Origin of the sequence: Acidisoma cellulosilyticum (assembly GCF_020621385.1) — a bacterium.
Taxonomy (GTDB): Bacteria; Pseudomonadota; Alphaproteobacteria; order Acetobacterales; family Acetobacteraceae; genus Acidisoma; species Acidisoma cellulosilyticum.
This window is the reverse complement of the sequence record NZ_JAESVA010000002.1, coordinates 335,189-449,045: the sequence shown is the minus strand read 5'-3', so window position 1 is coordinate 449,045 and position 113,857 is coordinate 335,189. Positions and strand designations below refer to the sequence as shown.

Below are 113,857 nucleotides of genomic sequence, written 5' to 3'. Positions count from 1 at the left end.
TATGGCAATATAGACCGCATGATCGCGCCTTCGTTAGCGCTCAATCAGTAAAACGGTTGTGAATATGGAACGTACTGAGATATTACACAAAAATCGGTCGCTCGAAGTTCACTTTCGGCGCGGCAACTCTCCATTTTGTCTCATCACGTTCAATCCGCTTGAGACGAGGTCGAATGGACGGTTCTATTGGGGCCGCGCTATTGCAGAAAAATGGGATTATACTTGCCTTGGGTTTGTGACCCATGGCAACAACTGGTTTCCCGAACTCGATATGGAGGAGGCGGTGCAGGCCGTAGGGCCCTATCTGAGTGGCGAGAACATCCTTTACGGATGCAGCATGGGCGGGTACGCAGCCGTGCGATATAGCAAGCTTCTCAATGCCAAGATGGTTATTGCATTTTCGCCTCTCTTGTCGATTGACCCTCAAGATGTTCCCGACGACAGGCGCTGGCATAGGCTCCATCGTCCTCAATTGCATCCCAACATGCGTGTGCGCGAGAGGCATGTGCAAGGCGATCTATTGGTTTTCTATGATCCCTTTCACCACTACGATGCTCCACATGGTAACGAAATTTCGCGCTACGCAAAGGGGGTTGCGTTGCCACTGCCATTTACAGGTCATGAAACGCTCGTGGTGGCGGCGCAGTTCCCGGGATTTTCGGGTATCATCGAGCGCTGCGTTCACAACCGAGAGTCCCTTCCAGGCTACATGAAAGAGGGAAGACTTCGTTCCCCAATGTTCTATTTTCTTGCTGCAGCCAGGATGGCTGACCGCGGAAAATATAGATGGGCCAGAAGGCTGCTCGACAAGGCCGATGAATTGAAGGGAATCAATTGGCCTGCACATGATGCTTTGCGTCTAAAGATTTATGCCTTGTGCGGCTTGAGCAAAGAGGCATCGGTGTTTTTGCCGATGATATCCTTTCCTGAAACGAAAGATGATGTTGCCTGGAATGTTTGGGCAGATGCCGCCGATATTTTTAGCAAAAATGGATTTATTGAAATCTCCGACAAACTATACGAAAGACTTCTGGAGGTCTCGTCGCTGCTGCTTTATGAAAGGTATATTGCCTGCCTTGCTCTTCGTAAGGATTACTGTCGCATCGCTTCGGCTACCGCTGCGGCGACGGCTGCCTTTCCCGAGGATGTTCGCATGCCGATTAAGGCGGGCAATGCCTTCCTAGAATCAAATCAGGACGCATGTGCTATTCTTATGTATGAAATGGCGATTGCGCGTCAGCCGTCTCTCACTTGGCCTCATCATGCACTCGTTCGTATATACAAAGCTAGAAATGACCTTGGTATGATCCGTCAAGTATTGAGGCGCACGCTCGATTTGGAAATCAGCGACGAAACTACGATTAGCTATCGCGATCGTTTCGGTGTCGCATAAACGCTAAATTGACGCGCAGGCTCGGGATTTTGTCTGGGGCTGGTTCGGGCCCCTTGGCAGGAAACCGGGCGGGACAGGACGAGGGCTCGGCCAGATCAAGTATAAATTGAACCAAAGGTCGAGGATGTCGACGAGGTGAAGCGAGGTCAGCCTTGGCTTAATAAATACCGACCATGGTAGGCGGCCAAGGACCAATACCCCAAGCGAGTATACGAGGGTAAGAGCAAAAATTATGGCGAAGGATAGGAATTTTGTCTGCGCGCCATTCAATAAACTGGCCGAATACGGGACATATTGTCCCTGCTAGGCGCCAAGGGTAAGACCCCAGTATGAAGGGAATGGCTCATCGCCAACGCTTCGGTGTCGGCCGAATTTCGGCGGGAGCGAGATTTAAATTCCACCCGGCCACCACAGCCCGGCGGGGAGCTTAAGCTAGCCTGCGAAAATTTCTTCCCTAAACCTTTCTAATGATGGGATAAAAAGGCGGCTTGATGGAGCAGGTTCGCGGTGCGCTTCGCATATAGTGACGTATTGAGGAGCTAGACAGCGGCACAACCTCAATGCTTTATTCTATCGATGAAATCTGCTTTGATCACGATTTGTTCGCTCGCTGTCACAACCGCTTGGCTCTTTTCGCCTGCATTGGCTCAAAGTGTCGCTAGCGGGAGCTGCGACCCTTATGCCACACAGGTGACGACAACCCCAATTCCGGAGCAGTCGTCGGGGCCGCTTTTTTATGCCGAAAAGATAATTCCAAAGAGAATGCCGGCGCAGGTCGATCTCATCATTCTGGGGGATTCTCAAGCGGCCAACTGGCCGGAAGACCTTGCTAAATCGCTAGACCCTGCAGGCAATGTTTTTAATCTTGGGGTCGCGGGTGATCGCACACAGAATGTGCTATGGCGCCTCCGCGAACCGGCCTTGAAGCGGCTAGATCCGTCAAATGTGATTTTGTTCATCGGCCGCAATAACATCAATGCAAACGACAAGCCTTGTGCCGTCGCAATCGGGACGATGGCCATTGTGAAGATGACGCATCTGGTTTGGCCGAAAACGCATATTGTAGTCGTGGGTGTGACACCGCTTCGAATCATGACTCCACAACGGACGTCTGACCTTCTTGATCTGAAGTTGGCCACGGTCTCTCTTCTCGGCCAGACAAAATTAGCAAACTACGTTGATGTTTCATCTGCGGTAGCCTGTGCCGGTCCCAGCTGTGAAGCCTTAAGACCGGACGGAATGCATTATACCCAGGTTGGTTACGAAGGTATCGGACACCTGGTTGCGCCGCTGCTCCTGTCCCATCACTGACCTGGTCACAGAGATGGAACAGTCTAAGATAATCTATACGAATCGGTCGTTCGAAGTTCATTTTCGTCCCGGCAAATCGGCGTTTTGTCTCATTACCTTCAATCCACTTGAAACGAGATCGAACGGTCGGTTCTATTGGGGCCGGCCCCTCGCAGAAAAATGGGACTATACTTGTCTGGGCTTCGTCACGCACGGCAATGACTGGTTTCCCGAATCTGATATGCTTGAAGCGGCCGAGGTTTTAAAACCCTATCTGAACGGCCGGAACGTCCTTTATGGATTTAGCATGGGTGCCTATGCGGCCGTGCGATACAGCAAGCTTCTTAACGCTGAACTGGTTCTTGCATTTTCTCCCCTGCTATCGATCGATCCCCAAGACGTGCCGCATGATAGCCGTTGGCATAAACTTCATCGCCCCGAACTCCACAGCAATATGCGCGTCCGCGAGGAGCATGTGCAGGGCGATTTGCTGGTTTTCTATGACCCACTTCTTCCGTCCGATGCTTGGCATGGCCAGGAAATTTCCGGCTACCCACAGGGGGTCGCCTTGCCTCTGCCATTCACCGGCCATGAGACGCTGGCGGTTGCGATGCAATTTCCGGGATTTTCGGGTATCATCAACCGATGCGTTTATGATCGGGATTCCCTGGCAGACTATATGAAGGCGGGACGGCGGCGCTCCTCGATGTTCCATTTTCTGGCCGCGGCGAAAATGGCGGAACGTGGCAAATACAGGTGGAGCATTGCGCTCCTCGACAAGGCCGACGAACTCGGGGGGGCAGAGGCGTCAGATCACGATGCGCTACGCCTGAAGATCTATGCTTTGTCTAAACAGGACGAAGATGCCGAAGTATTGCTGTCGACGATGGCGCGCCCGGGTGACATGGAGACCCGTGCATGGAGGACCTGGGCAGACGCTGCCGATATTTTTGGGGAGCGCTCGCTGTTTGCGCTTTGCGACAGGTTGTACGAAGCAATATTGAAAACTCCATCGCTTCTCTTTTACGAACGTTATATTACATGCCTGCAAAATCGTGGCGACTATTGTCGCATCGCTATGCTTGTCGCTGCCGCCATAGCCGCCTTTCCTGAAGACGTTCGCATTCCGATTAAAGCGGGGGATGCCTTCCTGCAGGGAAGTCAGGAGGTCTGCGCCATTTTGATGTATGAAATCGTGATTACACGTCAACCTTCTTTGACTTGGCCGCATCACGCACTTTTTCGTATATACAATTCTCGGAATGACCTTGTGATGATCAATCGTATATTGAGGCGCACGCTCGATTTTCAGATAAATGATGATGCCACGAAGGGCTATCGCAAACGCTTCGGTGTGGAATAGGAGAAATCCTATTACGAAAAATTGAGGTCAGGAAGGCCGGTATGGTGACTTTGTTTAAGTCAGATTTCTATCAAGTTGATCTTTTTCAATCTGGCAACCGTAATTTGGCAGTGACATTTACGGAGGCAGGAAACAGAACCCTGGAAGGAAACGGTTTTGGTGGATCGTTTCTTTCAAAGTATAATTTTGATGTCCTGGCTATAAAGTCGAACAGAGATAACTGGTATAGTGACCTTCCGTTAGAAATACTTGCCGGCATTGACGATATTATAGCAAAAACAAACGATCAATATGATCATCGAGTCGGATATGGTAGCAGCATGGGCGCTTACGCCGCGATGCTATTTTCCCGGCGCCTGAATTTAAATGTTGTTCTGGCAATTTCACCTCAATACGATATTGCTCAAAACTGGGATCAGCGATGGAAGCACAGGCTCGGCGAGGTTGGCCGGATTTCGGCGATGTCATCGGAGCACGTGTCATCGTCGTGCAAATACTTTGTAGTTTATGATCCCTACGACCTTGATGCCTTGCATAGAAAGTATTTTGAGGAGGTCATAGCAGACGGGAATTTCTTTGCTATCAAAGTGCCGTTCGCTGGGCATCCGGCTGGCTATCTTCTTCGCGACCTTAAAGCCCTGGAGGTTCTGGCTAGTTCCATCCTGGTAAAATCGGAGCCCGATAAAAATTGGAGCTTGAATATACGTCAGAAAAGAGGCCAGTCGACTCTCTATCTGATGAATTTTGCTCGTCATCTTTTTCAAAAGAAAAAATACCGTTGGGCGGAGCGTATCGCAGATAGAGTGCTTCAGGAAAAACCAAGAGACGCCGAGGTCTATATATTCAAGTCGCTATTAGCCGAGAAGCTTTGTTTTTTTGATAAAGCAATGAATTATGCCGCCATTGCCATTGCGATTAATCCACAGCATCCCAGCATGCACATTCAGTTGGCGCGAATGTTGTCAGCTATAAGCTTGCACTCATCTGCAAGGGTTTATATCGACCGCGCCGTCGAACTCGGTTCCGGAAACCAAAATATCGTTAATATGCGCAATCAGATCATAGCGGCTGCGGAAAAGGGATAGAGGAACGTTCGGCCGAGGTAACCGTCTTTGTCATAACGCGCGGTGAGTGAAATGAGAGTTTTCTTTGCTGGCCTTTGGCTGAGCGCACTATCGCTGTCACTAGTTCATCCTGCCTCGGCTCAGTCGCGAGACTCCGACTTTTGTGCGCCTGCGATATCAGCCGTGCCGCGCATTTATCCAGCGGAAGCTTTATCTGCTCTGCATGAGGATGGAACGGGGTTGATTGTTGGTGATTCGATCGCGGCCTATTGGCAAGTGGGGCTTGAGCCTATCCTCGGGTCCAATGTCGTGAATCTTGGTTTTCCCCAGGATCAGCCTGGGAATGTGTTATGGCGCCTGGATAAAATTGAAGGTCGGAGGCATTGGATTCGCGCCCTTATTATTGCGGGGGTCAATAGCTCGTGGAAGTCAAAGAGATGCGACGTAGCTTCGGGTATCGAATCCATTGTTGCCAAAGTTAGAAGTTTGTCCCCACAAGCGCAAATTCTGGTCATGGCAGTACTGCCACATGGCCCATCTCTCCAAAGCTCATTGCCTTTTGTGGATCCGATCAACGCAAGTTTAAAAGCCGATGCCTTAAACAAGGGCTTCATATTTGTTGACCCTAGCCCGGTCTTTCTGGCGAATTGCGAGAATAAGCCATCCTGCCCACTTCTGAAGATGCCGGGCTGGTTGCACCCGACGCAGCAAGGATATGACGTAATGGCCAGGGCAGCTCAAAAGGCAATCTCCCTATCAAACAGCATTTCGAAATAAAACGATATTGAATTTGCACTGTCGCAATGGATACTGTCGGCTCCTGGAAGCATCGAGGCAATTCTTCGGGACAGCGCGGCCCCGATGAACCGTGATGCAGTGGGGAGCCTTCCCTTTCTGTCTGGGTCGGAGGCCTCCGCAGCGTAAGATTAAAAGCCGCCTGAAGGTTGCGTGCTGTCGAATTGGCTGGTTTCTGTGCGGGCGACTAAACTATCGGGGCCGGTCCGCCTTCACGCGCCTGGGCCAAGTCAATTCGTTTGGAATGCTTGGGTCGGAGCCGAAGAATCGGGGATTCGAAGAAATGAAACGACAGATAAGAAATAAAGAACGGCGCTGTGATTGCGATAATGGCGCAGACCCAAGCGGAAGCAAGATGCTTCCACCATAAATACTGAGCAACATTAACAAGAATCGTAAGGTGCATGATATAGAGGCCGTAAGATTGGGCGCTGATGGTTTGGCCGATCCTAGCAATCAATCCCGAGGACGGCTTTATAATGACGGTCAATGGGATAAGGAGGGCGCATCCGACGATGGCGGAATTAATGCCCCATGCCAGGGAGGTATTGCCAAAACAAGCATTAAGAATGAGGCCGATGCCAATAGAAAAACAAATTATCGGCGATCGAAAAACGAAAGAATTGGCCGCATAGAGCTTGGCCATCACGACACCATAAGCAATTTCGTCAAGCCGGAATATGACGGTCCTAAGCCAAAGATAAGGCGGCAGCGAAAAGTCACGAAAACTCAACCGAAGAATCAACGGTACAGCTAAAAACAAGAAAATTGGCAGCCAGGATGCCCAGGCTCCCCTTATCAGCCTGGCTGACAGGAATAGAGCCGATCCAAAAGCCACATAGAACCATTCTTCTATGGTCAGGGACCAGGATACAGAAAACCAATAGGATGGCGCGCCAGGCATGGGCTTGAAGAGGTTCTGCGTCAGCGTGCCAAATTGCACGAGGTAATCAACGGCGTGGGCACCCGGCGGAAAGACGAGAAATAAAACCGCTAACACCACATAGTATAGTGGCAAAGTGCGCATCCAGCGGCGTACAAGAAACACAAAGAGGTTCTTCCAGCTTGCATCTCTTTTGACCTGGTCAAGAAGGATATTGCCTATCAGAAATCCACTCAGTGCAAAAAACAAATGGATTCCGAGTTCTCCCGTAAAAAAGATAAGGGCGTTCGGAGTGATACCAAACCAAAATAGAATATTATTTGACCAATGCGCGATCAATACTAGAATAATTGCGATGGCCCGCATGTAGTCCAACCCCAGTGATCTGGAGTTTTTGTGCGGAACGTCTTTCAAAAGCGACAATTCGATCATAAATTAATTTGGCATAGCAACGAGTGTCTGTCAAAATTTCGCGCTGACCCGGTAGAGGGTTGCTCTATCCACATATGACACTTGCAACTCTCGGTGCCGGTCGGAATTGTTCATGTAACGCCGCCGTCCTAAGATACCAGGTTGATGACTTTACCCATTGTAGCCGCAACACCTGAGCGCGTTGAACGGGCGGCAAGGGGGAGCAGCTCTTCCGTGGCGAATTCGCAAGATCATTCGCGGCCAGTGGCTTGGGACCTGGATTTATAGGGATATGAATCAAAAGCCATGACAGTGGTCATGAATTGCGGGCCTTTGCGAAAGGCCGAAGCCGGCGGAGGCGAAAGGGCAGGGGATCCGTGAGCGGCGCGACGACCGAGAAGTTGCGGACGATTCGCGATCTGACCAAATTCCTCTGACCAAATTCCCTGGCTCATCCGAAGGCATTCGGCCGTCGCTGGTCTCGAAGAAGCCTGAAGGCCTGGCTACCGCTCAAAACCGCCCGCGATGGGTCCCCGATGTCATCCGGTCCCGGGGCGCGAACCGGAGCAATCGCGCCTGTACCACAAGGGTCGAAAATATCAACGATTTCAAAGAGGAAGTGGTGCCGGCAGTGGGAATTGAACCTACGACCTACTGATTACGAATCAGTTGCTCTACCCCTGAGCTATGCCGGCGTTGGGGGTGATCTATCGCTATCCGGCGCCGGGCGCAACACCCTAGTTTGACGGGAGCGCCCGCCGCAAACGCTTGCCTCCGGCGCGGCTCAGGCCCATGGCTAGCCGCCGCAGGTGGAGAAGGAACGAGGTCATGGGCTTTGCCGAAAACGGCGTCTGGAACACCGGCTGGTATGACACCAAAGCCAGCGGCGGTCGCTTCCTGCGCACAACCACGCAGTTCCGCAACTGGATCACGCCGGACGGCAGCGCCGGGCCGAGCGGCGCGGCTGGCTTCGCCGCCGAGGAGGGCCGCTATCATCTTTACGTCTCGCTCGCTTGTCCCTGGGCGCATCGCACGCTGATCTTTCGCGCGCTGAAGGGGCTGGAGCGCTTTCTGCCGGTCTCCACCGTCAACTGGATCATGCGCGAGCGCGGCTGGACCTTCGATCCGGCGCCTGGCGTGGTGGCTGATCCGCATGGCGCCGCGACCATGTTCGACATCTATGTTCGCGCCGATCCGCATTACTCCGGCCGCGTCACCGTGCCGGTGCTGTGGGACAAGCAGACCAATAGCATCGTGAACAATGAAAGTGCGGAGATTATCCGCATGTTCAACAGCGCCTTCGACGGCAAGGGGGCCCGCAGCGGCGATTACTATCCCGCGGCGCAGCGGACAGAGATCGACGCACTCAATGCCCGCATCTACGACCGGGTCAATAACGGGGTCTACAAGGCCGGCTTCGCGACCAGCCAGGACGCTTATGAGGAGGCGGTATTTCCGCTGTTCGAGACCTTGGACTGGCTGGAGGATCGGTTATCGACCCAAGCCTTTCTCTGCGGCGATCGCGTGACCGAGGCCGATTGGCGGCTATTCACCACGCTGCTGCGTTTCGACCCTGTCTATGTCAGCCATTTCAAATGCAATCTGCGGCGGATCGTCGATTACCCCAATCTCTGGGACTATACGCGCGCGCTGTATCAGACCCCGGGCATCGCCGAGACCGTGAACTTTCAGCATATCAAGGGCCATTATTTCCAAAGCCACGACATGATCAATCCGACGGCGGTCGTGCCGGCTGGACCTTTGCTCGACTTCGCGCGGCCCTCCGAACGTCAGGTCGTGCTGGCGTAACAGGGCGGCTCAGCCGCCGAGCCTGATGAAGCGGCTCAGCCGCCGGACGGGATCAGCGCGGTCTGATAGGCAGGCGTGGTCGAGAGCAGGAATTGCGCCGCCTGCAGATCAAGCGAGGAGCCCAGCGCCGCCGGGCAGGCTTCGCGAAGCTGCAGAATCTGGTCCAGCGTCATGCCGGGCCGGGCCGCGCGCTCGGTCTGCAGGGTGGCCGCCATCGGCTGCTGCCCCGCGGTCAGTGCCTGCAACTGGCTTTCCACGGCATCCGCCGATCCGCTGGTGCAGATTTGCGGCATGACGCCTAACCCCTGCAAAGGCCAGCCCAAAGGCGCCAATAGCCGCGCCCAGGTCACCAGAAGATCGCCGCCGTCCGGCAGGCTGGTCGCGGCCTGAACCAGACCCTTGCCGAACGTGGCACTGCCGATGACGACGGCACGGCGGTCGTCGGACAAGGCGGCTGCCAGCACTTCTGCCGCACTCGCGGTGCGGCCGTCGACCAGCACGGCGATCGGAAGCCCCGCGGTAATATCGCCCGCATCGGCCTGCCAATGCTGGTCGGATTGAGGATCGCGGCCGGACGCCTGGGCGATGGTGCCGCTGGCGATGAGGCTGTCCGCGACGCCGACCGCCTGATCCAGCAGGCCCCCGCGATTGCCGCGAAGGTCGATGATGACCCCTTGCACCCCCTGATGCGCGGCGAGCGCCGCGACCACCTGCTGGCGGAATTCGGCCGCCGTTGCCGTCTCAAATCCCGTGATGCGCACGAGAAGATTGGGACCGGCGAGGCTGGACAAAACCGTCATCGGCGCCGTCGCGACACGGGTGAGCGAGAAGGTGCGCGGTTTTCCGCGCCGCTGCTGGATCAGCAGCGTGACTTCCGAACCTGCGACCCCCGACAGCGCGGCATTGAGCGTGTAGCTATCCTGGCGGTGCGTCGCGACACCGTCGATCGCCAGAATGCGGTCGCCTGGCAGCAGCCCGGCGGCGGCGGCCGGTCCATCGGGATCGACATGGCCGATGACCGCATGATGGCGGACGAGCGCGATGTCGAGGCCCGGGTCTGCCATGGCGGGTGCGCCGGCGGTCGCGTTGGGCGCGATATAGCGGGAATAGGGGTCCAGGTGATTGAACAATTCGTCGAAGAAGCTGGTGACAATCCCACCCGTTCCGGCCTGCGCAATGGCGGGGGACAAGGCAGCCGCCTTGCTGCACATCAGCGCGGCGAGGGCGGCCCAGCCCGCGGTATCGCCGGCTTTCGGCAGCGGCAGGCTGAGCACCACGGCACCGCGATCGTTCAAGGCAATGGCGCTTGACGTCATCGACGGCGCGATCGAGGGATCAAGCGCCGTCAGGCCGCGCAATCCCCACAGGGTCAGATTGGATAGCGGGATCGGCTGCAGCGTGCGCGGCCCCATGAAGCTGAAGGCCGAAGCATAGACGCTGCCGGCAAGCCCCTGGTTCCAATTGCTTTGCGCTTCGGCCCGAAAGGGCAAGGCGAACAGCAGCACGACAAGAAACGCGCGGCGCCTCACGTCCGTTTGGTGCGGGCTTTTTTCGCTCCGTCCCGCGGATGCTTGGATGGCGGCGGCCGTTTGCTGGCGGGACGCTTGCTCGGCGAAGCCTTGGCGGTCGCCGCGCGACCGTCGCTGCCGGGCATCATGATCTGGAACAGCAGCCCGCCGGTCACGGGCTTCGCTTCCACCAGCCTGACGGAGACGATCTGCGCCAGGTGGAAGACCACCCGGCTGCGCTTACCGTTCAAGCTTTGCGTCGCTTCGTCGTGCATCCAGAAATCATCGGGCAGGGCGCTCAGCGGAATCATTCCGGAGGCGCCGGTATCCGTCAAAGTAACGAAGAGGCCGAAGCGCGTCACACCGGAAATCCGCGCATCAAATATGCAGCCGATCTTGTCCGCCATGAAGGCCGCCATATAGCGATCGACGGCGTCGCGTTCGGCCTGCGCGGCGCGGCGTTCGGTGCCGGTGATATGCTCGCAGGTATCGACCAGCTTCTGCGCGTCGTCTGGTCGCAGCCCGTCATTCCCCAGGCCAAGCCCCGCGATGAGGGAGCGATGCACGATCAGATCGGCATAGCGCCGGATGGGGCTGGTGAAATGCGCATAGCGGGTCAATGCCAAGCCGAAATGGCCGATATTCTCGATCGTATATTCGGCCTGGGACTGGCTGCGCAGCACGGCGTCATTGACAAGCGGCGCCTCCTCGCTGCCCGCCACTTGGCTGAGGACAGCGTCGAGATCGCGCGGATGGATTTGGTCGCCGGCAGGCAGGCTGATGCTCATGCCATGCAGATAGGTACGAAGTCCGTCGAGTTTAATCTCTGACGGCTTCGCGTGGCAGCGATAAACGCAGGGACGCTTCAGCCGCTCCAGCTCCTCGGCCGCCGCGATATTGGCCAGGACCATGAATTCCTCGATCAGCCGATGGCTGTCCAGGCGCTGGCGGCGGCTGACATCGGCGACGCGGCCTTCGGAATCGAGCGTCACTTTCCATTCCGGCACATCAAGGTCCAGCGTGCCGCGACGTTGGCGTTCACCCAGCAGCAGCTCATAGGCGCCGTAGAGGTGATCGAGCGAAAAGGCCGGCGTCTCGCGCTGGGTATTGCGCGCCTCCTGCACCTCTTCATAGGTCATGCGCGCGGCCGAGCGCATGATGCCGCGACCGAAACGATGCGCGCGTTTGCGACCGTCCGGCCCGATGCGCATTTCGGCAAACAGGCAGGCGCGGTCTTCGTTCGGGCGCAGGCTGCACCAGCCGTTGGACAGCGCTTCGGGCAGCATCGGCACGACGCGATCGGGAAAATAGACGGAGTTTCCGCGTTCCCGCGCGGACCGGTCCAGCGCGCTGCCCGGCGTCACGTAATGCGAGACATCGGCGATGGCGACAATCAGGCGAAACCCGTCACCGTCCGGCTCGGCATAGACCGCGTCGTCGAAATCCCGCGCATCCGCGCCGTCGATGGTGATCAGCGGGACCTGACGCAGATCCTCCCGCCCGTCTGGACTGACGCCATGGGCGCCTTCGGCCTCGGCGATCACCTCGGGCGCGAAAGAGTCGGGGATATTCAGCGTCGCGATGACGAGAAGACTGACGGCCTTCGACCCGCTGGCATCGCCCAGCCGTTCCGTCACACGGGCCGGCTTCAAGCCCAGTCCGCCCATGGGCAGCGGCTCGCCCCGCACAATCTCGCCGTCCTGGGCGCCGCCATCCTCGCCCGGCGGCACGATCCATTCCGCCTTCACGCGCCGGTCGGTCGGCTCTATGCGCATCAGCCCGGCGCGGCGGCGGAAGATGCCGATCACCCGCCCGGTGCTGCCTTCAATGCGCCGCAGCGTGCGACCCTCGTATTTGCGTGCACCGATGGCGCTGCCGATGGGCCGGATACGGGCCAGCACGCGATGGCCGGGGGCGAGCGCGGCCTGGCCGCGCGCCTCGGGCTGCATGAAGATCGTGGGCACAGGGCCGTCACCGCGCCAATCGACCGGACGGCCGATGGCATCGCCCTCGGTATCGATACCGGTGATCTCGACGATGATCGCCTCCGGCACGGCGGTGTTATGCCGCCGGCTCAGGCGGCCGGGCTGCGGTTCGGGCACAGCGGGGCCGCTGCCCGCAGCCGAAGGACCGCTGGGGGAGGCGAAGCGGCGATGGCCGGCGGGGGCAGCTTCGCCCTTATGCGCCATGTCGCGCAGCATGTCGCGGAGAGCCAGCTTGTGTTCCGGCCCCAGGCCGAAGGCGCGCGCAATCTCGCGCTTACCCACGCGGCCCGTGCTTTCAGCGATGAATTCGCGCAATTGCTCGCGGCTCGGAAAGGGGCGGGACCGAGGGGTCGTCTCCGTCCCGGTCGTTTCCGTCCCCGGCGTCTGGCGGGCTGCTTTGGGCTTCTTGCGTGCGGTCTTCGTCAATGTCCGTGCCGTCAATCGGCGGCTTCGCTGCGGGCAGGCTTGCGCGCCGCAGGTTTTTTGGCGGTGGTCGTCGTCTTTTTGGCGGCGGCCTTCTTCGGTTCAGCCTTCGGCTTGGCCTCGGCCGTCGCGGTCTTGGTCGCCTTCGGGGCGGCAGCCTTCGGCTTGGCGCGCGACGCGGTCTTGCCCTTCGCACCGGGCTTGGGCTTTAGCTCCTTGCCCTTCTCGGCCAGCAGCGTCACCGCTTCCGCCAGGGTGATATCGTCCATCGAGACGGTGCGCGGCAGGGTTGCCACGATTTTGCCGTGCTGGGCATAGGGACCGAAGCGGCCCTTCTTGACCAGAATGCCTTCGCCGTCCTTGGGATGCGCGCCGAGGGAACGGACCGAGGCCAGCTTCTTGGCCAGCAGATCGACCGCGCGATTGGCGCCGACCGCCAGCACGTCGTCATCCTTATCGAGCGAGGCATAGACCGCGCCCATCTTGATATAGGGGCCGAAGCGACCGATCGCGGCCTCCATCGGCTCACCCGTTTCAGGATGCAGGCCGATCAGACGCGGCAGGGTCAGCAGACCCAGCGCCTGGTCCAAGGTGATCGTCTCACCGTCCATGCCGCGCGGCAGGGACATGCGTTTCGGCTTTTCCTTCTTGGCCTTCTTGTCCTCGGAGGGCGCCGGCGGTTCGCCCAACTGGACGTACAGACCATAGGGGCCACGCCGGACGGACACATCTTCCTTCGTCTCCGGGTCCTGACCCAGAACGCGCATGCCCTCCTTCAGCGTCTCCTCGCCTTCCTCGCCGGCATTCACGGCAAGCCGCCGCGTATATTGGCAGGTCGGGTAGTTGGAGCAGCCGATGAAACTGCCATGGCGGCCAAGCTTCAGGCCCAGACGGCCGGTGCCGCAGGCAGGGCAGACACGCGGGTCGCCCCCGTCATCCTTCGGCGGAAAGAAGTGACGGCCCAGATCGTCATCCAGCGCATTGATGACGTCGGTGATCTTGAGGTCCTTGGTCTGGTCCACGGCCTCGGAGAAGTCATGCCAGAAGGCCCGCATCACGGCACGCCAATCGGCGCGGCCGTCCGAGATCTCATCCAGCTTCTCTTCCAGATTGGCGGTGAAGCTGTAATCGACATAGCGTTTGAAGAAGCTCGACAGGAAGGCCGTGACCAGCCGTCCGCGATCTTCCGGCACCAGCCGCTTCTGGTCCAGTCGCACGTAATTGCGGTCGCGCAGGACGGATAGCGTGGAGGCATAGGTGGAAGGCCGACCGATGCCGAGCTCCTCCATCTTCTTGACCAGGGAGGCTTCCGTATAGCGCGGCGGCGGCTGGGTGAAATGCTGGCTCGCCTTGATCTCGCGCTGGCCGAGCGGGTCGCCTTCCGTCATCGGCGGCAGGACGCGGCTTTCGTCGTCATCCTCGGCCTGATCGTCGCGATCCTCGCGATACAGCTTCAGGAAGCCGTCGAAGGCGAGGAGCGAGCCATTGGCGCGCAGCACATTGCGCCCGCCGTCCTTCATGTCGACCACAACCTGGTCGAACTCGGCCTGCGCCATCTGGGACGCGACGGCGCGCTTCCAGATCAGCTCATACAACCGCGCCTGATCATGGCTGAGGTAGCGGACGACATCTTCCGGGCGGCGCAGCACATCGGTCGGGCGAATGGCCTCATGCGCTTCCTGCGCGTTTTTCGCCTTGGTGCTGTATTCGCGCGGGGCGCCGGGCAGGTAATCCTTGCCGAAGGCGCGGCCGACATGGTCGCGGATGGCATCGATCGCCTCGCGGGCGATCTGCACGCCATCGGTTCGCATATAGGTGATCAGGCCGACCGTCTCACCGCCGACATCCGCACCCTCGTACAATTGCTGCGCGATGCGCATCGTCTGCTGCGCGCCGTAGCCAAGCTTGCGGCTGGCTTCCTGCTGCAGGGTGGAGGTGGTGAAGGGCGGCATCGGATTCCGCCGCACGCGCTTCCGCTCGATCGTGCTGACGGCGAAGGCGCCGGACTGGACGCTTTTGCGGGCGGCCTCGGCCAAGGCGGCATTGGGCAGGTCGAACTGCTCCAGCTTGCGGCCGTCCAGATGGGTCAGGCGGGCCGTGAAGGGTGCGCCGGCCGGCGTCGAGAGCAGCGCCTCGATGGTCCAGTATTCCCGCGCCCGGAATGCCTCGATATCGGCTTCCCGTTCGCAGACCAGGCGCAGCGCGACCGACTGCACGCGGCCGGCGCTGCGGCTGCCGGGCAGTTTCCGCCACAGGACCGGAGAGAGCGTGAAGCCCACCAGATAGTCCAGCGCGCGGCGGGCCAGATAGGCCTCGATCAGCGGCTGATCCAGCTCACGCGGGGCGGCCATGGCGGCCGTCACCGCATTGCGGGTGATTTCGTTGAAGGTCACGCGATGGACGGTGACGCCCTTCAGCGCGTTCCGGTCCTCCAGCATGGCACGGACATGCCAGGAAATCGCCTCGCCCTCGCGATCCGGATCGGTCGCCAGATAAAGGGTCGTGCCTTTTTTAATGGATTTGGCGATGGCCGCGACCTGGCGGCTGCCACGCTCATCGGACTCCCAGTCCATGGCGAAGTCCTGGTCCGGACGTACGGACCCGTCCTTGGGCGGAAGGTCCCGCACATGGCCGAAACTGGCAAGCACCGTATAGCCATCGCCGAGATACTTATTGATGGTCTTGGCTTTGGCGGGGGATTCGACGACGACGACGTCCGACATGCTCATCCTGAACTAGGCGCTCATCCGCCCTGATTTGCGATCAGGGCCACCCTATTGCCAGGCAGAGACTCGACGAAACCGCCGAGTTCCAGGTCCAACAGCGTGGCCACAAGAGCGGCTCTAGTCGTGAACTGGCAGTGTCGGAGCAGATCGTCAACCGATGTCGGTGCGGGACCCAGCACGGCGAGCAAGGCGGAGCGGATTTTACCGGCCTCGGCCGGCGGCGGCGGGGGCTCTTCCCGAAGCGTTTCGGCAATGATCGTCCGCGCTTGGCTGAAGGAGAAATCGTCAGGCCCTTGCGGCAAAGCGCCCAGCACATCCTCGGCCGTTTCGGTCAGCATGGCGCCCCGGCGGATCAGATCATTGCTGCCCTGCGAGCGCGGATCGAGCGGAGAGCCCGGCACGGCGAAGACCTCGCGCCCGGCTTCCAGCGCCAGCCGGGCGGTGATCAGGCTGCCGGATTGGCGGGCGGCCTCGACCACGACCACACCCAGCGACAATCCGGCGATGATGCGGTTGCGGCGCGGAAAATGCCGCGCCTGCGGCTCGGTGCCGAGCGGCGCTTCCGTCACCACCGCGCCCTGGGCCGCGATGCGGGCCTGCAGGTCTTCGTGTTGCGGCGGATAGGGGCGGTCGATCCCGGTCGCCACGGCGGCGACCGTCACGCCGCCTGCCTTGCCCAGCGCCGCCTCGTGCGCGGCGCCGTCTATGCCCCGCGCCATGCCGGACACGATGGTAACGCCCTGGCTCGCCAGATCGGCCGAAAGGCTGGCCGCGATATGCTGGCCGTTGAGCGAGGCGTTCCGGCCGCCGACCACGCCGACCGACCGACCGGACAGATGGCGGATATCGCCCAGCACGACCAGCACCGGCGGGGCGTCGGGCAAAAGGGCCAAAAGCGCCGGGTAGTCAGGATCGCCAAGGGTCAGAAACTGCCCGCCGCGCTTGACGGTCGCCGCGATCTCATCCTCGGTCGCGGCGCGGCTGGGGATCGACAGGCGGGCGCGTCCGGCAGTGCGGGCAAGGCCGGGGAGAGCCTCCAGTACCGCGGCGGCATTGCCGAATCGGCCCAGCAGCCGGGCATAGCCGATGGGACCGACACCTTCCGTCCGTGCCAACCTGATCCGGTCGACAAGGCCAGAGGGCGCTTTGGTCACGCAGCGCCGATTCGCGGTTCGGTGCCGGAGATCAGTCTGCGAATATTGGCGTGATGCCGGCCGAGCACCAGCAGCGTCACAAGCAGGGCGAGCAGCGCGTGGGCGGGACCGGCGAAGATCCAGGCCAGAAAGGGGGCCGCCACGAAGGCAGCCAGCGCCGAGGCGGACGAGATTTTCGTGATCTTCGCGCCGACCAGCCAGATCAGGCACATCAGCACGCCCTGCGGCCAGCAGGCGGCGAGTGCGACGCCGAGGCCGGTCGCGACCCCCTTGCCGCCGCGAAAGCGCAGCCAGACCGGAAACATATGGCCGATGACGGCAAACAGACCGGCCCAGAGCCCGGCATGATGATCGGCCCAGGCCGGGCAATTGGCCGCCGCCAGGACGGCAGCGGCGCCCTTCAGCCCGTCCAGCAGCAGCGTCGCGGCTGCCAGGCCGCGGCGGCCGGTGCGCAGCACATTGGTCGCACCGATATTGCCCGAGCCGACCTGCCGAATATCGCCCGCGCCGCCCAGGCGCGTGATGATGAGGCCGAAAGGAATGCTACCGAGCAGATAGCCCAGGATGATGGGAAGGATGGGGATCATGGCGCCAATACCTCCATTCCGTCTTGCGCGGGCTTGTTCCGCGCATCTACCCCTATCGGCGCCGAAGCGCCGTCCAGGCGCCCAAGCGGGTAGTCCCGCGGGACAGGCCCGCGGGCGACGGCTAGTTTTTGGGCCAGGACTGGCCGGCTCATCCGAACACCCGCTTGCCCGCTTTCCATGTCCCGAGCACGCGGCCCTCGACCGCGCGCCCGTCGAAGGGCGTGTTCTGCGCCTTGCCCGGCAGCTTGCCGGCTTCGATCTTCCAGGCGCGGTCGGGGTTGAACAGGCACAGGTCCGCGACCGCACCCTTGGCGATATGCCCCAGCGACAGGCCCAGCACGCGGGCTGGCCCCGCCGTCATCAGTTCGATCGCGCGCATCAGGCCGATCTTGCCGCTATGGAATTGCGCCAGCGTGATCGGCAGCAGCGTCGCGATGCCTGTGCCGCCGGCCGAGGCCAGCGCGAAGGGCAGGCGCTTATCGTCGGCATCGCGCGGCTGATGGTCGGACGCGACGGCGTCGATGGTGCCGTCAGCCAGTGCCGCCACCACGGCTTCCCGGTCGGCCTCGGTCCGCAGTGGCGGCGACAGCTTGGCATAGGTGCGGAAATTGCCGATGGCGATTTCGTTGAGGTCGAAATAGGGCGGCGCGGTGTCGCAGGTGACGGCGAGGCCCTCGGCCTTGGCGGCACGGATCAGCGCCAGCGCATCCCCGGTCGAGATATGGGCGAAATGCAGCCGCCCGCCGGTATTGCGGGCCAGCGCGATATCGCGCGCCACCTGAATGGTTTCCGCGACCGCCGGGATCGCCGGCAGGCCGAGGCGCGTCGCGAGTTCACCCTGGGTCGCGGCCCCGCCTTCGGCCAAGGACGGGTCTTCCGGATGCTGCACGACGATGCCGCCGAAGCCCTTGGTATAGGACAGCACCAGACGCATCAGCCGGGTGGGGCCGATGGCCCGCGCGCCGTCGGTGAAGGCAACGGCGCCGGCTTCCTTCATCAGGGCCATTTCGGCCATCTGCTCACCCAGGCAGCCGCGCGTGACGGCGCCATAGGGGAGGATGGACAGGCTGCCGGTATCCTCGCCACGCGCGATCAAGGCGCGCACCAGCGCGGGATCATCGGTCGCCGGGGCCGAATCGGGCAGGGCGCATAGGCTGGTGATGCCGCCGGCCGCCGCCGCGCGGCAGACGGATTTGATAGTCTCGCGGTCCTCACGCCCAGGCTCGCCCAGTTCCACCCGCATATCGAACAGGCCGGGGGACAGCACGGCGTCCATGGCATCGACGTAATCGGCGCCGTCCGGTCTGCCTTGGCCAAGGCCAATATCGGCGATCAGACCGTTGCGGATCAGCACATCCGCGACCGCGTCATGACCGCTGGCGGGGTCTATCACCCGCGCGCCGGCAATCACCGTATCGCGCAGCGTATTCGTCACCATGCCGTTCATCAGTGGCGCCCCCCCTGCGGCATGGCGGGCGGACGGGACAGGATGTCCAGCACGGCCATGCGTACGGCGACGCCCATCTCCACCTGTTCGCTGATGACGCTATGCGTCGGGTCATCGGCGATGGCGCTGTCAATCTCGACGCCGCGGTTCATCGGTCCCGGATGCATGACGAGCGCATCCGGCTTCGCAAAAGCGAGCTTCTGCGCATCAAGACCGAAGAACCGAAAATACTCGCGGCTGCTGGGAAGAAGGTTGCGGGTCATGCGTTCTTTCTGCAATCGTAACATCATGACCACGTCCACGCCCTCCAGTCCAGCCGGCATGTCGTGAAAGACGGTGACGCCCAGTTCAGCAATGCTGTTGGGCATCAGCGTCGTCGGCCCGACCACGCGCACCGTGCAGCCCATGGCGTTGAGCAGATGGATATTGGACCGCGCAACGCGGGAATGCGCGACGTCACCGCAGATCGCGACCGTCAGCCCCTCCAGCTTGCCGCGATGGCGGCGGATGGTCAGCGCGTCCAGCAGCGCCTGGGTCGGGTGTTCATGCATGCCGTCTCCGGCATTGATGACGGCGGCCTCCACCTTCTGCGCCAGCAGGTTCGGCGCGCCGGACTGGTCGTGCCGCACCACCAGCAGGTCGCATTGCATGGCGTTGAGCGTGGACGCGGTATCGAGCAGCGTCTCGCCCTTCTTCACGCTGGACGTGGAGACCGACATGTTGATGACATCCGCACCCAGGCGTTTGCCGGCGAGTTCGAAACTGGTGCGCGTGCGTGTGCTGTCTTCAAAGAACAGATTGATCAGCGTCCGCCCGCGCAGCCTGTCGCGCTGTGTCTTGCCCGAGCGGTTGAGCAGGGCATAGCTCTCGGCGAGGTTCAGCAGATCGCCGATGACGACCGGCGACAGACCTTCGATGGCGAGGAGGTGACGCATGATACTGTATTCCCTTCAGCCTTCGCTTACGGCCGCGATGCGGGCCAGCGCTTCGGTGCGGCCGAGGGCCGCCAGCGTCGCGTCGATCGGCGGGCTGGTGGTGGACCCGGTCAGGGCCGCGCGCAGCGGTTGTGCCACTTGGCCGAGCTTCTTGCCCGAGACTTCGGCGAAGGCGCGCAAAGCGGCATCGACGCCTTCGGTCGTGAAATCGGTCTCGCCCAGCAGCGGGGCCAGTTCCGCCAGCATCTGGCGCGCTTCCAGCGTCAGATGCGCTTCGGCCTTGGGCTCGAAAGGCAAGGGCAGGGGCCGCGCCAGGAAGGCGGCCGAGGCCGAAAGATCGACCAGCGTCTTCGCACGTTCCTTCAGCGCCGGCATCAGCAGGGCGATACGTGTCTTCGCCGTCTCGTCCAGCGTCAGATCGGCATTGCTGGCAAGACGCCGCACGACTTCCTGCGTCAGTCGCGCATCATCGGCCTGGCGCAGCCAGACGCCGTTCAGATGCGTGAGCTTGGCGTAATCCATACGGCTCGCCGCGCGACCGACGCCGCCGAGGTCGAACAGTTTGATCGCTTCCTCGCGGCTCAGGATCTCGGCATCGCCATGGCCCCAGCCGAGGCGGAGAAGATAATTGCACAGGGCCTCCGGCAGAAAGCCTTCGCGCTCGAATTCCAGTACGCTGACCGCACCATGGCGCTTGGACAGCTTGGCCCCATCCGCACCATGGATGAGCGGGATATGCGCGAAATGCGGCAAGTCCCAGCCCATGGCCTTGTAGACCTGGATCTGCCGGAACGTATTGGTCAGGTGGTCGTCGCCGCGAATGACATGGGTAATGCCCATGTCATGGTCATCGACTACGACGGCGTGAAGATAGGTCGGCGTGCCGTCGCTGCGCAGAATGATCATGTCGTCCAGCTCGGCATTGGCGACGCGGACATGGCCCTGCACCAGATCCTCCACCTCCGTCGCGCCCTCGCGCGGGGCGCGGAGGCGAATGGCGAAAGGCGCGCCCTCCGGCGCTTCCGCCGGGTCGCGGTCGCGCCAGCGGCCGTCGTAACGCGGCGGGCGGCCGGCGGCGGTGGCCTCGGCGCGCATATGGTCCAACTCCTCCTTCGTCGCATAGCAACGATAGGCACGGCCTTCGCCCAGCATCTGCAGCGCGACCTCCCGGTGACGCGCCTCGCGGCTGGTCTGATAGACCGGCGGCGCGTCGGAGGTGAGGCCCAGCCAGGCGAGACCGTCCAGGATCACCTGTGTCGCCTCGGCGGTCGAGCGCGCGCGATCGGTATCCTCGATCCGCAGCACGAATTCGCCGCCATGGTGGCGGGCGAACAGGAAATTGAACAAGGCGGTGCGGGCGCCGCCGATATGCAGCAGCCCGGTGGGGCTGGGGGCGAAGCGCGTACGGATGAGGGGCTTTTCGGTCATGTCGGCTGCTTAAAGCATTTCGCCCTTGGCTGAAAACGTCCGCGCGCGTTTCACCACCCCCTTTCTGACGCGATGGCGACCGGCGCTTTCGGCGCTTGTGGGAAATTGGATATTGGCCGAACAAGGTCGCTTCTTGCCTTGGCTGCCGGTCTTCATCGCGTCAGGCAATCTTTTCTTCTTTTCAGCCAGCAGGATGCCGCCGGCCTGGGTCGCTTACGCCCTGGTATCGCTGATGGTTTCGGTCCTTGTGCTGCTGTGGCGCAGTTTTCTTGGGCGTCCTGTGGCGCTTTGTCTTTGCGCGGCCGCGCTGGGCTTCGCCTCGGCCAGTATCAAAACCCATGCTCTGTCGCCGATGCCCGGTCTGCCGCGCCATGCGGCCCTGGTGGAAGGCAGGGTCGATGCCGTCGATCCGCTGCCCCAGGGCCGGCGGGTTTTGCTGAGCGCGGTGCGGCTTGGCCCGGACGGCGTGCCGCTGCATCGCACCTTGCGCATTCGCCTGCGGGGCAATGACACGCAGCCGATCCTGCCCGGAGACAGGCTGCGGCTGCGCGCCTTGCTGCGGCCGCCCTATGCGCCAAGCTTCCCGGGCGGCTGGGATCAGCGGCGGGACGCCTTCTTTCAGAACCTCGCCGGGGTCGGTTTTGCCCTGGCCGTCGCGCAGCGGGACGCGCCGGCCCGGCCGAGCGGCCTGTCGATCTGGTGGCAGGGCCTGCGGGAATATGTTGCGGCCCGCGTTCTGACCCTCACCCACGGCACCGCAGGCGGTGTCGCGGCGACGCTGCTGACAGGGTTGAGCACCGCCATTCCGGCGGCCGACCGGCAGGCTTTCTCGACCGCCGGCCTGTCCCATATCCTGGCGGTCGCCGGCCTGCATATCGGCATCGTCATGACCACGGTCTTTGTCGCGCTGCGGTTCGCGCTCGCCCATTGGCCCTGGGTCGCGCTTCGCTATCCGATCAAGCAGATCGCGGGTCTGGCGGCGATCGCGGTCGGCGGCTTCTATATGGCCATAACGGGCATGCATCTGCCCATCATCCGCAGCTTCATCATGGCGGGGCTGATCACGCTCGGGCTGCTCGCCGGGCGGCAGGCGATATCGCTGCGCGGCCTCGCGCTGGCGGCGAGCGTGCTGCTGCTTCTGCAGCCGCAATCCCTCGCGGGCGTCAGCTTTCAGATGAGTTTTGGCGCGGTTCTGGTGCTGATCGCGGGTTATGAGCGGCTGCGCCAGCATACATCCCCGCTGTTCCGCCATCGCACCGGGATTCTGGGCTTCCTGCTGCGCGATCTGACGCAGGTCGCCCTGACGAGCGTGATCGCGGCGACGGCCACCGCGCCCTTCGCCGCCTATCATTTCGGGCAAATCGAAACCTATTCGATTCCGGCCAATATGCTGGCCGTGCCGTTGACCGCCTTCTGGGTGCTGCCCTGCGGATTGCTGGGCTATGCGCTGCTGCCGTTTCATCTGGCGGCGATCGGCTTCGTGCCGATGGGCTGGGGCTGTTCGCTTCTCGTCTGGATCGCCCGTGTCGCAGCCGGATTGCCGGCGGCCGCCATCGCCGTGCCGCCGGCCCCGCTCTGGGGTCTCATTCTCGCGGGTTTCAGCCTCGTCTGGCTGTGCCTGTGGCAAACGCGCCTGCGTCTGCTCGGCCTGCCGCCCTTGCTCTTGGCGGTGCTCGTGCTGCCGGCCCTGCACGCACAGCCGGATATTCTGGTCTCGCCGGATTATCGGCTCATCGCCTTCCGCCTGCCGCACAGCGTCTATCTGCTCTCGGCGACCAAGGATGACTTTACGCTGGGGGAATGGCGGCGCTTTTTCGGCGGCCGGCCCGTGCTGCCGCTGCCGCCCGATCTTGTGACCGCGCCCGGCATCGTCTGCGCGCCGCAAGGCTGTGTGCTGCGACAGGCGGCCGCCTATAGCACCCTGCTGTGGCGAGACGACAACCCGCCGGGAGCCTGCGACCATATCGGCTTCATTCTCAGCTTGCGCTATTGGGACAATCCCCTGCCGGGCGGTTGTGCTGGCTTGCCCTTCGTCGATCGCGGCCTGGTGCAGCAGCAGGGCGCGACGGCGGTCTATCTCGGCACCGATCCGCGCATCCATACCGACCGGCCGGCGCGGGGCGATTGGCCTTGGCTGCCGCCCTTGGAACCCCCTCACGAAAATCAGGATTGATCGGCCAATAGGGCCTTGGCAAATGCCCGTAATGCGAGCATTACTTCGTTTCAAGGGTGCGATGACATCCAGGGGAGGTTCATGGCGGATAAATCGCCCGATCGATCAATGGTGGATACGCGATCCCGGCAGGGCCTGCGTCTGGAGCAGGCAGCCCGTGCCGCTTGGTTGTACTATGTCGGACGCCATACGCAGGACGAGGTGGCGTCGCAGCTCAATATATCGCGCCAGGCCGCGCAGCGCCTCATCTCACTGGCCCTGTCCGAAAGACTGATCAAGTTCCGCTTCGATCATGAAGTGGGCCCCTGCATGGAAGCGGGCGATGCGCTTTCCCGCCGCTTTGGCCTATCGGTTTGCGAAGTCGTGCCGACGATGGGCAGTCACGCCGCGACGCTCGGTTCCATCGCGATCGCAGGGGCGCAGTTCATCGAGAAATGGCTGTCGCAGCGCACGCCCGTCGTGCTGGGTCTGGGTACCGGACGAGCATTGCGCGCTATTGCGAATGAACTGTCACCCGTTGCTGCGCCGCAGCATAAAGTGTTTTCGCTTTGCGGCAGCATTTTGCCCATGGGCCGCGCTATTGCGCTTGACCCTGTCTTGCGTGTAGCGGAGCTTTCCGGCGCGCAATGTTTCTCGCTGCCTTGTCCGGTGATCGCGGCGACGGTGGAGGAGCGCGAAGTGTTGCAGAAGCAACAGCCCTACGCGACCATGCGCGCCTTGCTGCCGCAGGCGCGCTGCCTTCTTGTCGGTGTCGGCTCGATCGACTGGAAATGTGCGCTGCACAATGACGGTTGCGTCTCGGACCTCGAACTTGCCAGTTTGATCGAGGACGGTGCGGCCGGTGAGATTTGCGGCTGGTCCTTCAACGCTGCGGGAAAACTGCTCGGCGGCCCTGTCAATGAGCGTGTCGTCGGCATTTGGGAGCATGCGCTGTCGACCCAGGCTTTGCGCATCGGTGCGGCTTTCGGGGCAAAGAAAGTCACGGCAATCCGCGCGGCCATGGTCGGGCAGATGATCGACGGGCTGATTACCGACGAGGCGACCGCCCAAGCCCTTCTGGCGGAAGGGTAAACAGTTAAACGGCCGCGGGAAGAACACTTGACAGGCCTGTCAGGTCTTGATGTTCTGCCCACGGTCTGAGCATACGCTCGATCCAACGAGCGTCGTCTAGAATCGACTACAAAACCATAGGGAACGGGACATGCGTCTAAGAGCGATTGCCGCTTTCGCGGCGGCACTTCTATCCGGCACCTGCCTTGCGCACGCCGACACCATCACCATCGCGACGGTCAACAACTCGCAGATGGTCACCATGCAGAAGCTCTCCCCCGTTTGGGAGCAGAAGACCGGCAACCATATCAATTGGGTGGTGCTGGAAGAAAACGTGCTGCGCCAGCGCGTGACGACCGATATCGCGACCCATGGCGGTCAGTTCGATATCGTGACGCTGGGCTCCTACGAGGCGCCGCTTTGGGGCAAGCAGGGCTGGCTGACGCCGCTCGATGGCATGTCCGGCTATGACTACAAGGACGTCTTCCCGTCCGTGCTGCAGTCGCTGACCGAAGGCGGCAAGCTTTATGCGCTGCCCTTCTACGCGGAAAGCTCCTTCACCTATTATCGTAAGGATCTGTTCCAGGCGGCGGGGCTGACCATGCCCGACCATCCGACCTATGCGCAGATCGATCAGTATGCCGCCAAGCTGACCGACAAGTCGAAGCAGCAATACGGCATCTGCCTCCGCGGCAAGCCGGGCTGGGGTGAGAACATGGCCTTCTTCGACACGCTGCTGAACACCTATGGCGGCGAATGGTTCGACAAGAGCTGGAACGCCCAGCTGGACAAGAAGCCCTGGACCGACGCGCTCACCTTCTACATCCATCTGCTGAATGACTACGGCCCGCCGGGCGCCAGCTCCAACGGCTTCAACGAGAATCAGGCGCTGTTCTCCACCGGCCATTGCGCCATGTGGATCGACGCGACCTCGGGCGCCGGCCTGATCTACGACAAGAACAGCAGCCAGGTTTACGACAAGACCGCCTTCACCGCTGCCCCGGTTGATGTGACGCCGAACGGCTCGCATTGGTTCTGGGCTTGGGCGCTGGCCGTGCCGTCGACCTCCAAAAAGGCTTCGACCGCCGAGAGCTTCATCGCCTGGGCGACGTCGAAGGATTACATCAACCTGGTCGGTGAAAAGGAAGGCTGGACGACGCTGCCGCCCGGCACGCGCCTTTCCACCTATTCCAACCCTGACTATCTGAAGGCCGCGCCCTTCGCCGGCGCCGTCAAGACCGCCATCGAAACCGCCGATCTGGACCATCCGACGCTGAACCCGGTTCCTTATACCGGCATTCAGTATGTCTCGATCCCGGAATTCGAGGCGATGGGCACGACGGTCGGCCAGCTGGTCGCCGCCGCGCTGACCGGTCAGCAGACGGTCGATGGTGCGCTGAAGCAGGCGCAGGCTTCCGTCTCCTCGACGATGGAACAGGCCGGCTACACGCAGTGATCTGCGTCTGAACCAAGACAGGGCGGCCTGGGCGCATACCAGCCCAGGCCGTTCGTCTCTCGCGGGCGGTCTCAGATTGCGTGACAGCTTGTCTTCGGACGGGCTGATCGGACGGGACCGGAAAGGATCGTCATGAGTGCCACGACTGTGAGCGGAGGAGGGGCGCCGGCTGCACCTGGCCCGCGCCAGAAGAAAAAGAAGGGTCCGGGTGGTGGCGTCAATACGCTGCCCTTGCTGGCCCCGTCCGTCATCCTGCTGCTGATCTGGATGATCGTGCCGCTGGCGATGACGCTGTTTTTTGCGTTCCGGCGCTATAACCTGCTCAACCCCATGATTCATGGCTGGGCCGGCATCAACAATTTCAAGTTTCTCTTCCGCGATCCGGCGCTGCTGCATTCTCTGGTGGTCTCCGTCGTCATCGTCGTCGGCGTCATCGTCATTACGGTCTGCCTCGGCGCGATTTTGGCTGCGGTCTTCAACCAGCCGTTCCGTGGCCAGGGCATCGCCCGCGTGCTGATGATTTCCCCGTTCTTCGTCATGCCGACGGTCAGCGCGCTGGTTTGGAAGAACCTGCTGCTTGACCCGGTGAACGGGCTTTTCGCCGCCATGTTCCGCATGGTCGGCCTGCAGCCGATCGCCTGGTTCAGCGTCTTCCCGCTCGGCTCCGTCATGACGATCCTGTGCTGGGAATGGCTGCCCTATGCCTTCCTGATTCTGTTCACGGCGCTGCAGTCGATGGACGAGGAACAGCTGGAAGCGGCCAGGCTAGATGGCGCGACGCCCTTCGACATCTTCTTCAACATCCAGCTGCCGCATATGGCGCGCGCCATTTCGGTCACGATCATGATCGAGATGATCTTCCTGCTCGGCGTCTTCGCGGAAATCTACGTCACCACCGGTGGCGGCCCCGGCTATGCGACGACGAACCTGACCTTCCTGATCTATCAGCGCGCATTGCTCGCCTTCAATGTCGGCGGCGCTTCGGCCGCGGGCGTCATTGCCATTATTCTCGCCAACATCGTCTCCGCGTTCCTGACGCGCAGCGTCGCGAAGAGGCTTGAGGTATGAGCCAAGGTGTCGTCAAGAAAAGCAGCCCGATCGCAGGCACCATCGCCTGGGTCGTGGCCCTGCTCATGTTCTTCCCCATCGCCTGGATGGTTCTGGCCAGCTTCAAGACGGAAGTGCAGGCGGTGCAGACGCCGCCCTTGATCATCTTCCATCCGACGCTGATCAACTATCGGGATATCTTCGCCGAGGCGAATTACCTGCAATTCGCCTGGAACAGCATCGCGATTTCGGTGGGTGCCACTGTGCTGTCGCTGATCATCGGCGTGCCGGCCGCCTTCTCCATGGCCTTCTACCCGACCCATCGCACGCGCGGCCTGCTGCTATGGATGCTGTCCACCAAGATGCTGCCGGCGGTGGGCGTGCTGGTGCCGATCTATCTTCTCTGCCGCGATCTTGGCCTTCTCGACAGCAAGACCGCGCTGATCGTCATCAATATGCTGAGCAATCTGCCGATCGCGATCTGGATGCTTTATACCTTCTTCCGCGACCTGCCGAAGGACATCATCGAGGCCAGCCGTATCGACGGCGCCAATCTGCGGCAGGTTCTGGTCCATGTGCTGCTGCCGCTGGTGATGCCCGGCATTGCGTCCACCGGCCTGCTCGGCATCATCCTCTGCTGGAACGAAGCGTTCTGGAGCCTGAACCTCACGGCCCATAGTGCCGCGCCGCTCACGGCTTTCATCGCCAGTTTCTCGGCACCGCAGGGTCTCTTTTGGGCGAAGCTGTCGGCGGCCTCCGTGCTTGCCATCGCGCCCATTCTTATCTTCGGCTGGATCAGCCAGAAGCAACTGGTCAGTGGCCTGACCTTCGGAGCGGTTAAATGAGGCTTGAGAACAAGGTTGCCGTCATCACGGGTGGCGCGCGGGGCATTGGTCGCGCCATCGCCACACGCTACGCGGCCGAAGGCGCGCGGGTCGTGGTGGCCGATATCAATGGGGCGGAAGCGGAGAGCGTGGCCGGTGAGATCGGGAGCGGCGCTTTCGGCGTCGGGCTCGACGTCACCAAGCAGGCCTCGATCGATGCAATGGTCGCGACGGTCGTGGAACGGGCCGGCCGGATTGACATCCTGGTCAATGGCGCCGGCATTTTCGAAATGGCGCCCGTGCTGGAAGTGACGCGCGAGAGTTTCGGCAAGCAGTTCGCGGTGAATGTGGAAGGGCTGCTGTTCACCCTTCAGGCGGTCGCGCGCCAGATGGTGAGCCAGGGCGAGGGCGGCAAGATCGTCAACTTCTCGTCCCAGGCCGGCAGGCGTGGTGAGGCGCTGGTCGCTGCCTATTGCGCGTCCAAGGCGGCGGTCATCAGCCTGACGCAGAGCGCGGGTCTTGGCCTCATCAAATACGGCATCAACGTCAATGCCATCGCGCCGGGCGTCGTCGATACCCCGATGTGGGATGTGGTGGACGCCGCTTTCGCCAAATACGAAAATCTCGCTCCCGGCGAGAAGAAACGTCAGGTCGGTGCTGCCGTGCCCTACGGCCGCATGGGCTTCCCCGAGGATATGACGGGGGCTGCCGTCTTCCTTGCCAGCAAGGACGCGGATTACATCTGCTGCCAGACGCTGAACGTCGACGGCGGCAATTGGATGAGCTGATCGTCTCTTCAAGATCCGCACGATGAAAAGGGGCCCTCGCGGCCCCTTTTTTGTGGCTGATCTGCCATGCGCATCGCGATCCCACCCCAGACATAAAAATGCAATCTGCCGGGGAATAAACCCCTCTGCCGCGCGGTCTATCAGTCAGGAGATCGACGGCAAGGATGGCAGTCTCGGATGACAATCTAGACTGGCCGATCCGCCGACCCCCTCTCACGCTGCTTGCAATGCTTGCAGTCAGTGAGTGGTATTCATCGGTTTGGGAAAGGTTTTCCATTATGAAGTTTGTACAGTTTTTCGGTGCGGCCCTGGTTCTGTCGACGCTGGGCGGTGCCGTTGCATCCGCAAGCACGATCCCGGCGCAGCAGGCACAGCCGCAGGCTGTCACCACGCAGCAGAGCGATACGAACCAGCTGCCGATGCTCGCCGCCAATAGCCCGCGCACGGCGAATATTCTCTCTGCCCCGCAGATGACGCAGCAGCCCAGGAAACTGCCTTTGGCAGACTTCGGCCAGTGGGATGAGGCCGCATCCGAAAACTAATTCTTTCGGAAGAAAGAATGACAAAGGGCTTCGCGCGATGCGCGGAGCCCTTTTTGTTTTGTGTGCTGTCTTGCCGGCTCTTCCGGATGAATCCTCGGGTCAGGCGCGGCCGGTCAAAGTCTGTCAGAACGTAATAGATAATTGGTCATCCGCGCACTTGTTGCGCGGACCGACCCTCCGCGGCGCCCAGACGGCCGCTTGCCTGCACGCAAGGGTGGATGCGCGGCATGAGGCTCGGGGATGACGAACCCCTAAACCCGTTCGCGCCGGAAAACCATGCTGCCCAGCACACCGTCGCGGCGAATGAGACCGTGGAACAGGGCCGCCGCCAGATGCAAAAGAATAGTCGCGAACAACAGATAGGCGCACCAGGTATGGCCAGCGCGCAAAACCGCATGCAGCGCGTCATTATGCGGTGCGATCGGCGGCAGGCGAATGGGTCCGTATAACACGACCGGATAGCCGCCAGCCGAGAGCATCGCCCAGCCCAGCAGAGGCTGCGCAAATAGCAAAGCATAAAGCAGAAGATGAGAGGCATGGGCGCCCAGATGCTGCAAGCGCGGCAGATCGTCCGGCAAAGGCGGTTTGCCTTGTTTCAAGCGCACGGCCAAACGAAGCAGAACGAGGATTAAAATCACGATGCCGAGCGGCTTATGGATGGCGACAAGCGTGAGATAGACGGGATGCAATGTCGTCACCATGCCGATGCCGATGAACAGCATGGCGATGACTAGGACGGCCATCGCCCAGTGCAATCCGCGCTGAAGCGGCGAAAAAGTCTCGCGTTGTCTGGTCATGGCTTGCTTCCTTCAGCCGGGGTTTTGCGGGGATAGTCGGCCGCCTCGCTCGTGCGCAGATCGAAGGATTTCGCGTAAGCGGCCGAACGCGCAGGCAGCAGCGGATCGTCGGAAATCTGAATGCCCGTCGGCAGAATCGTCGGATCGTAGTTCAGATCGCGGCAGGGGCCATTGGCTTCCGGCTGCGTCTGGTTGACGGTCAGCGTGCCGACAACGACATGCGTCCGGTCCGTGGGCCAAGCCTTGGTCGCATCGTTCGACGGGTCACCGGGTGCCGCCAGCGTCACGATCAGGTGCCAGGTCAGCGGGCCCTTCGTCAGGCGCTGCGACAGGTCGTTCTGCAGGTAGTTGGGACCGAGCTTGGCAAGCTCCGCGACGGGAACAGGGTCAAGCGGCACCGTCGGCTGCATGGACCAGCGCACGAGATGCCTGTCCCCGCCCGCGTCGATGAAGCGAAAGGCGTTGAGGCTGTTATAGGGCTGGTCCGCCCAGCTCGGCGTCCAGGGCGTGGTCTTCGCCCAGGCGGCGAAGGGTGCGAAACCCGGATGCGTTTTCGCGAAATGCTTCATCGCCGCCGGGTCGGGTTTGCCGGTGGCGGGATCGACGTCCTGCGCCTGCGTCATCTCATAGAAAGCCTGCGGGGTCGCGACGGCAAAGACCGGGCTGTCGTTCATCCCGCTGCGCCATTCCGCGCCGTTCGGTGCAACAATGCGGATTGCCATGCTCTTTACCCGCCCGGTGATATCGGCCGCGAGCAGATTGCCGGTCGCGATGCCGAAGCGGCCGGTGACGGGATAGTCGCCCTTCGCCAGCACCGCCGCCGTGCTGTAGTGCGCGCCCTGGCCATTGGCCGCGAAATCGCCGGTGAAACAGACGCCTTTGGAATGATTGCGCCGATGGCCGAGCGGGTCGCCGCCGCGATCCGCCAATGCGGTGACGATCCTGGCGGGCGTCAGCCGGGCAGGGCTGAACCAGCCGCCGGCATAGGCGAAGCCGGCGCCGCTGACCGCGAGGACGGCGCCGATCCCGGCCAGGCGCAGGGCGATCTGTGCCGGCGACAATGGTATTGTATGGGGTTGGTGGGGCAAGCCTTGTCTCCATGGGAAGCTCTGCCCATGGACGCGCGCGACATTCGCTTTATTCCGCTATGTCGGCAGGTGTCGAAATAATCCGGCGCATCGGGAATAATACAGGATGCCGGTTGTCTATCGGCTGAGGTCGCAATTCTGCGGCAGAGAGGACAGCATCATGGCAGGCCCAAGCCATCGCTTACGGAGCGCCGCATGAGCGATATGGGACGGCTGATCGAGCCGCTGATCCCGGCCCTGCGGCGCTATGCCCGCGCGCTGATGGGGGATGCGGCATCGGCCGATGACCTGGTTCAGGATTGTCTGGAACGCACCATCAGCCGCTGGCATCAGCGACGCGACGACGGCGACACACGGGCCTGGATGTTCACCATTCTGCATAACCTTGCCGTCAACCGCATGCGCCAGACGACGCGGCGCGGCCGTCATATCGAGCTGGATGACGCGGACGAATCCGCCATGGCCGAGCCTGCGCATCAGGAAGACGGCATGCGCGAGACCGATATCATGGCGGCGGTCAATCGGCTGCCGGAGGATCAGCGCAGCGTGCTGCTGCTGATCTCGGTTGAGGAACTCAGCTACGCCGACGCTGCCCGCGTGCTGGACGTGCCGATCGGCACCGTCATGTCGCGCCTGGCCCGTGCCCGCGAAAGGCTGAGACGCCTGATGCAAGACGATACTGCCGCCGCCGCTCATGTCGCGGGGCGACCCCATCTACGGAGCGTCCAATGAGACCGATTCTGGAAGACGATCTGCACGCCTATGTCGACGGTGCCTTGGATGATGGGCGCCGGGCGGAAGTGCAGGCCTATCTTGAGAGCCATGCCGAAAGTGCGACGCGTGTCGCGGGCTATATCCAGCAGCGCGCGGCGTTGCGCGCGGCCTTGGCCCCGATCGCTGCCGAGCCGATCCCGCCTGAGCTCAGCCTGCGGCATCTGATGGAAGCGCGCCGGCCCAGCCGCAGCGTGCCATGGCGCATGGCCGCCGCCGCCGTCGTGCTGCTGGCGCTGGGTGGCGCCGGCGGCTGGTCGCTGCGCGGACCCGCATCAGAGCCCATGATGCAGCACGGTATCGCCGGGCTGGCGCAGGAAGCCGCCTATACCTACGACGTCTATGGTGCCGATCAGGCCCATCCGGTCGAGTTCAAGGCGGCAGACAAGGCGCAGCTGGTCGATTGGATTTCCAGCCGCATTCAACGCAATATCTCGGTCCCGGATCTGACGACCGCCGGCTACCGCTTCATGGGTGGGCGTCTGGTCGCGACGCCTTATGGGCCGGCGGGACTGCTGATGTACGACAATGGCCAGGGCGTTCGCCTGGGCATGCTGGTGCGGCCGATGACGATCGATAAGACGGCGCGCATGGTCGAGCACACGGATGGCGGGGTTAACGGCTATGCCTGGGCCGATAAGGGTCTCGGCTATAGCCTGGTCGGCAGCACGTCCTCGGACATCCTGCATCCGCTCGCCAATGAAATGCGCCGGCAGATCAACGACAGCATCTAGAGCGCTTCCTGTTCGCTGACGCCGCTCTAGGTCATTGTTTTTGCAAGCATCGTCACACAGTCAGATGAGTCCATCTGACTGTGATCTGCTCTGACAGCCGGCTGCAACGCGGCGACATCGCAGGATGTCCGCGCGGCAGTTGGGCGACATAAATTCGTCTATTGATTAAAACAACAAAGTACGGAGAGATATATGGAATTAAACCACGGTATTTAGCTATTATGAAAAGTATATCACGTCGCAAGGTCGTCGCGGGCAGTCTGACTGCCGCAGCTTTGCCGCTGTTTTCGATCGGCCGGGCGCGCGCCGCGCTGCCGGCTGAGATCACCATCGACTATGCCTATTACAGCCCGCTCAGCCTGCTGCTGAAGAACAGCGACGCTTTGAAGCAGGTGCTGCCCGATACGCGGGTCAATTTCGTGCTCAGCCAAGGCAGCAACAAGGCGCTGGAATTCCTGCGCGGGCGCAGCATCGTCCTGGGCTCGGCCGCCGGTTCGGCGACCCTGCTCGCGCGCGCCAATGGCACGCCGGTCCAGACCGTCTATGTCAATGACCGTGCCGAGACGACGGCGCTTGTCACCAAGAAGGCGTCACCCATCCAGACGGTCGCCGACCTGAAGGGAAAGAAGGTTGCGGTGACACCGGGCACCGAGCCCTATGCTTTCCTGCTGCAGGCGCTGTCCGGCGCCGGCCTGAAACCCGCTGATATTGTCATCGTGCCGCTGCAGCATCCCTTGGGCCATGCGGCGCTCAACCGTGGCGATGTCGATGCCTGGGCCGGGCTCGACCCGTTCATGGCGGAAGGGCAGTTGCAGAACGGAGACCGGCTTTTCTATCGCAATACTGCCATCATCACGCCGAATGTGCTGGTGGTGCGGGAGGATTACGCGGCGCGCCAGCCGGAAGTCATCCTCAAGCTGCTCCAGGCCTATGAGATCGTGCGCAAACAGGCCGTCGCCAGTCCTGATCTGCTCATCACCAATCTCGTCAAGGAAGCCAGCCTGACGCCGGATGTGGCGAAGCTGGAAATCAGCCGCCAGAGTTTCACCAATCCGGTGCTGGACGACGCCGGCGCCGCCAAGATCATCGCCGACGGCAAAATCTTCCAGCAATTCGGCTTCATCAAGCCGAATGTCGATATCGAGAAGACGGTCGCGGCGCTGAACAACCGCAGCTTTACCGGTCAACTCGTCAATGGCTGAGCACAGCGTCACAGCGGCAGCACTTACTGCCCGGCATCAGACGGCGGGGTCAGCGGCATCGGTTCGCAGGCTGCCCGGTTTCGGCTGGTCGGTCGGGCTGATTGTGCCGATCATGGTCCTGTTGCTCTGGCAATTGGCGGCCGGCGGTGCCTGGATCGAAGCCGATCTGCTGCCGTCGCCCGCGACCATCGCCCAGACTTTCTGGGCCATGGTGCAGGATGGGTCGCTGGCGAATGATATCCTGGTCACGGTCTATCGTCTGGCGCTCGGCTTCGTCCTTGGCACGGCGGCGGGAACGGTCGCCGGACTGCTGACGGGCGCGCTGCCTCTCGCCCGCCGGTTGTTGGACCCCACATTGCAGGCGCTGCGCAGCGTGCCCTCGCTCGCCTGGGTGCCGCTGTTCATCCTGTGGTTCGGCATCTATGACACGTCAAAGGTCATCCTCATCGCTGTCGGTGTCTTCTTCCCGGTCTATCTCAACCTGATGGCGGCGATTGCGGGGGTCGACCGCAAGCTTATCGAAGTCGGCCGCGTGCACGACTATGGCAAGCTGCGTTTGATGCTGCGCATCCAGCTGCCGGCCGCCATGCCTCTTTACCTCACGGGCATTCGCGGGGGCCTGGGTCTCGGCTGGATGTTCATCGCCTCGGCCGAAATGATGGGCGCCAATAACGGTCTTGGCTTCATCCTCACCAACGGCGAGGAGATCGGGCGGCCGGACCAGATCATCGTCGCGATCCTCGCCTTCGCGGTGCTCGGCAAATCGACCGATTGGCTCTTGGCCCGCACGGCCGAGCGGCTGACGGATTGGCAGGACAAATTGCATCCGGAGACCGGAGCTTGACCCGTCGCCTGGACATATCGGACCTCACCAAGGCCTTCGGCGCGGCCCCACCCGTGCTCGGGCCCCTGTCGCTGACTTTGGACGGCGAGGGGATCACCGCCATCATCGGGCGCAGCGGCAGCGGCAAAAGCACCTTCCTGCGTTGCCTCTCGGGTTTGGAGACACCGACGCGCGGCACGGCCATGCTCGGCGGCAAGCCGATCCGCCCGGCGGAAGTGGGTTTCGTCTTTCAGGAGCCGCGGCTGATGCCCTGGCTGTCTGTCCGTCGCAACATCGCCTTCGGCCTCAGCCATCTGCCGAAACCCGAACGGGCGCGCGCGGTGGAGGCCGCGATGGCGCTGGTCGGCCTGTCGGCCGCCGCCGATTATCTGCCCAAGCAGCTCTCGGGCGGCATGGCTCAGCGCGTGGCGCTGGCGCGCGCTTTGGCGCCGAGGCCGGATCTGCTGCTGCTGGACGAGCCGCTCAGCGCGCTGGACCCTCTGACGCGGGAGCGGATGCAGGACCATATCCTGCATGTCGCCCAGCATATCCGGGTCACCATCCTGTTGATCACGCATGACATGGATGAGGCGCTGGCACTCGCTAACCGCGTCATCGTGCTGCGCGGTCCGCCGGGCCGGATCGTGCTGGATGTCACCATCCCGGAGCATGACCCGGCCTATGCTTTCCCCAGGGATCGCACCAGTGCTGCCTTTCAGGCCATGCGCCGGCGGTTGATCGACGCGCTGGAACCCGCACCTGTCGCGCTGGCCCGCTGACCGACCGGATAAGGGCGGAGAATCGGCAGTTTCTGCGGCTGCTGCACGGCGCCTGAAACAATCTGAGACTTGGCGCGAAAAGCCCATTCCTGCTGTTCTATTGCTGGCCTCGTCACGATAAAGGATTGTGCGCGAGGGCTGCTCGGCTGACAGGAAGGTTTGCGATGGATATGGAAATCATCCTGGCGCTGATTCTCATGGCTATGCTGATCGCGGGCAGCCTGTTTGGCCTCTTCGTCCAGTCCAGGTTGAAAGAGCATCATCGCAGCCCCGCCAGTTCGGAAGCCATCCGCCTGGTCGTTCTCATGCTTGTCACCCTGGCCGCTTTGATTCTCGGTCTTCTGGTGACGTCGGTGAAGGCCGATTTCGACAATCATGATGATCTCTATCGCCAATACGGTATTGCCTTGATCCGATTGGATATCAGGCTTCGCGAGTTCGGACCCGAAGCGACCCCGATCCGAAAAACGCTGCGCGCCTATACGGCCATGGCGATCCTGCAATCCTGGCCTGATGAGGCGGCGCCGAGCGGCACTTACCCAACGCAGTTCACGCCGCTATTTCGAGGGAGCGGGGAAACGAAGCAAATCACGGCCGCATTGCGAAGCATTGATGAGGCCATCCAGACCTTGAATCCGGTGACGCCCTATCAGACAAGAATCTATCCGATTTTGCGCGAAAATTTGACCACGCTGGAAAATGTCCGCTGGATTCTGGTCGAGGGCGCATCGTCGCGCGTGTCGTCGGTATTTATGACGGCGCTGATGTTTTGGCTGCTGATCGTGTTTTTTATGTTCGGCATCGTGGCGCCCAGAAATTCATTGATTTATCTCTCGATCATTCTGGCATCGCTCTCTGTCGCCTCGACTCTATTCATCATTCTGGATTTGGACTCGCCCATGGACGGCGTGATAAAAATCTCCAGTGCGCCGCTGCGCGATGCGCTGCTCCATATGGATCAGCCGCCGGCTCCTTGATCGGCCAGCGGTCAAGCCGGATTCCTCACCGGCAGATCTGTCTCAGCCGGCGCAGGTAGTCCGGCATCTGCCTTGGGTCTACTTTCGCCGCGCGCAATAGAAGGTCGAAATGGCTGATCAGCGACCGGACATGGTCGCGGTTCTGCATCACCAGGAAGGATTGGCCGATATAGATGGCAGCCCGGATCGGCCCGTAGATGGTGATGGGCGAGGAATAGAGTTCCCGCCCGTCATACAGAAACCAGCGGAAGCGCGGATAAAGCTCGTCGCAAAGCGCGATGAGGTGATCCAGCTGCGCGCGCCGCACGGCGACAGGCAGACCCTGCCAGCGTCCGCCGCCGCGCGCGAAGCTTTCCATTATATGGGCCGGCGTCGCGGCCTCCATATCCGTCTCGGGCCGGCGCAGATAATCCAGCCGCGCTTGCGTGATCTCCATCCGCCGATGGGGGGAGACGGTGACGAAACGCTCATACTCGAAATCGATCACCGCCGGGGTCTTCAGCACATCCGGGAAGCTGACCGGCACATGGCGGATCTTGTAGCCGGCTGCCTCCTCCAACCAATGCATCAGCCGCTCATCGACGGGCGACAGCGCATCGCGCTCGAACGACAGGGCATCGGCCAGCAATCCGGGTTCGGCCGTTTCCGCGTCCCGCAGCCCGAGCAGCCAGTCGAGTGACACCTGGCCCAGCCGCGCGATGCTCGCGACCGATTCCAGGCGCGGCAGACGGTCATTCGTGGGGGAGAGCAGCTGCGAGAGGGTGGAGCGGTCGATGCCGACGCGGCCCGCGAAGGCGCTTTGGTTCAAGCCGCTGCGGGTCATGACCGTGATCAGCCTTTCCCGGAACAGGCGGACAAGCTCGGCACGGTCGGCGGAGGTGAAGGTCATGCCGATTATTATAAACGATGTTTATAATATACACCAGATTTCGCGGTTGTGGTGCCATTGTCACGGATAGTGCGCATTCGCTGCGGTCACCGGCTGGTTTCCATATTGATGGGACAGATTCCACGGTTCAGCATCGCGTTATGCTCAACAGATACCATCGCGCCACGCCGCCCGTCGCCGCCATCGAAGGACCGACGATCCTGCTTTGCCTTGTCATCTATGGCGGCTGGGCAGCGCTGACCTTTTTTCATCGCGATATTCCCTGGCCGCTGCTGGCGCTGCTGGGCGGTTGGACCATTGCCTGGCAGATGTCGCTGCAGCATGAACTGCTGCATGGCCACCCGACGCGCTCGCGCCGGGTCAATGACGCGCTCGGCTTTCCGCCGCTGACTTTGTGGTTGCCATACCAAATCTATCGCCTCGCCCACCTGCGGCATCACCGGGATGAGCATCTGACGGACCCGCTGGAAGACCCCGAAACCTATTATCTGACGGAAGACCGTTTCGGCCGGCTGGGACCGCTCGCGCGGGCCTTCCTCCGTTTCAGCAATACCTTTGTCGGGCGCATCACCTTCGGCGCCATGCGCAGCATGCTGATTTTCCTTTGGCTGCATATCGGCGCCTGCCTGCGCGGCAACCGCGCCGAGCAGCGCATCTGGCTGCAGCATGTGCTGGGTGTCGTGGTTGTGCTCGTCTGGGTGGTCGGCGTCTGCCACCTACCGCTTTGGTCCTATCTGCTCTGCTTCGTGATTCCCGGTCGCGTTCTGGCCTCCATCCGCTCTTTCGCCGAGCACAGAGCGGCGCCCGATCAGGCGGAGCGGACCGCGATCGTCGAGAACGCGCCTGTGCTGGGCCTGTTGTTTCTCTATAACAACCTTCATTCCGTGCATCATGATCGGCCCGGCATGCCCTGGTATCGCATCCCGGCCTATTACGGGGCGCATCGGGCGGAGATCATCCGCGCCAATGGCGGGCTGGTCTATGATGGGTATTGGGACGTCGCGCGGCGCTATCTGTTCACGCAGCACCATCGCGGCCCGCATCCGGGGTTCGTCGCCGCACGCGCGGCATTGCCGGGGGCTGGGATGCCGCGTCCGGCCGCCTCTGCACAGATTGCCGAGGCCGGGGATTGAAAAGGCGAGAAGGCATGCCTTATTGGCATGCTATGTTTCACGTCATGCGTTTCACGCTTAGGCCCTAGAACCAAGTTTTGGAATTATCCCCAGTTTTCGTGGATAAGCCTGTGCGTAACTCGGAGCCAATTTTGGCAAAGCCCTTGTCCCTTCGACGAGTTTCCGAGAGCTGGGCCGGGAAAGCCCCGTCTACCTCAGCGTGGCATAGCCCATCGCCGCCGCATCCATCTCCATCGCCAGCACGGCGTCATAGGCCTCGGGCCGTGGCGGAGCGACGCGACGGATGCTGAGGTCCGCGAAAGCGGCGGCGAGGGCGGGTGCGGGTAGGGGGTCGGTCAGCGCGCGCGTCAGCTGTGCCGCCAGCGCCAAGGGCGTCGCGGACGCCGTGATGAAGGGAATGGCCGGGCTCGCCGGCGTTTCGCACAAAACCCGCAGCCGCGCTGTCAGGTCCGGCCGGTAGCGGGCGACGAAGCCGAAGGTCACGCAGTCGATGGTCGCCGCATCGGCCAGTCCATCGGCGACCATCTCCATGCTGCGCAGATGGCTGCCGCTGACCGTCACCTCACCGAAAAAGCGGCCGTCGCGCGCCCAGGGGGCGATCAGCCGGCGCGCGAGGTTCATGCCGGAATTGGAATCCTGGCCGTTCATAACGAAGCTTTTGCCGCGCAGATGCTCCAGCACAAACAGAGACGCATCCGCGTGGGCGATGAGGAAGGAGCAATGGGTCGGCACGCCGTCCGGCCGCAACCGGCAACCCGGCAGGTCATAAAGCGGCGTGCCGAGCAGACGGTATTGCCCTTGATAGATCTTCTTCAGCGGATAGCCGCACATCTGGCTAAAGACGGTTTCCGGCGCGATGGTGCCGGGCAAGGCGAGGGGGCTCGGCGAAAGCGCCTCTGGCACCTCCAGCCCAGCCGCGTCGCGAAGCGCGGTCCAGAGCGAAAGATTAGCCGCTGCCATTTCGGGCAAAGCGTACATCGGCAAAGCAGCGATCGCAGTCATCTCGTCAGCTTTTCGATCTCTGCCAGCACGGCGCGCAGCTCGGCGGCCGCCTGGGATTTGGGGCTTGCTTCCGTCACACCCAGGCCCTGGGCGAAAGCATTGGCGAAACCGGCGCGATTGCCGATGGTGCTGGTCAGAATCTCGTAGCCGGCGGCGGCGGCCTCGCGCTCCACCTGGCTGCGCAGGCGTGAGGCCGCGGGCGCGCGGTTCAGGACAAGGCGCAGCGGTCGGCCCTCGGCCCGGGCCAATTGCACCGTGCCTTGCGCCGCCCAAAGATCGGGCGGGCTCGGCTGCAGCGGCACCAGCACCAGCCCGGCGGCGCGGATGGCGAGTTTCGCCTCGGTATCGACCTGCGGCGGCGTGTCGATGATAACCGCATCATGGCTGGCCGCCAGCCGGTCCAGCTCGGCCCGCAACCGCCAGCCGGAGACGTCGGAAAAGCCGATGGCGGGCAACGGTTTTGCGTAGCGGCTGCGGATGTCGTGCCAGCGGGTCAGACTGCGCTGCGGGTCGATATCCAGCAGGCAGACGCGCCTCGCACTCGCCATGGCGGCGGCCAGATTGGCGGCGAGCATGGTTTTGCCCGCGCCGCCCTTCTGTTGAGCGACGGTAATCACAAGCGCCATGGGTCAGAGACTCCGCTGCACCGCGACAGTATACCTGCATCAAAGATGGCGCGAAGACGTCAAGCAACAGCTTGCTTGAGCGTGCCCGTGCTAACCTCTCGAACGAGTGGTGTGAAGCTGGAGGGCGCAATGTTCTTGGGCATAGATTTTTCTGGTGGCGCAGCTCCATGGAAAGCAAAGTGCACAAGACCGTCAGTTTGGATCGCGAGAGTTGAGGATATTGCCTCGCCACGGCTGACCTCTCTGCAATCTGTGCAGAGTTTAGCCGGAACTGGGGATCCATTCGCATGCTTGCTTTCTCTGCTCCGCGAAGGTGTTTTCGAGGCAGCGGCCATTGATGCGCCGTTCGCACTTCCAACGAGATTCATGCCTCTGGGTGGCCATGCTGAACTTCTCGATCGCGTAAGGGCGTTGCCGTCCGCCGACGATCGACCATTTCCTTCTGGCGCATCACTTTTGGAACTTGCCGCACGAATAGCGCCAATCGATCAGAAAAAGCCGCATCGCGAGACAGAGCGACGCTGGACTCAGCGCGGGATCAACACGCGCTCAACTCTCTGGAATGGGCCACGCGGCGGAGCGCCGTTCACTGTCGCATGCCTCACATTGCTGGCCCGTTCGGAACGACCGGTCTGGCCTTGGCACGATGGGCAGGGGATGCTTGTTGAAGCTTTTCCTGCCGCACAATTGCATAGTTGGAATCTGCCGAGTAGCGGCTACAGCAAACCAGAACAGCAGGAGATGCGAGAGCGGATACTAGTAGGCCTAGCGGAGTTCCTGTCGTTCACAGCGACACAGTACGAAGAGATGAGCCGCAGTCCTGACGCACTCGATGCAACCGTCGCTGCCTTCGCGGCGATTGCCGCTGCACAGCATGGTCGCCCCGCCGAGTATCCTATCGATGGCCTGATTGCGGTTATGAACCAGTATGGTTCACTCGACCTTTAGATCAGTTTGGTCGAGCCGCGCGGTCGACAGACCTCTACTCCGCCGCCTCGGCCTGCACCGTCTGCCAGCCTTCCGAGGCCAGGGCGTGGAGAATTTCATCCTCGCCGCACATGCCGATGATCTGGCCGTCCTGCGTCACCAGCACCGGCATGCCGGTCGCCTGGCGCAGCTGGATGACGGTCTTCATCGTCGCCTCGCAATCGACGGCGGCACAGGTGCCGGCGCCGGGCAGGTCAGTCTCGTCCGTGATCGCGACGATGGGCACAGCCGCGCCGGCAGCCGTGATGGCGCTGCCCGCGACCGTGCCGACGCTATGCAGATAGACCGGGCGATAGGCATCCAGCACCGCCCAGCCGTCAAGCATGGGCAGGCTGTCCAGCGGCGTCATGAAGGTGCGGCCACGCAGCACGTTCAGCGGGTTCATGTGCTGCACGAATTCGCGCACATAATCGTTCGCCGGGCGCAGCACGATATCTTCCGGCGCTCCGGACTGAATGATCCGCCCGCCTTCCAGAATAACGATCTGGTTGCCGAGTTTCAGCGCCTCGTCCAGATCGTGGCTGACGAAGATGATGGTCTTCTTGACCTCTTTCTGAAGGGCGAGCAGCTCGTCCTGCAGCTTGCTGCGGATCAGCGGGTCGAGCGCCGAGAAGGGCTCGTCCATCAACAGAATATCGGCATCCGTCGCGAAAGCGCGGGCCAGGCCCACGCGCTGCTGCATGCCGCCCGACAATTCGCGCGCATATTTATCGGCCCATTTGTCGAGCGCCACCAGCTTCAGCTTCTCGTCCACGATGCGCCGGCGCTCGGCGCCCGAGACACCGCGCAGTTCGAGGCCGAGACCGACATTCTCCCGCACCGTGCGCCAGGGCAGCAGGGCGAATTGCTGAAACACCATCGCGATGCGGCGGGTGCGCATATAGCGCAGCGTCGCGCGGTCGCAATTCGCGATATCGACCTGCTTATCCTTGTCCCGCACCAGCACGCGGCCACGCGTGACCTTGTTCAAGCCATTGACGGCGCGCAGCAGCGTCGATTTGCCGGAGCCCGACAGGCCCATCAGCACGCAGATCTCGCCCTCCTGCACGGTCAGCGACGCGTCCTTGACGCCCATGACGGTGCCGGTCTTGGCCAGGATCTCCTCACGGGTATGACCTTGATCCATCAGCTGGATCGCTGCGGCCTCGCCATTCTTGCCCGCGCGGCGATTGCCGCTGAACAGGATATCGACCTTGGAGAATTCGATGGCGGGATGTGTGTCGCTCATTCTCTCAACCCTCGCTCTCACGCGGACGGCAGACGCGGTCCAGGATGACCGCCAGCACGACGATGCAAAGGCCGGATTCGAAGCCGACATCGACGCGCAAGGTGTTGAGTGCGCTCACCACCGGCACGCCGAGACCGCCGGCACCGACCAGGGCCGCGATCACCACCATGGACAGGCTGAGCATGATGCATTGCGTCAGGCCGGCCATGATGGTCGGCAGCGCATGCGGCAGTTCGACCTTCCACAGCAGCTGGTTTTTCGACGCGCCGAACGCCTCACCGGCCTCGATCAGCGGTGGCGGCACGGAAGCGATGCCAAGCTGGGTCAACCGGATGGGGGCGGCGATGGCGAAGATGATGGTCGAGATCAGGCCCGGCACGGCGCCGAGGCCGAATAGCACGACGGTCGGGATCAGATAGACGAAGGTCGGCAGCGTCTGCATCAGATCCAGCAGCGGCCGCACGAAGGTAAACAGCATGGGGCGATGCGCGCAGGCAATGCCGATCGGCACGCCGATGACCATGGAAATGACGGTCGCGAAGATGATGAGAGAGGTCGTCTCCATCGTCGCCGACCAATAGCCCTGGTTGAGAATGAACAGCTGCGCGAGCAGGATAAAGATCACCAGTTTCCAGGACCGCTGGATGGCATAGGCGATCAGCCCCACGGCGATAATCAGGACGATGGCGGGAATGGCTTCCAGCACGCTCGTCAATCCGTTGATGGCCGCCGCGATGCCGTTGGACACGGCGTCGATCGCGTCCGATCCGCTGATCGAGTTGACGATATTGGCGATCCAGTCGCCGAGCGGGATCTTATGGCCTGAGACGATATCTGCCAGCCCGTTCAGCATAAAGGCACTCCATTCCAGATGTTCGTGAATGTCCTGACGATATCAGATCATAAAACGCTCGATCTGGTCAGAGTTTTATGGCCGCGCGGCGGGAAATTCGCGACCGCAAAGCAGCTGAGGACGCAGCATTATGGGCGTCTGTGCCGCCCGCGCGACTTGCACGCGGGCGACATGGCAACAGACGAAAAGGCGTCGGATCAGAGGCCGAGAGACTTCTTCACGACGGCTTCGGCGGGCTGGCTGCCGTCGAAGGTGGTGACACCGGCAAGCCAGGGCGTCATCGCAGCGGGATTGGCCTTCAGCCACTGCGCGGCGGCGGGCGCCGGGTCCATCTTGTCATACATGATGGAGCCCATGATCGTGTTTTCCATATCCAGCGTGAATTTCAGCTGGGTCAGGAACTTGCCGGTATTCGGGCATTTCTCGACATAGCCGCCCTGGGTATTGGTATAGACGGTGGCGCCACCGTAATTCGGCCCGAAGATGGCGTCGCCGCCCGACAGATACTGCATGTCATACTTGGTGTTCATGGGATGCGGTTCCCAGCCCAGGAAGACGATGCCCTTATGGTCCTTGGTCTTGCGGGTCACTTCGGCCAGCATGCCCTGCTCGGAGGACTGAACAAGCGTGAACTTGCCGACGCCATCGGTGTTGTTCTTGATCATGGTCAGGATCAGCGCATTGCCGTCGTTGCCCGGCTCGATACCGTAGATCTTGCCGTCCAGTTCCTTGTAGAACTTGGGAATATCCGCGAAGGACTTCAGGCCCGCATTGAACAGATAGGTCGGAACGGCGAGGGTGTATTTGGCGCCTTCAAGATTGGCGCCCAGCACGTCGACCGTCTTGGCATCGACATAGGGTTTGATATTGTCGGCCATCGTCGGCATCCAGTTGCCGAGGAAGACGTTGATCTTCTTCTGCTTCATTTCCTCGAAGGTCACCGGTACCGACAGGATCGTCGTCGTCGTCTTATAGCCCAGCGCATCCAGGATATAGGTCGCGGTGCCGGTCGTGGCCGAAATATCGGTCCAGCCGACATTGGAGAAGGAGATGTTCTTGCATGAGGCCGGATCGCCCGCGGCATGGGCGCTGGCGCCAAGACCAGCGCTGCCCGCAATCAATCCCAAAGCCGCCACAGCCTGAAGAAGGTGTTTACGCATCTTGCCGTCCTTTATTCGCGTTTTGGAAGGTCTCAAGCGCTCGGAGCCGCTCCGCCCGGAGCCGTGAGATTGAACATACTTTCAATCTTCGCTGTCGGTCACCCCTTTTTATCACGAAAAATCGCGATGTTTTCATATTGCGCTGCAAAAAATGGGCAATTTGATGCGTAATTGAGCAGTAATTGCCCAATATCGAACCTTTTGCCGCATTCTGCTTTTCGGAGCTTGATTGAACGTTCAAGCAATCATACAAATTCAGGGCGGCTGCTTGGCCGCAATTAAAGTGGAGAGCAGCTTGTCGCGTCGGGATCAGGAAGATATTCGCCGCAAGCAACTGATCGACACGACCATTCACGTCATGGCGCAGGTTGGTTTCAATGCAACAACATTGGGGCTGATCGCGAAGCATGCCGGCGTCTCGGCGGGTCTCGTCGCGCATTATTTCGGCGATAAGGACGGGCTGCTGGAAGCGACGCTGCGCAGCCTCGCCTCCCGTCTCAGCCGGGCGGCGGCCGCCCGCATGCGCGCGGCCAAGACCCCGCGGGAACGCGTGCAGGCGGTGGTCGATGCCAATCTGGCGCCGGAGGAAATGGACAGCCAGACCAGCGCCGTCTGGCTCGCCTTCTGGGGCCAGGCGATCCATTCCGACCGTCTCAAGCGCGTGCAGCGCATCTATCAGCTGCGCGTGCTTTCCAACCTCCGCCACGCGCTGCGCCAAATGACCACGGGTGAGGAAGCCGAGCGGCTTGCCGTCATCATCGCCGCCATCATCGACGGGCTTTGGCTGCGCACGACGCTGGCTGCCGCCTGGAGCCCGTCGGATTCAGAAGCGGCCCGCCGCATTGCCGCCGGCTTCATCGATACGCAGCTCCCGATGAGCTTTGAAGGACCGACCATGTCGCACTTGCCTGCCACCGCATCCGCCGCGCCGCCGCGCATCGCCAATTGGATCGGCGGTGCCTATCGCCCCAATCCGGCCGCCGAAACCTTCGCGACGATCAACCCGGCGACGGGCGAAGTGCTGGCCGAGATCGAGATCGCGGACGCGGCCCAGCTGGAAGCTGCAATTGCCAGCGCGAAGACAGGGCAGAAGATCTGGGCAAGGATGACGGGGATGGAGCGTGGCCGCGTGCTGCGCCGCGTCGCCGATCTTCTCCGCGCCAATAACGATGATCTGGCAAGACTTGAAACGCAGGATACCGGCAAACCTATTCAGGAGACGGAGGTCGTCGACGTCATCTCGGGCGCCGATTGCATCGAGTATTTCGCGGGTCTCGCGGGCGGTATCACGGGCGAAAGCGTCGATCTCGGCCCCAATGCCATGGGCTATACGCGGCGCGAGCCTTTGGGCATCGTCGCCGGCATCGGCGCCTGGAACTATCCCATCCAGATCGCCTGCTGGAAATCCGCCCCCGCGCTCGCCTGCGGCAATGCGATGATCTTCAAGCCGTCCGAACTGACGCCGCTGACGGCCTTCAAGCTCGCCGAGATCATGACGGAAGCCGGCGTGCCGGACGGCGTCTTCAACGTTCTGCCCGGTGACGGCCGCACCGGCAGCCTGCTGGTGACCCATCCCGCGATCGCCAAGGTTTCGCTGACGGGTTCCGTGCCGACCGGCAAGAAGGTGATGGCGGCGGCGGCCGAGACGCTGAAACACGTGACGCTGGAATTGGGCGGCAAATCGCCCATCATCGTCTTTGCGGATGCCGATATCGAATCCGCGATTTCCGGCGCCATGCTCGGCAATTTCTATTCGGCCGGCGAAGTCTGTTCCAACGGCACGCGGGTCTTTGTTCATCGCAGCATCAAAGACAAATTCATCTCCAGGCTTCTGGAGCGCACGGCGAAGATCAAGATCGGCGACCCGATGGACCCTGAGACGCAGATGGGCGCGCTGATTTCCGACGCCCATATGCGGAAGGTGCTGGGCTTTATCGAACGCGGTGTCGCGGAAGGCGCGACACTCCTCTGCGGCGGCAAGCGGGTGACGGATGGCGCGCTCGCCCAGGGCAATTTCGTCTCCCCGGCGGTCTTCGACGCGACGGGCGACGACTTCACCATCGTGCGCGAAGAAATCTTCGGGCCCGTCATGACGATCCTGACCTTCGATACGGAGGCGGACGTCGTGGCGCGCGCCAATGACACCGAATTCGGCCTCGGCGCCGGTGTCTTCACGCAGGACATCACGCGGGCGCATCGCGTCATCGCGGAGCTGCAGGCCGGCACCTGCTGGATCAACACCTATAACATCACCCCGATCGAGCTGCCCTTCGGTGGCTATAAGCAGTCGGGCCTGGGGCGCGAGAATAGCCGCGCGGCGCTCGATCATTATTCGCAGATCAAGAGCGTCTATGTGGCGCTGGCCCCGGTCGAGAGCCCTTACTGATGGATAGCTTCGACTATATCATCGTCGGGGCCGGTTCGGCCGGCTGCGTGCTCGCCAATCGGTTGAGCGAGGACGGCAAGAATACCGTCCTCGTGCTGGAATATGGCGGATCGGATGCGTCGATCTTCATCCAGATGCCGGCGGCCCTCTCGATCCCTATGAACCGGGAACAATATAACTGGTTCTATGAGACGGAGGCCGAGCCCCATCTCGGCGGCCGCAAGCTGCATACGCCGCGCGGAAAAGTGCTGGGCGGGTCGTCCTCCATCAACGGCATGGTCTATATCCGGGGCAATGCCATGGATTTCGAAGGCTGGGAGCAGGGCGGCGCGCGGGGCTGGGGCTATCGGCATGTCTTGCCCTATTTCCGCCGCGCGGAATATCGGGAGGAGGGCGGAGACGCCTATCGCGGCGGCGAAGGCCCGCTTTATACCTCCTACGGTCCGACGAAGAATCCCCTCTATTGGGCCTGGGTGGAGGCCGCCAAGCAGGCCGGCTATCCGGCAACCGCCGACGTCAACGGCTTTCAGCAGGAAGGCTTCGGCCGCATGGACCAGACGGTCCGCAAGGGCCAGCGCTGGAGTGCGGCCAATGCCTATCTGAAACCCGCCATGAAGCGGAAGAATCTGGAAGTGCGCACCAATGCGCTCGCCGAGCAGATTCTGCTCGACGGTCATCGTGCCGTCGGTATCCGCTACACCAAGGGCGGGCAGGCGGTCGAGGTGCGCGCGCGCAAGGAAGTCATTCTGTCCGGCGGGCCCATCAACTCCCCGCAATTGCTGAAACTGTCGGGCATCGGCCCGGCGGCCGAACTGCGTGAACACGGCATTCCCGTTGTCGCCGACCGTCCGGGTGTCGGGGAAAATTTGCAGGATCATCTGGAATTCTATTTCCAGATGGCGGTGACGCAGCCGATCACGCTGTTTTCGGCGCAGTCGCTGATGTCCAAAGGCATGATCGGCGCGCGCTGGCTGCTGCGCAAAGACGGGTTGGGTGCCACCAATCATTTCGAGACCTGCGGCTTCATCCGTAGCCGTGCCGGCGTGCCTTACCCCGATATCCAGTATCACTTCCTGCCGCTTGCCATTTCCTATGACGGCAACAGCCTGGCCACCGAACACGGCATGCAGGCGCATGTCGGCCCCATGCGCTCCAAAAGCCGGGGCTGGGTGCGTCTGCGCTCCCGCGACGCGCGCGACAAGCCGAAGGTCTTCTTCAACTACCTCAGCCATGAGGATGATTGGGCGGAGATGCGCGCCTGCGTGCGCCTGACGCGCGAGATTTTCGGTCAGGACGCGTTCAAACCCTATCGCGGGCGGGAATTGCAGCCGGGCGTCGATGTCGTGACGGATGCGCAGATCGATGCCTTCATCCAGCAGAAGGTGGAAAGCGCCTATCACCCGTCCTGCAGCAATAAGATGGGCGATCCGTCGGACCCGATGGCGGTGGTCGACCCCGAGACGCGCGTCATCGGTTTCGAGTCGCTGCGCATCGTTGACAGCTCCATCATGCCGCGCGTGACCACCGGCAATCTCAATGCGCCGACGATCATGATCGGGGAGAAGGCGGCCGATCATATTCTGGGCCGGCCGATGCTGGCCCCCTCGAACGCGCCCTTCTATCAGGCGCCGCATTGGGAGACGGCGCAGCGCTGAGGCAAGCCGCTTAACAATCCTTCATCTGGCTAACCCCTTCGGGGCTATGGCAAAGGGCGCGTCGCTTGGGGCAGAAAGGCCCCCCTGCGGTCAGGCCCGCAGGTCTTGCCCAAGTCGTGGAGGATGCTATGCCGGTTGTCGCCTATCTCGTTTCCCTCCTGGTTTTCCTGGCGCTCGATGTCATCTGGCTCGGGCTGATGGGACCAAGCTATCACGCGGTGATGCGCGATATGCTGTCGCCCACAATTCGCTTCGCGCCGGCGATTGCCTTCTATCTGCTCGATGTCCTGGGATTGATGATCTTCGTCATGCTGCCGGGCCGCGCGCGTGGCGCGCTATGGGTCATGGCCCATGCCGCGCTCTTCGGGCTTTTCACCTATGGCGCCTATGATCTCACCAATTACGCGGTGCTCAAGCACTGGGACCTGACGCTGACCGTCAAGGATATGGTCTGGGGCATGGTGGTCAGCGCTTTCGCGGCCAGCATCGGCTGGTTCGTGATGCGCGAACGCGGCGGCGGGCGCCGTCGGCGGTAGAGGGAGCGTTGTACCAAAGCAAAAGGCCCGGGTTTTACCCCGGGCCTTTTTCGTTTCAGGCAAAGGCGTCTCAAAGTCTGCCAGGTTTTGAAAAATAATTGGTCATCCGCGCACTTGTTGCGCGGACCCACCCGTTACGGCGCCACATCGGCGTCTGGGCGCCGGAACGGGTAGACCCGCGGCATCAGGCTCGGCCGGACAGGCCGCGGGCCACGGATCTGGGGGCGTTTCCAACTAAACCTGACAGATTTTAGGCGACGCTGAGCTTGACGTCGATATTGTTGCGGGTCGCGTTGGAATAGGGGCAGACCTTATGGGCTTCGGCGACCAGCGCCTCGGCCGCGTCCTTCTCGACGCCCGGCAGCGAGACTTCCAGCGCAACCTCAAGCCCGAAACCGCCTTCCGAGCGCGGGCCGATACCGACGGTCGCCGTCACGGTCGCGTCGGCCGGAACCTTCGCATGCGCGCCCTGGGAGGCGACGAATTTCATCGCGCCGATGAAGCAGGCGGCATAGCCGGAGGCGAAAAGCTGCTCGGGGTTGGAGCCTTCGCCGCCGCCACCGCCCAATTCCTTCGGCGTCGCGAGCTTGACGGAGAAATTGCCGTCCAGGGTTCCGGACTGGCCGTCGCGGCCGCCGGTGGCACGGGCGGCGGTGGTGTAGAGAACATTCACGGACATGGCGTCGTTCCTTTTGTGAAGTCGTTCACGATCAAATCGTGTGCGATTTAACTAGCTCGGTGATATAAACCTGTCAAGCGTTGCGATAGGATCGTGCGCGACCTATCTCTCTTTCGTGATCGGCCGCGCATGCTGGCCAGGAGACGGTGATGACCGAGACGACGACGACCAAGACGGCGATGACCGAGACGACCATGAGCGAAACCCCCTCCGGCATGCCGGCCTTGTCGGACTTCCTGTGCTTTGCCGCCTATTCCACCGGCCATGCCTTCAACCGCATCTATAAGCCGCTCTTGGACCGGCTTGGTGTGACCTATCCGCAATATCTCGTCCTGGTGCAGCTTTGGGCGGAGGATGGACAGACGGTCGGCGCCCTCGGCGGCCGGTTATTCCTCGAATCCAATACGCTGACGCCCTTGATCAAGCGGCTGGAGGCGATGGGCCTGGTCATCCGCCGCCGAGATCCGGCCGACGAGCGGCAGGTGCGCGTCAGCCTGACGGAGCAAGGCCGCGCGCTCGAAACCCAGGCGCTGGCCGTGCCGGGCTGTATCTTCGCGGCGACGGGCCTGACGCTGGACGAAATACAGCGCCTGACGCGGGACCTGACGGTGCTGCGGGACAGGCTGATGGCGACGGCGGAGACGGCGGCTTAACCTTCGGCTTCCAGGGATGCCTTTGCGGCCTCGGCCGCTTTCAGGGCCTCGGCCTGCGGTTTCGGGAAATGCGGGTCGAGCTTTTCCAGCGCCCGTCGCAGCGCATGGGCCATCAGCAGCCGCGCCACCCATTTGTGATCGGCGGGGATGATGAACCAGGGCGCATGCGGCGCGGCGGTCGCAGAAAAGACCTCGCCGTAAGCATGGGCGTATTTGTCCCATAGCTTGCGTTCGCTGATATCCGCGGCATCAAACTTCCAGATCTTGTCAGGGCGGTTCAGCCGTCGCAGGAAGCGCTGGCGTTGCTCCTCCTTCGACATATGCAGAAAGAACTTCAAGACCGGCATGCCCTGCCGGCCCAGATAGCGCTCATGCCCGGCGATATCCTCCAGCCGGTGCCGCCATATTTGATCCGTCAATTCAGGCTTCGGCAATTGCTGCGCAGCCAGCATTTCGGGATGCAGCCGGGTGATGAGCACTTCCTCGTAATAGCTGCGGTTGAAGACGCTGATTTCGCCGCGCACGGGCAGGCCCTGCTGGGTACGGCGCAGAAAATCCTGCCCCAGTTCCTCGCGCGACGGCGCCTTGAAGGAGGTGACGCGCACCCCTTCCGGATCGATGCCGCTGAAAATCCGCCGGATGGAACTGTCCTTGCCGCCCGCATCCATGGATTGCAGGATCATCAGCATCGCCCAGCGCTTGGCCGCGAATAGCCGCTGCTGCAGGGCAGCGATGGCCTCGACCTCCCGCCGCAGCGCGTCCTTGCCGCTTGTCTTGTCGAGGCCGGTGACGCGGCTGTCGGTCGGGTAGTCATCCAGGTGGATCTTGCCCGGCTCAGCTACCATGCAGCGCGTCAGCAGCGCGGCGAGGGCGCCTTCGGCCGAGAGTATGTCCGACATTCATCGCTCCTCTGGCGCAGGACCTGCTTCAATCGCGGTCCGTCTTGAAGCGATAGATGGTGGTGGAATGAAAGATGTGACCGGGCTGCAGCACGGTCGTCGGAAATTCCGGTCGATTGGGGCTGTCCGGAAAATGCTGCGTCTCCAGACAGAAGGCGTCCGACTGGCGGTAAGCGACGCCCGCCGTGCCGGCCGAACCGCCGCCGAGGTAATTGGCGGTATAGAATTGCACGCCGGGCTCGGTCGTCTCGACCTCCATGATACGGCCGCTGTTCGGCTCATAGACGCGGGCGGCGAGCGTCAGCGCATGGGGGGCGGGCTTATCCAGCACCCAGTTATGATCATAGCCGTTCTGGCGCAGGATCTGCGGATGCGGAATGCGGATGCCGGCGCCGATGGGCTTGGCGGTGCGGAAATCGAGCGGTGTGCCCTCAACCGGCGCGATCTCGCCGGTCGGGATGCCGTCCAGATCGACGGGCGTGAAGTGCTCGGCATTGATTTCGATGATATGGTCGAGGACAGAGCCCTGATCGTTGCCGGCGAGGTTGAAATAGGCGTGATTGGTGAGGTTGAGGACGGTCTCGGCGGTCGTCGTCGCCTTGTAGTCGATGCGGAACTCGTTCTCCTCGTGCAGGCTGTAGACGACTTCCAGTTTCAGCGCGCCGGGAAAGCCCTCGTCGCCGTCCGGGCTGGTATGGGTCAGCACGGCCGAGAGCGCCGAACCGCTTTGCGCCGCGCGGACCTGCCAGATCGCCTTGTCGAAGCCGACGGCGCCGCCATGCAGGGTATTGCTGCCGTTATTGGCCGCCAGTTCGTAGCGCTTGCCGCCGAGCGTGAAGGCGGAGCCCCCGATGCGATTGGCAAAGCGGCCGATCAGCGCGCCGAAATAGCCGGGGTTTTTCTCATACAAAGCCAGATCGGCGTGATCGAGATTGACATTGGCGAAGCGGTCCTGGCGGTCGGGTGCCAGGATGGTGGTGACGATCCCGCCGAGGTCGAGGAAGCGCAGTTCGAATCCGGCCGCATTGCGCAGCCGGTATTCGGTGACGGAGCGGCCGTCGGAGAGACGCCCGAAAGACTGGTGATGCAGACCGGGTCCTGAATTGGCGTCCTGATTGGGCATGATGGCTTCCCTTCTGCTGCCGTGCTTTGCCGGCTAGCCTAGACTGACCGGGCAAAGGCGCCCAGGGCCCGACCGTCGATTATCGGGTTTGATCCGATATCAATATAATTGTTCCCATTACGTTCGTCGCATGCGATACAACTTTTGCGTGCAGTCAAGGACAGCGTCATGACCGTTCAATTGGCCCTTTACAATGATCGCAGCCGGCGGCAGGCGCGGGGTAAGCGGTCGCAGCGCCAGGGTATCCAAGGCGAAACGCGCGTGGTCGACGCGTTGGGGCAGGGCGGTTGGACCATTCTTGGCCAAAGGGTGCGCACCGCGGCAGGCGAGGTGGATATCGTCGCGGAACGCGACGGCATTCTGACCTTGGTCGAAGTCAAAACCGGCCCCGATCTCACCACCGCCGCCTACGCGCTTTCGGCGCGCCAGCAGCAAAGACTGCTGACGGCCGGTGCCATTCTTCAAGGCCAGCACCCTGATTGGGGCCGGAACGGCATGCGCTTCGATGCCTGGCTGGTCGATGCGCTGGGTCGTATGCAGCATATTCCGGATGCGTTTCGGGATGCTGCCTGACGGGTCTTTGGGGTAGCGCTTCCGCCGAAGCGCTCTATCTCTAGAGCCAAAGAGGGCCGGTCATCGGCTCCCTGCAGCCCAAGAGAGCCTGACGCGGATGACCTCAACGACCGATATCCCAGACCTCACGCGGCGCAGCGCGTTGTTCCTCGACCTTGACGGCACGCTACTGGATATCGCCGAGCGCCATGATCTGGTCTGGGTCGCCCCCGAACTGCCGGGCGTGATCGCCCGGCTGGAGTCCGCTTTGGGCGGCGCGGTCGCCATTGTCACCGGCCGTCCGCTCTCCGATGTCGATCGGCTTCTGCCGCTGTCCGGTCTTGCCGTCGCGGCCGAACATGGCGCGCGGCTGCGCCTGCCGGACGGGTATATCGCGGCCCATGCCGCCAATCTTCCCGAACGCGATGATTGGGTCGACGCCGTGAAGGCTGCGCTGCATCTTTGGCCGGGCGCTTTCATCGAGGAAAAGTCGGTCGGCTTCGTCGTCCATTACCGGCAGGCGCCCAGCTTCGGATCTGAGATCGGCCAGTTTCTTGCCGATCTCGTGGCACCGGCCGCCGGGCGCGCGGAAATCCTCCCCGCACTCATGGCTTTCGAGATCCGCGCCGAAGGCGTCGGCAAGGGCCATGCCGTGCGTCACCTCATGGCGGAAAGTCCTTTCGCCGGCCGGGTGCCGGTCTTCATCGGTGATGACGTGACGGATGAGGAAGGCATGGCGGCGGCCGAGGCCATGGGCGGCCAGGGCCTGCATGTGCATCGCGTCTTCGGCGGTGAGCCGGCGGCGGTGCGCGCCTGGCTCGCCCGCATGGCGGATGGGCTGGAGGCGAGCCAGACAGCCTGATCCCGCCGTCGCCTGATCGCATCGATACGAAAGGAAGCGCCTTGTCCCGCCTCGTCATCGTCTCCAACCGGGTGCAGATCCCGACCGAAAAGGCGCCCCGCGCCGGCGGGCTTGCCGTCGCTTTGGGCAGCGGTCTGGCGCCCGGTACGCTCTGGTTCGGCTGGAGTGGCAAGCGCGGCCATAACGGCCGCACGCCCAGCCTGCATGACGCGCAGGGCGTGACCTATGCGACCATCGACCTCACCGACAAGGAATACCATGAATTCTATGTCGGTTTCTCGAACGGCGCCCTTTGGCCGCTGCTGCATTACCGGCTCGACTATCTCGACTATCATCGTCATCAGTATGAAGGCTATTGCGGGGTCAATACCTATTTCGCCGAGGCGCTACAGCCGCTTCTGAAACATGACGACCTCGTCTGGGTGCATGATTATCAGCTGTTCCTGGTCGGGCAGAATCTGCGCGCCCTCGGCGCCAAGCAGCGCATCGGCTTCTTTCTGCATATCCCCTTCGTGCCGCCCGAAATCCTCGACGCCTTGCCCTGCGGCGAGGCGCTGCTGCGCGGCCTTTGTACCTATGATGTCGTGGGCTTCCATACCGACGAGCATCGCAACGCCTTTCTCTCCTGTGTCGAGACCTTTCTGGGCCTGGCCTCGGCCGATGACGGCAGTTTCGTCTACGAAGGTCGTCTGGTGAAGACGGTGACCGCGCCCATCGGCATCGATGCCGAGGAATTCGCGGCCACCGCCATGCGCGCCGCGCGGGGCGCGGAAGTGCGGCGTATCCGCGAAAGCCTGTTCAGCCGGGCGCTGGTCATCGGCGCCGATCGGCTGGATTATTCCAAGGGCCTGCCCAACCGCTTCCGCGCCTTCGACCAGTTGCTGGAGCGGTTTCACGAACATCGCGGTAAGGTCTCCATGCTGCAGGTCGCCGCCCGCTCGCGAGAGGATGTCGACCGCTACCAGCAGTTGCGCCGCACGCTCGACCGACTGGTGGGCGATATCAATGGCCGCTATTCCGAATTCGACTGGATTCCGATCCGCTACATGACAAGGGCGCTCAGCCGCAAAAGCCTGGCCGGCTTCTACCGCGTGGCGCGGGTGGGGCTGGTCACGCCGCTGCGCGACGGCATGAATCTGGTTGCCAAGGAATATGTCGCGGCTCAGTCGAGCGCCGATCCCGGCGTGCTGATCCTGTCCCGCTTCGCGGGCGCGGCGGATGAGTTGAAGGAAGCCCTGATCGTCAATCCCTATGACGCCGATGAGGTGGCGGAGGCGATCAATCAGGCGCTGGCGATGGAGCTTGGCGAGCGGAAGGAGCGTTGGCAGGCTTTGCGGGAACGCGTCTGGGCTGGCACCCCAAAGCGCTTTACGGAGACCTTCCTCAGCGTGCTCAGGGCGTGATCGGCATCACGCGGCGGAGGCGATCATAACGCGATTGCGGCCAGCATGCTTGGCCGCATAAAGCGCCTTGTCGGCCTTTTCCACCAATTGATCCATGCTCGTCATGCCAGCCTCGGCCATGGCCAGGCCGATGCTGGCGGTGACGGAGAATGTCTCCTGACCCTGGTGGATCGGTCCTTCGGCAATCAAGGCTCGCAACCGTTCGGCGACGAGCTTGGCCTGCGGCATCGGCGTATCATGCAGCAGGACCGTAAATTCCTCGCCGCCGAAACGGGCGAGAAGATCGCCCGCGCGAATCGCCGCACGGCATCGCGCGGCGACCGCGACCAATGCCTCGTCCCCGGCGCGATGCCCGCGGGTATCGTTGATCAACTTGAAATGGTCGATGTCGAGGATGAGCAGGCAAAAGGGCTTTTCTGTTGTCAGGGCTTCGGCCAGCAGTTCCTCGGCGGTTTCGAAGAAATGGCGGCGATTATGCAACCCCGTCAGCATATCGGTGGTGGCTAATGTGCGAAGCTGATCCTCCAGCCGCCGCTGCTCGGTGATATCCCAATAGATGAAGGTGTAATGGCTGCCGATCTTGCTGACGCGATTCAGCAAAACCCGATATTGGCCGTCGCGACACATCACGCGCCATTCCATCGTCTGCGGCTGATCCGGATTTTGCTGCAATGCGACGAGCGCATCCGCCCATTCCATCCTGGCGCGTTCGCGGTCGGCCGGTGCCGGGAAAGCGCGTTCGAACCACTCCGTCAAGTCTAGATCGTAGTAGGAATCGTAAAGATAAATGCTGTCGGAATAATGATTGTAGAATACGGCGCGCAGGGAGGAATCGAGGATGTCGATCCCGATCGGCAATTCCTGAATGATGCCACGGAAGGTATTTTCGGCATTCTCGGACGCACCGCCCTGAAAGAACAAAGTGCGCTCATCGACAGTGACGACCCATTGATCCGCGTGATCCGGCAGCCTGGCCAGATGCAGGATCAGCATCATCGGCCCATTCATCGTGGGGCAAGTCAGGGACAAGGTGTTCCGGGAACCGTCCTCCGGCATCGTCAGCAGATAGCCGAGCAGGGTGACGGTCGCCTCGGCGCCCAGGATCTCCGTCATCGGTGCCGGTGTCGGTGGGCAAGTGAGGGGCAGGACGTGGCGCAGGGCATCGTTCAAGCGCAACACTTGGCTTTTCGCGGCATCCAGGATCAGAAGCGGCGCGCGCACCAGATCGGTCCAACTGAAGTCGCTAGGAGCGGAGGCAGGCATGAGGAGATCGATTGACCCTGACTTTAAACTTTGAAGGCCGAAAACTTTGAAGGCCGAACTGGCCCCGAGCCAGACTACGCTCAGTTTTCCGGCGCGGCTAGAACTCGATCCCTTCCTGCGCCTTCACCCCGGCCTTGAAGGGATGACGGGTCGCCTGCATTTCCGTGATCAGGTCGGCAGCATCGAGCAGAGCCGGCGGCGCGTTGCGGCCGGTGACGACGACATGCAAATCCTGGCGCCGCGCCTGCAAGGCCAGAACGACCTCATCAACGGCCAGATAGTCGTAGCGGAGAGCGATGCAAAGCTCGTCCAGGATCAGCATCGACAGGTCGGGCCGCGCCATCTGCGACAAAGCCTCATCCCAGGCCCGCCGGGCGGCCGCGATATCCCGTGCGCGGTCCTGGGTTTCCCAGGTGAAGCCTTCGCCCATGCTGTGCCAAGTCAGCAGATCGTCGAAGCGTTGCAGGGCGAAGCGCTCGCCCGTGCTCCAGGCGCCCTTGATGAACTGGATGACGGCGACGGGGCGCTCACGCCCCAGCATCCGCAGTGCGAGGCCCATCGCTGCCGTCGTCTTGCCCTTGCCCGGGCCGGTATGGACCATGAGAAGGCCTTTCTCGATGGTCTTGGACGCGACCTCAGCATCCTGCACGGCCTTGCGGCGCGCCATTTTGGCGGCCCAGGCCGCATTCTGTTCCTGATCTTCGGTCATTTCACCACCATCGGCAGGCCCGCCACCATGAACAGCACGTGCGCGGCCTGGGCCGCGACACGCTGATGCAGGATGCCGGCGGCATCCCGAAAATCCCGCCCCAGCCGGTGGTCCGGCACGATGCCGAGGCCGACCTCGTTGGCCACCAGCACTGTCGGCGCGCGGCGCCCAGCCAGCGCCGCCAGCAGATCCTCCGTCGCGACCGGGACATCGCGGTCGGCGAGCATGAGGTTCGTCAGCCAAAGCGTCAGGCAATCGACCAGCACCGGCGCGTCACCGGCATCGCGCAAAGCCTGGGGCAAGGCGAGGGGGGCGTCCACCGTGTGCCAACGCTCATCCCGCCGGGCGCGGTGCTCCGCGATTCGGGCCTTCATCTCGTTGTCCCAAGCCTCGGCCGTCGCGATATAGACCCAAGGGCTGGGTAGGGCCGCGACGAGGCCTTCGCCATGCCGGCTCTTGCCGGATCGCGCGCCGCCGAGGATCAGGGTCACGCTGCTATCTGATTGACGGGCCATGGGCCGGCCTTCTAGATCAAAGGCGATGGTTCCTCCAAACGGCGTCTGCCGTGACGGAGGATGAAAAGGGAATGCGGTGCGGATGGCCCCTGGCGACAGGGTTTCGTCCAATGCCGCGGCTGCCCCCGCAACTGTAAGCGGAGAGCCACCGTCGAATGCCACTGGGTGACAGTTTCACCTGGGAAGGCAGACGGAAAGGCGCCTGATCCGCGAGCCAGGAGACCTGCCATCATGCAACGCTATTGGTCCTTCCGGGCGGGGTGCCCTGGAGTCTGGCCGCGATCCCAAGGCCAAGGAAGGGTTTCCTTGGTCGCATCCCCGTTTCCGCCCGGCGTCCGGGTGCTTGATGGACCGGAGATCGCGCCTTGGCGAATGACGTTACCCCCCAAACCAACCTCCATATCTGCATCACCTGCGGCCATCCGGATGAGCCGCGCCCCGGCCTGACGCTGCATGACCTTGTCGCGAGCCTGATGACCGAAGATGAGCCCTTCACGCTGAGAGCCGTAAAATGTCTGGCGCGCTGTGGCGAGGGCTGCAGCCTGGCCGTCACCGCGCCCGGCAAATGGGGCTATCTGCTCAGCCGCCTGACCCCCGATCTGGCCGCCGATATCCTGACCTATGCCCGTGCCTATGCGGCGCATGAAACGGGGGCGCTGTTACCCAGCCGCCGTCCGGAAAGCCTTCGCCACAATGTCGTCGTCGGGCGTATCCCGGCTATGGAGACCGCCCCATGACCCCGCGCATTCCCGCCACCATCATCACCGGCTTCCTCGGCGCCGGTAAGACGACGCTGGTGCGCCATCTGCTGCAGAATGCCGGCGGAAGGCGCATCGCCGTCATCGTCAACGAATTCGGCTCGCTCGGCATCGACGGCGGCGTGCTGGCCGGCTGCGGGATCGAGGGCTGCGACGAGGATCAGATCGTCGAACTCTCCAACGGCTGCCTGTGCTGCACGGTGGCGGATGAGTTCCTGCCAGCGATGGAAGCGCTGCTCGATCGGCCGAACCCGCCCGAGCATATCGTGATCGAAACTTCGGGCCTCGCACTCCCCAAGCCGCTGCTGAAGGCTTTCACCTGGCCCGCGATCCGCGCGCGCGTGACGGTCGACGGTGTCATCGCGGTGGTGGACGGCCCGGCCGTCGCTGCCGGGCGCTTCGCGGATGACCCGGAGGAGGTGGCGCGGATGATGGCGGAAGACCCGGCCTATGACCATGATAACCCGCTGGCGGAGGTCTATGAGGATCAGCTGGGTGCGGCCGATCTAGTTTTGCTCAACAAGACCGATCTGCTGGCCGAGAGCGATATCGCGGGCCTCGCCGCCGGGATCGCCGCCCAATTGCCGCGCGCGGTGAAGGTGCTGCCGAGCCGCGAGTCCCGGATCGACCCCGCCATTCTGCTGGGTCTTGCGGCAAAGGCCGAGGATGATCTGGCCAGCCGCCCGTCCCATCATGACGGGCTGGACGATCACGAGCATGACGACTGGGAAAGCTTCGTCGTGCCGCTGCCCGCGCAGTCGGCACCCGAGCCGCTGATCGCCCGCCTGCAAAAGACGGCAGCGGTGCATGACGTGCTGCGCATGAAGGGTTTCGTGGCTATCGAGGGCAAGCCGCTGCGTCTGGTCGTGCAAGGCGTCGGCAGTCGCTTCCGCCATGAATATGACCGCGCCTGGGCGCCGGGCGAGGTTCCGGGCGGTATCGTCGTCATCGGCCGTCGTGGCTTGGACCACGCGGCCATCACCAGCGCCATCCAGGGCTAAGGGCGCAAGCCGCACGTCATGCATATCCTGTTTCGGGAAGGTCATGGGCTGGAGGAGGGCGAGCAGGCGGTCGATCCCGGCGGCACGCCCGCCGATATCCTTTTTCTATCGTTTTCCGACAGTGACCTGAGTGCTGCTGCGGCGGCGACGCTGCCGGCTGATTTCCCAAGCGTAAGGCTGGAGCGGATTTCCCGCTTCCTGCATCCGCTCTCGGTCGATCTTCTGTGCGAGCAGCTGGTGGCGAAGGCCCACGTCGTCGTCATCCGCCTGCTCGGCGGTATCGACTATTGGCGCTACGGCATCGAAGAGATTGCGGCGACCTGCCGGGCGAATGGTATTCCGCTCGCCGTGCTGCCGGGCGACGGGCGCGGCGACGATCCGAAGCTGGCCGCTATTTCCACCATGGATGCCAAAGCGCGCCTCGCCATCGACCGCTGCCTGCGGGAGAGCGGCGCCGACAATCTTGCCCGCGCTTTTCAGGGGGTGGCCCATGCCGCCGGGCTTTGGCCGGATGTGCCTGCGACGGCGCAAGCGCTGCCAGCTTGCGGTCTATTTGGGCAAGCGCAAGGCGCACCCGATGCGGTGATCCTGTTTTACCGATCGCATCTATTGGCGGGGGAGACCGCGCCGGTTTCCGCGCTCGCTGATGCCCTGGCCGAGCGTGGATTGGGTGTTCGTGCGCTTTATGTGGATAGTCTGAAGAACCCCGACGCTGCTGCCTTCGTCCGTGACTGGCTGATCGCCTGGAAGCCGTCCGTCATCCTCAACCTCACCGGGTTTTCGGCGCGGCTGGGTGACGCGCCTTCGCCGCTTGAAGCGGGCAATTGTCCCATTCTGCAATGCGTGCAGGCAGGATCGTCCCGGTCCGCCTGGGATGCTTCGGCGCGTGGCCTGTCCCAGGCCGATCTCGCCATGCAGGTCGTGCTGCCGGAGGCTGACGGCCGCCTGCTGACGACGGCGATTTCCTTCAAGGAACGGGACGAGACGGGTCAGGCCCGTCTGATGCCGGATAAGGATGGCATTGCCCTCGCGGCCGACCGTGCTGTCGGCTGGGTGACGCTCGCCGAAACGCCTGCGGCGGACCGACGCCTGGCCGTGATTCTGTCCGACTATCCGGCGGCGGCAGGGCCGACCAGCCATGAACTCGGCTATGCCGTGGGGCTGGACAGTCTCGCCAGCGTCAGCGTCATTCTGCACCGGCTGTCCGACGCGGGTTACGAGACCGGCGGCGATCTTGCCCCTGTCGATCTGGCGGCGCTGGCGCGCCGAGAGGTGCTTGTCCTTGGCAATATCCGCATTGCGGTGCAGCCGGATCGCGCTGCCTCGGCAGATCGCAAGACGAGCTATCATGACCCGGACGCGCCGCCCTCGTCCGATTACATCGCCTTCTACGATCGGCTGCGGACCGAGGTTCACGCGCTGATCCATCTCGGCACGCATGGCACGCTGGAATGGCTGCCGGGCAAGCCCGCAGCGCTCTCGGCCGATTGCTGGCCGGTTCGGCTGACGCGCGGTCTGCCGGTGATCTATCCCTTCATCGTCAATAATCCGGGTGAAGCCGCGCCCGCCAAGCGGCGCCTGGGTGCCGTCACCATCGGTCATCTGACGCCGCCTTTGCAGCGCGCGGGGCTGTCCGGCCGTGCCGAAGGGTTGGAAAGGCTGATTGACGAATTCGCCGCCGCCGACGGGCTGGATCGGCGCCGTGCCACTTCGCTGGAGGTAGAAATCCTCACCGAAGCGCGTGCCACTGGCCTGCTTGCCGAAAGTGGCGCGCGGCTGGAGGAGGAGGGTGAGGACGCGGCGCTGGCCAAGCTCGACGCCTATCTATGCGACGTGAAGGATATGCAGATCCGCGACGGGCTGCATGTCTTCGGCCAAGCCCCGGCACCGGCGCAGCGTGCCGGTCTGGTCGCGGCGCTGGTCGCCGCAAGCCCGGATATCGCACCCGAAATTTTGGCCGCTAAGCTGGATAGCTGTGCGGTGGCGGAGATGGGCGCGTTGCTGGCGGCGCTGGATGGGCGCTTCATCCCGCCCGGCCCGGCCGGCGCGCCGACGCGCGGCCGCGCCGACGTGCTGCCGACTGGGCGCAATCTTGTCACCTTCGATCCGCGCCTGATCCCGACAAGCTCGGCCATGCAATTGGCCGAGAAGGCGGCGCGGGCGCTGCTCGCCCGCCACCGGCAGGAACAAGGGGATTGGCCGCGTGCTCTGGTCATCGATCTTTGGGGCAGTGCGACGATGCGGACGGGCGGGGAGGATTTCGCCCTCGGCCTGATCCTGCTTGGTGTGAGGCCGCTATGGGATAGCGGCACCGGGCGGGTGAACGGGTTTGAGGTTCTGCCGCTGGCCGAGATCGACCGCCCGCGTGTCGATGTCTCCCTGCGCATTTCCGGCCTGTTCCGGGACGCTTTCGCGGGGCAGATCGCTCTGTTCGACCAGGCCGTGCGGGCGGTCGCAGGTCGCGACGAGCCCGCAGACCTCAATCCCCTTGCAGGCGCGCTGGGCGCGCGCGTCTTCGGGCCGCAGGACGGACGTTACGGGTCCGGCGTCGATCTGTCCGGCAGCCGGGTGGAGATCGCGCGGGGTTATGCGGCAGGTTCGACTGCCATGGATGGTAGCGACGAGGATTTTTCCGGTCGGATCGCGGCGGCAGATGGTTTCGTCCATGCCCAGGATCATTCGGAAACGGATATTCTCGAAAGCCCTGACTATGCGGCGCATGAGGGCGGCTTTGCCGCCGCCGCCGCGTCTCTGGGCGCATTGCCCGCGCTGTATCATCTCGACACCGCCAATCCTGATGCGCCGAAGCTGCGCACCATCGCCGAGGAAATCCGTCGCGTGGTGCGCGGGCGGGCGGCCAATCCGCGCTGGATCGCGGGGCAGATGCGGCATGGCTTTCGCGGTGCCGCCGACATCGCCCGCGCGGCGGAAAGCCTGACCGGATTCGCGGTCACGCTGCCGGACCGCTTCGACGCGCAATTCGATCTGCTGTTCGACGCGACGCTGGGCGATGAGGCGGTCGCGTTGTTCCTGGCAGCCGAAAACCCCGCCGCTCTGGCGGCGATGCAGCGCCAGTTCAACCGTGCTTTGTCCGAGGATCTATGGCGGCCGCGTCGCAACAGTCTTTCGGTGCTTGCCACGGAAGCCGTCGAATGACCGATGCGGACCTGATCCGTGGTTGGTGCCCCAGCCTGTTCCGGCCGATGGAATCGGGGGACGGCTGGCTGGCGCGCGTGCGGCCTGTGGCGGGCGTGATCTCCGCCGGTCTCGCGCTCGCGGTGGCTGACGCGGCGATCCGCTTCGGCAATGGCATTATCGAGGTCACGAACCGCGCGAATATCCAGATCAGGGGCCTGAAACCGACAACGATCGCGCCCTTCACCGCTGCCATCGAAGAAGCCGGCGGCGCGGCGGGCGAGGGGTTTTTGGGTCTCATCTCCCCGCTTCTGGGTGCCGACCCGACCATGGCGCCGGATACGGCGGCGGTGATGGAAGCGGTCAAGGCAGCGCTGGTGGCTCTTGATCGGGTAGGTCCGCGGAACAAATCCGCGGATGACGATAGTGCGAGGGACGATCCTGCGGAGGATGATAGCGCGGATGCCGAGCGAAAGGCGCCTTGCGCGCCCCCAGCCGTCGCCCGCGGGCCTGACCCGCGGGTCTACCCGTTCGGGCGCCCAGACAATCTCCCCGCCAAATTTGGCATCGTCATCGATGGCGGCGGGGCCCTGCAGCTGACCGGCATCAGCCTCGACGTCACCATCCGCTTCGTCCAAGGCCTATGGCAGGTGAACGGCGAGGCCTGTGCGCCCGAGGACATCCCGGAGCGCGTGCAGGCTCTGGCGGGTCATACGACCCGTGTCACCACCCGCACAGGTCCCGCGCCGAAGCCCGGCTATCACGCGCAGAGCTTCACCCTTGTCATGCCCGCCTTCGGCCAGATGACGGCCGAGGCTTTCGCCGGTCTCGCCCGTCTCGCGCAAAGCCAGGGCGACGGCAATCTGCGCCCGACGCCCTGGAAAAGCCTCTGCATCGCGGGCGTCGCGCCCGAAGACGCGCCGCCGCTTCTACGTCAGGCGGAACGGCTTGGCTTCATCACTGGCCCCGATGACGGCCGACTGTCGATCACCACCTGCGCCGGCGCGCCTGCCTGTATCCGGGGCGAGGTCGAAACGCACCCAGCCGCCGCCGAACTCGCGCGTCATCGGCAAGCCGGCGATTCGCGGATTCACCTCTCCGGCTGCGTGAAAGGCTGCGCCCATCCGGGGGCCGCGCCCATCACGCTGGTCGGTCGCGCGGGGAGATTCGACCTCATTCGCGACGGCCGAACCAGCGATATGCCTTCCATCCGTCATCAGACCCTGGCGCAAATCGCGGCGCTAGGGCAGAGCCTGCCGTCATGACCGACCGTTACGACTATATCCGTGAAGGGGCCGCCATCTATGAGCGTTCCTTCGCCATCATCCGGGCCGAGGCCGATCTCTCCCGCTTCTCGCCAGCCGAGAGCCGCATTGCCGTCCGCATGATCCATGGATGCGGCATGGTGGAGATCGCGGACGCGATCCAGTTCGGCGTGGGCTTCGCGGAAGCCGGACGGGCCGCTTTGCTGGCCGGTGCGCCGATCCTATGCGATTCCAAGATGGTCGCCCATGGCATTACCCGCGCGCGGTTGCCGGCGGGGAATGAGGTGATCTGCACGCTGGATGCGCCGGAAACACCGGGGCTTGCCAAGGCCATCGGCAATACCCGCTCGGCCGCAGCACTCGACCTCTGGGGCCACCGGCTGGCGGGCGCGGTCGTCGCTATCGGCAATGCGCCGACGGCCTTGTTCCATCTGCTGGAACTGCTCGATGCCGGGGCGCCGCTGCCGGCTGCCGTCATCGGCCTGCCGGTGGGTTTCGTCGGCGCCGCTGAATCCAAGGACGCGCTGCGGGCTGACGGCCGCTTGCCCTATCTGATCGTCGAAGGCCGACGCGGCGGCAGCGCCATGGCGGTCTCGGCCGTCAATGCGCTGGCGAGTGACGCCGAGTGACCCCCGGTCGCCTGATTACGCTCGGCATGGGGCCGGGTGACCCGGACCTCATCACTGTCAAAGCCGCGCGCATTCTGGGCGCGGTGCCGGTTATCGCTTTCTTCGCCAAAGCCGGAAAGCAGGGCCATGCCCGTGCCATCGCCAGCACCTATCTGCGGGACGGCGTGGCGGAGTTGCGGTTCGACTACCCGTTGACGGTCGAAATTCCCCATACCGATCCCCGCTATATCGACGCCATGACGGCTTGCTACGATCAGGCTGCCGAGGCCATTGGCGCGCGCTTGGCGGCCGGGCAGGACGTGGCGCTGCTGTGTGAGGGCGACCCCTTCTTCTACGGCTCGTCGATGTATCTGTTCGACCGGCTGCGCGAGCGCTTCGCCATGGAGGTGGTCCCCGGCGTGCTGGGCATGACCGGTTGCTGGGCGCAGGCTCAGGCGCCGATGACACATGGCGATGACGTGCTTTCGGTGGTGCCCGGCACCATGCCGGAAGATCAGCTTATGGCAGCACTGGCGCGCACGGATGCTGCCGTGATCATGAAGCTTGGTCGCAACCTCGCCAAGACCCGTCGCGTGCTGACGGCTTTGGGCCGCGCCGACCGCGCGATCTATGTCGAGCGCGGCACCATGGCCGATAGCCGCATCCTGCCGCTGGCCGAGATCGCGGATGGCGCCGCGCCGTATTTCTCGATGATCCTCGTCCCCGGTCGTCAGGGTCAGCGATGAGGGCCACCAAACCCGTCTTGCGCGCATTCGTTGCGCGCATCTACCCGAATGGGCGGCAGGACGCTGTGTGGGCGCCTGACCGGGTGCGCCCGCGCAACAAGTGCGCGGGTGACGATAGCAGGCATCGCCAGCGATGAAGGGTGCGCTCTACGTCATCGGCCTCGGTCCTGGCGACGCTGGGCTGGTGACGCCGGAAGCCTCGGCCGCGCTGGCCCGTTGCACCGATGTCTTCGGCTATTTCCCCTATGTCGCTCGCGTGCCGGAACGCCCCGGTCTGACGCGCCATGCGTCCGACAATCGGGAGGAGATTGCCCGCGCCAGGGCCGCCCTGGTTTGTGCAGCCTCAGGCGGCCGCGTCGCCGTCGTTTCGGGTGGTGACCCTGGCGTTTTCGCCATGGCGAGCGCGGTGTTCGAGGCGGTCGAGAGCGGCCCGGCCGAATGGCGGGCGCTGGATATTCAGGTTCTGCCCGGCATCTCGGCCATGCTGGCCGCCGCCGCGCGTGTCGGCGCGCCCTTAGGTCATGATTTTGCTGTTCTTTCTCTTTCAGACAATCTGAAGCCCTGGGATCTGGTTTTGCATCGCGTCCGCGCTGCGGCCTCGGCCGGCTTCGCGCTCGCGCTCTATAATCCCATCTCCCGCGTGCGGCCCTGGCAATTGGGCGCGGCGCTGATGGCGTTGACCGAGATTCTGCCAAGCGAGACGCCAGTGATCTTTGCCTCCGCCGTGACAAGACCGGACGAGCGGATCGAGGTCCTGACCCTCACGGAAGCCGCTGGCGCGCCGGAACGCGCGGATATGCGGACCATGGTCATCATCGGCACGGCCGAGACGCGGCGCATCGCGCGCGGTAATGGTCATTCCGACTGGATTTACGCGCCACGCTCCGTCGGACCTCTTCCCGCATGACGGGCGATCCAGGCCAGCGCCTCGGCCGGGGTTTCCACAATCTCGCCCGGCGGCGGGGCCTGGCGCGCGACCATGATGACGGGCAGACCAAGCGCGCGGGCAGCCGCCAACTTGCCATCCGCGCCGCCGGAATTCTTCGTCACAAGCACCTGACTTTGCTTGATTGTCATCAACGCTCGTTCAGCTTCGGCGTCGAACGGCCCGCGACCGGTGAGGATTTCCACGCGCGGCGGCAGCAACGCCATATCCGGCGCATCGACGCTGCGGATGAGATAGTCGTGCTGCGGCGCCAGGTCCCGGAAGGGCAGCAGATCCTGCCGGCCGATGGTCAGGAAGACGCGCTTCGGTTGCGCGCCAATGGCCTTGGCGGCTTCGGTGACACTCGGCACCACGCGCCAGTCATCGCCCAAGCCAGCCAGCCAAGGGCCGCGCTGCAATATCAGACGGGGAAGACCTGCAATCTCAGCGGCTTGCGCGGCATTGTTGGAGATACGGTTGGCGAAGGGATGCGTCGCGTCGATCATCAGATCGACCTTTTCCGCCCGGAGAAAGCCAGCCAGCCCGTCGACGCCGCCGAAACCGCCGATGCGATGCGGAATGGGTGGCAGAACCGGCGACAGGGTCCGACCGGCGAAGGACAGCACCGGAGAAATCCAATCCTGATCCGCCACCAGCCGGGCGAGACCGGATGCTTCGGTTGTGCCGCCCAGGATAAGAACCCGCAATGGTAAGGCTTGTGCCATGGCTGGTGATTGTCGGCATCGGCGAGGACGGTGTCGAGGGGCTGACGGCTGCCGGCCGGGCTGCGCTGACCCAGGCGGAGATCGTGGCTGGCGGGGAGCGTCACCTGAATCTCGCGGCCTCGCTGATCGGGGAGACCGAGGCCTATACTTGGCCGAGCCCGATTACCGATGCCGTGCCGATCATCGCCGCCTGGCGCGGACGGCGGGTAGTGGTGCTGGCCTCGGGTGACCCTTTCTGCTTCGGCATGGGCTCGCTGCTCGCCAAGCAAATACCCGTCGGTGAAATCCGCACCATTCCGGCGCCGTCTGCGTTCAGTCTGGCGGCCAATCGGCTCGGCTGGGCCTTGCAGGATATCGCGACGATTTCCTTCTGCGGACGCCCGCTGGAAGCCATTCGCCCGCTGCTGCAACCCAAATCCCGCATCCTGGCGCTCTCGGCCGATGCCAGCACACCCTCCGCGCTCGCCGCCCTGCTGACGCGCTGGGGCTTTGGCGATACCACCATCCGGGTCTTGGAACAGATCGGTGGCAGCCAGGAAGATTCGTTCAGTTTCAAAGCGTCACGCGGTTTTCATGATCCGATCTCGGCGCTGAACCTGATGGCGCTGGAGGTTGTGGGCGGTCCCGCTCTGCCACTCAGCCCTGGTCTGGACGAGGATTGGTTTGAGACGGACAGCCAGATCACCAAACGGGAGGTCCGTGCGCTGACCATCGCCGCCCTCGGCCCCCGGCGCGGCGAATTACTATGGGATATCGGTGCGGGCTCAGGCTCCATCGGCATCGAATGGATGCTGCGCCATCCGGCCAATCGGACCATCGCCATCGAGACGCGGGCGGATCGCGCGGCACGCATCACGCGCAACGCCGTCAACCTAGGTGTGCCGGCACTGATCCTGCGGCAGGGCCACGCGCCGGACGCATTGGACGGCTTTCCGGTGCCGGACGCCATTTTCATCGGCGGCGGGGCAGCCAATCCCGCCGTGACGGAGCTTTGCTGGTCGGCGCTCAAGTCCGGCGGGCGCCTCGTCATCAATGCGGTAACGCTGGAGACTGAGCGTGCGGTGCTGGGTCTGCATGCGCGCTGGGGCGGGCGGCTGACGCGTATCGGGATCGAGCGGCTGGAACCGCTGGGCGGGATGCAAGGCTTCGCACCTGCTCGTACAGTGCTTCAATATCGGGCGGTAAAACCATGATCGTCGCGGGTATCGGTTGCCGCACAGGTATCTCGGCCCAGGCCATCATTCAGGTGTTGGAGGATGCCGCAGACCTCGGCTTCGACAAGCCGGACCTGCTGGCCGTGCCGGAATTCCGCAACGGCGAGGCCGGCATTCTGGAAGCCGCCCAGACTTTGGGCCTGCCGATCCTGTGGATCGCCAAATCCGACCTGAAGGGTGAGCAGGGCCGTTGCCTGACGCGGTCGCGCAGGGCGGAGGCCGAGGTCGGGCTTGCCTCCGTCGCCGAAGCAGCCGCGCTGGCGGCCGCCGGTCCGTCCGGGCGGCTGGTTCTGCCGCGCATTTCGGCCGGTGGTGTCACCTGCGCCCTGGCCGAAGGGAAAGTCCATTGACGGTCTATTTCATCGGCGCCGGGCCAGGGGCGGCGGATCTGCTGACGCTGCGCGGACGGGACATTCTGGCCCGCTGTCCGGTCTGTCTATTTGCCGGGTCCATCGTCCCGCGCGCCATGCTGGCGCATTGCCCGGCGGATGCGCTGCTGGTCGATACCGCGCCGATGAACCTGGACCAGATCACCGAGGCATACGCTTTAGCGCATGAAGCGGGACAGGATGTCGCGCGGCTGCATTCCGGCGATCTGTCGATCTACAGCGCCGTCGCCGAACAGACCCGGCGGCTGGATGCGCTCGGCATCCCCTGGGTGATGGTGCCCGGCGTGCCGGCCTTTGCCGCCGCTGCCGCCGCTTTAGGGCGTGAACTGACGGTGCCGGGCCTCGCGCAAAGCCTCGTTCTCACCCGCATGGATGGCCGCGCCAGCCCGATGCCGCCGGGTGAGACGCTGGCTGCCTTCGCCGCGACGGGGGCCACACTCGCCATTCATCTCGCGATCCATCGGCTGGGCGAGATCGTCGATATACTGACCCCGCATTACGGACCAGACTGTCCGGCCGCCATCGTCGCCCGCGCCACCTGGCCGGATGAGCGGGTCATGCGCGGCAAGCTTGCCACGCTGGTCGCTCTGCACGAAGCCGATCCGGTGGAGCGCACGGCGCTGGTGATGGTGGGGCCGGCGATAGACCCCTCGGGGTTCCGCGACAGCGCGCTGTATGACTTCGATTACGTGCGTCGTTTTCGTGGTCAGGCCGGCTGAGGATGCCGGGCGATCAGCTTGCCCGTGCGGTCGAAGATCAGGATATCCAGCGCGATCGGCGCATCGCCCAGCACATCCTGGGCTATGGCATGGGCGCGCTCGGCGATGGCAGCAGCGAGAGGCAGGTTTGCCGCAAGTTCAAAGGCATGCAACGTGGTATTGGCGCCTTCGATTGCACCTGCCAGGGCCTCGTCAGCCCCGATGCTGCGCGCCAGATTAGCGAGGACGGCAGAATCGACCGCGCCGCGTTTGGAATGCAGATCCAGCCGCCCTTGCGCCAGTTTGGTCATCTTGGCCGGCCCGCCCGCGATGGTGACGCGCGGCACCGGATGGCGGCGCAGGTATTTCAGCGTGCCGCCGACGAAATCGCCCATGTCGATCAGCGCGGGTTCGGGCAGGCCGTACAGCGCCTGCACGGCTTCCTCGGACGTTCGTCCCGTCGCGGCCGCGACATGGGGCAGGGCCAGGGCGCGCGCGACATCGATGCCGCGATGAATGCTGTCGATCCAGGCCGAGCAGGAAAACGGAATAACGATCCCGGTCGTGCCGAGAATGGACAGCCCGCCGCGAATCCCCAGGCGCGGATTGAGCGTCTTTTCCGCAAGCCGCTCGCCGTCATCGACGCCAATTTCCACGACCCAATCGCAGGCAATGCCAGCCTCGGCGGAAACTGCTTGCAGCGCTTCCGTCATCATGCGGCGCGGCACCGGATTGATGGCGGGCTCGCCCGGCGGAATAGGCAGGCCGGGCAGGGTGACCATGCCGACGCCGCTGCCCGCGCGGAAGGTGATGCCGCTACCGGCAGCGCCGGGCGAGACCGTCGCGCGGATCAAAGCGCCATGCGTCACATCAGGGTCGTCGCCAGCGTCCTTGACGACAGCGGCCATGGCGGCTTTTGGAAGCAGCTTGGTCGCGGCCAGTGCGAAACCCGCCGTCTGCCCGCCGGGCAGGCGGATGGTGCAGGGGTCTGGGAATTGGCCGGTCAGCAGCGCGGTCGCCGCCGCACGCACGGCGGCGGTGGCGCAAGCGCCGGTCGTCCAACCGCGGCGAAGAGAGGGCGTATCCACACGCCGGAACCTAGAGGGGCCGTGACGGCAAGTCACGGTGGAGAATGGGAATGACGGTCGAGACGGCGCTGACGCGCCTGATGGCACAAGGGCCAAGGCTGGAGCCGGGCCATGTCTGGCTGGCGGGCGCCGGTCCGGGTGATGCCGGGCATCTGACGCTGCATGCGGTCTCGGCTTTGTCCCAGGCCGATGTCGTGCTGACGGATGCGCTGGTCGGGCCCGAGATTCTATCCCTGCTCAAGCCGGACGCGGAACTGATCCATGCCGGCAAGCGGTGCGGCCGCCCGTCTTCCGAACAGGCGAGCATTTCGGCCGAATTGGTCGCCCAGGCCAAGCGTGGGCGCAGAGTATTGAGACTGAAGGGCGGCGATCCCTTCGTGTTCGGTCGTGGCGGCGAGGAGGTTTTGGCGCTCGCCGAGGCCGGCATTCCCTTCCGCGTCATTCCGGGTCTGACGGCGGGTGTTGCGGGTCTGGCGGCGGCTTTCATTCCGGCCACCATGCGCGGCATCAACCAGGCCATCATCTTCGCGACCGGTCACGGCGCCGAATCCCAGCACGCGACGCTGAACTGGGAAGCGATGGCGACCCTGGGCCAGCCTATCGTCCTGTATATGGGTGCCAAGCGCATCGGCACCATCGCGCGTCGGTTGATGGCCGGCGGTATGGGGGCGGATATGCCGTCCGCGCTGATCGTGGGCGCCACGACGCCCGATATGGCGGTCACCGTCACCGACCTCGGCCATATCGCCGAGACGGTGGGTGACGCGGATGAGGAAGCCCCGGCGCTGATCGTTATCGGCCGGATCGTGACCATGCGCGCGCGCATTCTGGACCTCGTCGCCGCGATGGAACCCGAACTCTGCCCCTGATGGCGAAAGGGATCATCCTCGCGGCCCCGCGCTCAGGCTCCGGCAAGACGACCGTGACCCTCGGTCTGGCCGCCGCGCTGAAGGCGCGGGGGCTGACCGTCGCGGTCGCCAAATCGGGGCCGGATTATATCGACCCGGCCTTTCACGCGGCAGCCACCGGACGACCGGTTCTGAATCTCGACAGTTGGGCGATGCCGCCCGAACTGCTGGACGGTCTGCTGGCGGAAGCCGCCAGCGGCGCGGACATCCTGCTCATCGAAGCCTCGATGGGTCTGTTCGACGGCGCCGATGTGGGCGCGGCCCCGGCCGGTGCCTCAGGCCGCGCCGCCGATCTGGCCGCGCGCTATGATCTGCCGGTGGTGCTGGTGACCGATGTCTCAGGCCAGAGCCAGACGGCGGCCGCCGTCGCGCGCGGCTTCATGGGGTTTGAGGCGGGTGTCGATATCGCCGGTATCATCCTCAACCGCTGCGGCAGTCCGAAGCATGATGCCGGCATCCGCCCGGCCATGGCGGCGATCGGCCTGCCGGTCCTGGGCAGCCTGCTGCGCGACAAGCGGCTGACCTTGCCGGAACGGCATCTGGGATTGGTGCAGGCGGAGGAGACGGGCGATCTGGCGTCCCGCATTTCCGAACTCGCGGCCCTTGCGGCCGCGCGCTTCGACCTTGATGCCATTCTGGCGCTTGCCCGACCAATTCGGCCGGCTGCGACCGTCATGCCCGCCGTTCGGCCAACGGGACAGCGCATCGCGGTGGCGAAAGATGCCGCGTTCACCTTCCTTTATCCGCACCTGCTTGCCGGCTGGCGCGCGCAGGGCGCCGAAATCTCGTTCTTTTCGCCGCTGGCGGATGAAATTCCGGATGACAGTGCAAATGCCTGCTGGCTGCCGGGCGGCTATCCTGAATTGCACGGACCGGCACTCGCCGCTGCGCAAGTGTTCAAGAAGGGATTGCAGGCTTTCGCAGAAACGCGACCGGTCCATGGCGAATGCGGTGGCTATATGGTTCTGGGCGCGGTCTTGACGGACGCGGCTGGACAAACTCACGAAATGGTGAGACTGCTCAATCATGCGACGAGCTTCGCGGTGCGAAAAATGCACCTGGGCTATCGTCGCGCCAGGCTGCTGTCTGACAATCCGCTGGGACCTCAGGGCATGCGTCTCCGCGGGCATGAATTCCACTACGCCACCGTCTCAGATCCCGGCGACGACGCGCCTTTCGTCGAACTGGCGGACGCGAAGGGCCTGTCCCTGGGCGCTGCCGGCAGTAGCCGAGGCCTGGTCTCGGGCAGCTTCTTTCACCTCATCGCGCAAGAGGAGTGATCGGTATGATGACGCATACTGGGGATTTCCTTCAGGATCTGCTGCGCAAACTGCCGGGGCCGGATGAAGCGGCAGCGGCCGGCGTCATGCGGCGTCAGGCCGATCTGACCAAGCCGCCGGGCAGTCTGGGACTGCTGGAAGAAATCGTCGCCTGGCTCGCTGCCTGGCAGCGGCGGGAGATGCCGCGCCTCGATCAGGTCGATGTCATCGTCTTCGCCGGCAATCACGGTGTCACTGCCCAGGGCGTCTCACCTTATCCACCCTCCGTCACCGCGCAGATGGTGGCGAATTTCGAGGCTGGCGGGGCCGCCATCAATCAGATCGCCCGCGCGAACGGCGCGGCCTTTTCCGTGGTGCCGCTGATGCTGGATCGGCCGACCGCCGATTTCACGGTCGAGCCGGCGATGACGCCGCTGGAATTCCGCAAGGCGCTGGCGGCCGGCTATGATGCCGTGGTGCCGGGCACGGACCTTCTTTGTCTGGGTGAGATGGGGATCGGCAATACCACGGCTGCGGCCGCCATCTCGGCGGCGCTGTTCGGTGGTCCTGCGCTGCGTTGGGCCGGTCGTGGCACAGGGCTGGATGCGGAAGGCGTGACCCATAAGGCCGCCGTGGTGGAGCGCGCGCTGGCTTTGCACGGTGAAGCGCTGAACGACCCTTGGGAGGTCGCGCGCAGGCTGGGCGGGCGTGAGACCGCCGCCATTCTCGGCGCCGTGCTGGCGGCCCGGCGCCATAGCATTCCCGTGCTGCTGGACGGTTTCGTCTGCTCGGCCGCTGCCGCACCATTGGCGAAGCTGCTGCCGGACGGGCTGGACCATTGCATGATCGGTCATGTCTCGGCCGAGGCCGGGCATCGCCATCTGGTGCAGGAACTGCACCGTCCGGCACTGCTCAATCTCGATATGCGGCTGGGCGAGGGATCGGGTGCGGCGGTTGCCGTTTCCATCTTCCGCGCGGCCGTCGCCTGCCATACCGGCATGGCGACCTTTTCCCAGGCCGGTGTCGCCAATCGCGACTGAACGGGGCGCCCTGTCATGGCGATCCTTGGCGATCTTATCGCAGCCTTCGGGCTGCTGACGCGCCTGCCGCTGCCGAAGGCGCGCAGTGTCAGCCCCATGGCCGCCGGCGTCTGGGCCTGGCCGCTGGCGGGGCTTGTCGTCGGGCTGATCGGTGCGGCCGTCTATAGCCTTGCCTGGCATTGGCATCTCTCGCCCTGTCTCGCGGCCCTTCTGTCCGTCATCGCCATGGTGATCGCGACAGGCGGCTTTCATGAGGATGGGCTGGCCGATAGCGCGGATGGCATCGGCGGCGGTGCGACGGCCGAGCGCCGGCTGGCCATTATGAAGGACAGCCGCATCGGCAGTTTCGGCGCGCTGGCGCTGATTGCGTCCATCGGTCTGCGCGTCGGCGCCCTGGCGCAGATCGCGGACCCCAGATTCGTCTTCCCGGCGCTGATCGTCGCGGGCATGGCCGGCCGTGCCGCCATGCCGGGCGTCGTGCTGCTGTCCAAACCGGCAAAGCCGGGCGGATTGGCGGCGGCGCTGGGGGCTTTGGACCGCAAGCGGGTCTGGGGCGGCTGGGTTATCGCGCTGCTGCTCAGCCTTCTCGCGCTGCACGGTCATCATCTGCTGCCCGTCATCGTGGTGACGATGATCCTGGTGCTGGCGATGGTCGCACTCGGTCGTCGCATGCTCGGCGGCTATACCGGCGACACCTTGGGCGCGACGGAGCAATTGACGGAATGCGCGGTGCTGCTGGTGCTGGCGAGCGCGTCTTAGAGTCTGTCAGGTTTTAATAGATAAGCCGTCATCCGCGCACTCGTTGCGCGGACCTACCCGGCGCGGCGCCCAGACGCCGTGTTGGCGCCTAACTGGGTAGACCCGCGGCATGAAGCCGCGGGCGACAGATTTGGGGGCGTTTCCAACTAAACCTGACAGAGTTTAGGGCTCCGCTGACACCATACGCGCCATGGCGATGAAGCGCTGCAACTGCGGGGAAAGCTGGCGACGGTGGATCATGCAGACCGTAATCTGGGCGTCGCAATCCGCGAGGGATCGAATGGCGATGGCGCCGCCCTGCTCGGCGATGGCGCGCGGCACGATGCCGACGCCCATGCCGGCGGCGGTCATCCCCGTGATGCCGGTGACATTGTCGACATGCAGACCGATGCGCGGCGTAAGGCCTTCCGCCGCGAACAGATCCTGCACGCGTTGACCGAGGCCGAAGCCGGGCTGATCGTCGATCTGGATCAGTTTTTCGGTCGATAAGGTTTGCAGCGATACGCTGCCGGACTGCGCCAGCGGATGACCGATGGGCAGCACCGCCGTCAATTCCGACTGGTAGAAGTCCTCGACCACAAGCTCGCGCGACAGCTGGCCCAGGGGGGCGCGCACGAAGACCACATCCAGCGTTTGTTCCAGCACCTGGTTGATGCTTTCCTCGACGGCGCGGGCGGAGAATTCCAGCGTGATCTCCGGCCAGGCTGCCGAGAAGCGGCGGATCAGCGCCGGCAGCATCGGCTCCGCCATGATGGAGAAGCTGTAGCCGATATCGATGCGCCCGATCTCGCCCCGCCGCGCGCTGCGGGCAACCCGCAGGCTGCGCTGCGCCTGATCCAGCGTCGCGCGCGCTTCCGGCAGCATGGCGGCGCCCGCGGGCGTCAGTTCCACCCCACGGCGCAGGCGACGGAATAGCGGAAAGCCCAGCTCATCCTCCATCGTTTTGATAAGCTGGCTGACCGCAGGCTGGGCGATGCCCAGGCGTTCGGCCGCCTGTCCGAAGCTCAGCAACTCGGCCGCCGTGACGAAGGTACGGAAGTGACGCAGGTCCATGAAGGTGAGATAAGACAAACTTATCGTTTTGACGAGATATTCAGCCTTGTCACTTATCTCAACCAGCGCATTTTGCGCCCATGTCCATCGATAGCTCCGCGTCGTCCCGCTTGGCCCCGCCACTCAACGCGCTGTTCATCAACACAATTCTTCTGGGCGGTTCGGTGGACGCGAAGATCGCCGCCGCTGGTGCGGCCGGATTCGACGCGATCGAGGTCTGGCGTCAGGACGTGGACGCGGCGGGTGGCGTCGCGCCTGTCCGCGCGGCACTCGCCGAACGCGCTTTGGGCCTGATCGATTATCAGGTCCTGCTCGATTTCGATGGCGCAGCGGATGACAAGCGCGCAGCCAAACGGGCCGAGGCGCTGGCGATGCTGGAGACGGGGCGTGCTCTGGGTGCGCATACGCTGCTGGCGCCCGCATCGACCGACAGCGCCTGCGATCCGTCGCGCATTGTGGAGGACATCGGCTGGCTGGCGGACCGTGCGGCGGAGATGGGTATGCGCATCGCCTATGAGCCGATGGCCTGGAGCAAGTATATCCATACATTGCCATCGGCCGTGGAGATTCTGGACGCGGCGAACCGCCCGAATCTTCTTTTTGTCATCGACGCCTTTCATATTTTTGCACGCGAACGCACGGTCGTGGATCTGTCAGGAATTGCGGCGGATCGCATCGCGCTTGTCCAGCTCTCGGACTATGGCAAGCCGATCGCGCCGGGCGCGTATCGGCAGGTGGCGCGGCATAGCCGTCTGCTGCCGGGCGAAGGTGCATTCCCCATCGGCGCGCTTCTCAGAAAGCTTGCAGATATCGGCTACGCCGGACCGATCGGTCTCGAAGTCTTTAACGATGAATTGAAAAGTCTCGATCCTGCAAAAGTCGCGGCGCGTGCGATGCTGGCGCTTCGTCGCAGTGTCGATACGTCTTTCACAAGCGAAGGTGCCAAACCGTGACATCTCCCATTCCGCGTCGCGATCTTCTGGGAACGGCGGCTGCGCTGGTTGGCACAGCGGCGACGCTGCCCGTGAGTGAAGCCGCAGAGATTTCCGGCCATCTGCCCTGGTCGGCGAGTGCGGGAACGCCGCCGCCGGCCGCACCGGCCGAGCCCTATGTTTGGGAGTTCTTCACGGCCGATGAAGCGGCGCTGGTGGGTGCGATCGCCGACCGCATCATTCCCGCCGATGAACTCAGCATCGGCGGGAAGGAAGCCGGCTGCGCCGTCTTCATCGACAAGCAACTGGCCGGTCAGTACGGGCAAGGCACCAATTATTATCTGAAAGGTCCCTATCGCCCCGGCACGCCGCAACAGGGACCGCAGACTTTGGAGACGTTCGCGCAGCGCTATCGCCAGGGCCTCGCGGCCATGGTTGCCTATTGCGCGTCAAAGCATAGCGGCAAGGCCTTCATCGCCCTCTCGGCCGATGATCAGGACGCGCTGCTGCATGAGATGGAGGGCGGCGCCTTCTATACCGGCCCAGTACCCAGCTCGGTCTTCTTCAATCAGCTGATCCAGAATGTCCGTGAAGGCTATTTCGCCGATCCCATCTATGGCGGCAACAAGGACATGGCCGGCTGGAAGCTGCTCGGCTTCCCTGGCGCGCGCTACGATTATCGCGACGTCATCGGCCGCCGCGGCGAAAAGCTTGATCTGGAACCGGTCAGCCTGATGGGCCGGCCCGGCTGGAATCCTGCGTGATGCGCGACCTGTCTTGCGTTTCCTATCCGACTGCACGTGAGGTTACCCAATGGCTATGAAACGCCCCAAGGCCGACGCGGTCATCATCGGTCTCGGCTGGGCCGGTTCCTTGATGGCGAATGAACTGACGCTGGCCGGCCTGAATGTCGTCGCCATCGAGCGTGGCGGCTGGCGCGATACCAGCGGCGATTTCCCGACCAGCATGGATACGGACGAATTGCGCTACGCGACGCGGCGCGAATTGTTGCAGCCGCTGTCTGTGGAAACGATGAGCTTCCGCGATAACCCGAGCCAGTCAGCGCGGCCTTTGCGCGATTTCAATACCTATCAGTTCGGCTGGGGCGCGGGCGGCGCGGGCTCGCATTGGAACGGCATGACCTGGCGCTTCCTGCCGAACGATTTCCAGCTCTATTCGAACACGGTCAAAAAATACGGCGCGAACAAGATCCTGCCGGGCATGACGGTGCAGGACTGGGGTGTCACCTATGACAACCTGGAACCCTTCTACGATAAGTTCGAGCGCCTGGCGGGCACGTCCGGCAAGGCCGGCAATATTCAGGGTGTCATCCAGCCCGGCGGCAATCCCTTTGAAGGCGCGCGCGCACGTGACTATCCGCTGCCGCCGCTGGAACGCACGCAGGCCGCCATGCTGTTCGATGCCGGTGCGAAGGAACTCGGTTGGCATTCCTTCCCCGTGCCGGCCGGCAATACCTCCGGCGCCTATACCAATCCCCTCGGCGTTCACATGGCGCCTTGCACCTATTGCGGTTATTGCGAATTCTTCGGCTGCGGCAACTGGTCTAAAAGCAGCCCGAATGCCTGCATCCTGCCCGCGCTGATGAACCGCCCGAGTTTCACCCTCATCACCGAAAGCGAAGTGATGAAGGTGAACCTGACGCCCGACAAAAAACTGGCAACGGGCGTCACCTATGTCGACAAGTCCGGCCGCGAATGGGAACAGCCTGCCGATATCGTCGTGATCTCGGCCTATCAGATGGACAATGTCCGCCTGATGCTGCTCTCCGGCATCGGCAAACCCTATGACCGTGCCTCGCTGACCGGCGTCGTCGGCCGCAACTATGCGAACCAGACGATTGCGGGCGCCAGCGTCTTCTTCAAGGACGAGCATCTCAATCCCTTCATCGGGGCGGGTGCGCTGGCGCAAGCCGTGGATGATTTCAACAGCGATAATTTCGACCATGCCAATGTCGATTTCATCGGTGGCTCCAACATGCTGATCCATTCCACCAATGGGCGGCCGATCGGCCTCGGCAATGCCGTGCCGCCCGGCACGCCGCGCTGGGGCAGCGCATGGAAGAAGGCGTATCAGGAGAGCTATCAGACCGCGAATTCCATCTACTGCATGGGGTCAAGCACGCCGCATCAGGATGTCTTTCTCGATCTGGACCCGACCTATACTGATCGCTTCGGCCGGCCGCTGCTGCGCGTGACCTATGACTGGAACGAGAACGACAAGCGCATGGCGCATTTCATCGCCGACCGCTCGGTCGAAATGGGCCATGCCATGAAGGCGTCCCTGGTGGTGCGCAGCGAGCCGACGGCAAAACCCTATTCGCCGATGGATAACCTTTCGTCTCACACCACGGGCGGCGCCGTGATGGGCGATGACCCGACAACAAGCGCGATCAACCGCTATCTGCAAAGCTGGGACGTGCCGAATACCTTCGTCTGCGGCGCCAGCGCCTTCGCCAATAACGGCGGCTATAACCCGACCGGCACGGTCGGCGCGCTGACGCTTTGGGCGGCGGAAGCGATCAAGACGAAATACCTGAAGTCGCCCGGCCCTCTTGTGGCGCTGTGAGAGAGGGCGAGAGCATGTTTACCTTTCGCCGCATTGCCCTTCTCGTCATCGCATTGGCCGTTCTCGGCTGCCTGGGCGCGGGCGGACTTTATGCCTTCAATCGCGTCACCTATGCGAACCAGATTGCGGAAACAACTGTGCCGGCGCCGACCGCCGATCAGATCAAGCGCGGCCATTATCTGGCGCTGGCCGGTGACTGCGTCGCCTGCCACACAGCACCCGGCGGCGCGCCCTATGCCGGCGGATTGCAGCTCAATACCGGTTTCGGCATTGTCGCCGCCAGCAATATCACGCCCGACCGCGATACCGGCATCGGCGGCTGGACGACCAAGCAATTCATCCTGGCGATGCATCGCGGCATCGGCGATCACGGCAAGCGGCTTTATCCGGCCATGCCTTACACGGCCTATGCCAAGGTCTCGGACGCCGACCTTACCGATATCAAGGCCTATCTCGATACACTGCCGCCTGTGAACCACGCGGTCATCGCCAATCAGATGCCGTTCCCGTTCAATATCCGCCTGATGATGATCGGCTGGAACATGCTGTTCTTTGATTTCGGCGGGGCCGAATACAAGGCGGACCCGACGCAGACGGCGGAATGGAACCGTGGCGCCTATCTGGTCCAAGGTCTCGAACATTGCTCGACCTGCCATACGACGAAGAATTTCCTCGGTGCCGACGAAGCCGGCAAATTCCTGCACGGTACCGATCTGGACGGTTGGTGGGCGCCGGATCTGACGTCCAATACACGCATCGGCCTCGGCTCCTGGTCCGAAGACGATATCGTCACCTTCCTCAAGACCGGCGCGAATGACCGTATGGTCGCGGCTGGCCCGATGGCGGAAGCGGTGACGAATTCTACCCAGCATCTGACGGTGCCGGACCTGCACGCCATGGCGGTCTATCTCAAGAGCATTCCGGCGTCTGACGATACTGGGCTGACCCCTGTGCCGCCGACCGATCCGCAGATGGTGGCGGGTCGCGCGATCTACGGTGACAACTGCGCCGCCTGCCACGTGCTGAACGCGACCGGCGTGCCCGGCATGGCACCGGCCTTCGTGCTTAGCCCCTCGGTCCAGGCGCAGAATCCGGAAAATATGATCCGCACCATCCTGGCCGGCGGCCATGTCGCGGTGACGGAAACCAACCCGACCGGTGCGGCCATGCCGGCCTTCGACTGGAAGCTGAGCGACGCGCAGATCGCGGCCGTCACCACCTATCTGCGCAATAGCTGGGGCAATGCCGCTGGCCCGGTGACCGCCGATCAGGTCGCCGCCAAGCGCCAGCAGATCGGCGCCCGCGAGAGAAACTAAACCGGCGATGCTGAGGCTAAGGCGAAATCATCTCCGTTCCGTCATGATGAATGATGGCTATGGCTTCGCTTTTCTGCCTTCTCCGGCTTGGGCTTGGCGTGGTCGAGCAACGAGACCTCAACCGTTCCGGCCTGCGGATAGGGGTGGCGGTCGCTGAGCCGCGCATGTTCGGTTCTGCCGGTGGCTTCTGACAATTGTCGGGCGATCAAGGCCGCCTTATCGACGTCGCTGTCGAAGAAGAAGGCGACCCCCGGCCAGCGGTTGGGGTTGGGGGCGATGACGACGGTCGTGACCGTGAAGCCTTCGCGGCGCAGGCGGTCCACGAAGGCCGTCGCTTTTTGCTGCTCATCCGCCGTGAAGCTCAGCCTGACGTTGAAATGCAGATCGACGGCAGCGGAAGCGGGCACGACTTGCGGCGCGGCTGCCGCGACGGTCTTGAGCGGTGCGGGCTGTGCAGCCGGTGCGGCGGGTGGCGGCGGCGCGGGCTTGACCAAAGCCACGACGACAGAGACAGGTTTCGCTTCCGCCAAGGGTGCGGGCGCGGGTGCAACGGTCGTGGCGGAAGCGGGCGCTTCAGGCTTTGGCGCGGCACTTGTCTTTGGCGCTGCCAATTCGGCCTGGGGCTGAGCCGGTTCGGATGGGGCGGCCGGCGGCGGCTTGACCGTTGTCGTGGTCGTGGTCGTGGTCGTGTCGAAGAAGGGCACCTGGGCCGGCGGCGGTGCCGCAACCGGCAATGGCGGCAGCGCTGAGGTTTTTGCGACGGGCTTTGCCGACGTATCAGGCTTTGTCGTCGCATCAGGCTTGGGCATCGTGTCAGGTTTCGGCGTCGCCTCGGCCTGAGGCTGGACGATGGGCTTGGCCGGCGGCGGTGGCGGCGGCGGGGGCGTGACAATCACCGGCGGCGGCACAGGCTTGGGCGGTGCCACCTCTGTCTTGGGCGGTGCCTTAGGACCGACAAGCAGGATTTTCGGCGCGGGGGTCGCGGGTTCGGCCAAAACCGGCTTGGGCTTCACAATAGCCGGTTCGGCCGCACCGGGATGGGATTGGCCGCCTGTTTTGGATGCCGAGCCGAACAAATCCGCCCGCAATCCAGGCTTTGCCCAAAGAACGACCTCCCCGATCGCCACCACCACCAGTGCGGCGATGCCCGCGCGATAGATAGTGCGGCCGGGCCTGCGCTTGGGCATGACCGGTGCCGTCGGTGCGACGGACGCCGGCGGGTCCTGCAAATCTGCGGCCGTGGTCGTCATCAGCCATTGCACGGATGAGGAGCGGTCGCTGTCAGGTGGTGTGGGCGGGTTAGGCGGAGAGCTGGCTGGCACGGAAAATTTCACCTCGAACGGTCAAGCTAATCGTCATCTCGTCTGCTTCTAGTCACGCCAGCGAAATCGTTCCAGATTGAAGCGGCCATTGTCATCAAATTCGACGCCTTCCTTCTCCAGCCTTTGCCGCTGCAAGGCATCGCCGCCGTTGCGCGAGGGGCTGGCCGAGATTTCACCGCGTGCATTGACAACGCGATGCCAGGGAATTTTCGTTCCCGTTCCGAGATTCTGCAGCACATGACCGACCAGCCGGGCGCGGCGCGGCAGACCGGCCATGGCCGCGATCTGGCCGTAGGTCGCGACCCAACCGCGGGGGATGCGGCGGATGACGTCGCAAATTGCCGCCGCCGCTTCATCGCCTTGAACGGGCACGGTTTGAACCGGTTTGGGCTTTGCGGCCGTCATAGGTTCGGGGTGCGCAGATGCCAATCCGTCGCTTGCTGATAGGCCCAGCCGATGCGCAGCACCTCGGCTTCGGCGAAGGGACGGCCGATGATCTGCAGGGACAGCGGCAGGCCGCCGGCCGAAAACCCGTCGGGCAGGGCCAATGCGCAAAGGCCGAGCAGGTTTACCACGCGGGTGAAGTCGCTCGGCGCCGTCGCTTCGTCGACCCCCTCCACCGGGCGCGCGGGATAGCGCGTGGTCGGCGTCAGTAGCGCGTCGACACCCGCCATCGCCGCCAGAAATTCCGCTTGCATCGCGGGGAGACGCCAGAGCAGTTGCAGATAATCCTGGGCCGAGACCTTGCCCGCCATGATCCTGGCCCGGACATGGGGACCCATCGGCCTGGCCGCGTCCTCCGCCAATGACCCATGAAGCGCATAGGCTTCGGCCGCCATCACGACATGGGACAGTCTGGCATAATCCGAAAACGGGCCGGGCAGGCTGATCGGCACAATGGTCGCACCCAGCCGCGCCAGAGTCTCGATGGCAGCCTCGTACGCGGCCGCGACCTCCGCGTCCCACATGTTACCGCTATCGGCTTCGGTGATCCGGCCGAGGCGCAGCGCGGCGATGCCGCGTTTCAGGCCAGGCAAAGGATCCTCGGGCAAAATGCCGAAGGTCATTGGGTCAGCCTCATCCGGCCCCTGCATGGCGCGATACATGATCGCCGCGTCTTCCACGCTACGGGCCAAGGGGCCGGGCGTATCCAGCGTCGGGCTCAGCGGCTCGATCCCGTGATTGCTGATCCGCCCGCGCGTGACCTTCAGCCCGGTCACGCCGTTGAAGGACGCGGGGATTCGCACCGATCCGCCGGTATCCGTGCCGATGGCGAGCGGCGCCAGCCGCGCGCCGACCGCGACGCCCGATCCGCTGGAGGAGCCGCCGGGCGTGTGATGCACATCCATTGCCCAAGGGTTTCGCGGCGTGCCCAGATGGGGATTGGTGCCCCAGCCGCCGAAGGCGAATTCCACCGTATGGACCTTGCCGAGCATGATGGCGCCGGCGGCCACCAGCTTGCGCACCACCTGCGCCGTCTCGCGGGCCGGGCGCCCGAGATGGATCTTGGACCCGGCGGCATAGGGCCTGCCCGCGACCGCGATCAGATCCTTGATGGCGAAAGGAATGCCGTGCAGCGGCCCAAGATCATGCCCGGCCCGCAGCAGGCGGTCCGCGCCTTCCGCTGCCAATCGCGCATCATCGGCATAGAGGTCGATAAAGGCATGCAGCTTGGGGTTAAGACGGGTGATGCGCGCCAATAGCGCGTCGATGGCGTCAACCGGCGAAAAGGCCCGGCTGCGATAGGCTTGGGCAAGCTCTTGGGCGGAAAGCAGGCTCGGATCAGTCAAAACGCCATCCTTCAGGCAGTCGCTGAAGGGCAGGCTGCAGGATGAGCCGGCATTGCGCAAGCTTGGCGGCCTGGGCGGTGTTGTGTAATTCCACGCGGCTTTGGCGTCGTGGAGAGGGATGAGTTGTTCGGCCTTGTCCTCATTCAACCTTTGCCCAGAAAGGTTTTGGAAGGCCATCGTCGAATTTGTTGTAAAGCCGGGAACGATAACATACCTCGGGGATTTCAATTGGGATCCCAACCAATTTCCCGCCCAGTGCATCGTGACGCGGGATGATCTGGGTGCTCGCGCAGCTTTATTCGACTATCCTCAGATCCAAGGGCCTATCCTGTATCTGGCGCCCAAATTAGTGCCCGTATCGGCCTACCCGAAAAGCTAGAGTCCGTCAGGTTTAGGTTGAAACGACCCCTTGCCCCGTCATGGCCGGGCTTGACCCGGTCATCCAGTCCTTGGGCGCCCCAACGAATGGATGCCCGGCTCGGGGGCCGGGCATGACGATATTAGGGACAAGCTTCAGTTAAAATCAGACAAACTCTAGAGCAGGTCACAGTCGGATGGATTAATTCGGCCGGGATCTGCTTTAGGCTGCGGGCTGTTCGGCCAGCAAGCGACGCAGGACCTTGCCTGAGCGGGTGCGCGGTAATTCGTCCAAAAAGACGATCTGGCGCAGCGTCGCCAGCGCGCCGATCTCATCCCGCACGGCCGCGATCAGCGTGACGCGCAGCGTATTTTCGGAAATTGCGTCGTCACGACGCACGATATAGGCGACCGGCACTTCGCCCCGCTGTCCGTCCGGCCTGGCTGTGACCGCGCATTCGATGACGGAAGGGTGGCGGGCCAGCACTTCCTCGATCCGCCCGGTGGAAATGCGGCGCCCCGCGACCTTCAGAACATCGTCCAGTCGGGCGAGCACCTTGACCTCGCCATCCGCACTGATCAGCCCATGGTCGAAGGTCCGGTAGAATCCCGGAAACCGGTCGAGATAAGTCTGCTCCATCCGCGCCTCCGCCTGCCATAGCGTCGTGAGGCAGCCGGGCGGCAAGGGCAGGCGCAGCGCGAGTTCTCCCTCCTCGTCCGGCGCCAGCGTCTCGCCTTCGGGTGACAGAACGCAGAGATCGGCGCCGGGCAAGGCGCGGCCGATGCCTTGGGCGGCTACAATGCCGAAGCCGCGCAGGCTGCCGGCGATGGCCGAGCCGGTTTCGGTCTGCCACCAATGGTCATGCACGGGCAGGCCAGTGACGTCGCGCGCCCAGTCGAGCAGCGGGGTCTCCGCCCGCTCACCGGCCACGAAAATAGCGGCGAGATTCGACAGATCGGCCCGGGCCGGGTGAAGCCCATCGGGGTCGCTGGCGCGCAGGGCCCGCAAAAGGCTGGGTGCGGTGAACAAAATCCGCGCTTTATGGCGGGCGGCCAAGCGCCAGATCGTCCCCGCGTCGGGCGTGGCCGTGGCACTGCCTTCATAGAGAAGGCTGGTGCAGCCGGCGAGCAGCGGGGCATAGACGCCGTAGGAATGGCCCACGACCCAGCCGAGATCGGCGGTCGAGAAAAAGACCTCGCCAGGCTTCATGTCATAGACGTCGCGCATGGACCGCATCAGCGCGACCGCATGGCCGCCCTGGTCCCGCAGCACGCCCTTCGGCGCACCGGTCGTGCCGGATGTATGCAGGATATAGAGCGGATACGTGGCCGGCAGCGGCACAGCGCCGAGCGGTGCTGCGCCAGCGACCGTGGTTGCGAAATCATGTACTGGGATCGGCAGCGGCGTGGCGGGAGCGCCAGCGCGCTGCAGCAACAGGCAGGCGTCCGGCTTGTGGTCGGCACGCAGAAGCGCTTCGGTGACGGAGGGCAATAGCGCTGTCGGCCGCTTGCCAGTGTAGCAGCAGGTTGCGGTGACGATCAGGCGCGGCCTTGCATCGTCAATGCGGCTGGCGAGTTCCGGCCCCGCGAAACCGGCGAAGGCCACCACATGCACCGCACCCAGTCTGGCGCAGGCGAGCATGGCGATGACGGTTTCCGGCACCGGCGGCATGGTGATCAGAACGCGGTCGCCCCTGGTGACACCAAGGGACGCGAAGGCACCGGCACAACGGGCGACGGCATCCAGCAGGTCCGCGTAGCTGTAGCGGGCGGCCTCGCCCGAGGCCGGGCTTTCCCAGATCAGCGCTGTCTGCGCGCCACGCCCATCCGCGACATGTCTGTCCAGAGCGCTTTCGGTGATGTTGAGCACGCCATCGGCGAACCAATCCGCCATGCCGTTCGGGCGCAAACGGAAGGCCGTTTCCGGTGCCCACCGCCAGGCGATATCCCGCGCCGCACCGAGCCAATAGCCGGCGGGATCCGACCGCCAGGCGGCGATGGCTTTGTCGTAGCGGGTGTCGTCAGGCATCGACGCTGACCGACGCGCTCGCGTGCTCCGCGATGCGCTCCGCCAGAAAACCCGCGTCCCGCGCGACACCCGAGAAGCGGCCTGACCCCCAGGTGTGCAGCCAGGGCAGGCCGAGGAAATAAAGGCCCGGCGTTGTCGAGACGCCACGTCTATGGCCCGGCATGCCGCGACCGTCGAAGACCGGCACATCCACCCACCGGAAGTTGGAGCGGAAGCCGATGCACCAGACGATGCTGGTAATGCCGGCGGCCTTCAGATCCAATGACAAGACATCCGTCTGCGGGGTCCAGACCGGCGTATAGCGGGCCTCGGCCGGTGCCTCGACACCCGCTTTGTCGATGAAACGATCGATGCTGGTCTTGATGCTTTCGGAGGTCGCGTCGGCCGAATCCAGCAGGCCCGCCAGACCGGGGCGGATGACCAGTCGACCCGCCTCATGACCTTCCGCACGGCCATACAGCAGCATGCCTTCCAGCGCACGCTGGCGCAGATCGATATCCCGCCCGCCGTCGCGCCCGGTGACATAGTGATTGGTATTGTCGCGCACGCCTTCCTTCAGCGGATGCGCATCCACCGGCATGTCGTAATAGCCCATGCTGTCCAGCCATGCGACGACATCGCGGCCGCGATAGCGACGCGCGACGCGCGGTGCGTCGCCCAGGCAAAGATGAACTGCGCGGCCAGCGATATGCAGATCCTCGGCGATCTGACAGCCGGATTGCCCGCTACCGATAACGAGTGTCGCACCTTCCGGCAATTGCGCTGGCCTCAGATATTCCTGCGAATGGATCTGCGTGATCGCCGGGTCGATCGCGTAGGACCAGTCCGGCCGCACCGGGTCATGATAGCCGCCGGTCGCGACTACAACCTGATCGGCGGTCATGGTGCCGTGATCCGTCTGCAACAGATAGCCGTCTCCGTTTTGCGACAGACGGCGGACGGAAACGCCCTGATGCAGAGGCACAGGGAAGGAGGCCACGAAGCCTTCGATATAGCGGACGATCTCATCGCGCAGCATGAACCCGTCCGGGTCCGACCCGGCATAGGGATAGCCCGGCAGCTGGCATTGCCAATTTGGGGTGACGAGACAGAAGGTATCCCAGCGTTCATGCCGCCAGCTATGCCCGGCGCTGTGCCGCTCCAACACGACATGGTCGATATCGGCTTGATGCAGATGCCAGCTCATGGAAAGCCCGGCCTGGCCGCCGCCGATAATGGCGACGGAGACATGGGGCGGCAGATCAGAGCCTGAAGACAGGCGGGAAAGCGCATTCATGATTGTTGATCCATCACGTCAGGCGATGAAAGGAAAGGACAGTGACTGCCGCGGCAGGCTCGGCCTGCCATTGTGCGGCGCGCTGCTCGATGGTCGACAGCGTCGCCATGGCGCGGCTGCAGGGAAAACCGAATTTGACGGCGACGCGGCGGCTGGCTTCGGTCATGGCGGCGCGGCTGCGGGCGACAAGGTCAGGAACCGGATAGGTTTCGCCGACGGTCAGATGATCCTCGACGACCAGGGACGGCGAATAGCAGCGGCTTTCGCTGCCATCCGGCCAGCGCAGGGAGAATTCCATTTCAGGCATGGGAGAGGTGCTCCTCGGCAAAAACCTCATAAAGGCAGCGATGATCTTCGGCGACACGATCCCAGCTGAAACGCGCGGCCGTCTGTGGTCCCAGTTGCGACAAGCGGCGATGTTCGGCCTCGTCCAAAGACCGCGCCATGGCCTGGGCGATGGATGACGGGTCATGCGGATCGACGAATAGCGCTTCATCATACGCCATATGATCGGTGAAGGGACGAATGGCCGAGACGATGGCGGGCGTGCCGCAGGCCATCGCCTCCAGCGGGCAAAGCCCGAACCCTTCCATGAAGGCGGGGGCGACCAGCGCATGGGCAGCGCGATAGAGGGCCGGCATGGCGCTGTCATCGATGACGCCCAGAACCCGCACCGCCGCTCGCGCTTCCGGTGTCGCGTCTCGCAACACGGTCGCGAAGGCGCCGTGTGCAAAGCTGTGATCGAGGAGCGACGCGCCACCGGCAATGACAAGCCGCACATCCGGGCGCGTGGCATGCAGTTCCAGAAAGGCGTGCAGCACGCCGAGCGTATTCTTGCGGTGCTCGATCCCGCCCAGGCTGAGGAAGAATTTTCCGTCGGGAAGTCCCAATGCCTGACCGCCTTGGTCGCCCTGCGGCGTGAAGCGCCGATGGTCCACACCATTGCTGGTCTGATGCACATGACGGCCTGACAGGCGGGAAAGCTTTTCCTGCCACAACCGGCTGACCGTCAGCAGCATCGCCGCCGCCTGCCAGCCACGGTCCTGCCAACGCGCCAGACGCGCATCGGCGAAATCATCCAAATGATGCACCGTGCGGATAAAGCCCGGAATGGCGCCATCGGCTCGAAGATTGGCGAGCGCATTGGCGCTGATCGGGTCCTGCGCGTGATAGATGTCAAAGCGCTGACCGCGCATCGCGGCCGCAATTTCCCCGATGCGGGTCTCCACCATCGCGACCGTGGTCTGGGCAGGCGCCGCGGGAATCAGCAGGGTTTCGCAATGCGGCGCGCGAAAGAAGCGCTGACCGGGCAGGGCGGGCGCGATGAGTGTTGCGTCCTCGCCCTGCCGGCAAAGCGCCTCGGCCAATTGCATGGCATGGACCACGCCGCCGCGCGGATTGGTGGAATGGGTAAGGATGGCGATGCGCCGGGTCATATCGGCGCACAGCCGATCAAGGGCGCGTCCGCCAGGTCCCAGAAAGTCTCTGTCGTGCCGTCCGCATTCAGCAGATCAAGCTTTGTGCCGGGCGTGCATTGCCCGATCGCGGCGCAAGCGATGCCACGACCCGCGAAGGCCGCGATGACGCCGGGAACCTTGTCTGCTGTGGCGGTGAGAATAAAGCCGAAACTCGGGAAACTGCTCAGCCAGCGATCCAGCGCGACCCCTTCGGGCCGGGGGACGGCGAGAGGATCGATCAGCATGCCGATGCCAGAGCATTCGGCCAGCATCAGCGCCGTGCCGACTAGCCCGGCCATGCTGATATCCTTGGCCGCCTTGCTCAACCCGCTTTCGGCGATCTGCGCAAGGGTATCAAGATCGCCACGCAAGCGCTCGGCGTCGGCGCCGCGCGTCGCCGCGTCCCAATAGGGTAAGGGGTCATGATAGGCGCCGCGCAGATCGATCGCGGCCAGGATGACCTCACCGGGCTTTGCGTCAAAACTGGTCAGCAGCTTCGTCGCGCGACCGAGGATCGCGACCGCGAGCTGGGCCGAGCTTGCGCGCGCATTGGTATGGCCGCCGATGACGGGGATGCGATAGGCATCCGCCGCTGCCTTCAACCCGGCCAGCACCGGCTCGGCCTCGGCATTACCGGCGCTCCATAGCGCATCGACCACGGCGATGGGTCGGCCGCCCATGGCCGCAATATCGCTGGCATTGACCATGACACCGCACCAGCCGGCGAACCAGGGCTCTGCCTTCAGAAAGTCAGGCACGAAACCCTCGATCGCGAGGAGCAAAAAGCCGTCACCGTCCGGGATGGCAGCACAATCATCGCCGAGGCGAATGCCCTCCGGCGCCTTGCCCAGATGCCGCGCGACAGCCGCGATATCGGTCTTATGGGCCAGCCCCCGCAGATTGCGGAGCGATTGGGCCAGGGATTGCGTCAGCATCACGCGGCCTGCTTCACAGGGCGCAGCAGATGAGTGACCGGGCGGCCATGCGGCGGGTAATGGTTCAGCTGTGCCCGCATGACGTGGTGCGGTCGGCCATGCAGCATCACGCTTTCCAGCCCATCCCAATGCAGGCGCCTGAAGAAGGAGAAGTTCTGCGCTTGCACATGGGCCAGGAAGGTATGGCAACCGCGCGCATGGGCGGTGCAGACTGCAAGCCGGATAAGCTCCGCCCCCAGCCGGCCAAGGCGGCGATGCTCTTCGGCGACGGCGAGCCGAGAACCCCACCACAGGCCGGGCTCGGGCTGATGAATACGCACCGTGCCGACAATCTCATCCGGCGCGCCCGCAATGCAGCTATAGGCGATGATATGGGTCGCGACATCATCGGTCGCGTCCCGATCGTCATCTTTGAAGATCTGCTGCTCGGTGCAGAAGACTTGCCGGCGCAAGGCGTGATGCGCCGCGATCTGCCAGGGGTCCAAGGCCAGCGTGAAGCGGTATTCGCCGGGCATGAAGAGGGGGATGGGACCGTCGAACATGCGCATCAGCCCCCGTAGCTGGCGATGGAGGAACAGGCGCTGCATTTGGCGCAGCCGGCCTTCACGTTTGTGGCGCGCAACCCGGCTTCCGTCAGCATGCGGCCGAGTGGCGCCAGGACGCTATGCATGAACTCCGGTGGCGGCGGCGCGTGGTTTTGCAAAGGTGTGCCGGTGATGGGGATGAAGGGCACGACAAAGGGATAGACGCCCATCGCCACAAGCGTTTCGCACAGAGCCAGGATCTCGGCGGCCGTATCGCCCAGACCGGCCAGAATATAGGTGCTGACCTGACCGCGCCCGAAGACCGGCACGGCTTCCGCGAAAGCCTCCTTATACCGATCGACCGTGACGGTCGCTTTGCCCGGCATGATGCGGGCGCGCACGGCCTGGGTCGCGGCTTCCAGATGCATGCCCAAAGTATCGATGCCGGATTCACGCATGCGGCCGAACCAGGCATGGTCGCGCGGCGGCTCGCACTGGCCCTGGATGGGCAGATCGACGGCAGCCTTGATGGCAAGGGCGCTGTCGCACAGCAGGCCGGCGCCACGGTCGATGACATTCGGCGTGCCGGTCGTCATCACCATATGCTTGACACCGTCGAGCATGACAGCGGCGCGCGCGACCTCCGCCAGTTGCGCTGGCGTCTTATGGGCGATGGTGCGACCGGCGTCCAGCGACTGGCCGATGGCGCAAAACTGGCAGGCGGTGCGCCGGTCGGTATAGCGAATACAGGTCTGCATCACGGTCGTCGCCAGCACATCCGCGCCGTGCAGAACCGCGATCTTCCAATAGGGAATCCCTTCCGGCGTCTGCATGCCATAGAAGCGTGGCGGCCGGGGAAAGGTGATACGCCCGACCGGCGCACCGTCCCGCAGCAGGATGCGCCGCCCCAGATCATCCGGCAGACCAGCCTCGAAAGGTGAGGACGCTGCCTGACCGGTATAGATCGGCACCATCACCGTCTGCCCGCCGAGCGTGATCGCCTTGTGGTCGGAAGGTCCCGCGCCGCCGCGCCTGCCAGCCGCACCCGCGTCCGGATCAGCCAGCCGCAGCCCGAGTGATTGCAGATCGGTAATCAGGTGACGGTTCGACGGCGGGAGAGAGGGGGGACGGAGTTCCGAAAGGCTGTTCTGCATCGGTGCTGCTCCATGAATCGGCAGAGGATAAGGAATCGTCGCTTGCACGCGCGATAGGATTGGCCGGCGCGTCGCGCAGCACGAGGTGCAGAAGCTCGGGCCGCGCGTAATGCCCGACACTATCCATCATGCGCTTGCGCTTGGTGATGAGGGTCATATCCAGATCGGCGATGACCAGGCCTTCGCCTTCTCGCAGGGCCGGCGCGAGATGGACGCCTTCGGGGGAGATGATGGCGGTATTGCAACCGTCGCGCAGAGCCCGCTGCAAACCGGCATCGGGCGTGATGCTTTTGATCTGCTCATCCGTCAGCCAGCCCGTCGCGTTGACGACGAAACAGCCGCTTTCCAGCGCATGATGGCGGATCGTCACTTCGATCTGATCGGCAAAAATGGGCCCGACCATCGAGCCCGGGAATTGGCTCGCATGAATTTCCTCATGATCGGCCATCAGGGCGTAGCGGGCGAGGGGGTTGTAATGTTCCCAGCAGGCCAGCGCACCGACGCGACCGACGGCGGTTTGCGCGGCGCGCAGACCCGACCCATCGCCCTGGCCCCAGATCATACGTTCATGAAAGGTCGGCGTGATCTTGCGGCGCTTCAGAACCATGCTGCCGTCGGCATCGAAAATCAGCTGCGCATTATATAAGGTACCGTGGTCGCGTTCATTCACGCCCAGGACCACCACGACGCCATGCTGTCGTGCGGCGGCGGCCACAGCCTCCGTCACCGGACCCGGCACCGTCGGGGCATTGTCATAGAGCCGCATATGCTCGCGGCCCATCAGCACCGGCGGCTGCACGAAGGAGAAATAAGGGTAGTACGGAATAATCGTTTCCGGAAAGACGATGAACTGCACGCCCTGCCGCGCCGCATCCGCGATGGCATTCAGCACCTTTTCGACGGTGCCGTCTGCATTGTCCAATACTGGGGCCAGTTGGGCGGCGGCAGCGCGGATGATGCGCGGCATGGCGTTGATCCCTATACCTTGATCACAATGTCCAGGTATCGATGACGACGGCATTGTCCCGCTTGTGCAGCAGCACGCAGTCCAGCACATCCAGCGGGCTAATGGGGCGGATACCTTCGATCAGCGCGCCTTCGCCATGGCCGTATAGCGCCTGCAGCGCGAAGCGGCAGGCATAGACCTTGCCGCCCTCGGCCATGAACTTCTTGATCTGGTTGTTGAAGTTCTGATGGCCGGGGAAAGCTTCGTCACCCAGGCGGGGAAAGCCGCGCATGACGCCGAGGGTGACGCCAGGGCCATAGAGCAGAACCGAGGTTTCATACCCTTTACGCTGCAACCTTGTTGCCTGCAGCAGGTTGACGAGGCCGATTGACCCCTCAAACGCCACCGTATGGAAGGTGACCAAAGCCTTTTGCCCGGGCTCGGCCTTTACATCTTCAAAGACTTTCTCTTCGAAATCGACGAGATGATCACCGATTTCATTCTTGGGCTTCTCGACAACCGGCATGTCTTGTCTCCTCTGACACCGTTTCCGGAGGGGAGATAAGCACGCGGAAAAATTTCGCCGCAACGCGACAATGAAGGGCAATTGTGGGGCAAAAAAGCCAGACAAGCCCAGACAATTTTATGAGGAGTACAGACAATTTTCCGCATTTGAATGATCTCTGGACAAGAGTTGCATTAATTATGAACCACAACAGATCATATATTAAGCAATTGCCTTATAAACACACTCAGAGATGCTGACTAAAATTGCGGCAGCGTTGTTCACGTGTTCGTGATATCAAGGTCTCGAAACGGTTAAATAACGGTCGTATAGGCTTGCGGCACGGGGCGTCGCAGCGCCGCTTCGATGGCCATCAAGGCCTGTGCGAGCGCACCGCGATCCGCCGCCGCACCAAGGGCGATGCGGACATGCTCGCCGGCATGGGTCGTGCCATCAACCGCGAAACTGTCTTCCGCCACCAAAGCCAATCCATGCCGCCGGGCATAGGCCGTGAAATCGGAAGAATGCCAATGCGGCGGCATCCTGAGCCAAAGATGCAAACCATGCGGATGACGCGCCCCGTCCAGACCGGCAAGGATCGTATCGGCCATTTCCTGCCGGGCGGCCGTCTCCTGCCGGATCGCCTTGAACAGGCGTTGAGCATCACCGTCTCTGATCCATCCCGTGACGAGCGAGGCCATCAGCGCCGAGCCCATTTGCGCTGTCGCCCGCAAAGCGGCCGTCAGCCGGTCGACATGGCTTAAGGTCGGCACGACAAGATAGGCGAGGCGTAGTCCGGGGGTCAGCGTCTTCGCGAAAGTCGCGAGATGAAAGACAAGCTCCGGCGCGAACTGCGCCAAGGCCGGCAGCGGCTCGGTCGGGAAAAGGCCATAGGCGTCGTCTTCCAGAATGGGCAATTCATGCAGCCGCGCGATATCGGCGATCGCCTGCCGCCGGGCAATGGACATGGTCGCCGTTGTCGGGTTCTGGATGGTCGGCGTGCAGAAAATCAGCCTCGGTCGGCTTTCATGACAGATGCGGTCCAGCTCCTCGGGCAGCATGCCCTCATCATCCATGCCGACGCCGAGAAGCGTAATACCAAGCTGAGCGGCCGCCGCCCTTAGGCCGGGATAGGCCATCTGCTCGGTCGCGATCATATCCCCCGCGCGCGCCAGGCTGGTGATGACGCTGATCATGCCGCTCTGCGCGCCGGGGCAAAGCAATAGACGCTGCGGGTCTATCCGGCCCATCGTGGGGAGAAGCCAGGACAGGCCGGCCTCTCGGTCCTCGGCGCTGCCCGTGTCCCAATGATAGGTCATGAGGGCGGCAATATCCTGCCGGCGTAAGACTCGCGCCAAACCGTCCTGAAGCATGCCGTGCAAGGCGGGCTCTGCCGGCAAAGGCGGCAGGTTCATCGTCATGTCGATGACCGGATGGCCGCGACTCAATTGTCGCAGAAGAGGCGCATCTGCGCGCACGAAGGTACCGCGGCCGACGGTCGCCGAAACCAGGCCCTGGCGATGCGCTTCGGCATAGCCGCGGGTCACGGTCGCAAGGTCGACACCGATTTTCTGGGCCAGAACGCGCTGGGTGGGTAAGCGGTCGCCGGGCAGCAACCGCCCGTCCCGGATGGCAGCGGCAATGGCCGCCGCCAATTCGCGGTAGATCGGCCCGGTTCGGCCGATCAGGTTCGGTGCCCATTGCACCATGTCTTGGTCGGCCGGAATGCCAATGCGTTTTTTTAGCATCCGCAACAGGCAAGCAAAACCTGGACCAAAACCGGAGAGGGTCCGCGCAGAAGCCAGGATCAAACCACGTAAAGGCTCGTCAAGTCAGCTCGGCTGACCGTTATGACGGTCCGCGTTCAGCGCCAGTTGTATCCGGTTACTTGCGCCGGTTTTTTGCATGATATTGCGGACATGCGCTTTGACGGTGCTGATGCTCATCACCAGGGCCTCAGCAATCTCCTTATTCGATTGACCCTGACAGACATGCTCCAGCACCATACGTTCGCGTCTTGTCAGATCGGCAATTTCGGATCGAGAGGGAAATGCTGGGCGAATGGGCGGGGTTTCGCGCTGCAGCATCCACGGGTCTTGCTGTGGCACCCTCCGACCTTGGCGACCGTGATGGATGAGGTAAAACGTCGAGACGGTCTTCTGCAGGCTGGAATTCCTGGCTTGAACGACGGCCGCGCAGCGCGCTTCGAACTCCCGCAGCAGATGCCCGCTTTCTTCGGACAGCCAGTCGGAGATGATAATCAGGCAGCGCGGCGGAACATAGCGAAGGATGGCGGTCACATCCTCAAGCCCAGCCGAGGCCGGACCGTGATGAACATAAACGACCAGATCGATCGACTGGGTTGAGCCGCCGGCGAAATCGCCCACGGATGAGAAAGGCGTGAAGGCAATCAGCGGCTGCATCGAGAATGCGGCGCTGATGAAACATTCCCGCGTGAACTGGTGGCTGTCAATCAGGGCCACGCAGAGAATCTGCGCTGCCGATGCCATCCGGTCGGATGAGGGCGCAGCGGCGCTCACCTGATTTTGCGGCGACACGATGGCTTGAAAAAATTCGTTCAATATCGTGATCCTTGGAACAAAACGTACGGCCGGCATCAAGTCGATAAACCGCCTGGGCTTTGGACCACCTATCGCCGTCCAACGATCGATTAAGGTGAGTCCGGTCAGAGAACGGCACAGGTCAAACTATCAATTACCGGCGAAGGCCAGGCTCTGCATTAGTCTTACTTGCTTGAGGCTGATTCGGTTGCAATTGATTTTGAGTGTTAAAGTTCCCTTTCCTTAGGATGCCTTATCGTATCGATGCGTCAAGCAAGAGCCGTCACTAAGCCAGGAGACTCACGAGAGAGTGACGCCAAACGGCTTAGTTTTTCGGAAACGCTGGACGAAAGAATTAGATCTTTAAGCCGGGATTTTGCGAAACCTTCTCAACGCCCGGGCTTGTCCCAGACTTAGCCAGGGTAAGGGTTAAAGTTATCTGCGATCCTCAAACTGAATTGATAAAACCTACAGGTCGGGGAGTGACTAGGCAATTACATAAATCAGACAAAACAAAAACCATAGGGTATCTGGCATTGCTGGCCTAGCCCGACTGCAAAAGAGACAAGTATGATTGCGGATTCGAAAACTAGTCTCTAGCCAAATCGCAAAAAACCTGCTGACAAAATGGCATCGTCTAGAAAAGACTTCCAAAATTTCTGACAAGAACGGTTTTTTGAGATCACACATCCTGATATATCAACGACGAGCATTTTTTTGCTGCACCGCATCATTCAGGGAACATACGAAAATCCATGAATTTGACATCGACCCCCTGCATATGGGGCGTAGGGTCGAAGGATCTTAGCCTGGCAAGAAGATGGCCCAGGTAGTCCTGCTCGGCGGCATCCAAAGCGGGGATATAGGCTTCGATATTCTGAAAGGCGTGCAGATAGCTTTCGAAATGCCGGATGAACAGGCTGCCGATCTGCCGGCCGTGATTGCTATCCCAATGCCAGCGGTCCTCGACGATAGCCGAAATCGCGCCGAGCTTCGGGCCATGAAAATGCAGCAAGGCTGCGGCATCGTTCAAGCCCCAATAGGGTTTCCAATTCAATTCCAAAGGCAGCCGGTCCCACCGCCCACGGTAGAAGACGTTATAGGCGATCTGATCATGAAAATTATGGGTTTTCTCGCGCAACGTCTCGACCAGATAGCGTTCGAAACCCGCATAATCATCGCGCATCGCTTGCGGGCTCAGCACCATGACGCCGGCATTGAAGTAGTTCCAGCTCGTCGGGTCGAATTCGGGGGCCGCTGCAAAATATCGCGGTTGGATCGCCGCCAGTTCGGGTCGCTTCAAAAAGAGAACATCGACATCCGTGTAGAAGACATGCTCATCCTCTCGCTCTTCCAGGCAGACATTGGTGCGTAGCCAATGACCGACCGTCAGCATATGATAACGCCCGGCGGCCGCCAGTTCCTCAATGACCGATAAGTAGGGAAGGCGGGAGTTGATGATATTAACCCCGCGGGCTTCCAGCCATTCCGTAAAGCCGTTGCGATTGCCTGTATAAAGCAAATGCGGCGCGAGGTCCGTATGCTGGAGCGCGGAGAGAACGGCTAGTTTTGTATGAAGGCCGATATCGCCGCGCGTGCCGCCTTCGTTCAGCGCCAAATACCATTTCATGCATCAGATCCCAACCTCGGTTGCCCGAAACTTAAAGTTGCTATCAATTTCGGCTAGGGCTCGCTGACCATATGTTTCCATGCCGTGATATCATCCTGGAGATCCTTGTTAGGGATACGCCATTCGAATAGTCCCTGACGGAAGTAATGGTCCTCAGCTGATTTCCATGCGCCATCCTTCACAGCCTTTGCGACGTCTGGGTTAGTCTTCAAATACCAGCTTTCCGAAACCATCATGCCGGTGCCGGTTCGACCCTCGAAATAGCCGTTCTTGGCATAATGATCACGGGCGCTGGCCCAAAGGCCCTGACGAATCGCCAGCGCAACGTCAGGATTGCAACGCATATAGTCCTCCTCGTCCAGTTTTGTATGCCTTGCAGCCTCAGACAATAGAAACCGGAAAAGAACCGCAGGAATGGTGACGCGGTTTTCGGGAGACGCAGGAAAAAGTGAGTTCAGAAGCTTGAATGGAAGCATATGCATGTCCATGCCTTGTCTGTCGTGAAGGGTCTGTCGTGAAGGGACTGCGCAAAACTACGTTCAATCATCGGATCTGGAATGAGATTGTCAGCTTGCGATATTAGGCACAGAATGCGGTGTATTTTGTCGCAATAGAAAGTGAATCAGCGGATTAAATTTCTCGCGCCGCATTTTTTCTAAAAAAGCCGCTCCGGGCTGAGGATTGGCCGCAGGGATCAGCTCGGGCATCATGGCAGCACGATACTGCGCCGTATTGAAAGCCGGCGATGGATCTATATCGTAATAGAGGCCGACGCGCAGAAAATGTGCGAAGGGATCCCGATTGGGACCCACGGCTTGCCCCCGCTGGCGCATATAGAAATCTACATCGAAATAGGAGATTGGGCTAAAGCGTTGCGAACGCCGATGGCGCAAATAATGCAGCAAGGGGGAGGTGGTGCCGCTCAGCCGATAGGTCCGCCGATACCACTCCGTCTCGAAATAGATGATGGGCCGGAAGGCCCTTTCCTCTCCATGGAGGGCATAATGGACCAAGGGATTAATTTCGATTCCGGTCGTTCGGTTGAGATACTGGCCGCAATACCAGGTCGGGTCGAAATAGGCATTGGGTCGTCGTCCTTCCCGCCAGCCGAAATCCAGAAAATGGGTGAGAGGGTCCTGGCCGTCGCCGCGCACATCGGGATAGCTGGCGAGGTAGAAATCGACATCGAATAGTCCGGATGCCTCTATGCAATCGCGTGCGGAAGCCGGCTCGGCTTCGGCGACTGCGGGCACCGCTGTCTCGGGACTGGGGAGGGGATGCCGGCCCTCGGCCGCACCGAAGGCCAGGAAATGGCCAAGCGGACTAATGCCGGCATCCTGGATATCGGAATGAAAATCCCGGTACCAGCCGGGGTCGAAAGCATCGCTCGGCCAGCGGCCTTCGGCCTCGCCGTCTTGCAGGTAATGGCGCAGCGGATTGATCCCGGCTTCCGCCACGTCACCGTTCTGCTCAAGATAGAACGAGGGGTCGAACCAAGGATTGGGCTTTTGGCCCTGGCGCCAGCCGATTTCACAAAAATAGATCAGCGGGTCGCGACCATCGGCGACGGATTCGGGATAGTGAGACAGATACCAGTCGGCATCGAACAGTCTGCAATCGGCGAGGGCCGCAATGTCGGCCGCGATCGCCGCGGCGTGATCGTAAATCATGAAGCAAGGCGCCTCAGACACCCAGTGCAATCGGGCGGGGAAAGAGTGTCTGAGGCATCGTAAGCGGCCGGTCAGGCGGCTACGGTGTAGACAGCGGTGATCCCGACGGTCTCGGCCCGTTCCTGCAGCCTTGCGCGGATGCTCTCAAGCTGCGGGCCGGCGAGAAGCAGCGGGGCGCAAGCGTCGTCCCAGGTCTTGGGCTCCGCGAGCGGCAGCAGATTGACGACGCCTTGCGCGGCCCTTGGCTGGCCGCCGGTATCGAGGAAGGATTCGGTGGCGACCCCCTCCGCGATGATAAGATCATGCGGCTCCAGCTCAAGATGATAATAGACGATCTCACCCGCCCGGCTGATCTGGCGAATGGTGCTGTCGTTGATCAGAAGCTGCGCCGGCACCAGGACGCCGTCGAAGAAAAAGGAATGATCGGGCGAGACATAAAGATCGCGCTTCGGCAGACCATCGGCAAAGGCGCCGGCGGAGATTTTCACAGGCATGATCTGGGCATGATTGGTAAACTGGGTCGAGATGCGGGTGACGGCGAGGGACGTGATCGGTGCCGCCATGCCGGCGGCGGTCATGACCAGATCGCCGTCATGCAAGTCTTCGATCGCAACCTCACCCTGAGGTGTCAGAATACGCGTGCCGGCCAGGAAGCAGAAGAAGGTGGACGTGCCGGCCGAAACAAAGACATTCCCGCCGCTATAGGTAAAGGTCAGCGGTCCGCTTTGGCCTTCTATGACGGTGCCTGTCGGGAAAGCTGTGCCGTTGACGGTGACATTGCCGATTTGGGTGCTTCCGTTGAAGAGCGTGATCGTCTGATTGGTCGTTCCGGCTATGCTGTAGGAGGTGACCTGCGAGGCAAGATTAAGAAATTCGATATTGTCTTTGAGATTGCTGAATCCGTTGATCGTCAGCGAGGATAGATCAATGACGGAACCAGGATTGCCCGTCCCGGTGGCGACGAATGTGCCGCCGTTCGATCCGAAATTGACAGCGGTGCCGTTCAGCGCGGACAGGAGAGCCGGACCATTGCCGAATGTGCCGCCATTGTCGAGATAGACATTCGTGCCGCTCAACAACCCTGCCAGCTGGCCCGTGGCGGCGGTGACCGCACCGCCATCGACATAGATATTCGTGGTCGAAGCAAGACTGACTGTGGAGCCGATCGTCGCGGAACCGCCGACATGGATATTGCTCGTGCTCAGGATCGCTACGTTCATCGTGATCGCCGCGCTAGCGCCGGGGGCGATCACGTAATTGGCTGTTTGCCCCAAAGATGTCGCGACGGTCAGATTTCCGCTCGCGGTTAGAACATTGGCTGCAGGGATGCCGGTGATGGTTTGGGGGCTGCCGCCGCCCGCAGGATAGGTGATGACAAGCGTATAGGTTGAGCCGCTTAGCGTAAGTCCGTAGGTGACGCCATTGCCATTGGTAAAGTTCGTCATGGTCTAATCCTCCTCTACGAATATATTGTCTCAGTTGTTGAAGAGTTTGTGATCGAGACCGGCGAAGAGGATCTTCGTGCCGTCGTTGAGTGTCATCACATCGCCCGCCGCCGTCACGGTTTCGACAGGCAGATTGGTGCCGGTATAGCCGTAGCCGCCGAAGGCGATATTGTCGGACGCATTGAAGCCGATGATGACGACAGTGCCGCCGGCATGGCCGTTGACGAAGCCGAATACATCATTGCCGGAACCGGCCGTGACGGTGGAGGCACCCGCACCGCCGATAAAGGTATCGGCGCCGGATCCCAAAGTGGCTACCAGCGTGCCGGAATTTGCCAGCGGATTGGTCGCGATCGTCAGCGGTCCGGTCGAACTGCTGGCGTCGATGCCGGTAATGCCGGAGGCTCCGGCGACGGCCAGCGAATTGGCGCCCGTGACGGTGAAGATGCTATTGCCGCCGCCACCGATCAGGGTTGTATTGGCACCGGTCGAAACGCCGGTGATGTCGCCGGGACCGCCCGTCACGGAACTGCCGCTGCCGCCGAGGGAGAATTGCGTGATGCCGGCCCAACCGCCGTAAACCGTGGTGGCGGCGGTGGCAGCGGTGATCGTGTCGCTTGGCGCCGCAAGAACGACCGTCGGGCTCGTCACCGTAAAGGCATTGTTGCCGGTCGCGTTCGAATCGCTGACGATGCTGGCGCCAGAGATGGTTTGCGATGTACCAGTCCCGCCGACGACGAGCGCGCCGGGAACGGTATTGACGCTACTGTCAATCACCACTGAATAGATCGTGCCGGGCCCGAAATTGGCCTCGAAAATCTGGCTCGATCCCGTGGCACTAGAGTAGTTTGCCGGTTGCACGCCGCTCGGTATGGTGGCGGTATCTGACATCTATCCCGTCTCCTGCAAAAAGGTCAAACGTCGAGCGCCAGTGCTAAACGCATTGCAGAAGGGTACAGTCAAATTATGAATGCAATCCTAACAAAAGGTAGGATTGACGCGGTTTATAGCAAGGATTGTATGAGAGCGGAGAGGAACCTCTAGACCTTTTTGCAAGGTCTATTTATCTTTTGGCAGGGTTAGCCTGACTAGAGGAATTAGCCTGTGAGAACTATTAACTTCTAGTTCCAGACAGGAAATTTTAACTAATTATTATGAAACAAATCGAATTTTCGCTGTCGGCCAGACTCTCATGAAGCGTCGGCCTGGTGGAGCCTAACCTTGGGATGGGTTGCATAAAATTATGAAACAAAATTGGTTAGACATTCGTTTTAAAATCCTTATGGCAAGTTGATGGTGAGGATCTATCCTGTGAGACTATCCGGCAGGACGAAGCATTTCCGAATGTGGTGAATAATCTATGGCAAGCGTTGTCGAAGCACTGCTGACGTCCTGGGCCAAGGGTGAGGCTGGCTTGGCCGGCCTGGCCGAGCAGACTTGCGTCATTGCCGGAATGGAGGCCAATCCCCGGGCGGCTGAGGCCTTGCTGCGTGCCGGGGCGGCCTTGCGGGAGGATTCCACCGAGGTAGCGCTGTCGCACCTACTTTACGCACAGCGTCAGGCACCATCCAGTAGCCTGATCACCCTTCTCATCGGGGATCTGCGCTTGCATCTGGGCCTTGCCGAAGCGGCCGAGCCGTTTGATCTTCTGGCACGGCGCAGCGGGTGGAATGCCGTGTGGTATCGCCTCGCGCTGACAAGGATGCGGGCCAGCCGGCCGGACCTCGCGGCGATCGAGATTCATGAAACCCTCAGCCGCAATGCACCGATTCTGGACCAGCCGGCGATCGCTTTGCTGGACGATATTCTGCAAGCGACCGGTGCGCGCGGCTGGTGCGGGCTGAACACGCGGGGCGACTTGTTTGTGGGTGGACCTGTCATCCGGCGTGGGGCGCCGATGCTGTCCGTGACGGCGGACGGCATGCCCTTGCGTCTGGGCGCGCGTGCGCGCGAGCCAGGTTTTGTGCGCTTCGCCCTCGGGCAGGCGGCTTTGGGTGCCGAGACGATCGAGGTCACGTCCGGCGGCGTGCCGCTGGTCGGCAGTCGTCTCAAGCCGCAATCGGTGATCCGGTGCGAAGGTTTCGTCGAGCGGACCGAGGCTGGCATCGCGGGTTGGTGCTGGCTGCCGGGTGCGCCCGACGTTCAACCCCGGCTGCAGGTGCGCGGCTTGTCCAGTGCGATCGACCTGACGGCGGAGGCGATGATCGAGACCGCCGCCAATCTTGAGCGTTTGATATGGCAACGAGGGTTTTCGGTGCCTTTCGCGGAGCTGCCCGACGGGCAACTGGCCTTGGCGGGGCCGCACGGACGCCCGCTTTACGGCAGTCCGTTGAGGCCCACGGGCGGCGTCGACAGCGGCATGGTCGCCGCCTCGCGCCTCCGTCGCCGCTTTCCGGCTCTGGGTAAAGCCGAGGCCGAGGATAGCGATGTCGCGGCCGAGATCAGCATTCCGGCAGCCCATCGCGGCCGTCGCGCGGGGCCGCCGCCGCAGCCGGTCCTCCGCCAGACCCTGATCGCGATTCCGGTCTATCGCGGATTGCGCTCGACCATCGACTGCGTGCGGTCCGTGTTGGAGCATCGCGGGCCGGATGAGGTGATCCTGGTCATCTCGGACGCATCGCCCGAGCCCGCTCTGGTCGAGGCTTTGACGAATATGGCGCGGAAGGAGGATATTCAGCTGCGGTTGGAGACCGTCAATCGCGGCTTTCCGGGCACGGTTAACCTCGCTATGCGGCAGGCGGCCGAGGCCGGGCAGGATATCGTTCTTCTGAACAGCGATACGCTGGTGGCGCCGCACTGGGTCGCGGGTCTGCGGCGCGCGACCTATGCCGAGAGCGACATCGGCACGGCGACGCCCTTCTCGAACGCCGCGACGATCCTGAGCTATCCGGACCCCTGGCATGCCAATGCCATTCCGACCGAGGAGGAGACGGCGGAACTGGCCGCCGCCTTCGCCGCCGAGAATGGCGAAGCAGTGGCCGAGATCCCGACCGGACACGGCTTCTGCCTCTATATCCGCCATGCTTGTCTGGTCGAGACCGGGATTCTGCGCGAGGATGTCTTTGCGCAAGGCTATGGTGAGGAGAACGACTTCTGCATGCGCGCCCGGCATCTCGGCTGGCGGCATGTGGCGGCCACGGGCTGCTATATCGGCCATCTCGAAGGACAGTCCTTCGCCGCCGCGAAGGAAAGTCTGGTCCGGCGCAATCTGAAGATGCTCAATACTTTGCATCCGGGCTATGATTCTCTCATCGCGGACTGGGAGAAGGCAGACCCTTTGTTCCCGCATCGTCGCCTGGTGGATCAAGCGCGCCTGCGGGCAATCCAGCGGGATCGGCGCGCCATCGGCTTTGTCACCCATAACCGGGAGGGCGGTGTGCAGCGCCACGTTCTGGCGCGGGCAAGGCAGGCTGAGGAGGCTGGGTTTCTTGCCTTGATCGTCAGAGCGACGAAAGATCGCACAGGCGGGGCGCTGTGCGAAGTCAAGACACCGTCCCTGGCCTTGCCCAATCTGCAGTTCCACGCGGGGTCCGAGCGCCCGCTTCTGGAGCAATTCCTGCGTGCCTGTCGGCTGGACAATATCGAACTGCATCACTTCATCGGGCATGAGCCGGAAACGATCGCCATGGTGACGGCGCTTGGGATCCCGTTCGATCTGCATCTGCATGACTATGCGTGGTTCTGCCCGCGCATTACGCTCACCGCGCAGGGCAACCGCTATTGCGGCGAGCCCGAACTTAAGGTTTGCGAAGATTGCGTGCGTGATCGCGGCGGCGCGCTCGATCGCGATATCCAGCCCGGCGCGCTCATCGCATGGTCGCAGGATATCTTCGACCGGGCCCGCGTCGTGATTGCGCCAACGGCCGACACGGCCCTGCGCTTCCGGCGCCGCTTCGGCGTGCAGCCCCAGGTGCGACCATGGGAGACGGATCATCTGCGTCTGCAAGGCAAGCCTATTCGGCCGATTACGCCCGGCGGGGCGCGTGAAGTCTGTATCGCCGGGGCGATCGGATACGAAAAGGGCTATCAGATCCTGCTGGATTGCGCGCGGCTGGCGCAAGCGGAGGATTTGCCGATCCTGTTCCAGATTGTCGGTTTTACCTGCGATGACGAACGGCTTCTGGAGACCGGCAAAGTGACGATCACCGGCCGCTACGAGGAAAGCGAGGCCATCGCCCTCATCAAGGCGCAGAACGCCGATCTGGCTTTTTTGCCGGCGCTTTGGCCGGAGACCTGGTCCTATGTTTTGAGCCAGCTTTGGCAGGCGGAACTGCCGGTGGTCGCTTTCGATATCGGGGCGCAGGCCGAACGCATCAAAAGCAATGGCGGTGGCGTGCTGCTACCCTTGAGCCTGCCGCCACGGCGCATCATCCAGGCGCTGTGCAATGTCGTATCATCAACTCAGGCGGCGGCATGAAGACAAAACGCTGACATGCAGATGTGATCGACGATTTTACTTTGCGGCGGAACGGCGCAATTGGCGCTCGGCACCGAGTGCGAGCTGCGTGCGATTGCTGGCACGTTTCTTCTGCATAATGTTACGGATATGCGCTTTGACCGTGCTGACGCTCATCTGAAGGTCAGTCGCTATATCCTTATTCGCGTAACCCTGGCGGACGAGTTCCAGAACCGACCGCTCCCGCTTCGTCAGATTTCCGGCCTCGGCGCTGTTCTCGGCGGGGATAGGGGGCGGGGGTGGTGCCGATGCCGCCGGCTGCGCGGGCGGTACGACCTCGCGTCCATGATGGATCAGGAATAGCGAGGCGACCACCATTTGCAGGCTCGTACGCTTTGTATTGAGCAGCGTGGCGGAGCCTTGGGGGAAGCGTGCAACGGCCTCATGAATGCTGTCGGATGCGCTATCCGAGAGGATGACGAAGGGGTTATTGGGCGGCATGACACCATTGCCGGCCGTCAGTATATTGAGCCCCGCCGTGTCGTCCCCGTGCTGATGATAGACGACAAGATCGACCGTCGGCGGCGGATTGGCCAGAAACTCCCGCGGGGAATGAAACGGCACAATGACCAGGAGCGATTGCATCGCGCCAGCGGCATTGGCAAAGCATTCGCGGGTCAGTTGATTGTCGTCAATCCAACCGACGCAAAGAAGATTGACCGCAGCCCCAATCTTGGGCGGCGAGACTGCAACCGAAGTGAGGGTGCCCAGATTGGCCGCGGATGCCAGGTAGAAATCAGTCACTCTAATCAATCCTCACATAAGGCGCATCGATCCGGCGGTAAGGCTGGAGCAGGCCGGACCGACTAAGCTATCGGCCTCAACCCAAATGACATCCGCAAGGTAAAAGTGCAAGAAATCACGCAATTTTGGACGGGGAACAGAATGAAAATGGAATCTCGAACACCAATATTGGTGTTACGCAAAAACGCCCCTTTTGGATGCGATCTCACAAAAACGTGAAGTCTTATGGGGGTGCAAGGATTGGGGCGTATAATGCGCGAGTTTTATTTGGTCCAGACGAGAAGCGCATAATTGAGAAATCGAAAGGCAAACGAGGGGGGCGGCCAAGACAGCCAGCCGCACCGCCTCGTCGCGTCTTGCTTAGCGGATGCCGCGTTTGATCAGCGGGATCAGCGCATCGATCGTCGCCGGCGTCTGAACGCCTGCACCAGTATTGATGTTCAGACCAGCGAAGTTGTATTTTGCGGATAGAACGCATTGTGTCACCGGCAGGAAACCCTGCAAGTAAAGCTGCTGATCGAGCGTCGCCGTGATATATTTTTGCTGCAGGCCGGCGATCGTCGACGGCGCTAAATCGATGCCGCCGACGATGATCTGACCGGGTTTTTTGCCGACCTGGCGCAGCGCTTGCGGGATGAAGCCGGTGACCCCGCCATGCTGCGTGCCTATGGCGCGCAGATTGGGGTGCGATTCCAGAAAAGCGACGAGGATCGGTACCGCGAGCGAGGAGTCGGAATCAACTTGCGGTGAGATATTGAGCTTGGTCACCTTGACGCCCGCTTTCTCCAAAGTATCGGCTAAGCCGCGATCGCTTTGGCTGCGAGTCGTCTCGTTGAAGACGCCATATTCCAAAGCCTCGTCACCGGATTTCAGACCGGCCGCGAGCATCGCCTGGGCCGTGATCTCTCCGCCGACATAAAGATCGACGCCAGCATAGCCGGTACCCTTTTCGCCATAAGCCTTCTCGGCCTCAGGCAGGGGCGTATTGCCGACCGTGACGATGGTGCCTTGGGCTTCGGCCTTGGCGATGAGAGGCGCGAAGGCAGGGTCACCGGGATGGCCGGTGACCGCGATGCAGGTCGGGCGCGCGGCCAGGGCCTGACGGAACTGCGTCAGCATCGTCTCCGGATTCCAGGCGGAAAATTGCTCCACCACCTTGATGCCGAAGGCATGTCCGGCGTCGGCCGCGCCGGTCTGCCGGGCAAGGGTGGCGCCGTCGCCGGGATTGCCGCCCATTTGCATATAGATCGTCATGCCCTGGCCGAGCGGCCCGTTGGTCGTGGGCTGCGTGGCCAGAGCCGGGCGGGCGAGCAGCGCCGCGAACCCAAAAGCGACGCTGGCGAGAAGGGACGCCTTTACTTTGGTCATTTTCTTTCCTCTCGTTGATGATTGTCTTGGCGGCACAATTGGCCGCTGTCGGATCAGCTCATGGGCGGCCGCCCAGGCCCGCGAGCGCACGCAGCTGTCGCAGCTTGCCCGGGCTTTCCATGAGAAGATGCAGGGTGACGGCCGCGACGAAGACGATGCCTTCGATGGCCTGCACCCAGAAACCGGCAATGCCGGTGGCGACGATGCCCGCTTCCAGCATGCCGATAATGAAGGTGCCGAAAAAGGTACCGACGATCGTGGCGGTGCCGCCGAAGACGGAGGTGCCACCGATGAAGACGCCGGCCAGTGCCGGCAAAAGATAGCCTTGCCCCTGGGTCGAGAAGTAGTTGAGGTTTTCAACCGTCAGCAGCACGGCGGCGAAGCCGCCCAGCACGCCCATCAGCACGAAAAGCTTCACCGTCTCGCGCATCACATTGATGCCGGCGACACGCGCGACCTGGCGATTGTCGCCGATGAACAGGATATGCTCGCCGAAGCGGTGGCGGTTGAGAATGAACCACATAAAGACCGCGAGCCCGACGGCCCAGAGCGACTGCATGGGCAGAAAGCCGAAGAGATTGCCGGCGAAAACATCATAGATGGCGCTGCCGTCCAGCTCCTGAAGGGCATCGGACTGCCCCCCCGAGAGGATGGAGGCGGCACCCGCCCAGAAGAACTGCGTGCCGATGGTAATGATGATCGAGGGCACGCCGATACAGGCCACCAGCAATCCATTGACCAGGCCGATCAGCGCGCCGCCGGCCAGCGCCGCGATGAGGCCGAGCCAGGGATTGCCGAGACTGCTTTCACAGACGGAAAACAGGAAACCCGAAAAGGCGAGCGTGGAGGGAAAAGACAAGTCGATCTCGCCGGCGGCGACGACCAAAGTCAGGCCGATGGCGAGCACCAGCATCGGCGGCACGGTCGTGAGGAAGGACAGATAGATCGGCCAATGCAGGAAGACCTCGGGCGCGGTGACGATGAACAGGCCGACCAGGACCAGGAAAACCAGGATGATGGGCAGGCCCTCGACCTGCGTGATCTGCGGCCAGGATGCCGTGCGCCGGCCGGCCGGGGAGGGCGGGGAGGAGAGATGCGTGCTCATATCAGCCGATCCCCGCAGCATGGCCGCTTTTCTGGAGATCGATGAGGAATTTTGTCAGTTCCTCCAGCGTCATCTCGCCGGATTTGATATCGGCGACGATGCGTCCACGGTCGAGTACGATGAGCCTGTCCGCCAGAGCGTGAACATGGGCGAGGTTGTGCTCGATATAGATGCAGGCGCGTCCGGAATTCTTGATCGAACGCACGAAATCAAGAACCTTGCGCACCTCGCTGATCGCCAGGGCCACGGTCGGTTCGTCGAGAATGATGAGGTCGCTGTCGAAATGCATCGCGCGGCCGATGGCGATGCCTTGGCGTTCCCCACCCGATAGTTTGGAAATGGTCGAATCGGCATCGATGCCGACGCCGCGAAAGCCAAGCTGTCTTTTGAGGATATCGTTGGCGATACGACGTTCTTCGGCCACCTTGATGAAACCGAAACGGTTGGTGATTTGTCGCCCGACGAAAATATTGCGCCACAAAGGCTGTTTCTCGCCGAGCGATTTTTCCTGATAGACCGTCTCGAATCTCAGCCGATGCGCTTCCCGCACTGAGTAATGGGTCCAGTCAACCGGCTTGTCGCGAATGTAAAGCTTGCCCGAGGTCGGTCGCACCACCCCCGTCAGCACCTTGATCAGCGTCGATTTTCCGGCGCCGTTATCGCCGATCAACCCCACGATCTCGTTGCGCCCGATTGCCAGATTGATCCCCTGCAGGGCGCGGATTTTGCCGTAGGAGAGACTGATGCCCTCGGCACGGACGATATGCGCATAGTCAGACCCGGTGTCAGACTGCTTGTCCATTCTGGATTGCCCCCAGTTTTTCTCGTTTTTGTTGTCCTGCGTCTTTTCTTGGAGAGGTTCTACCCTTTGGGACGTTTCGCAGCTGCAGCATTGATCAGAACAATGCAGGCCGAGGTTAGGAAGGGCGTGCGGCGGCTGTCAAATGATGATTGCGGTCTCAGCCCTGTCCCATCCGTTGGCCAGGCCGGTTGGGACAGGGCTATTGGCTGAGGCTAGATGTCCTGCCCCGCCGGCAGGATGACCATGTCGCGGATGGTGACATGACGCGACCGCGTCAGGCTGTAGAGCAGTGCGTCGGCAATGTCTTCAGACATCAAACCGGTTCTATCGGCAACCCGGCGCGTGATTTCCGCCGGATCGTCGATGCCCCAAAGCTCGTTCAACACGACGCCCGGTGAGATCGAGCCGACCCGAATGCCATGCGGCAGGGCCTGGCGCCGCAGCCCATGCACGAAGGAGCGGATGGCGTGTTTGCTGGCGCTATAGATCGGCTCCCAATGCAGTGCCTGATGGCCGGAGATTGAGCTGGTGACGATGATGTCGCCACTGCCCTGCGCGATCATGCCGGGCAATACCCGCTGTGCCGCGCGGAAGACGCTGGTGACGTTGATCGCCATCATCCGCTCCCAGTCGTCGGGGTCGCCTTCCGCCACGTTGCCCGGAATATAGACGCCGGCATTGGCGAACAGCACATCGATCCGGCCGTAATGGGCGAGCGTCCGCGCGATCATGGCATCGGTATCGGCGGGCTGCGACAGATCGGCCGGCACGGCGATGGCGGCGTCACCCAGGCTTTCGGTCAGCGCCGTCAGGCGCGGGCTCTCCCGCGCGACCAGGGCCAGGCGCGCGCCCTTATCGGCCAGAAGCCGGGCGGCGGCCCGACCGATGCCGGAACTGGCGCCGGTAATGACAATAACTTTGCCTGAAATATCTTCGCTCATCTGTTCCTCCCTAGGATTTTTGTTCTGCCACCAGCTTTAACATTGTTTTCAACTTGCGGGCTTGCCGCGCTGCGCAGGGGCGCTATACCGTCTCATTAGGTGGTCGGACCAATCCGGCGCCGAACGATACCGCGACATCAAGCGCGGACGGATAAAGCCGGCTTGGCCGGGCAGGGATGGAGGCAATATTGGGCGGTCAAGATCGCGATACGGGCGTCAGGCAGGATTGCGCATGAGCGCGGCCGACAAGACGGCGGCGGCACCCGGGCAGAAGTCGTTTCTTGGCCGCATGCTGCGGTCCCGGGAGACGGGCATCATCTCTGCGCTCGCCATCATGGTGGTGGGCCTGTCCTTTTTTGCGCCGGACTTCGCTTCGCCCAATAATATGCTCAATGACGCGCGCAACTTCTCCTTCGTCGGCATCGTCGTGCTCGGCCAGGCGATGGTGATGATCACGGGCGGTATTGACCTGTCCGTCGGGTCCGTTTGGGGCTTGGCGGCGGTATCCTCCGCCGCCTTCATGAACCTCGGCTTCGGGCCCATTCTGGGCTGCACCCTGGCCTTGCTGATTTCGGCTGCTATCGGGCTGTTCAACGGGCTTTGCGTCACCAAACTGCGCATGCCGCCCTTCGTGCCGACCCTGGCCACGATGTCGATCGCCCGCGCGCTCGCGCTTGTTATCACGCGCGGCCATTCCATCGACGGCTTCCTGCCGGATGATAGTATCTTCTTCAATCTCGGTGGCGGCCAGACCTTCGGCCTGCCCAATCCTTTCATCGTCTTCGTTGTGCTGTCGGTGATCGCCGGCATTGCGTTGAGTCGCACGGTCTACGGCCGCCAGCTTTATGCCATCGGCGGCAATGAGCGGGCGGCAAGGTTGACCGGTCTTGAAGTCGACCGACTCAAGATCAGCGTCTATGTCATCTCGGCGGTGACGGCGGGCATCGCCGGCATCATCGAAGTGAGCTATCTCTCCTCCGCCATTTCCAATCAGGGTCTGGGCAAGGAGTTGAGCGTCATTGCGGCGGCCGTCATCGGCGGCACGGCGCTGACCGGCGGCGAGGGCACCATTCTGGGCGTCTTCGTCGGTGCGGTCATTCTGGAAGTTCTGCGTAACGGTCTCGTGCTGCTCGGCACCGATGCCTATTGGCAGGGCGTTTTCGTCGGCTCGGTCATCGTGCTGGCGGTGTTCATCGATCAGCTCCGCAAGGGCTTCTGGCGAACACGATAGACGTGCGTAAGGGCCCCTAGAACAAAAAAACAGGGAACGAAACAATGAAGAAAATTCTGATGACGACGGCCGCCGTTATGGTGGTCGGCCTTGGTTTCGCCAGCCTCGGAAGCGGCCGCGCCCATGCGGCGGAGAAGACTTTCGCCATGGTGCCCAAGGCGCTCGGCATTCCCTTCTATGCCGATGCCGAAACGGGCTGCGAAGCCGAAGCCGCCAAGATCGGCGCCAAGTGCGATTTCACCGGCCCGTCGCAGCTGGATGATGCCGCCCAGATCAGCATCATGCGCGATCTGATCACCAAGCATGTCGCCGGCATTTCCGTGGCGCCGAACAATCCGGACAGCATCAAGGGCGTGATTGCGGATGCCATCAAGGCCGGCATTCCCGTCATCACCTTCGATTCCGATTCGCCGGATTCGCAGCGCATCGGCTTCATCGGCACCAATAACGAAGGTGGCGGTGAGACGGCCGGCAAGGCTTTCGCCGCCGCCCTGCCCAATGGCGGCACCTATGCCGTGCTGACCGGCGGCCTGTCGGCCGCCAACCTGAATGACCGCATCGCCGGTTTCAAGAAGCAGCTGGGTCCGAACTTCAAGGAAGTCGCGGGTTCGCCCTATTCCTGCAACGATGATTCCAATGCCGCCGTACAGATCATTCAGGACGTGCTGTCGAAATACCCGCATCTGGACGGCATCTACTTCTCGGGCGGCTGGCCGATGTTCGCCCCCGCCGCCTATGCCCGCGCCGTGAAAAGCCGCAAGGCTGACATCATGGACGGCAAGTTCGTGGTCGTCAGCTTCGATACGCTGCTGCCGCAGCTGAAGCTGCTTAAGGAAGGCGATGCGACCGTGCTCGTCGGCCAGCGCCCCTATGCCATGGGCACCGGCTCGATCGACATGCTCAACACGCTGTCCAGCGGCGGCACGGTTCCCAAGGTGACCGATACCGGAACCGACGTCGTGACCAAGGACAATGTCGACAGCTTCATCGCCAAGGCGTCGAAGTAAGCCTCCGATCCGTCTTGCTATCATCCTCACCCGCGGAACTGGCCCGCGGGTGAGGATTTTATCGGCTTGCCTTTGTTGCTGGGGACCAAAACAATGCCCGTGCTGCTGACGGTGGAAGAGATTTCCAAGGGATTCCCCGGTGTGCAGGCGCTGCGGGACGTGACCTTTCATGTCGAGACCGGCACCATCCACGCCATCATGGGCGAAAACGGCGCCGGCAAATCGACCCTGATGCAGGTCATCGCGGGGGCGCTGAAGCCCGATACCGGGCGGCTGATCTTCGACGGCAATCAATTGCAGCTGTCCGGCACGCGCGATGCCGCGTCCAAAGGCATATCCATCGTCTTTCAGGAATTGATGCTGGCGCCGAATATGTCGGTCGCCGAGAATATCTTTCTGGGCGCCGAGCCAAGGGTTGCGGGCGTCATGGTGGATCGTGCCGCACAGCGGTCGCAGGCGCGCGCGGCTTTGCGCCGTATGGGCATCGATATCGACCCCGATATTCGCCTGGGCGAGTTGACGATCGCGCAGCAGCAACTCATCGAAATCTGCAAATCCCTGGTGCATGAGCCGCGTTTGCTGATTCTGGATGAGCCGACATCCAGCCTGTCCGAAGCCGACAGCCTTGTCCTGTTCCGCGTCGTGCATGACCTGAAGGCCAGCGGCGTCACCATTTTGTACATCTCGCACCGCATGCGCGAGGTTTTCGACAATTGCGATTATGTCACCGTGCTGCGGGACGGTCGGCATGTGAAGACAACGCGGCTGTCGGATACCGATCCGGAGGAGGTCGTCCGCCTCATGGTCGGCCGGGACCTGGCGGGCGTGCAGCGCATTCGCCCGATGAATGACGACAAGCCGGTGATGCTGTCCGTCCGTGGCCTGTCGGACGGCAAGCGCTACCATGACATTTCCTTCGATCTGCGGGCGGGTGAGATTGTCGGCGTCGCCGGGCTGATCGGCGCCGGACGGTCCGAAATGGCGCTCGGCATTTTCGGCGCGCCATCGGCGCCGCGCGGCGAGATCGTGCTGGACGGCAAGCCCGTACGCATCCGCAAGCCGGGTGACGCCATGCGGCTGGGCATCGGGCTGGTGCCGGAAGACCGCAAGCAGCAGGGTCTGGTTCTGGGTATGAGCGTGGGGTCCAATCTCTCGCTCGCGGCGCTGAGCCTCGGCCGCTTGTCGAACGGCAACTTCGTGAAACCTATTGCCGAAAACCGCATGATCGACGGCTATGTCGATCGCTTTCGCGTCAAGACGCCTTCGACCGAGCAATTGGTCGGGCTGCTGTCGGGCGGCAATCAACAGAAGGTCGTGCTGGCCAAATGGCTGGCGGCCAAGCCGCGCGTGCTGATCGTGGATGAGCCGACGCGCGGCGTCGATGTATCGACCAAGGCTGAGATATACGCGCTGATGCGCGAATTGGCGCGGGACGGATTGGCGATCCTCGTCATTTCCAGCGATCTGCCGGAAGTGCTGACGATTTCGGACCGTATCCTGGTCATGCGATCCGGCCAATTGGCCGGTGAGATCGCCTTCGATGACGCGTCGGAGGAGCGGATCATGGCGCTGGCCGCGCTGGATGCGAGCGACACGCCCCATCCGGCGCCCACGACCTATGGCGAGGCCGAGGCCGCCAGCTGAAGCTTTGCTCCCGATCGATAAGCGGTTGTTTGCTCCAGGGCCGAGTTGGGGGTGGGATAGCGGGCTGTCCGCACTGGGACGGCGAGAGATCAAAAGCAGACATCGGCTTTTACCGCCCATAGCTGGAGTGGGTCGGAAGCGGCCTTTCCCATTCACGGTTCCAATGTTGTGAAGTCGAGTATTTGACCGCTAAGAAGACGACTAATGTTGTTATTTACGTAAGAGCCCGTTCAGATGCTTGAATGCCGCCTCGAAACGGTTCCTCGTCTCGTCCGACACCTTCGGCCAAAGCGTGCCTAGCTGCTCGGTGAAGTAGCGCGCGGGCCTGTAGTGGCCGAAAGAGCCAGACTTCATGGGGTTGTCGGCCAGCCAAGCATCAATCGCCCGAAGCGTCCGGGGCACGTTCTGATTGAGATTTACCGGCGTGATCTTCGACGCAAGCTGCTTGCCATATTCGTTGTTGACCAGCTCAATATAGAACGACCGCTCAAACATGTCCTCGACATCAGCTTCAGCAGTGCCGGTGAAGTCCGCGTAGGTCGACACCTGTTTCTTGGTGAGCAAATTCTTCTTGTATAAGTCTTCGATGAGCTGCTTGTCGCTGTTTTGGATGTCCAGCAGCGTGGCCACGTTGATACCCTTTTGCGAGCCGAGGAGTGCCACAAACGTGGGCACTTTCCCGCTGCCACCGACGGGTGTGATGACCCAATCCTCAGATAACCCCTCGCGGCCTTCGCGCGCCAGTTGGGCTGCCACGGCGCGCAGGTAGAGCATGTCGGCGACACCCTCCACGATAAGTGCGTTCGGTCCGATGAACAGGGTCTGCTGGATTTCGTAGCCGAGCGCACCCTGCAAGGGAAACAAGCTGTCGTCGGTGGCGTCGAAGACATTGGCGAGCACCTTAGTGCCGTCTTCGGCCTTGGGCAATGCATCTGGGGCGTCAATGCCTAGGTCCTGCACGATGCGAACCCTTTCGAACTTAGTCGGGTCAATCATGAAGGGCGAATGCGTAGTGTACAGGAGCTGGTGGCCCGACAACTCCGAATCGAAATAGCGGAGCAGGTCAGCTTGTGCACGACCGTGTAACGATAGGCCAGGCTCATCCAGTAGCAAGATGACATTCTGCTTCTTGCGTTTCACGTCCTCGTACCAAGCCAAGAACGAGAAGAACCACACAAATCCCCTCGA

General features: G+C 62.7%; 102 protein-coding genes, 1 tRNA gene and 1 riboswitch (2 of these 104 cut by a window edge). Of the genes, 51 read left to right on the top strand and 52 right to left on the bottom strand.

All coding sequences use genetic code 11. The features are described from left to right. The 6 genes from ACELLULO517_RS06475 to ACELLULO517_RS06450 all read left to right on the top strand — a co-directional run. Positions 1-51: the end of a GDSL-type esterase/lipase family protein gene (locus ACELLULO517_RS06475; protein WP_227306483.1), read on the top strand. Its footprint begins 681 nt before the window's first position; 51 of the gene's 732 nt are visible here — the last part of the coding sequence; the start codon falls outside the window, past its left edge; its stop codon occupies positions 49-51. Between the two features lie 13 nt (positions 52-64). After that, the gene (locus ACELLULO517_RS06470; RefSeq protein ID WP_227306482.1) at positions 65-1,393 is read left to right on the top strand and encodes a hypothetical protein; all 1,329 of its coding nucleotides are present in this window, start codon (positions 65-67) and stop codon (positions 1,391-1,393) included. A gap of 690 nt (positions 1,394-2,083) precedes the next feature. Continuing rightward, positions 2,084-2,704, top strand: coding sequence for a GDSL-type esterase/lipase family protein (locus ACELLULO517_RS06465; RefSeq protein ID WP_227306481.1), 621 nt, complete (start codon positions 2,084-2,086; stop codon positions 2,702-2,704). Positions 2,705-2,717: 13 nt separating this feature from the next. Further along, positions 2,718-4,046, top strand: coding sequence for a hypothetical protein (locus tag ACELLULO517_RS06460; protein ID WP_227306480.1), 1,329 nt, complete (start codon positions 2,718-2,720; stop codon positions 4,044-4,046). A 41-nt stretch (positions 4,047-4,087) separates the two neighbouring features. Next, a complete protein-coding gene (locus ACELLULO517_RS06455; RefSeq protein WP_227306479.1) occupies positions 4,088-5,131 on the top strand; it encodes a hypothetical protein in 1,044 nt (347 codons plus the stop codon). Positions 5,132-5,182: 51 nt separating this feature from the next. Continuing rightward, positions 5,183-5,887: a GDSL-type esterase/lipase family protein gene (locus ACELLULO517_RS06450; protein ID WP_227306478.1), complete on the top strand. Its 705-nt coding sequence runs from the start codon at positions 5,183-5,185 to the stop codon at positions 5,885-5,887. 205 nt (positions 5,888-6,092) lie between these two features. On the opposite strand, the gene ACELLULO517_RS06445 is transcribed toward ACELLULO517_RS06450, so the two are convergent. Next, a complete protein-coding gene (locus tag ACELLULO517_RS06445; protein ID WP_227306477.1) occupies positions 6,093-7,220 on the bottom strand; it encodes an acyltransferase family protein in 1,128 nt (375 codons plus the stop codon). Positions 7,221-7,819: 599 nt separating this feature from the next. Beyond that, positions 7,820-7,894 (bottom strand) — tRNA-Thr (locus ACELLULO517_RS06440). A 133-nt stretch (positions 7,895-8,027) separates the two neighbouring features. On the opposite strand from ACELLULO517_RS06440, the gene ACELLULO517_RS06435 reads away from it, so the two are divergent. Continuing rightward, complete coding sequence (locus ACELLULO517_RS06435) at positions 8,028-9,008, top strand: glutathione S-transferase family protein (RefSeq protein WP_227306476.1); 981 nt, start codon at positions 8,028-8,030, stop codon at positions 9,006-9,008. Positions 9,009-9,043: 35 nt separating this feature from the next. Here the strand turns inward: ACELLULO517_RS06435 and ACELLULO517_RS06430 are convergent, their stop codons facing one another. From ACELLULO517_RS06430 to gltX, 8 genes are all read right to left on the bottom strand, one after another. Then, positions 9,044-10,537, bottom strand: coding sequence for a S41 family peptidase (locus tag ACELLULO517_RS06430; protein WP_227306475.1), 1,494 nt, complete (start codon positions 10,535-10,537; stop codon positions 9,044-9,046). Continuing rightward, on the bottom strand, positions 10,534-12,927 hold the full coding sequence (gene rnr / locus ACELLULO517_RS06425; RefSeq protein WP_264481364.1) for a ribonuclease R: 2,394 nt from the start codon (positions 12,925-12,927) through the stop codon (positions 10,534-10,536). The genes ACELLULO517_RS06430 and rnr overlap by 4 nt, the downstream gene beginning before the upstream one ends. 11 nt (positions 12,928-12,938) lie before the next feature. Further along, a complete protein-coding gene (gene topA / locus ACELLULO517_RS06420; RefSeq protein ID WP_227306474.1) occupies positions 12,939-15,647 on the bottom strand; it encodes a type I DNA topoisomerase in 2,709 nt (902 codons plus the stop codon). Positions 15,648-15,667: 20 nt separating this feature from the next. Then, on the bottom strand, positions 15,668-16,804 hold the full coding sequence (dprA, locus tag ACELLULO517_RS06415) for a DNA-processing protein DprA (protein ID WP_227306473.1): 1,137 nt from the start codon (positions 16,802-16,804) through the stop codon (positions 15,668-15,670). Next, positions 16,801-17,391: a glycerol-3-phosphate 1-O-acyltransferase PlsY gene (gene plsY / locus ACELLULO517_RS06410; protein ID WP_227306472.1), complete on the bottom strand. Its 591-nt coding sequence runs from the start codon at positions 17,389-17,391 to the stop codon at positions 16,801-16,803. Before plsY ends, dprA begins: the two co-directional genes overlap by 4 nt. Before the next feature lie 148 nt (positions 17,392-17,539). Next, the gene (locus tag ACELLULO517_RS06405) at positions 17,540-18,814 is read right to left on the bottom strand and encodes a dihydroorotase (RefSeq protein WP_406566248.1); all 1,275 of its coding nucleotides are present in this window, start codon (positions 18,812-18,814) and stop codon (positions 17,540-17,542) included. Positions 18,815-18,837: 23 nt separating this feature from the next. Continuing rightward, positions 18,838-19,773, bottom strand: coding sequence for an aspartate carbamoyltransferase catalytic subunit (locus ACELLULO517_RS06400; protein ID WP_227306471.1), 936 nt, complete (start codon positions 19,771-19,773; stop codon positions 18,838-18,840). A 15-nt stretch (positions 19,774-19,788) separates the two neighbouring features. Then, a complete protein-coding gene (gene gltX / locus ACELLULO517_RS06395) occupies positions 19,789-21,201 on the bottom strand; it encodes a glutamate--tRNA ligase (RefSeq protein ID WP_227306470.1) in 1,413 nt (470 codons plus the stop codon). 25 nt (positions 21,202-21,226) lie between these two features. On the opposite strand from gltX, the gene ACELLULO517_RS06390 reads away from it, so the two are divergent. The 7 genes from ACELLULO517_RS06390 (at position 21,227) to ACELLULO517_RS06360 (ending at position 29,081) form a co-directional block, all read left to right on the top strand. Continuing rightward, positions 21,227-23,374 (top strand): ComEC/Rec2 family competence protein, encoded by a 2,148-nt coding sequence (locus tag ACELLULO517_RS06390; protein WP_227306469.1) that lies wholly within the window; start codon positions 21,227-21,229, stop codon positions 23,372-23,374. Positions 23,375-23,455: 81 nt separating this feature from the next. Beyond that, positions 23,456-24,445 (top strand): sugar-binding transcriptional regulator, encoded by a 990-nt coding sequence (locus tag ACELLULO517_RS06385; protein ID WP_227306468.1) that lies wholly within the window; start codon positions 23,456-23,458, stop codon positions 24,443-24,445. 130 nt (positions 24,446-24,575) lie between these two features. After that, a complete protein-coding gene (locus tag ACELLULO517_RS06380) occupies positions 24,576-25,880 on the top strand; it encodes an ABC transporter substrate-binding protein (protein WP_227306467.1) in 1,305 nt (434 codons plus the stop codon). A 132-nt stretch (positions 25,881-26,012) separates the two neighbouring features. Next, positions 26,013-26,948, top strand: a complete 936-nt coding sequence (locus ACELLULO517_RS06375) for a carbohydrate ABC transporter permease (protein WP_227306466.1) — start codon at positions 26,013-26,015, stop codon at positions 26,946-26,948. Next, positions 26,945-27,772, top strand: a complete 828-nt coding sequence (locus ACELLULO517_RS06370) for a carbohydrate ABC transporter permease (protein WP_227306465.1) — start codon at positions 26,945-26,947, stop codon at positions 27,770-27,772. The genes ACELLULO517_RS06375 and ACELLULO517_RS06370 overlap by 4 nt, the downstream gene beginning before the upstream one ends. Continuing rightward, complete coding sequence (locus ACELLULO517_RS06365) at positions 27,769-28,539, top strand: L-iditol 2-dehydrogenase (RefSeq protein ID WP_227306464.1); 771 nt, start codon at positions 27,769-27,771, stop codon at positions 28,537-28,539. The genes ACELLULO517_RS06370 and ACELLULO517_RS06365 overlap by 4 nt, the downstream gene beginning before the upstream one ends. 278 nt (positions 28,540-28,817) lie before the next feature. After that, on the top strand, positions 28,818-29,081 hold the full coding sequence (locus ACELLULO517_RS06360; RefSeq protein ID WP_227306463.1) for a hypothetical protein: 264 nt from the start codon (positions 28,818-28,820) through the stop codon (positions 29,079-29,081). A 251-nt stretch (positions 29,082-29,332) separates the two neighbouring features. Here ACELLULO517_RS06360 and ACELLULO517_RS06355 read toward each other — a convergent pair whose 3' ends face one another. Beyond that, positions 29,333-29,878: a cytochrome b gene (locus tag ACELLULO517_RS06355; protein ID WP_227306462.1), complete on the bottom strand. Its 546-nt coding sequence runs from the start codon at positions 29,876-29,878 to the stop codon at positions 29,333-29,335. Further along, a complete protein-coding gene (locus ACELLULO517_RS06350; RefSeq protein WP_227306461.1) occupies positions 29,875-30,966 on the bottom strand; it encodes a catalase family peroxidase in 1,092 nt (363 codons plus the stop codon). Before ACELLULO517_RS06350 ends, ACELLULO517_RS06355 begins: the two co-directional genes overlap by 4 nt. Positions 30,967-31,161: 195 nt before the next feature. Here ACELLULO517_RS06350 and ACELLULO517_RS06345 point away from each other — a divergent pair, with 195 nt between their 5' ends. The 6 genes from ACELLULO517_RS06345 (at position 31,162) to ACELLULO517_RS06320 (ending at position 36,252) form a co-directional block, all read left to right on the top strand. Next, positions 31,162-31,698, top strand: coding sequence for a sigma-70 family RNA polymerase sigma factor (locus ACELLULO517_RS06345; protein ID WP_227306460.1), 537 nt, complete (start codon positions 31,162-31,164; stop codon positions 31,696-31,698). Next, entirely contained in the window at positions 31,695-32,471 is a 777-nt protein-coding gene (locus tag ACELLULO517_RS06340) for an anti-sigma factor family protein (protein ID WP_227306459.1), read from the top strand. Before ACELLULO517_RS06345 ends, ACELLULO517_RS06340 begins: the two co-directional genes overlap by 4 nt. 221 nt (positions 32,472-32,692) lie before the next feature. Beyond that, a complete protein-coding gene (locus ACELLULO517_RS06335; RefSeq protein ID WP_227306458.1) occupies positions 32,693-33,673 on the top strand; it encodes an aliphatic sulfonate ABC transporter substrate-binding protein in 981 nt (326 codons plus the stop codon). Beyond that, a complete protein-coding gene (locus ACELLULO517_RS06330) occupies positions 33,666-34,517 on the top strand; it encodes an ABC transporter permease (RefSeq protein WP_227306457.1) in 852 nt (283 codons plus the stop codon). The genes ACELLULO517_RS06335 and ACELLULO517_RS06330 overlap by 8 nt, the downstream gene beginning before the upstream one ends. Further along, a complete protein-coding gene (locus tag ACELLULO517_RS06325; protein WP_227306456.1) occupies positions 34,514-35,275 on the top strand; it encodes an ABC transporter ATP-binding protein in 762 nt (253 codons plus the stop codon). Before ACELLULO517_RS06330 ends, ACELLULO517_RS06325 begins: the two co-directional genes overlap by 4 nt. A gap of 164 nt (positions 35,276-35,439) precedes the next feature. Beyond that, a complete protein-coding gene (locus ACELLULO517_RS06320) occupies positions 35,440-36,252 on the top strand; it encodes a bestrophin-like domain (protein WP_227306455.1) in 813 nt (270 codons plus the stop codon). A 25-nt stretch (positions 36,253-36,277) separates the two neighbouring features. Here ACELLULO517_RS06320 and ACELLULO517_RS06315 read toward each other — a convergent pair whose 3' ends face one another. Next, the gene (locus ACELLULO517_RS06315; protein WP_227306454.1) at positions 36,278-37,141 is read right to left on the bottom strand and encodes a helix-turn-helix domain-containing protein; all 864 of its coding nucleotides are present in this window, start codon (positions 37,139-37,141) and stop codon (positions 36,278-36,280) included. Positions 37,142-37,281: 140 nt separating this feature from the next. Between ACELLULO517_RS06315 and ACELLULO517_RS06310 the strand changes: the two genes are divergently transcribed. Next, positions 37,282-38,274, top strand: coding sequence for a fatty acid desaturase (locus ACELLULO517_RS06310; RefSeq protein WP_227306453.1), 993 nt, complete (start codon positions 37,282-37,284; stop codon positions 38,272-38,274). A 189-nt stretch (positions 38,275-38,463) separates the two neighbouring features. Here ACELLULO517_RS06310 and ACELLULO517_RS06305 read toward each other — a convergent pair whose 3' ends face one another. Next, positions 38,464-39,276 carry a phosphate/phosphite/phosphonate ABC transporter substrate-binding protein gene (locus tag ACELLULO517_RS06305; protein WP_227306452.1) on the bottom strand — a complete coding sequence of 271 codons (813 nt, stop codon included), beginning with the start codon at positions 39,274-39,276 and terminating at the stop codon, positions 38,464-38,466. After that, positions 39,273-39,902, bottom strand: a complete 630-nt coding sequence (parA, locus tag ACELLULO517_RS06300) for a ParA family partition ATPase (RefSeq protein ID WP_227306451.1) — start codon at positions 39,900-39,902, stop codon at positions 39,273-39,275. The genes ACELLULO517_RS06305 and parA overlap by 4 nt, the downstream gene beginning before the upstream one ends. Positions 39,903-40,193: 291 nt before the next feature. Here parA and ACELLULO517_RS06295 point away from each other — a divergent pair, with 291 nt between their 5' ends. Further along, positions 40,194-40,850 carry a DUF429 domain-containing protein gene (locus ACELLULO517_RS06295; protein WP_227306450.1) on the top strand — a complete coding sequence of 219 codons (657 nt, stop codon included), beginning with the start codon at positions 40,194-40,196 and terminating at the stop codon, positions 40,848-40,850. Between the two features lie 34 nt (positions 40,851-40,884). Here the strand turns inward: ACELLULO517_RS06295 and choV are convergent, their stop codons facing one another. The 3 genes from choV to ACELLULO517_RS06280 all read right to left on the bottom strand — a co-directional run bounded on the left by choV (position 40,885) and on the right by ACELLULO517_RS06280 (position 44,130). Then, a complete protein-coding gene (gene choV, locus ACELLULO517_RS06290; protein ID WP_227306449.1) occupies positions 40,885-42,117 on the bottom strand; it encodes a choline ABC transporter ATP-binding protein in 1,233 nt (410 codons plus the stop codon). Positions 42,118-42,121: 4 nt separating this feature from the next. After that, entirely contained in the window at positions 42,122-42,970 is an 849-nt protein-coding gene (choW, locus tag ACELLULO517_RS06285; protein WP_227306448.1) for a choline ABC transporter permease subunit, read from the bottom strand. 197 nt (positions 42,971-43,167) lie between these two features. Further along, positions 43,168-44,130 (bottom strand): choline ABC transporter substrate-binding protein, encoded by a 963-nt coding sequence (locus ACELLULO517_RS06280; protein WP_227306447.1) that lies wholly within the window; start codon positions 44,128-44,130, stop codon positions 43,168-43,170. A 295-nt stretch (positions 44,131-44,425) separates the two neighbouring features. On the opposite strand from ACELLULO517_RS06280, the gene betB reads away from it, so the two are divergent. The 3 genes from betB (at position 44,426) to ACELLULO517_RS06265 (ending at position 48,707) form a co-directional block, all read left to right on the top strand. After that, positions 44,426-46,516 (top strand): betaine-aldehyde dehydrogenase, encoded by a 2,091-nt coding sequence (gene betB / locus ACELLULO517_RS06275; RefSeq protein ID WP_227306446.1) that lies wholly within the window; start codon positions 44,426-44,428, stop codon positions 46,514-46,516. Continuing rightward, entirely contained in the window at positions 46,516-48,171 is a 1,656-nt protein-coding gene (betA, locus tag ACELLULO517_RS06270) for a choline dehydrogenase (protein ID WP_456304386.1), read from the top strand. Before betB ends, betA begins: the two co-directional genes overlap by 1 nt. Positions 48,172-48,299: 128 nt before the next feature. Then, positions 48,300-48,707, top strand: coding sequence for a DUF2177 family protein (locus ACELLULO517_RS06265; RefSeq protein ID WP_227306445.1), 408 nt, complete (start codon positions 48,300-48,302; stop codon positions 48,705-48,707). Positions 48,708-48,957: 250 nt separating this feature from the next. Here the strand turns inward: ACELLULO517_RS06265 and ACELLULO517_RS06260 are convergent, their stop codons facing one another. After that, positions 48,958-49,386, bottom strand: coding sequence for an organic hydroperoxide resistance protein (locus tag ACELLULO517_RS06260; RefSeq protein WP_227306444.1), 429 nt, complete (start codon positions 49,384-49,386; stop codon positions 48,958-48,960). 149 nt (positions 49,387-49,535) lie between these two features. Between ACELLULO517_RS06260 and ACELLULO517_RS06255 the strand changes: the two genes are divergently transcribed. Beyond that, positions 49,536-50,039, top strand: a complete 504-nt coding sequence (locus tag ACELLULO517_RS06255) for a MarR family winged helix-turn-helix transcriptional regulator (RefSeq protein ID WP_227306443.1) — start codon at positions 49,536-49,538, stop codon at positions 50,037-50,039. Here the strand turns inward: ACELLULO517_RS06255 and ACELLULO517_RS06250 are convergent. Further along, positions 50,036-50,938, bottom strand: a complete 903-nt coding sequence (locus tag ACELLULO517_RS06250; protein WP_227306442.1) for a PPK2 family polyphosphate kinase — start codon at positions 50,936-50,938, stop codon at positions 50,036-50,038. The two genes, ACELLULO517_RS06255 and ACELLULO517_RS06250, sit on opposite strands and share 4 nt — an antisense overlap. Before the next feature lie 28 nt (positions 50,939-50,966). After that, the gene (locus tag ACELLULO517_RS06245; protein ID WP_227306441.1) at positions 50,967-52,061 is read right to left on the bottom strand and encodes an aldose epimerase family protein; all 1,095 of its coding nucleotides are present in this window, start codon (positions 52,059-52,061) and stop codon (positions 50,967-50,969) included. Between the two features lie 168 nt (positions 52,062-52,229). Here ACELLULO517_RS06245 and ACELLULO517_RS06240 point away from each other — a divergent pair, with 168 nt between their 5' ends. From ACELLULO517_RS06240 to ACELLULO517_RS06230, 3 genes are all read left to right on the top strand, one after another. Next, positions 52,230-52,634, top strand: a complete 405-nt coding sequence (locus ACELLULO517_RS06240) for a YraN family protein (protein ID WP_227306440.1) — start codon at positions 52,230-52,232, stop codon at positions 52,632-52,634. Between the two features lie 97 nt (positions 52,635-52,731). Continuing rightward, positions 52,732-53,475: a trehalose-phosphatase gene (gene otsB, locus ACELLULO517_RS06235; protein WP_227306439.1), complete on the top strand. Its 744-nt coding sequence runs from the start codon at positions 52,732-52,734 to the stop codon at positions 53,473-53,475. A 41-nt stretch (positions 53,476-53,516) separates the two neighbouring features. Further along, on the top strand, positions 53,517-54,878 hold the full coding sequence (locus ACELLULO517_RS06230) for an alpha,alpha-trehalose-phosphate synthase (UDP-forming) (RefSeq protein ID WP_227306438.1): 1,362 nt from the start codon (positions 53,517-53,519) through the stop codon (positions 54,876-54,878). Between the two features lie 6 nt (positions 54,879-54,884). On the opposite strand, the gene ACELLULO517_RS06225 is transcribed toward ACELLULO517_RS06230, so the two are convergent. The 3 genes from ACELLULO517_RS06225 to cobU all read right to left on the bottom strand — a co-directional run bounded on the left by ACELLULO517_RS06225 (position 54,885) and on the right by cobU (position 57,365). Next, positions 54,885-56,141 (bottom strand): GGDEF domain-containing protein, encoded by a 1,257-nt coding sequence (locus tag ACELLULO517_RS06225; protein ID WP_227306437.1) that lies wholly within the window; start codon positions 56,139-56,141, stop codon positions 54,885-54,887. A 97-nt stretch (positions 56,142-56,238) separates the two neighbouring features. Continuing rightward, positions 56,239-56,850 carry a cob(I)yrinic acid a,c-diamide adenosyltransferase gene (gene cobO / locus ACELLULO517_RS06220; RefSeq protein ID WP_227306436.1) on the bottom strand — a complete coding sequence of 204 codons (612 nt, stop codon included), beginning with the start codon at positions 56,848-56,850 and terminating at the stop codon, positions 56,239-56,241. After that, complete coding sequence (gene cobU, locus ACELLULO517_RS06215; RefSeq protein ID WP_227306435.1) at positions 56,847-57,365, bottom strand: bifunctional adenosylcobinamide kinase/adenosylcobinamide-phosphate guanylyltransferase; 519 nt, start codon at positions 57,363-57,365, stop codon at positions 56,847-56,849. The genes cobO and cobU overlap by 4 nt, the downstream gene beginning before the upstream one ends. A gap of 9 nt (positions 57,366-57,374) precedes the next feature. Then, positions 57,375-57,610: riboswitch (cobalamin riboswitch) on the top strand. 120 nt (positions 57,611-57,730) lie between these two features. Between cobU and ACELLULO517_RS06210 the strand changes: the two genes are divergently transcribed. The 7 genes from ACELLULO517_RS06210 (at position 57,731) to cobJ (ending at position 65,785) form a co-directional block, all read left to right on the top strand. Continuing rightward, on the top strand, positions 57,731-58,102 hold the full coding sequence (locus ACELLULO517_RS06210) for a DUF1636 family protein (RefSeq protein ID WP_227306434.1): 372 nt from the start codon (positions 57,731-57,733) through the stop codon (positions 58,100-58,102). Continuing rightward, a complete protein-coding gene (cobW, locus tag ACELLULO517_RS06205; RefSeq protein ID WP_227306433.1) occupies positions 58,099-59,124 on the top strand; it encodes a cobalamin biosynthesis protein CobW in 1,026 nt (341 codons plus the stop codon). The genes ACELLULO517_RS06210 and cobW overlap by 4 nt, the downstream gene beginning before the upstream one ends. Before the next feature lie 18 nt (positions 59,125-59,142). Beyond that, a complete protein-coding gene (locus ACELLULO517_RS06200; RefSeq protein WP_227306432.1) occupies positions 59,143-62,280 on the top strand; it encodes a cobaltochelatase subunit CobN in 3,138 nt (1,045 codons plus the stop codon). Next, a complete protein-coding gene (locus ACELLULO517_RS06195) occupies positions 62,277-63,524 on the top strand; it encodes a hypothetical protein (RefSeq protein WP_227306431.1) in 1,248 nt (415 codons plus the stop codon). The genes ACELLULO517_RS06200 and ACELLULO517_RS06195 overlap by 4 nt, the downstream gene beginning before the upstream one ends. Next, on the top strand, positions 63,521-64,153 hold the full coding sequence (locus ACELLULO517_RS06190) for a precorrin-8X methylmutase (protein WP_227306430.1): 633 nt from the start codon (positions 63,521-63,523) through the stop codon (positions 64,151-64,153). The genes ACELLULO517_RS06195 and ACELLULO517_RS06190 overlap by 4 nt, the downstream gene beginning before the upstream one ends. Further along, positions 64,150-64,878 (top strand): precorrin-2 C(20)-methyltransferase, encoded by a 729-nt coding sequence (locus ACELLULO517_RS06185; RefSeq protein ID WP_227306429.1) that lies wholly within the window; start codon positions 64,150-64,152, stop codon positions 64,876-64,878. The genes ACELLULO517_RS06190 and ACELLULO517_RS06185 overlap by 4 nt, the downstream gene beginning before the upstream one ends. Before the next feature lie 133 nt (positions 64,879-65,011). Next, positions 65,012-65,785 (top strand): precorrin-3B C(17)-methyltransferase, encoded by a 774-nt coding sequence (gene cobJ / locus ACELLULO517_RS06180; RefSeq protein ID WP_227306428.1) that lies wholly within the window; start codon positions 65,012-65,014, stop codon positions 65,783-65,785. Here cobJ and ACELLULO517_RS06175 read toward each other — a convergent pair. After that, positions 65,749-66,528 (bottom strand): cobalt-precorrin-6A reductase, encoded by a 780-nt coding sequence (locus ACELLULO517_RS06175; protein WP_227306427.1) that lies wholly within the window; start codon positions 66,526-66,528, stop codon positions 65,749-65,751. The genes cobJ and ACELLULO517_RS06175 overlap by 37 nt on opposite strands. Here ACELLULO517_RS06175 and cbiE point away from each other — a divergent pair. From cbiE to cobM, 3 genes are read left to right on the top strand one after another with little or no spacing between them, the layout of a single operon-like run. Continuing rightward, a complete protein-coding gene (gene cbiE, locus ACELLULO517_RS06170; RefSeq protein ID WP_227306426.1) occupies positions 66,510-67,721 on the top strand; it encodes a precorrin-6y C5,15-methyltransferase (decarboxylating) subunit CbiE in 1,212 nt (403 codons plus the stop codon). The genes ACELLULO517_RS06175 and cbiE overlap by 19 nt on opposite strands. Continuing rightward, positions 67,718-68,092, top strand: coding sequence for a cobalamin biosynthesis protein (locus ACELLULO517_RS06165; RefSeq protein WP_227306425.1), 375 nt, complete (start codon positions 67,718-67,720; stop codon positions 68,090-68,092). Before cbiE ends, ACELLULO517_RS06165 begins: the two co-directional genes overlap by 4 nt. Beyond that, positions 68,089-68,850, top strand: a complete 762-nt coding sequence (gene cobM / locus ACELLULO517_RS06160; RefSeq protein ID WP_227306424.1) for a precorrin-4 C(11)-methyltransferase — start codon at positions 68,089-68,091, stop codon at positions 68,848-68,850. Before ACELLULO517_RS06165 ends, cobM begins: the two co-directional genes overlap by 4 nt. On the opposite strand, the gene ACELLULO517_RS06155 is transcribed toward cobM, so the two are convergent. Beyond that, complete coding sequence (locus ACELLULO517_RS06155) at positions 68,838-69,917, bottom strand: cobalt-precorrin-5B (C(1))-methyltransferase (protein ID WP_227306423.1); 1,080 nt, start codon at positions 69,915-69,917, stop codon at positions 68,838-68,840. The two genes, cobM and ACELLULO517_RS06155, sit on opposite strands and share 13 nt — an antisense overlap. A 50-nt stretch (positions 69,918-69,967) precedes the next feature. On the opposite strand from ACELLULO517_RS06155, the gene cobA reads away from it, so the two are divergent. Genes cobA through cobS form a run of 4 tightly spaced genes read left to right on the top strand, consistent with a single transcriptional unit; the run spans position 69,968 to position 73,883 of the window. Beyond that, positions 69,968-70,786: a uroporphyrinogen-III C-methyltransferase gene (gene cobA, locus ACELLULO517_RS06150; protein WP_227306422.1), complete on the top strand. Its 819-nt coding sequence runs from the start codon at positions 69,968-69,970 to the stop codon at positions 70,784-70,786. Continuing rightward, complete coding sequence (locus ACELLULO517_RS06145) at positions 70,786-72,105, top strand: cobyrinate a,c-diamide synthase (protein ID WP_406566243.1); 1,320 nt, start codon at positions 70,786-70,788, stop codon at positions 72,103-72,105. The genes cobA and ACELLULO517_RS06145 overlap by 1 nt, the downstream gene beginning before the upstream one ends. 5 nt (positions 72,106-72,110) lie before the next feature. After that, positions 72,111-73,124 carry a nicotinate-nucleotide--dimethylbenzimidazole phosphoribosyltransferase gene (gene cobT, locus ACELLULO517_RS06140; RefSeq protein ID WP_227306421.1) on the top strand — a complete coding sequence of 338 codons (1,014 nt, stop codon included), beginning with the start codon at positions 72,111-72,113 and terminating at the stop codon, positions 73,122-73,124. Between the two features lie 15 nt (positions 73,125-73,139). After that, positions 73,140-73,883, top strand: a complete 744-nt coding sequence (cobS, locus tag ACELLULO517_RS06135; RefSeq protein ID WP_227306420.1) for an adenosylcobinamide-GDP ribazoletransferase — start codon at positions 73,140-73,142, stop codon at positions 73,881-73,883. 162 nt (positions 73,884-74,045) lie between these two features. Here the strand turns inward: cobS and ACELLULO517_RS06130 are convergent, their stop codons facing one another. Beyond that, positions 74,046-74,954 (bottom strand): LysR family transcriptional regulator, encoded by a 909-nt coding sequence (locus tag ACELLULO517_RS06130; RefSeq protein ID WP_227306419.1) that lies wholly within the window; start codon positions 74,952-74,954, stop codon positions 74,046-74,048. A gap of 62 nt (positions 74,955-75,016) precedes the next feature. Here ACELLULO517_RS06130 and ACELLULO517_RS06125 point away from each other — a divergent pair, with 62 nt between their 5' ends. Genes ACELLULO517_RS06125 through ACELLULO517_RS06110 form a run of 4 tightly spaced genes read left to right on the top strand, consistent with a single transcriptional unit; the run spans position 75,017 to position 79,770 of the window. Continuing rightward, positions 75,017-75,889 (top strand): sugar phosphate isomerase/epimerase family protein, encoded by an 873-nt coding sequence (locus tag ACELLULO517_RS06125; protein ID WP_227306418.1) that lies wholly within the window; start codon positions 75,017-75,019, stop codon positions 75,887-75,889. Further along, on the top strand, positions 75,886-76,632 hold the full coding sequence (locus ACELLULO517_RS06120; protein ID WP_227306417.1) for a gluconate 2-dehydrogenase subunit 3 family protein: 747 nt from the start codon (positions 75,886-75,888) through the stop codon (positions 76,630-76,632). The genes ACELLULO517_RS06125 and ACELLULO517_RS06120 overlap by 4 nt, the downstream gene beginning before the upstream one ends. A gap of 49 nt (positions 76,633-76,681) precedes the next feature. Then, complete coding sequence (locus ACELLULO517_RS06115; protein WP_227306416.1) at positions 76,682-78,454, top strand: GMC family oxidoreductase; 1,773 nt, start codon at positions 76,682-76,684, stop codon at positions 78,452-78,454. Positions 78,455-78,468: 14 nt separating this feature from the next. Further along, entirely contained in the window at positions 78,469-79,770 is a 1,302-nt protein-coding gene (locus ACELLULO517_RS06110) for a c-type cytochrome (protein WP_227306415.1), read from the top strand. A 41-nt stretch (positions 79,771-79,811) separates the two neighbouring features. Here the strand turns inward: ACELLULO517_RS06110 and ACELLULO517_RS06105 are convergent, their stop codons facing one another. From ACELLULO517_RS06105 to ACELLULO517_RS06015, 19 genes are all read right to left on the bottom strand, one after another. Then, complete coding sequence (locus tag ACELLULO517_RS06105) at positions 79,812-81,092, bottom strand: hypothetical protein (protein WP_227306414.1); 1,281 nt, start codon at positions 81,090-81,092, stop codon at positions 79,812-79,814. 48 nt (positions 81,093-81,140) lie between these two features. Continuing rightward, entirely contained in the window at positions 81,141-81,464 is a 324-nt protein-coding gene (locus ACELLULO517_RS06100) for an MGMT family protein (RefSeq protein ID WP_227306413.1), read from the bottom strand. A gap of 29 nt (positions 81,465-81,493) precedes the next feature. Continuing rightward, complete coding sequence (locus tag ACELLULO517_RS06095) at positions 81,494-82,882, bottom strand: amidase (RefSeq protein ID WP_227306412.1); 1,389 nt, start codon at positions 82,880-82,882, stop codon at positions 81,494-81,496. A gap of 580 nt (positions 82,883-83,462) precedes the next feature. After that, positions 83,463-85,268, bottom strand: a complete 1,806-nt coding sequence (locus ACELLULO517_RS06090) for an AMP-binding protein (RefSeq protein ID WP_227306411.1) — start codon at positions 85,266-85,268, stop codon at positions 83,463-83,465. Next, complete coding sequence (locus ACELLULO517_RS06085; protein ID WP_227306410.1) at positions 85,261-86,544, bottom strand: MSMEG_0569 family flavin-dependent oxidoreductase; 1,284 nt, start codon at positions 86,542-86,544, stop codon at positions 85,261-85,263. Before ACELLULO517_RS06085 ends, ACELLULO517_RS06090 begins: the two co-directional genes overlap by 8 nt. Positions 86,545-86,557: 13 nt before the next feature. After that, positions 86,558-86,851 carry an MSMEG_0570 family nitrogen starvation response protein gene (locus ACELLULO517_RS06080; RefSeq protein WP_227306409.1) on the bottom strand — a complete coding sequence of 98 codons (294 nt, stop codon included), beginning with the start codon at positions 86,849-86,851 and terminating at the stop codon, positions 86,558-86,560. Beyond that, on the bottom strand, positions 86,844-87,980 hold the full coding sequence (locus ACELLULO517_RS06075) for an MSMEG_0565 family glycosyltransferase (RefSeq protein ID WP_227306408.1): 1,137 nt from the start codon (positions 87,978-87,980) through the stop codon (positions 86,844-86,846). The genes ACELLULO517_RS06080 and ACELLULO517_RS06075 overlap by 8 nt, the downstream gene beginning before the upstream one ends. Further along, positions 87,977-88,936 (bottom strand): sll0787 family AIR synthase-like protein, encoded by a 960-nt coding sequence (locus ACELLULO517_RS06070; RefSeq protein WP_227306407.1) that lies wholly within the window; start codon positions 88,934-88,936, stop codon positions 87,977-87,979. Before ACELLULO517_RS06070 ends, ACELLULO517_RS06075 begins: the two co-directional genes overlap by 4 nt. Next, a complete protein-coding gene (locus tag ACELLULO517_RS06065) occupies positions 88,936-89,484 on the bottom strand; it encodes an MSMEG_0567/Sll0786 family nitrogen starvation N-acetyltransferase (RefSeq protein WP_406566246.1) in 549 nt (182 codons plus the stop codon). Before ACELLULO517_RS06065 ends, ACELLULO517_RS06070 begins: the two co-directional genes overlap by 1 nt. After that, positions 89,484-90,614 carry an MSMEG_0568 family radical SAM protein gene (locus ACELLULO517_RS06060; protein ID WP_227306406.1) on the bottom strand — a complete coding sequence of 377 codons (1,131 nt, stop codon included), beginning with the start codon at positions 90,612-90,614 and terminating at the stop codon, positions 89,484-89,486. Before ACELLULO517_RS06060 ends, ACELLULO517_RS06065 begins: the two co-directional genes overlap by 1 nt. Next, positions 90,517-91,581, bottom strand: a complete 1,065-nt coding sequence (locus ACELLULO517_RS06055; protein ID WP_227306405.1) for a Nit6803 family nitrilase — start codon at positions 91,579-91,581, stop codon at positions 90,517-90,519. Before ACELLULO517_RS06055 ends, ACELLULO517_RS06060 begins: the two co-directional genes overlap by 98 nt. 22 nt (positions 91,582-91,603) lie before the next feature. Continuing rightward, entirely contained in the window at positions 91,604-92,086 is a 483-nt protein-coding gene (locus tag ACELLULO517_RS06050; RefSeq protein ID WP_227306404.1) for an MSMEG_0572/Sll0783 family nitrogen starvation response protein, read from the bottom strand. 293 nt (positions 92,087-92,379) lie between these two features. After that, a complete protein-coding gene (locus ACELLULO517_RS06045; protein ID WP_227306403.1) occupies positions 92,380-93,813 on the bottom strand; it encodes an aminotransferase-like domain-containing protein in 1,434 nt (477 codons plus the stop codon). 84 nt (positions 93,814-93,897) lie between these two features. Then, entirely contained in the window at positions 93,898-94,647 is a 750-nt protein-coding gene (locus ACELLULO517_RS06040) for a response regulator transcription factor (RefSeq protein ID WP_227306402.1), read from the bottom strand. 709 nt (positions 94,648-95,356) lie between these two features. After that, positions 95,357-96,256: a glycosyltransferase family protein gene (locus ACELLULO517_RS06035; RefSeq protein ID WP_227306401.1), complete on the bottom strand. Its 900-nt coding sequence runs from the start codon at positions 96,254-96,256 to the stop codon at positions 95,357-95,359. Between the two features lie 53 nt (positions 96,257-96,309). Continuing rightward, the gene (locus ACELLULO517_RS06030; protein WP_227306400.1) at positions 96,310-96,744 is read right to left on the bottom strand and encodes a hypothetical protein; all 435 of its coding nucleotides are present in this window, start codon (positions 96,742-96,744) and stop codon (positions 96,310-96,312) included. A gap of 78 nt (positions 96,745-96,822) precedes the next feature. Continuing rightward, positions 96,823-97,926, bottom strand: a complete 1,104-nt coding sequence (locus ACELLULO517_RS06025) for a hypothetical protein (RefSeq protein WP_227306399.1) — start codon at positions 97,924-97,926, stop codon at positions 96,823-96,825. Positions 97,927-97,997: 71 nt separating this feature from the next. Next, positions 97,998-99,371 (bottom strand): Hint domain-containing protein, encoded by a 1,374-nt coding sequence (locus ACELLULO517_RS06020; protein ID WP_227306398.1) that lies wholly within the window; start codon positions 99,369-99,371, stop codon positions 97,998-98,000. A 30-nt stretch (positions 99,372-99,401) separates the two neighbouring features. After that, positions 99,402-100,262 carry a hypothetical protein gene (locus ACELLULO517_RS06015; protein WP_227306397.1) on the bottom strand — a complete coding sequence of 287 codons (861 nt, stop codon included), beginning with the start codon at positions 100,260-100,262 and terminating at the stop codon, positions 99,402-99,404. A gap of 469 nt (positions 100,263-100,731) precedes the next feature. On the opposite strand from ACELLULO517_RS06015, the gene ACELLULO517_RS06010 reads away from it, so the two are divergent. Further along, the gene (locus ACELLULO517_RS06010) at positions 100,732-103,788 is read left to right on the top strand and encodes a glycosyltransferase (protein ID WP_227306396.1); all 3,057 of its coding nucleotides are present in this window, start codon (positions 100,732-100,734) and stop codon (positions 103,786-103,788) included. 36 nt (positions 103,789-103,824) lie between these two features. On the opposite strand, the gene ACELLULO517_RS28865 is transcribed toward ACELLULO517_RS06010, so the two are convergent. The 5 genes from ACELLULO517_RS28865 to ACELLULO517_RS05985 form a co-directional block, all read right to left on the bottom strand. Then, positions 103,825-104,571: a response regulator transcription factor gene (locus tag ACELLULO517_RS28865; RefSeq protein ID WP_227306395.1), complete on the bottom strand. Its 747-nt coding sequence runs from the start codon at positions 104,569-104,571 to the stop codon at positions 103,825-103,827. A gap of 360 nt (positions 104,572-104,931) precedes the next feature. Next, entirely contained in the window at positions 104,932-105,939 is a 1,008-nt protein-coding gene (locus tag ACELLULO517_RS06000; protein WP_227306394.1) for a substrate-binding domain-containing protein, read from the bottom strand. 58 nt (positions 105,940-105,997) lie between these two features. Further along, the gene (locus ACELLULO517_RS05995) at positions 105,998-107,044 is read right to left on the bottom strand and encodes an ABC transporter permease (protein ID WP_227306393.1); all 1,047 of its coding nucleotides are present in this window, start codon (positions 107,042-107,044) and stop codon (positions 105,998-106,000) included. Position 107,045: 1 nt separating this feature from the next. Then, a complete protein-coding gene (locus ACELLULO517_RS05990) occupies positions 107,046-107,846 on the bottom strand; it encodes an ATP-binding cassette domain-containing protein (RefSeq protein WP_227306392.1) in 801 nt (266 codons plus the stop codon). Between the two features lie 212 nt (positions 107,847-108,058). Beyond that, positions 108,059-108,787, bottom strand: a complete 729-nt coding sequence (locus tag ACELLULO517_RS05985) for an SDR family oxidoreductase (RefSeq protein WP_227306391.1) — start codon at positions 108,785-108,787, stop codon at positions 108,059-108,061. Positions 108,788-109,019: 232 nt separating this feature from the next. On the opposite strand from ACELLULO517_RS05985, the gene ACELLULO517_RS05980 reads away from it, so the two are divergent. The 3 genes from ACELLULO517_RS05980 (at position 109,020) to ACELLULO517_RS05970 (ending at position 112,669) form a co-directional block, all read left to right on the top strand. Continuing rightward, the gene (locus tag ACELLULO517_RS05980) at positions 109,020-110,018 is read left to right on the top strand and encodes an ABC transporter permease (protein ID WP_227306390.1); all 999 of its coding nucleotides are present in this window, start codon (positions 109,020-109,022) and stop codon (positions 110,016-110,018) included. 44 nt (positions 110,019-110,062) lie between these two features. Continuing rightward, the gene (locus ACELLULO517_RS05975) at positions 110,063-111,025 is read left to right on the top strand and encodes a sugar-binding protein (protein WP_227306389.1); all 963 of its coding nucleotides are present in this window, start codon (positions 110,063-110,065) and stop codon (positions 111,023-111,025) included. Between the two features lie 66 nt (positions 111,026-111,091). Next, positions 111,092-112,669, top strand: coding sequence for a sugar ABC transporter ATP-binding protein (locus tag ACELLULO517_RS05970; protein ID WP_227306388.1), 1,578 nt, complete (start codon positions 111,092-111,094; stop codon positions 112,667-112,669). A gap of 210 nt (positions 112,670-112,879) precedes the next feature. Here ACELLULO517_RS05970 and ACELLULO517_RS05965 read toward each other — a convergent pair whose 3' ends face one another. Continuing rightward, positions 112,880-113,857 carry the 3' portion of an ATP-dependent nuclease gene (locus ACELLULO517_RS05965; protein ID WP_227306387.1) on the bottom strand. Its footprint extends 993 nt past the window's final position, so only the last 978 of its 1,971 coding nucleotides appear in the window; its start codon lies off the right edge, out of view; it ends in the stop codon at positions 112,880-112,882.

Excerpts from the sequence above, each read along its gene's own strand:
- choW (WP_227306448.1), bottom strand. The coding sequence starts at position 42,970 with ATGCTGAACGGGCTGGCAGATATCGTCTCAGGCCATAAGATCCCGCTC.
- parA (WP_227306451.1), bottom strand. The coding sequence starts at position 39,902 with ATGGCGCTTGTGATTACCGTCGCTCAACAGAAGGGCGGCGCGGGCAAA.
- ACELLULO517_RS06065 (WP_406566246.1), bottom strand. The coding sequence starts at position 89,484 with ATGCGCATGTTCGACGGTCCCATCCCCCTCTTCATGCCCGGCGAATAC.
- ACELLULO517_RS05995 (WP_227306393.1), bottom strand. The coding sequence starts at position 107,044 with ATGAGCACGCATCTCTCCTCCCCGCCCTCCCCGGCCGGCCGGCGCACG.
- otsB (WP_227306439.1), top strand. The coding sequence starts at position 52,732 with ATGACCTCAACGACCGATATCCCAGACCTCACGCGGCGCAGCGCGTTG.
- ACELLULO517_RS06310 (WP_227306453.1), top strand. The coding sequence starts at position 37,282 with ATGCTCAACAGATACCATCGCGCCACGCCGCCCGTCGCCGCCATCGAA.
- ACELLULO517_RS05980 (WP_227306390.1), top strand. The coding sequence starts at position 109,020 with ATGAGCGCGGCCGACAAGACGGCGGCGGCACCCGGGCAGAAGTCGTTT.
- ACELLULO517_RS06340 (WP_227306459.1), top strand. The coding sequence starts at position 31,695 with ATGAGACCGATTCTGGAAGACGATCTGCACGCCTATGTCGACGGTGCC.
- ACELLULO517_RS06360 (WP_227306463.1), top strand. The coding sequence starts at position 28,818 with ATGAAGTTTGTACAGTTTTTCGGTGCGGCCCTGGTTCTGTCGACGCTG.
- ACELLULO517_RS06010 (WP_227306396.1), top strand. The coding sequence starts at position 100,732 with ATGGCAAGCGTTGTCGAAGCACTGCTGACGTCCTGGGCCAAGGGTGAG.
- ACELLULO517_RS06075 (WP_227306408.1), bottom strand. The coding sequence starts at position 87,980 with ATGACCCGGCGCATCGCCATCCTTACCCATTCCACCAATCCGCGCGGC.
- ACELLULO517_RS06445 (WP_227306477.1), bottom strand. The coding sequence starts at position 7,220 with ATGATCGAATTGTCGCTTTTGAAAGACGTTCCGCACAAAAACTCCAGA.
- ACELLULO517_RS06460 (WP_227306480.1), top strand. The coding sequence starts at position 2,718 with ATGGAACAGTCTAAGATAATCTATACGAATCGGTCGTTCGAAGTTCAT.
- ACELLULO517_RS06250 (WP_227306442.1), bottom strand. The coding sequence starts at position 50,938 with ATGTCGGACATACTCTCGGCCGAAGGCGCCCTCGCCGCGCTGCTGACG.
- ACELLULO517_RS06365 (WP_227306464.1), top strand. The coding sequence starts at position 27,769 with ATGAGGCTTGAGAACAAGGTTGCCGTCATCACGGGTGGCGCGCGGGGC.
- ACELLULO517_RS06470 (WP_227306482.1), top strand. The coding sequence starts at position 65 with ATGGAACGTACTGAGATATTACACAAAAATCGGTCGCTCGAAGTTCAC.
- ACELLULO517_RS06330 (WP_227306457.1), top strand. The coding sequence starts at position 33,666 with ATGGCTGAGCACAGCGTCACAGCGGCAGCACTTACTGCCCGGCATCAG.
- ACELLULO517_RS06320 (WP_227306455.1), top strand. The coding sequence starts at position 35,440 with ATGGATATGGAAATCATCCTGGCGCTGATTCTCATGGCTATGCTGATC.
- ACELLULO517_RS06050 (WP_227306404.1), bottom strand. The coding sequence starts at position 92,086 with ATGCCGGTTGTCGAGAAGCCCAAGAATGAAATCGGTGATCATCTCGTC.
- ACELLULO517_RS06375 (WP_227306466.1), top strand. The coding sequence starts at position 26,013 with ATGAGTGCCACGACTGTGAGCGGAGGAGGGGCGCCGGCTGCACCTGGC.
- ACELLULO517_RS06115 (WP_227306416.1), top strand. The coding sequence starts at position 76,682 with ATGGCTATGAAACGCCCCAAGGCCGACGCGGTCATCATCGGTCTCGGC.
- ACELLULO517_RS05985 (WP_227306391.1), bottom strand. The coding sequence starts at position 108,787 with ATGAGCGAAGATATTTCAGGCAAAGTTATTGTCATTACCGGCGCCAGT.
- ACELLULO517_RS06345 (WP_227306460.1), top strand. The coding sequence starts at position 31,162 with ATGAGCGATATGGGACGGCTGATCGAGCCGCTGATCCCGGCCCTGCGG.
- ACELLULO517_RS06125 (WP_227306418.1), top strand. The coding sequence starts at position 75,017 with ATGTCCATCGATAGCTCCGCGTCGTCCCGCTTGGCCCCGCCACTCAAC.
- ACELLULO517_RS06355 (WP_227306462.1), bottom strand. The coding sequence starts at position 29,878 with ATGACCAGACAACGCGAGACTTTTTCGCCGCTTCAGCGCGGATTGCAC.
- cobS (WP_227306420.1), top strand. The coding sequence starts at position 73,140 with ATGGCGATCCTTGGCGATCTTATCGCAGCCTTCGGGCTGCTGACGCGC.
- ACELLULO517_RS06200 (WP_227306432.1), top strand. The coding sequence starts at position 59,143 with ATGCATATCCTGTTTCGGGAAGGTCATGGGCTGGAGGAGGGCGAGCAG.
- topA (WP_227306474.1), bottom strand. The coding sequence starts at position 15,647 with ATGTCGGACGTCGTCGTCGTCGAATCCCCCGCCAAAGCCAAGACCATC.
- ACELLULO517_RS06255 (WP_227306443.1), top strand. The coding sequence starts at position 49,536 with ATGACCGAGACGACGACGACCAAGACGGCGATGACCGAGACGACCATG.
- cbiE (WP_227306426.1), top strand. The coding sequence starts at position 66,510 with ATGGTAAGGCTTGTGCCATGGCTGGTGATTGTCGGCATCGGCGAGGAC.
- ACELLULO517_RS06225 (WP_227306437.1), bottom strand. The coding sequence starts at position 56,141 with ATGCCTGCCTCCGCTCCTAGCGACTTCAGTTGGACCGATCTGGTGCGC.
- gltX (WP_227306470.1), bottom strand. The coding sequence starts at position 21,201 with ATGACCGAAAAGCCCCTCATCCGTACGCGCTTCGCCCCCAGCCCCACC.
- ACELLULO517_RS06070 (WP_227306407.1), bottom strand. The coding sequence starts at position 88,936 with ATGCTGACGCAATCCCTGGCCCAATCGCTCCGCAATCTGCGGGGGCTG.
- ACELLULO517_RS06305 (WP_227306452.1), bottom strand. The coding sequence starts at position 39,276 with ATGACTGCGATCGCTGCTTTGCCGATGTACGCTTTGCCCGAAATGGCA.
- ACELLULO517_RS06280 (WP_227306447.1), bottom strand. The coding sequence starts at position 44,130 with ATGCGTAAACACCTTCTTCAGGCTGTGGCGGCTTTGGGATTGATTGCG.
- choV (WP_227306449.1), bottom strand. The coding sequence starts at position 42,117 with ATGAGCGACACACATCCCGCCATCGAATTCTCCAAGGTCGATATCCTG.
- ACELLULO517_RS06165 (WP_227306425.1), top strand. The coding sequence starts at position 67,718 with ATGATCGTCGCGGGTATCGGTTGCCGCACAGGTATCTCGGCCCAGGCC.
- ACELLULO517_RS06055 (WP_227306405.1), bottom strand. The coding sequence starts at position 91,581 with ATGCCGCGCATCATCCGCGCTGCCGCCGCCCAACTGGCCCCAGTATTG.
- cobA (WP_227306422.1), top strand. The coding sequence starts at position 69,968 with ATGACGGTCGAGACGGCGCTGACGCGCCTGATGGCACAAGGGCCAAGG.
- ACELLULO517_RS06175 (WP_227306427.1), bottom strand. The coding sequence starts at position 66,528 with ATGGCACAAGCCTTACCATTGCGGGTTCTTATCCTGGGCGGCACAACC.
- cobU (WP_227306435.1), bottom strand. The coding sequence starts at position 57,365 with ATGGCCCGTCAATCAGATAGCAGCGTGACCCTGATCCTCGGCGGCGCG.
- cobJ (WP_227306428.1), top strand. The coding sequence starts at position 65,012 with ATGAAGGGTGCGCTCTACGTCATCGGCCTCGGTCCTGGCGACGCTGGG.
- ACELLULO517_RS06060 (WP_227306406.1), bottom strand. The coding sequence starts at position 90,614 with ATGCAGAACAGCCTTTCGGAACTCCGTCCCCCCTCTCTCCCGCCGTCG.
- ACELLULO517_RS06080 (WP_227306409.1), bottom strand. The coding sequence starts at position 86,851 with ATGCCTGAAATGGAATTCTCCCTGCGCTGGCCGGATGGCAGCGAAAGC.
- ACELLULO517_RS06195 (WP_227306431.1), top strand. The coding sequence starts at position 62,277 with ATGACCGATGCGGACCTGATCCGTGGTTGGTGCCCCAGCCTGTTCCGG.
- ACELLULO517_RS06435 (WP_227306476.1), top strand. The coding sequence starts at position 8,028 with ATGGGCTTTGCCGAAAACGGCGTCTGGAACACCGGCTGGTATGACACC.
- ACELLULO517_RS06035 (WP_227306401.1), bottom strand. The coding sequence starts at position 96,256 with ATGAAATGGTATTTGGCGCTGAACGAAGGCGGCACGCGCGGCGATATC.
- ACELLULO517_RS05990 (WP_227306392.1), bottom strand. The coding sequence starts at position 107,846 with ATGGACAAGCAGTCTGACACCGGGTCTGACTATGCGCATATCGTCCGT.
- ACELLULO517_RS06400 (WP_227306471.1), bottom strand. The coding sequence starts at position 19,773 with ATGCGTCACCTCCTCGCCATCGAAGGTCTGTCGCCGGTCGTCATCGGC.
- cobT (WP_227306421.1), top strand. The coding sequence starts at position 72,111 with ATGATGACGCATACTGGGGATTTCCTTCAGGATCTGCTGCGCAAACTG.
- ACELLULO517_RS06030 (WP_227306400.1), bottom strand. The coding sequence starts at position 96,744 with ATGGACATGCATATGCTTCCATTCAAGCTTCTGAACTCACTTTTTCCT.
- ACELLULO517_RS06385 (WP_227306468.1), top strand. The coding sequence starts at position 23,456 with ATGGCGGATAAATCGCCCGATCGATCAATGGTGGATACGCGATCCCGG.
- ACELLULO517_RS06315 (WP_227306454.1), bottom strand. The coding sequence starts at position 37,141 with ATGACCTTCACCTCCGCCGACCGTGCCGAGCTTGTCCGCCTGTTCCGG.
- ACELLULO517_RS06025 (WP_227306399.1), bottom strand. The coding sequence starts at position 97,926 with ATGATTTACGATCACGCCGCGGCGATCGCGGCCGACATTGCGGCCCTC.
- ACELLULO517_RS06045 (WP_227306403.1), bottom strand. The coding sequence starts at position 93,813 with ATGCTAAAAAAACGCATTGGCATTCCGGCCGACCAAGACATGGTGCAA.
- ACELLULO517_RS06190 (WP_227306430.1), top strand. The coding sequence starts at position 63,521 with ATGACCGACCGTTACGACTATATCCGTGAAGGGGCCGCCATCTATGAG.
- ACELLULO517_RS06245 (WP_227306441.1), bottom strand. The coding sequence starts at position 52,061 with ATGCCCAATCAGGACGCCAATTCAGGACCCGGTCTGCATCACCAGTCT.
- cobW (WP_227306433.1), top strand. The coding sequence starts at position 58,099 with ATGACCCCGCGCATTCCCGCCACCATCATCACCGGCTTCCTCGGCGCC.
- ACELLULO517_RS06090 (WP_227306411.1), bottom strand. The coding sequence starts at position 85,268 with ATGCCTGACGACACCCGCTACGACAAAGCCATCGCCGCCTGGCGGTCG.
- ACELLULO517_RS06260 (WP_227306444.1), bottom strand. The coding sequence starts at position 49,386 with ATGTCCGTGAATGTTCTCTACACCACCGCCGCCCGTGCCACCGGCGGC.
- ACELLULO517_RS06145 (WP_406566243.1), top strand. The coding sequence starts at position 70,786 with ATGGCGAAAGGGATCATCCTCGCGGCCCCGCGCTCAGGCTCCGGCAAG.
- ACELLULO517_RS06015 (WP_227306397.1), bottom strand. The coding sequence starts at position 100,262 with ATGTCAGATACCGCCACCATACCGAGCGGCGTGCAACCGGCAAACTAC.
- ACELLULO517_RS06020 (WP_227306398.1), bottom strand. The coding sequence starts at position 99,371 with ATGACGAACTTTACCAATGGCAATGGCGTCACCTACGGACTTACGCTA.
- ACELLULO517_RS06110 (WP_227306415.1), top strand. The coding sequence starts at position 78,469 with ATGTTTACCTTTCGCCGCATTGCCCTTCTCGTCATCGCATTGGCCGTT.
- plsY (WP_227306472.1), bottom strand. The coding sequence starts at position 17,391 with ATGATCCCCATCCTTCCCATCATCCTGGGCTATCTGCTCGGTAGCATT.
- ACELLULO517_RS06265 (WP_227306445.1), top strand. The coding sequence starts at position 48,300 with ATGCCGGTTGTCGCCTATCTCGTTTCCCTCCTGGTTTTCCTGGCGCTC.
- ACELLULO517_RS06240 (WP_227306440.1), top strand. The coding sequence starts at position 52,230 with ATGACCGTTCAATTGGCCCTTTACAATGATCGCAGCCGGCGGCAGGCG.
- ACELLULO517_RS06335 (WP_227306458.1), top strand. The coding sequence starts at position 32,693 with ATGAAAAGTATATCACGTCGCAAGGTCGTCGCGGGCAGTCTGACTGCC.
- ACELLULO517_RS06455 (WP_227306479.1), top strand. The coding sequence starts at position 4,088 with ATGGTGACTTTGTTTAAGTCAGATTTCTATCAAGTTGATCTTTTTCAA.
- ACELLULO517_RS06085 (WP_227306410.1), bottom strand. The coding sequence starts at position 86,544 with ATGAATGCGCTTTCCCGCCTGTCTTCAGGCTCTGATCTGCCGCCCCAT.
- cobO (WP_227306436.1), bottom strand. The coding sequence starts at position 56,850 with ATGACCGAAGATCAGGAACAGAATGCGGCCTGGGCCGCCAAAATGGCG.
- ACELLULO517_RS06370 (WP_227306465.1), top strand. The coding sequence starts at position 26,945 with ATGAGCCAAGGTGTCGTCAAGAAAAGCAGCCCGATCGCAGGCACCATC.
- betA (WP_456304386.1), top strand. The coding sequence starts at position 46,516 with ATGGATAGCTTCGACTATATCATCGTCGGGGCCGGTTCGGCCGGCTGC.
- ACELLULO517_RS05975 (WP_227306389.1), top strand. The coding sequence starts at position 110,063 with ATGAAGAAAATTCTGATGACGACGGCCGCCGTTATGGTGGTCGGCCTT.
- ACELLULO517_RS06450 (WP_227306478.1), top strand. The coding sequence starts at position 5,183 with ATGAGAGTTTTCTTTGCTGGCCTTTGGCTGAGCGCACTATCGCTGTCA.
- ACELLULO517_RS06380 (WP_227306467.1), top strand. The coding sequence starts at position 24,576 with ATGCGTCTAAGAGCGATTGCCGCTTTCGCGGCGGCACTTCTATCCGGC.
- ACELLULO517_RS06000 (WP_227306394.1), bottom strand. The coding sequence starts at position 105,939 with ATGACCAAAGTAAAGGCGTCCCTTCTCGCCAGCGTCGCTTTTGGGTTC.